A 115,343-nucleotide genomic window follows, 5' to 3' on the forward strand; every position below is an offset into this window, starting at 1 on the left:
TGCTCGGCGGCCGACAACCCGTCCAGCACCGGCATCTGCACGTCGAGGACGACGAGGTCGGGCCGCAGCTCGCGCGCCTGGTCGACCGCGGCCTGGCCGTCACCGACCTCGCCGACGACGACGTACCCCTCCTCCTCCAACATCTCCTTGAGGTCGAGGCGGATCAGTGCCTCGTCCTCGGCGATGAGGACCCGGGTCGGCTCGTTGCTCACCGGCTCACCCTAGCGAGGCCGCGAGCCCGGTGCGTCGTACGCTCCACCGAGGCCCCCGTACCCCAACTGGCAGAGGGAGCGGATTCAAAACCCGCACAGTGTCCGTTCGAATCGGACCGGGGGCACCGTCAGACGGTGGTCACCGCTTCTCACGGGGTCGCCAGCAGCCGTGCGTCCTTCGTGTGCCCGTCGAGGACCACCAGGCCGATCCCGCTGCTGAGGACCAGGGCACCGCCGTCACGCAGCCAGGTCGCATCGAACACGTCGCCCAGCGGGTGCTCGTCGAGCACCTCCCCGTCGTCGGACAGACGGACGTGCCGGTGGTCGACCTCGTCCTGCCGCTCGACCCGCGTGACCGCGCGCCAGGTCCCGGTCGCGCGGTCGTGCGCGACGCTGACGACGTGGCCACCGGGCACCGCGTAGGCAGCCCGCTCGGTGCCGTCGAGGTCGAGGATCCGCAGCGGGCCGCCGGCCTCGGCCACCGCGACGTGCTCGGCGCTGGCGGCAGCAGCGAGGACGGCGAAGGACCGGAGCTCGATGCGCCGGCCGAGCGGTTCGAGCTCGGTGTCGGCCAGGCGGTAGTGCGCGCTGCTCTCCAGGAGGCTCACGGTGGGGGTCAGGGCGTGCACCCCGGACACGCCCCTGAGCGACCTCACCTCGGCACCGGTCGATCCGTCCAGGACCCTCGCCGGCCCCCGCGCGTGGCCCACGGCGACGCGACCGTGTGCGAGTGCGGTCACGTCCTGGACGTGGGATTGCGTCCGGTCCTCCCAGAGCGGCTCACCGGTGAGCGAGTACCCGCAGACACCGTGTCGCGCCCAGGCACCTGCGACGACCACCGGCGTGTCACCGGTGACGAGGGCCAGGCGCCTGCCGCCGGGGTCGAAGACCGTGTCGACGACCGCCACCGGGGTCCTCCGGCCCAGCGACCACACGTGCGCCGTCCGCTCGAACTCGCCGGCGACGAACAGGTCACCCTCCCAGGGGGGCGCTGCGAGGTGCCAGATGTCGGGCATGTGCGCAGCCTCCCTCACCTCCGCCAACCGCAGGTCTTAGGTTCGTGGGGTGACCGGCCACATGACTCCTGAGCAGTTCCGCCAGCACGGGCACGAGGTCGTGGACTGGGTGGCCGACCACATGGCGCGGGTGGAGTCGCTGCCGGTGCGGTCCCGGGTGTCCCCCGGCGACGTGCGGGCGCAGCTCCCCGCGCACGCCCCGGAGCAGGGCGGGTCGATCGCCGACGTGCTCGCCGACCTCGAGCGGGTCGTCGTCCCCGGCCTCACGCACTGGCAGCACCCCGGCTTCTTCGGCTACTTCCCGGCCAACACCTCCGGGCCCTCCGTGCTCGGTGACCTGGTCAGCTCCGCCCTGGGCGTGCAGGGCATGTCCTGGGTGACCAGCCCGGCCTGCACCGAGCTCGAACAGCACGTCATGGACTGGTTCGTCGAGCTGCTCGGGCTGCCCGCGTCCTTCACCCACGCCGGCACCGGCGGCGGGGTCGTCCAGGACTCCAGCTCCGGGGCCAACCTGGTCGCCCTGCTCGCCGCGCTGCACAGGGCCACGGGCGGCGCCACCGTGCGCGGTGGCGTCCGGCCGGAGGACATGACCGTCTACGTCTCGGCCCAGACCCACTCCTCGATGGAGAAGGCGGCCCGGATCGCGGGCCTCGGCACCGACGCCGTGCGCATCGTCGAGGTCGACGGCGACCTGGCGATGCGCCCGCAGGCCCTGGCCGCCCGGATCGACCGTGACGTGGCCCGCGGCTTCACCCCCGTACTCGTCTGCGCCACGGTGGGGACGACGTCGACGGGTGCGTTCGACCCGCTGGAGGCCATCGGGCCGATCTGCCGGGACCGCGGCGTGTGGCTGCACGTCGACGCCGCCTGGGCCGGGGTCGCCGCCGTGGCGCCCGAGCTGCGGCACCTGCAGGCCGGCGTCGAGTGGGCCGACAGCTACACCACCGACGCGCACAAGTGGCTGCTCACCGGCTTCGACGCCACGTTGTTCTTCACCGCCGACCGGGCCGCGCTCACCGGCGCGCTGGCGATCCTCCCCGAGTACCTGCGCAACGCCGCGACCGACAGCGGCTCGGTGGTCGACTACCGGGACTGGCAGATCGAGCTGGGCCGCCGCTTCCGGGCGCTCAAGCTGTGGTTCGTCGTCCGCTGGTACGGCGCCGAGGGGCTGCGAGAGCACGTGCGCGGGCACGTGGCGCTGGCCCAGGAGCTCGCCGGCTGGGCGCGCGCCGACGACCGGTTCTCCGTCGTCGCCCCGCACCCGCTGTCGCTGGTGTGCCTCAAGCCGCGCTGGCCGCACGGGGTGGACGGCGACGTCGCCACCATGACCCTGCTCGAGCGCCTGGCCGACGGCGGCGAGGTGTTCCTGACCCACACCACGGTCTCCGGCGAGGTGGTGGTCCGGGTGTCCATCGGGTCACCGGCCACCGAGCGTCGGCACGTGGAGCGGCTGTGGGCGCTGCTGGGCGAGCACCACGACTGGCTGGCGGCCGACTTCGCCGAGCAGCAGCGCGAGCAGACCGAGCGGGAGCGCGCCGAGCGCGAGGCGGCCGAGCAGGCCGCGGCCGAGCCGCAGCCGGTGGAGCACCAGACCGTGGCCGAGGTGGAGCAGACCGAGGTGGAGCAGACCTCAGCCGAGTGAGCGGATGAGGCCCTCCTGGGCGACGGTCGCCACGTGCGTGCCGTCGGCCGCCCAGATCTGGCCCAGGTTCATCGCCCGTCCCGAGGCAGCGGCCGGGCTGTCGGTCTCGTAGAGGAACCAGTCGTCGGCCCGCACCGGCCGGTGGAACCACACGGCGTGGTCCAGCGAGGCGCCCACGTGCTCACCGCCCCAGCCGCCGCCGATGCGGGCCAGGCCCGCCGACAGCAGGGTCAGGTCGGACACGAAGGTCAGCGCCGCCGCGTGCACGCCGGGGTCGTCGGGCAGCCGGCCGGTGACCCGGAACCACGTGTGGTTCTGGGTGTGCGGCGGGGTCTTGGGGGCCGGGTCGAACGGGTCCTCGAGGAAGCGCTGCTCGACCACGCGGGCGAAGGCCCGGGCACCGGTGGAGCGGCCCGGGTGGGCAGCGCTGACCTCCTCGATGCCGGGCAGGGACTCCGCACCGGGCACGTCGGGCATCGGCAGGGAGTGCTCGACGACGGCGGCCTCGCCCTCGGTGAAGTCCGCGGTCAGCGCGAAGACCGCGACGTCCTCGCCCTTGCGGGTCTGCCGGCCGACGACGCGGCGGGTGGAGAAGGACCGGCCCTCGCGGATCCGGTCGACCTCGTAGCGCAGCTCCTCGTACGGGTCGCCCGGGCGGAGGAAGTACGCGTGCAGTGAGTGCACCCCCCGGCCGGCCGGGACCGTGTGGGTGGCCGCGGTGAGCGCCTGGGCGGCGACCTGACCGCCGAAGACCCGCTGCAGCGGGGTGGACGGGGTCTGGCCCACGTACAGGTCCGGTGACCGCTCCTCGAGGTCCAGGACCTCGAGGAGCGCTGCCGCCGGGAGCTTGTCCGTCATCCCGTGCTGCCTCGTGGCCCCGGTGCGGGGTCAGGCATGCTGGCCGATCTCGTGCACCCGGATGAGGTTCGTGGAGCCAGAGATGTTCGGCGGCGAGCCGGCGACGACGACCACCCGGTCACCCTCCTTGAGCCGGCCGATCGACAGCAGCGAGAAGTCGACCTGCCCGACCATGTCGTCGGTGTGCCCGACCTCGGGCACCAGGAAGGTCTCCACACCCCAGGACAGCGCCATCCGGCTGCGCACCCGCGGGTCGGTGGTGAAGGCCAGGATCGGCAGGGTGGTGTGCAGCGCGGCCAACCGGCGGACGGTGTCCCCGGTCATCGTGAACGCGGCCAGCGCGTCGACCTCGAGGGCCTCGCCCACCTCGCGGGCGGCCCGGACGATGGCGCCGGAACGCGAGCGGGACTGGCGCACCAGGGCCGGCACCCGCACCGCGTCGGACTCGACCGCGTCGATGATCCGCTCCATGGTGCGCACCGCGGCGATGGGGAACTTCCCGACCGAGGTCTCCCCCGACAGCATCACGGCGTCGGCACCGTCGAGCACGGCGTTGGCGACGTCGGAGGCCTCGGCCCGGGTGGGCCGGGAAGAGTTGATCATCGACTCAAGCATCTGGGTGGCCACGATGACCGGCTTGTTCCGCTCGCGGGCGGCCTGCACGGCGCGCTTCTGCACCAGCGGGACCTGCTCCAGCGGCAGCTCCACGCCCAGGTCGCCGCGGGCGACCATGATCCCGTCGAACGCCTCGACGATGGCCTCGAGGTTCTCCACCGCCTCGGGCTTCTCCAGCTTGGCGATGACCGGGAGGTCGACGTCCATCTGGCGCATGATCTCGCGCACCAGCTCGACGTCCTCGGCCTTGCGGACGAAGGACAGGGCGATGAAGTCGACCCCGAGGCCCAGGGCGAACCGGAGGTCCTCCTCGTCCTTCTCGCTCATCGCCGGGACGCTGACCGCGACCCCGGGCAGCGACAGGCCCTTGTTGTTGGAGACGACGCCGCCCTCGAGGACCAGGCACCACACGTCGGGCCCGTCGACCTCGACCACGGTGAGGGAGAGGTTGCCGTCGTCGACGAGCAGCCGGTCACCGACGCGCACGTCGTTGGCCAGGTTCTTGTAGGTGGTGCCGACCCGCTCGGCGGTGCCCTCGACGTCCTCGACGGTGATGCACACGCGGGAGCCGGTGGCCCAGAGGACCGGGCCGTCGACGAAGCGGCCGAGCCGGATCTTGGGGCCCTGGAGGTCGGCCAGCACGGCGACCGCGCGGCCGACGGAGTCCGACGCGGTGCGGACGAGGTGGTAGTTGCGCTCGTGGTCGGCGTGCTCGCCGTGGCTGAAGTTCAGCCGGGCGACGTCCATGCCGGACTCGACGAGGGCGGTGATCTGCTCGGCGGTGCCCACGGCGGGGCCCAGGGTGCAGACGATCTTGGCGCGACGGGACATGGTGCTCAACCTAGTGGGGCGGCCCGGGAGAACCCGGACCGCCCCACGGAAACGTCATGATGTCTGGCCCCGCTGCAGGGACCCGCGGCGCGCGAAGCGTGTCGTGGGGGGCAGCGGGGTCCTTATCGGAGCGCGACCGCCGTGGGGGTGATCGGCCGGGGCAGCATCGAGGCCCCGGTCAGCCAGGTGTCGACGGCACCGGCGGCGGCGCGGCCCTCGGCGATGGCCCACACGATGAGCGACTGGCCGCGGCCGATGTCCCCGGCCACGAAGACGCCGGGCACCGAGGACATGAAGTCGGCGTCCCGGACGACGTTGCCGCGCCCGTCGACCTCGACGCCGAGGCTCTCGACCAGGCCCTCCTTCTGCGCACCGGTGAAGCCCATGGCCAGGAAGACCAGGTCGGCGGGGAGCTCGCGCTCGGTGCCCTCGACCTTGGTGAACTTCCCGTCGACCATCTCCACGTCGTGCACGGCGATGGCGCGGACGTGACCGTCCTCGTCACCGACGAAGCGCTCGGTGTTGACCGAGTAGATCCGGTCGCCACCCTCCTCGTGCGCCGAGGACACCCGCAGCACCATCGGGTAGGTCGGCCAGGGGTTCTTCGCACCCCGGGACGACGGCGGCTCGGGCATGATCTCCAGCTGCGCGACCGAGGCCGCACCTTGCCGGTGCGAGGTGCCCAGGCAGTCGGCACCGGTGTCACCGCCGCCGATGATCACCACGTGCTTGCCGTGCGCGTCGATCGGGGCGCGCTCGACCTGGCCCAGGGCCTGCCGGTTGCCGCCGGGCAGGAACTCCATGGCCAGGTGGATGCCCTCGAGCTCCCGGCCCGGAGCGGGCAGGTCACGGCCGACGGTGGCCCCACCGGAGAGCACCACGGCGTCGAAGTCCGACCGCAGCTGCTCGACGGTGACGTCGGAGCCCGCGGCCCCGACCTCCACGCCGGTGACGAACCGGGTGCCCTCGGCGCGCATCTGGTCCAGCCGGCGGTCCAGGTGGCGCTTCTCCATCTTGAACTCGGGGATGCCGTAGCGCATGAGCCCGCCGATGGCGTCGGCCCGCTCGAAGACGGTCACCTCGTGCCCGGCCCGGGTCAGCTGCTGGGCGGTGGCCAGCCCGGCCGGCCCGGAGCCGACCACGGCGACCTTCTTGCCCGACAGCTCGGCCGGCGGCTGCGGCTCGACCCAGCCCTCGGCGAAGGCGCGGTCGATGATCTCGACCTCGACCTGCTTGATGGTCACCGGGGACTCGGTCAGGTTGAGCACGCAGGAGCCCTCGCAGGGCGCCGGGCACAGCCGCCCGGTGAACTCCGGGAAGTTGTTCGTGGCGTGCAGCCGCTCGGTGGCCTCGCGCCAGTCGTCCCGGCGGACGAGGTCGTTCCACTCCGGGATCAGGTTGCCCAGCGGACAGCCGTGGTGGCAGAACGGGATGCCGCAGTCCATGCAGCGCGCCGCCTGGGTGCGCAGCGCCGCGGTGCCGAAGGCCTCCTCGCCGCCCTTCTCGCGCTCGAGGTAGACCTCCTTCCAGTCCATGATCCGGACGTCGACCGGACGCCGCGGCGGGGTGGCCCGCTCGAACTTGAGGAAACCGGTGGAGTCAGGCACAGCGGGCCTCCAGGGCGACGAAGGGGAAGGAGAGGTCAGCCACGAGCGGCCTCCATGACGGCGCGGTCGACGTCGTAGCCGGCGGCCTCGGCGGCCCGCTTGGCCTCCATGGCGCGGCGGTAGTCCCGCGGCATGATCACGCTGAACCGCTCGGACCAGCGGCCCCAGTCGGCCAGCAGTGCGGTGGCGACCGTGGAGCCGGTCTCCTCGCGGTAGCGGGTCAGGGTCTCCCGCAGCCACATCGAGTCCTCGGTGGACAGCGACTCGACGTCGACCATCTCGCCGTTGACCCGGTGGACGGCCAGGTCGAGCACGTAGGCGATGCCGCCGCTCATGCCGGCGGCCACGTTGCGCCCGGTCTCGCCGAGGATGACCGCACGACCACCGGTCATGTACTCGCAGGCGTGGTCGCCGACGCCCTCGACGATCGCCAGCGCGCCGGAGTTGCGGACGCAGAAGCGCTCGCCGACCCGACCGCGCAGGAAGATCTCCCCGCCGGTGGCGCCGTAGCCGATCACGTTGCCGGCGATCACGGCGTCCTCGGCCGGGAAGGTGGCCTCCAGCGCCGGGCGGACGACGATCCGACCGCCGGACAGGCCCTTGCCGACGTAGTCGTTGGCGTCCCCGAGCAGCCGCATGGTGATGCCGGCGGGCACGAAGGCGCCGAAGGACTGGCCCGCGGACCCCTCGAAGGTGAGGTCGATGGTGCCCTCGGGCAGGCCCTCGCCGCCGTAGCGGCGGGTGACCATGGCGCCCAGCATCGTGCCGACGGTGCGGTTCACGTTGCGCACCGGCAGCTGCAGGCTCACCGGGCGGGCGTCGAGCAGCGCACCCTCGCAGAGCTGGATCAGCGTCTGGTCCAGGGCGACGTCCAGGCCGTGGTCCTGACCGCGCACCCGACGGCGGGGGGTGCCCTCGGGCAGTGCCGGCACGGCGAGCATCGGCGCGAGGTCGAGCCCGGCGGCCTTCCAGTGGTCGATGGCGCCCCGGGTCTCGAGCACCTCGACCTGGCCGACGGCCTCCTCGATGCTCCGGAAGCCCAGCTGCGCCAGCAGCGCGCGGACCTGCTCGGCGAGGAACTCGAAGAAGGTGACGACGAACTCGGGCTGGCCGGTGAACCGCTTGCGCAGTTCGGGGTTCTGGGTGGCGACCCCGACCGGGCAGGTGTCCAGGTGGCAGACGCGCATCATCACGCAGCCGCTGACCACCAGGGGTGCGGTGGCGAAGCCGAACTCCTCGGCGCCCAGCAGTGCGGCGACGACGACGTCCCGACCGGTCTTCATCTGGCCGTCGACCTGCACGGTGATCCGGTCGCGCAGGCCGTTGACCAGCAGCGTCTGCTGGGTCTCGGCCAGGCCGAGCTCCCAGGGGGAGCCGGCGTGCTTGAGCGAGGTCAGCGGCGCGGCACCGGTGCCACCGTCGTGGCCGGAGATCAGCACGACGTCGGCGTGGGCCTTGCTGACCCCGGCCGCGACGGTGCCGACCCCGACCTCGGAGACCAGCTTGACGTGCACCCGCGCCTCGTTGTTGGCGTTCTTGAGGTCGTGGATGAGCTGCTTGAGGTCCTCGATGGAGTAGATGTCGTGGTGCGGCGGCGGGGAGATCAGGCCGACCCCGGGGGTGGAGTGCCGGGTGCGGGCGATCCACGGGTAGACCTTCGACCCCGGGAGCTGACCGCCCTCGCCGGGCTTGGCGCCCTGGGCCATCTTGATCTGGATGTCGTCGGCGTTGACCAGGTACTCACTGGTCACGCCGAAGCGGCCGCTGGCCACCTGCTTGATCGCCGAGCGGCGCAGGTCGCCGTTCTCGTCGGGGGTGAAGCGGTCGGCGTCCTCACCGCCCTCGCCGGTGTTGGACTTGCCGCCGAGGCGGTTCATCGCGATGGCGAGGGTCTGGTGCGCCTCCTGGGAGACCGAGCCGTAGCTCATGGCACCGGTGGAGAACCGCTTCACGATCGCGCTGACCGGCTCGACCTCCTCGATCGGCACCGGCGGGCGCAGGCCCTCCTTGAACGCGAACAGGCCACGCAGCGTCGAGGCCTCGCGGGAGAGCTGGTCGACGGCGTCGGTGTACTTCTCGAACACGTCGAACTGCCGGGACCGGGTGGCGTGCTGGAGCAGGAACACCGTCTCGGGGTTGAACAGGTGCACCTCGCCCTCGCGGCGCCACTGGTACTCCCCGCCCACGGTGAGCTTGCGGTGCGCGACCTCGGTGGGGTTGGAGGGGTAGGCCCGGCGGTGGCGCATGGCCACCTCCTCGGCGAGCACGTCGAGCCCGACGCCACCGAGGGTGGACGACGTCCCGGTGAAGTACTTCTCGACCAGGTCCTGGGAGAGCCCGACGGCCTCGAAGATCTGCGCCATCGTGTACGAGCCGACGGTGCTGATGCCCATCTTGCTCATGACCTTCAGGACGCCCTTGCCCATGGCCTTGACCACGTTGCGCACGGCCTGGGCCGGCTGCACGCCGGTGAGCAGACCGTCGCGGATCAGGTCCTCGACGCTCTCGAAGGCCAGGTAGGGGTTGACCGCGGCCGCGCCGTAGCCCAGCAGCAGCGCGACGTGGTGGACCTCGCGGCAGTCGCCGGACTCGACGATCAGCCCGACCTCCATCCGGGTGCGCTCGCGCACCAGGTGGTGGTGGACCGCGGCGGTCATCAGCAGCGAGGGGATCGGGGCGCGCTGCTCGTCGCAGTCCCGGTCGGAGAGCACGATGACCCGCGCGCCGGCCGAGATGGCCTTGCTGACCTTGGTCTGCAGGGCGGCGATGGCCTGCTCGAGGGCGTCGCCGCCGCCGTTGACGTCGAAGTGGCCGGTGATCCGGACGGCGGCGAAGCCGGGCAGGTCGCCGTCGTCGTCGATGTGCAGGATCTTGGCGAGCTCGTCGTTGTCGATGACCGGGAACGGCAGGACGACCTGCCGGCAGGACGCCGGGGTGGCCGAGAGCAGGTTGCCCTCGGGGCCGAAGGTGCGGCCCAGGCTGGTCACCAGCTCCTCGCGGATGGCGTCCAGCGGCGGGTTGGTCACCTGGGCGAACAGCTGCCCGAAGTAGTCGTAGAGCAGCCGGGAGCGGTCGCTCAGCGCGGCGACCGGGGTGTCGGTGCCCATCGAGCCGATCGGCTCGGCCCCGCTGGCGGCCATCGGCTGCAGCAGGATGCGCAGCTGCTCCTCGGTGTAGCCGAACAGCAGCTGCCGGCGGACGACGGACTCGTGGCTGGGCCGCGAGCGGCGACGCTCGGGCAGCGAGGGCAGGTGGATCAGCCCGGCGTGCAGCCAGTCGTCGTAGGGGTGCTCGGCGGCCAGGGCGCCCTTGACCTCGTCGTCGGCGATGATCCGGCCCTGCGCGGTGTCCAGCAGGAACATCCGGCCCGGCTGCAGCCGGCCCTTGGCCACGACGTCCCCGGCGGGGATGTCGAGCACGCCGACCTCCGAGGCGAGGACGACGACGTCGTCCTTGGTGCGCCACCAGCGCCCGGGGCGCAGGCCGTTGCGGTCCAGCACGGCGCCGATCTGGGTGCCGTCGGTGAACGCGACGCAGGCCGGGCCGTCCCAGGGCTCCATGACCGCGGAGTGGAAGCGGTAGAACGCGCGGCGGGCGGCGTCCATCTCGGCGTGGTTCTCCCACGCCTCGGGGATCATCATCAGCACCGCGTGCGGCAGCGAGCGACCGGACAGGTGCAGCAGCTCGAGCACCTCGTCGAAGGTGGCCGAGTCGCTGAAGTCGGCGGCGGTGACCGGGAAGACGCGCTCCAGGCCGAGCTCGGAGGCGGGGCCGGCCGGGCCGTCGAACAGGTGGGTGTCGAGCTTGGCCTCACGGGCCCGCATGCGGTTGCGGTTGCCCTTGATGGTGTTGATCTCGCCGTTGTGCGCGATCACCCGGAACGGGTGCGCCAGCGGCCAGCTCGGGAAGGTGTTGGTGGAGAACCGGCTGTGCACCAGCGCGATCGCCGACTCGTACCGGTCGTCGGTGAGGTCGGGGAAGAACGCCGGGAGCTGGTCGGTGGTCAGCATCCCCTTGTAGGTGACCGTGCGGGAGCTCAGCGAGGCGAAGTACAGCGAGCTGCCGTCGGCCTCGGCGGCGCGCTCGGCCCGCTTGCGGAGCACGAACGCGCGGCGCTCGAGCCGGGTGACGCCGTGGTTGGTCGAGGTGCCCCCGAAGGCGGTGGCGTCGGCGCGGGCCGCGGTGCCCTCGGCGACGAACAGCTGGGCGAAGTGCGGCATGACGGCCAGCGCGGTGGGGCCGATGTCGGCGGCCTCGGGGGCGATGGGCAGCTCGCGCCAGCCCAGGACGACCAGGCCCTCCTCGGCGGCGAGCCGGGCGACGTCGGCGACCCGGGCGGCCCGCTCGGTCTCGTCACGGGGCAGGAAACCCACGCCGACGGCGTACTCGCCCACCGGGGGCAGGTCGAAGTCCACGACGGCACGCAGCAGCGCGTCGGGCACCTGGGTCAGGATGCCGGCGCCGTCCCCGGAGTTGGGCTCGGAGCCCGCGGCACCGCGGTGGTCCAGGTTGTGCAGGGCGGTGAGGCCCATCGCGACGATCTTCCGCGAGCGCCGGCCCTGCGCGTCGGCCACGAAGGCCACGCCGCAGGCGTCGTGCTCGTTGCGCGGGTCGTACAGCCCAGAGGCTGCCGGGACCGCGGAGAAGGGGACCCGCGAGGCAGGAGCCGGCGTGGTGGTCGGCGTGGTGGAGGAAGACATGTCACTCCCGTCGACGGCGAGACCCGCGTCGTCCGGGAGGAGCCGGATGCTCGCGGGGGGCCCGGTGGGGCCCGGCCGGGTGGTCAGGGGCGGGCGGGGGGAGGTGGATCAGGTGGTGCAGGGCCCGGCAGGGCTCTCGCGCACCCACGGGCGGGTCTCCGCGGGGTGTCGTGCGCGGGGCGTCGCTGGCCCGGTTCCGACGTGGTCGTCCACCCCAGGATCGCTGGGTGGCCTCATCGGGAGCGTACACAGAGTGGACACACTCGCGACACGCTCGCGCAGGGTGGCGAACGTCTCCGTCAGGTCGTCGTCCCCGCACGTGGTGCAGGTGGGTCGTCAGGGTCCTTGGCGCTGGTCAGCGGCGCGTCCGCCGACTCCGCGGCGGTCTCGTCCCCGTCGTCGTCCGCGCTCTTCTCGGCGGCCTCGCGGGCCCGGAACTCCTCGCCGCGGGTGATCACCTCGCGCGGGCGGCCGCGCTGCCAGACCAGGTACGCCACGGCGGCCAGCCCGACCACCACGGCGGTGAAGACGTTGAGCCGCACGCCGAAGAAGCGCTCGGCCTCGTCGATGCGCAGCGTCTCGATCCACCCGCGGCCCAGGCAGTAGCCGGCCACGTAGAGGGCGAAGGCGCGCCCGTGCGAGAGCTGGAAGCGCCGGTCGGCCCAGATGACGACGGCGGCGACGGCCAGGTTCCACAGCAGCTCGTAGAGGAAGGTCGGCTGGAAGGTGCCCAGCACGACCGGGTTGCCGGCGGCGTCGGTGACCGCCCGGCCGGCCGACTGGTCCCACTCGTGGATCGTCAGCCCCCACGGGAGGTCGGTGGCCCGCCCGTAGAGCTCGTTGTTGAACCAGTTGCCCAGCCGGCCGACCGCCTGGGCGACGAGCAGGCCCGGGGCCAGGGCGTCGGCGTAGGCCGGCAGGGGGATGCCGCGGCGCCGGCAGGCGATCCAGGCGCCGACGCCACCGAGGGCGATGGCGCCCCAGATGCCCAGGCCGCCCTCCCAGATGTAGAGCGCCCGCACCGGGTCGCCGTTCTCCCCCCAGTAGGGCTCGGGGGTGGTGATCACGTGGTAGACGCGGCCGCCGACGATGCCGAAGGGCACCGCCCAGACGGCGATGTCCAACGAGTCGCCGGGGGCTCCCCCGCGGGCGACCCAGCGCTTCTCGGTCATCCAGGCGGCGATCACGATGCCGGCGATGATGCACAGCGCGTAGGCCCGCAGCGGGAAGGGCCCGATGTCCCAGACGCCCTGCGTGGGGCTCGGGATCGCCGCCAGCAGCTCGGTGCTCACCGGCGGCGCACCCCGGCGGCCAGGTCGGCCGACAGCGCGCGGACGCCGTCGGCGCCGTGCCCGTCGATCAGCTGGCGGACGTAGGCCGACCCGACGATGACGCCGTCGGCGAAGGCCGCCACCTCCGCCGCCTGGTCCCCGTTGCTGACCCCGAGGCCCACGCAGACGGCGAGGTCGGCGGGCGCGGCCTCCCGGGTGCGGGTGACCAGCACCTCGGCGGTGTCGCCCACGGTGGCGCGGGTGCCGGTGACGCCCATGGTCGAGGCGGCGTAGACGAACCCCCGGCAGGCGGCGGTCGTGCTGGCCAGCCGGGCCGGCGTGGAGGACGGCGCGACCAGGAAGACCCGGTCCAGGCCGGCCTCGTCGCTGGCCGCGATCCAGGCCGCGGCCTCGTCGGGCACCAGGTCCGGGGTGATCGCCCCGGCTCCCCCGGCGGCGGCCAGGTCGGTGGCGAAGCGCTGCACGCCGTAGCGCTCGACGGGGTTCCAGTAGCTCATCACCACCGGTACGGCACCGGCCTCGGCCACCGCGGCCACCGCCTGCAGCACGTCCTTCATCCCGACGCCGGCGCGGACGGCCACCTCGACGGCCTCCTGGATGGTCGGGCCGTCCATGCCGGGGTCGGAGTAGGGCACCCCGATCTCCACGACGTCCGCGCCGCCCTCGACCGCGGCCACCATGGCCTCGATCGACCCGGGGACGTCGGGGTAGCCGACCGGCAGGTAGGCGATCAGCGCGGACCTGCCCTCGGCCCTGGCCGCGTCGATCCGGGTGCCCAGCGCGGAGCTCACAGCGCGTCCCCGTCCTGCACGGTGGTGTCCTCGGCGTCGCCGAGCGCGGGGCCGGGCTCGGCACCCCGGCCGTCCTCGACCGCGCGCTCGTCCTCGTCGGTCGGGGCGCTGGACCCGCCGCCCAGCCCGAACCACGCGCTGGCGGTCTCGACGTCCTTGTCCCCGCGGCCGGAGAGGTTCACCAGCAGCAGCGCGTCCGGACCCATCTCGCGGCCCAGCGTGATCGCCCCGGCCAGGGCGTGCGCGCTCTCGATCGCCGGGATGATGCCCTCGGTGCGGCACAGCAGCGCGAAGGCCTCCATGGCCTGGCTGTCGGTCACCGGGCGGTACTCCGCGCGGCCCATGTCGCTGAGGTAGCTGTGCTCGGGGCCGACACCGGGGTAGTCCAGGCCGGCCGAGATCGAGTGCGACTCGACGGTCTGGCCGTTCTCGTCCTGGAGCAGGTAGGAGCGGGCGCCGTGCAGCACGCCCGGCTGGCCCCCGGTGATGGAGGAGGCGTGCCGGCCGGTCTCCACGCCGTCACCCCCGGCCTCCAGACCCACCAGCCGGACGCCGGCGTCGGGCACGAAGGCGGTGAAGATGCCGATCGCATTCGAGCCGCCCCCCACGCAGGCCAGCACCGCGTCGGGCAGCCGGCACTCCCGGTCGAGCACCTGGGCGCGGGCCTCGTCGCCGATGACCCGCTGGAAGTCCCGGACCATGGCCGGGAACGGGTGCGGGCCGGCGACGGTGCCGAAGACGTAGTTCGTCGTCTCCACGTTGGTCACCCAGTCGCGGAACGCCTCGTTGATGGCGTCCTTGAGGGTCTTGGAGCCGGTGGTCACCGGGACCACCTCGGCGCCGAGCAGCCGCATCCGGGCCACGTTGAGCGCCTGGCGGCGGGTGTCCTCCTCGCCCATGTAGACCGTGCACTCCAGGCCCATCAGCGCGGCGGCGGTGGCCGTGGCGACCCCGTGCTGGCCGGCGCCGGTCTCGGCGATGACCCGCTTCTTGCCAATCCGCTTGGTGAGCAGCGCCTGGCCCAGCACGTTGTTGATCTTGTGCGAGCCGGTGTGGTTGAGGTCCTCCCGCTTGAGCAGCACCCGGGCGCCGCCGCAGTGCTCGGCGAAGCGGGGCACCTCGGTGATCGGGGAGGGCCGGCCGGTGTAGTCGCGGTGCAGCCGCTCGAACTCGGCGAGGAAGACCGGGTCGACCCGCATGGCCTCGTAGGCCTCGGACAGCTCGTCGAGAGCCGCGATCAGCGCCTCGGGGACGAACCGGCCGCCGTAGGGGCCGAAGTGACCGGTCGCGTCCGGCCACTCCGGTCGCGGCCGGGTGAGGCTCGCTTCGGGGGTGGGCGGGAGCGTCGTGGCAGTCACCCGCCCATTGTCGCCGTGGTGCCTAGCGGGTGGCGCGCGGGGTCGCGGGGTGCGAGCCGGCGGTCACCAGGTCGGCGACGGCCTGCCGCGGGTCGGCGGCGGTGACCAGGCCCTCCCCCACCAGGACGGCGTCCGCCCCGGCGCCGGCGTAGCTGATCAGGTCGTGCGGCCCGCGGACGCCGGAGGCGGCGACCTTGACGACCTCGGTGGGCAGCCCGGGGGCGATCCGCTCGAAGGTGCTGCGGTCGACGTCGAGGGTGGTGAGGTCGCGGGCGTTGACGCCGATCACCGAGGCACCGGCCTCCAGCGCCCGGTCGGCCTCGGCCTCGGTGTGCACCTCGACCAGGGCGGTCATGCCCAGGGACTCGATCCGCTCGAGCAGGCCGACCAGGGCGTTCTGCTCCAGGGCGCCGACGATGAGCAGGCAGACGTCCGCGCCGTGGGCCCGTGCCTCGTGCACCTGGTAGCTGGAGACGACGAAGTCCTTGCACAGCACCGGCACGTCGACGGCGGCGCGGACGGCGGCCAGGTCGGCCTGGGTGCCGTGGAAGCGACGGCGCTCGGTGAGCACGCTGATCACCCGGGCACCGCCGGCGGCGTACTGCACGGCGAGCGAGGCGGGGTCGTCGATGGTGGCCAGCGCGCCCTTGGAGGGGCTGTTGCGCTTGACCTCGGCGATGACGCCGACGCCGGGTGCACGCAGTGCGGCCAGGGCGTCCAGGGCGGGACGCGCGTCGCGGGCGGCGGCCTGGACCTCGGCGAGCGGGGTCGCCTGCTGTCGGGCTGCGACGTCCTCGCGCACGCCGGCCACGATGTCCATGAGCACGTTCATGCCCGTGCGCCCCCCGGCTCTCCTGTGCGCTGCTGCATCCTGCGTCCCCTCGCCTGTCGGTTCGGTGGCGTCACTCTAGAGATGCGGCACGGGGTCGCCCCGCACGGGGTCGTCGCTCAGCGACCGGGTGCGGGAGGCTCGTCGGTCGGGTCGTCGCCGCGGTCCAGGGCCTTCCAGGCGGCCTGGTGCCGGTCCTCCGGGGACTCCGGGCGGGAGGGGCGGCGCGGTGCCGCCGCCGGTGCGGGACCGGACCCGGCGGGCCGCTCGTACCGCTGACCCAGCCCGGGCCACCGCCGTCCGCGGAGCACGACGAGGCCCCCGGCCAGCAGCCCGAGCATCCCGGCGACGACGGCGAGCACCGGCCACCCGGCGGCGACCTGCGAGCTGATCGTGGCCTGCCCCAGCCCGATCTGGTCCCCCAGGTCGTCGGGGGTGACCTCGACCGAGCCGGTGAGGGCACCGGCGCCCGAGGCCACCAGCACTCCCCCCGCGACGGCCAGCACCAGGCCCAGCACCACCCGCCCCCACCCCCGGACGGCGAACAGCGCGACCGCGCCGGCGAGCAGCAGCAGACCGGTCGCCGGGACCAGCGGGGCCAGCTGGCTGCCGGTCAGCACCTGCTCGACGGGAGGCAGCGGGGGCTGGCGGGTCACGGTGACGTCGGCCCAGCCCTGACCGCCCGCCGACAGGGCCAGCCCACCGGCGGCGGCCGCGGCGAGCACGGCGACGGTGAGCTCGCGGCGGGCAGCCGGGCGCGGGCTGCTCACGACAGCTCCCGCAGCCCCTCGGCGGTGGCGATCGCCGACAGCACCGCCCGCGCCTTGTGCCGGGTCTCGGCCTCCTCCAGCGCGGCGTCGCTGTCGGCCACGACCCCCGCACCGGCCTGCACGTACGCGGTGCCCTCGTGCAGCACCGCCGTCCGGATGGCAATGGCCATGTCCATGTCGCCGCTGGTGTCCAGGTAGCCGACGGTGCCGGCGTAGAGCGCGCGGCGGGTGGGCTCGAGGGACTCGATGACCTCCATCGCGCGGGGCTTGGGCGCCCCGGACACCGTGCCGGCGGGGAAGGTCGCGTCGAACACGTCCAGGGCGTCCCGGCCCGGGGTGACCCGCCCGGCGACGGTGGACACCAGGTGCATGACGTGGCTGTACCGCTCGACCCGCATGAAGTCCGCGACCTCGACGGTGCCCGGCACGCATACCCGGCCCAGGTCGTTGCGGGCCAGGTCGACCAGCATCACGTGCTCGGCGCGTTCCTTGGGGTCGGCCAGCAGCTCCTCGGTGAGCCGGGCGTCCTCCTCCGGGGAGCCCCCGCGCGGGCGGGTGCCGGCCGGCGGGTGGACGACGGCGTGGTCGCCGGTGACGGTGACCAGCGCCTCCGGGGAGGACCCGACGACGTCGAAGGGCGACTCCCGACCGGCGAACCGCAGCAGGTACATGTACGGCGAGGGGTTGCTGGCGCGCAGCACCCGGTACAGGTCCAGCGCGTCGACGTCCGTGCGCCGGGAGAAGCGCTGGGACAGCACGGCCTGGAACACGTCCCCGGCCCGCACGTGCTCGCGGACGGCCTCGACGCCGGCCTGGAACTGCCCCGGGGCCATGTTCGAGGTGACCTCGGGCGACTCGGTGGTCTCCATCGTGGCCACCCCGGGCGGGGCGGCGCCCACCAGCGCGGCGGCCATCGCGTCCAGCCGGGCGACGGCGTCGGCGTGGTGCTCGGCCGTCGTGCCGAAGGCGTTGGCGATGAGCAGCACGGTGCCGTCGTGGTGGTCCAGCACCGCCAGGTCGGTCACCAGGGTCATCGCCAGCTCGGGCATGCCCAGGTCGTCGGTCGCGGTGTCGGGCAGCCTCTCCAGCCGCCGGACGACGTCGTAGCCCAGGTAGCCGACCAGCCCGCCGGTCAGCGGGGGCAGCCCGGGTGCCCGCGGGGTGCGCAGCCGCCGGGCCAGCGTGCGGACGGCGTCCAGGGGGTCGGTGGGCAGGTCGTCGGTCAGCCCCGGGAGGTCCTCCCCCAGCCACTGGGTGACCCCGTCGCGCTCGGTGAGCACCCCGGCGCTGCGGACGCCGACGAAGCTGTACCGGGACCACTGCTTGCCCTGCTCGGCGGACTCCAGCAGCACGGTGCCCGGCCGGTTGCCGGCCAGCTTGCGGTAGACGCCGACCGCCGTCTCGGAGTCGGCCAGCAGCCGGCGGGTCACCGGCACGACGGGGCCGGTGGAGGTGGCGAGGTCGGCCGCGGTCGGGAGGGTCTCACCGAGTCGCACGGGTGACCTCCAGGGGGCGGTGGAAGCAGGAGCGCTCGCCGGTGTGGCAGGCGGGACCGGTCTGGTCGACCAGCAGCAGCAGCGCGTCACCGTCGCAGTCGACCCGGACCTCGCGCACGGCCTGGTGGTGGCCGGAGGTGGCGCCCTTGACCCAGTACTCGTTGCGGCTGCGGGACCAGTAGGTGGCCTCGCCGGTGGCCAGAGTGCGGCGCAGTGCCTCGTCGTCCATCCAGGCCAGCATCAGCACCTCACCGGTGTCGTGCTGCTGGGCGACGGCGGCGACCAGGCCGTCGGGGGTGCGGCGCAGGAGGTCGGAGACGGCAGGGTCGAGATCGGGCACGCCCACCAGTCTCTCAGCCGTGGCGGGCACCCCGGGAGGCGACGCCGGGCGGTCGTGCTCATGATGTGCCGTGCCCGCTGCGCTGAACCCCTGGTCAGCCCGGCTGTCCGACCCCGCGCAGGAGGACCGTTTCCTGGCCACCCAGCTGCGCGGCCTGCGCCGGGACGTGGCGCTGGTGGCCGGCCTGGTCCTGGCCTACAACGTGGTCTTCTTCGTGGTCAACCTGCGCCGCGGGCCGGCCGGGGGCCCGATGGCCCTCAGCGACCACGTGCTGGTGGGGGCGGCCGCCGTCGTGCTGATCCTGCTGGTCCGGCGCACGACCACGTACCGCACGACCGCCCGGGTGCTGGTCGCGGGCTTCGGCGTCTACGCGGTGGTCGCGCTGGCCCTGGGCGGGGACCGCACGCCCACCGGCTGGCTGCTGCTGAGCCTGCACACCGCGGCGATCCTGTGCCTGCACGCCCGTCTGCCCTTCCCGGTGACCGCCACCCTCGTCCCGGTCTGGTCGGTGGTCAGCCTGCTGGCCGCCACCACCGCCGACGTCACCGGCCGGGACCTCGCCACCGCCACGGCCCTGGTCGGCACGGTCGTCCTCGTCGGCCTGGCCGCGGCCTACCGCGTGGCCGCCCAGGCCCGGTTGCTGTTCGCCCAGACCGAGGCCCTGGAGCGGCTGACCACGCTGGACCCGGTGACCGGGCTGCCGAACCGGCGCGGGTGGGAGGAGGCGCTGCAGCGGGAGTGGGAGCGCTGCGCGCGCGAGGGCACCCCGCTGGGCCTGGTGGTGGTGGACGTCGACCACTTCAAGCAGGTCAACGACACCTTCGGACACGCCGCCGGGGACCGTGCCCTGGTCGCGGTGGCCGGGCTGCTGAGCGCCGCCCTCCGTCGTCCCGGTGACCTCGCCGCGCGGCTGGGCGGGGACGAGTTCGGCCTGCTGCTCCCGGGGACCGACGCCGAGGGCGCGGCGTCCATCGCGACCCGGCTCCTCACCGACGCCCGCGCGGCCCGCGCCGAGGCACCCGCCGACACCGCGGAGGCCGGGCTCACCGTGAGCGTGGGCGTGCACGCAGCCCGCCCGACGAGCCCGGGCCCCGGGGAGAGCGCCGAGGCGTTCTCCGCCGCGGACGCCGCCCTCTACCGGGCTAAGGCCGGCGGCCGCGACCAGGTGGCCGTCGCGGGCTGAGCCGCGGTCAGAGGGCGGCGGCGACCGCTCGGCCGGCGACCCGGCCGGAGAAGAGGCAACCGCCGAGGAAGGTGCCCTCCAGCGAGCGGTACCCGTGCATCCCACCGCCACCGAACCCGGCGATCTCCCCGGCCGCGTACAGCCCCGGGAACACCGCGCCGCCGGGCTGCAGCACCCGCCCCGACAGGTCGGTCTCCAGCCCGCCGAGGGTCTTGCGGGTCAGCAGGTTGAGCCGGACGGCGATCAGCGGGCCGGCCGCCGGGTCGAGCAGCCGGTGCGGCGGCACCACCCGGATCAGCTTGTCGCCGAGGAACGCCCGCGCCGCACGGATGGCGTTGACCTGGCCGTCCTTGCTGAAGCCGTTCTCGGTCTCCCGGTCCCGCGCGACGATCTCGGCCTCGACCGCCGCGGCGTCCAGGTGCGGGGTGCCGCCGGTGACCCGGTTCATCCCGGCCACCAGCTCGGCGACGGTGGGGGCGGTGACGAAGTCCTCGCCGTGGTCCAGGAAGGCCTGCACCGGGGCCGCCGGGCCGCCGCGCACCCGGGTGAGCAGGAGCTTGAGGTCCTTGTTCGTCAGGTCGGGGTTCTGCTCGGACCCGGAGAGGGTGAACTCCTTCTCCACGATCTTCCGGTTGAGCACGAACCAGGTGTGCTCGTGGCCGGTGCCCCCGATGTGCGCGAGCGTGCCCAGGGTGTCGAACCCGGGGTACAGCGGCCCGGGCAGCCGCTTCCCGGTGGCGTCGAGCCACAGCGAGGAGGGCCCGGGCAGGATCCGGATGCCGTGCCGCGCCCAGACCGGGTCCCAGTTGGTGATGCCCTCGGTGTAGTGCCACATCCGGTCGGGGTTGACCACGCTGGCGCCGGCGGCCTCGGTGGCCTGCAGCATCGCGCCGTCCACGTGCGCCGGGACGCCGGACAGCAGCCGCCGCGGCGCCGGGCCCAGCCGGGCCGGCCAGTTCGCCCGCACCAGGTCGTGGTTGGCCCCGATGCCGCCGGCGGTGACCACCACGGCCTGCGCACCGATCTCGAAGTCGGCGACCGGCGTGCGCGAGGTGGCCTCGCCGCGGGCGGCGGCGCTGGGCTCGAGCACGTCCCCGCGCACGCCGGTCACCGCGCCGCCGTCCACCACGAGCCCGGTGACCCGGTGCCGGAACCGCAGCTCGACCAGCCCACGCTCGGCGGCCGCCCGCACGCGGCGGGCGAAGGGCTCGACGATGCCGGGACCGGTGCCCCAGACGACGTGGAACCGCGGCACCGAGTTGCCGTGCCCCGTCGCCCCGTAGCCGCCGCGCTCGGCCCAGCCGACGACCGGGAAGAACCGCACGCCCTGCTGGTGCAGCCAGGAGCGCTTCTCCCCCGCGGCGAACTGCAGGTAGGCCTCGGCCCACTGCCGGGGCCAGTGGTCCTCGGGCCGGTCGAAGGACGCGGTGCCGGCCCAGTCCTGCCGGGCCAGCTCCAGGGAGTCCTTCACCCGGAGGCGGCGCTGCTCGGGTGAGTCGACCAGGAAGAGGCCGCCGAAGCTCCAGAACGCCTGCCCACCGAGGTTCGCCTCGGGTTCGGAGTCCAGCAGCAGCACCCGCTTGCCGGCGTCGGCGAGCTCGGCGGTGGCCACCAGCCCGGCCAGGCCGGCCCCCACCACGACGACGTCGGCCTGACTCCCGGTGAGCTGCACCACGTCAACCTAGCGAGTGGTCCACTCCCGCACCGGACGCTGACAGGCCAGCACCAGCGACCCGATCGGGCCGACGGTCAGCAGGACCGCCCACCAGGTCGCGCTGCCCCCGCCCAGGGTGCCGAAGAGCACCGTCACCGCCAGCAGGCCCAGCAGCGGGAGCACGCTGCCGGCGGCGAGCACGAGCCAGCCCCGGCCGCGGCCCAGGAACACCAGCGCCGCTCCGACCAGCGCCCAGACCGCCAGCACGACCAGGGCGACCTCCGGCCAGCGCGGCACGTCGTCGGCCCCGGCGTCGGCGTCGAACAGGAGCCAGGCCAGGTACGTCATCTCAAGGGCGACCAGCACCCCGAACACCGCGGCGAAGGGCGCCTGGACCGGGCGGACGAGGGCCTCGGGGGCCGGGCGCGCCGGGGCCGGCCGGGCCGCCTTGGGCGAGCGGCGCACCGGGGCGGGCCGCCGGGGGGACTGCTGGGCCATGGCCGGGAGAGTAGGGCCCGCACCCCGCCGGGGTCTGGTCCCCGCCGGATCCGTGGACGGTCCGTGCGTGATCCACATCCGCGCGGGGCATGAGAGGCCCATGGCAGCCAAGGACATCGTGCACTTCGACATCGCGACCGTGGCCGAGAAGAGCGCGGACTTCCGACGCGTGCTCTGGACCGGCGAGCACTCCCAGCTGGTGATCATGACGATCCCGCCGGGTGGGGAGATCGGCGAGGAGACCCACGACGAGAACGACCAGATCCTGAGCTTCGTGAGCGGCGTCGGCAAGGCCGTCATCGAGGGCTTGAGCAAGAGCGTCAAGCCCGGTGACATCGTCGTCGTCCCGGCCGGCACGCTGCACAACTTCGTCAACGACGGCCCGAACCCGTGGGTCCTCTACACCGTGTACGGCCCGGCCGACCACGCCGACGGCGCGGTGCACCACACCAAGGAGGAGGCCGACGAGCTCGAGGAGTCGGGCAAGGACGAGCCGCCGACGAGCTGACCTCCCTCGCACGACCAGGGCCGTCGGGCCGGGCACTCAGCCCGGACCGGCGGCCCTCGTCTGTCCCACCCAGACCCGCACCTCGGGCGTCGCCCCCAGGGCGGCGGCGCCCAGCGGGCTGACGGCGAACAACGCCAGCAGCTCCCCGCCGTCACCCTCGGACAGGTTGTGGACGACCCACGCCGCGACCACGGCGACGAGCACCGTGCAGCCGGCGACCAGCGGCCACCAGGCCCGCGCACCGCGGAGCAGCCCGACCCCCACCAGGACCACCACGGCGGCCAGCGCCGCGAGGTACCCCCCGACGGCCCCGGCCGGCTGGTCGAAGCCCTGGGACGCGAAGCCCAGCAGCGCTCCCAGCGGCCCCAGGGACACCGCGCTCAGCACGCCCAGCACCATCGCGCCGGTGGCGGTCCCCGGCCGGCGGCGCCAGTCGGGCAGGGTCACCGGGCGGGCGGGGCGGTGAGCCCCCCGGACGACCGACGCCACGAGGCGTGCAGCGCCGCGTAGACCCCGGGTGCGTCGACCAGCGCCGCGTGCGTGCCGCGCTGGGCGACCCGGCCGGCGTCGACGACCAGGATCTCGTCGGCCCGCTCGGCGGTGGACAGCCGGTGGGCGATGGTGATCGTCGTCCGGCCGGTGGTGAGGGTGTCCAGGGCCCGGGTGAGCCGGGCCTCGGTGGCCGGGTCGACCGCGCTGGTGGCCTCGTCGAGCACCAGCAGGTCGGGGTCGGCGACGTAGGCGCGGGCGACGGCCACCAGCTGCCGCTCCCCCGCCGACAGCGACTCCCCCCGCTGGCCGACCGGCGTCCGCACGCCGTCGGACAGGCCCTCGACCCACCCGCCGAGGCCCAGCTCGTCGAAGGCCGCCGCGACGTGCGCGTCGGTCATCCCGGGCTTGCCGTAGCGCACGTTGTCCGCGACCGAGGCGTCGAAGAGGAACCCGTCCTGGGGCACCATCACGACCCGCTCGCGCAGCGAGCTGAACGCGATCCGGTCCAGCGGCACCCCGCCGACCAGCACCCGGCCCTCGGTGGGGTCCATCAGCCGGGTGAGCAGCTTGGCGAAGGTGGTCTTCCCCGACCCGGTCTCCCCGACGACCGCGACGCGGGTGCGGGCGGCGATCTCCAGGTCGACGTCGGCCAGGGCCGGGCGGGCATCTGGGGAGTACCGGAAGCCCACGTGGTCGAACCGCACGCCCAGCGGTCCTGCGGGCAGCACCTGGCCGTCGACGGGGTCCTGCACGTCGGGCTCGGTGTCCAGCACGTCGAGCACCCGGCGGAAGCCGGCGACGGCGTTCTGGGCCTCGTTGAGCACCTCGCTGGCGGTCTGCACCGGGGCGACGAACAGGGTGACCAGGAACAGGAACGCGACCAGCGTGCCGGCCGAGATCTGCCCGCCGACACCGAGCAGCACGCCCACCACGACGACCGCGGCGTTCGCGACCGCGGCGACGAACTCCCCGCTCACGTACACCCCGGCGGTGGTGCGCTGGGCCTGCACCGAGGCCCGGTAGTGCCGGTCGATGGCGGCGTCGATGCGGGCCGCGGTGCGCCCCCGGACGCCGTAGGCACGCACGGTGGGGGCGCCGACGACGGACTCCCCGACCGCGGCCAGCACGTCGCCGACCCGCTCGCGGACCACGCCGTAGACCTCGGCCAGCCGCTTCGCGAACCACTTCACCGCGTAGCCCAGCGGGATGAAGCAGACGAGGACCAGCAGGGTCAGCTGCCAGGAGTAGACGGCCATCACGACGGTGGCGACGACGAGCTGGCCCAGGCTGACCAGCCCGAGCACCCCGCCCCACTGCATGAACACCGACAGCTGGTCGACGTCGCTGGTGACCCGGGAGACCAGGTTGCCGCGGCGTTCGCCCTGCTGGTGCAGCACCGACAGGTCGTGCACGTGCCGGAAGGCGCGCACCCGCAGGTTCGCCAGCGCGGTCTCCGTCGTCCGGAAGAGCCGGACGTTCATCCGGTAGACCGCGACGGCGGTGACCAGCACGACCAGCGCGCAGATCGCGACGAGCTCGCGGACCAGCGGGATGTCGGGTCCACCGGCGGCGCCCAGGCCGCGGTCGAGGGTCTGCTGCACCGCGATCGGGACGACGACGCGCCCGGCGGTGGCGACCAGGGCGAGGGAGAAGGTCGCGGGCAGCCCGCGGCGGAACTCCGGCATCATCCGCAGCCCGCGCCGCAGCGTCGCGGTGGCGGACTCGGTGGGCCGGTCGTTCATCCCGGTCACCGGCTCGTCGGTCACGGCGGCGCTCACGCCTGCGCCCCGGCGGGCTCGGGCTCGGCGGCGGTGACGGCGTCGGGCGGTTGGTAGGCCTGGACCAGCCGGGCGTACCCGGGCACCTGCGCCAGCAGCTCGGCGTGGCTGCCCCGGGCCACGAGCCGGCCCCGGTCGATCCAGACGACCTCGTCGGCGAGGGAGATGGTGGCCTGCCGGTAGGCGACGACGACCACGGTGGCCGGGCGGTCGGTGCTGCGCAGCGCGTCCAGGATGCGGGCCTCGATGCTGGGGTCCACGGCGCTGGTGGCGTCGTCCATGACCAGCAGCCGGGGCCGGCGGACGACGGCCCGGGCCAGCGCCAGCCGCTGGCGCTGACCGCCGGACAGGCTGGCCCCGCGCTCGCCGACCTTGGTGTCCAGGCCCTCGGGCAGCTGGGCCACGAAGTCCTCGGCGGCGGCGGTGCGGAGGGCGGCGTGCACCTCGTCGTCGGTGAAGTCGGCGCCGAGGGTGACGTTGCCGCGGACGGTGTCGTCGAAGAGGAAGGTGCCCTGGGCGACGAACGCGGCCTGGGTGGCCACCTCGCCCTCGCGCAGGCTGCGCAGGTCGACGCCGTCGAGCAGCACGCTGCCGTCGTGCGGGTCGACCAGGCGCACCAGCAGCCCGGCCAGGGTGGACTTGCCCGACCCGGTGGGTCCGACGACGGCGATGGTCCTACCGGCCTGCACGTCGAAGGTGACCCCGTGCAGCACCTGGGTGGCGCGTCCCTCGGCGTCCACGTGCCCGAAGTCGACCGACCGGACGCCGACCCCGGCACCGGTGTCACCGCTGGCGGCGGCGTCCGGGCCGTGCGGGGTCTCGCCCCGGGCCGACAGCACCGGGGCGACCCGGTCGAAGCCGGCCATCGCCCGCGGCAGGTCGGCCAGCACCCAGCCGATCGCCCGGATGGGCAAGGCGAGCAGGGTGAACAGGTAGGCGATGGAGACCAGGGCGCCGGCATCGGTGGCCCCGGCGGCGACCTGCTGGGCACCGATGAGCAGCACCGCGAGGGTGCCCAGGTTGGGCAGCGCCTCCATCATCGGGTCGAAGAGGCCCCGGACCCGGCCGACGGCGATCAGCCCGTCCCGCAGCTCGTCGGCGCTGCCGGCGAAGCGGCGGGTCTCCTCGGTCTCCCGGCCCAGGGTCTTGACGACCAGGGCGGCGTCGAAGGACTCGTGGGCGATCTCGGAGACCTCGGCGCGCAGCTGCTGCGCGCGCGCCATCCGCGGGCTCATGACCTGGGAGTAGACGGCGTTGGCGATGAACACCAGGGGGAAGACGACGAGCCCGACCAGGGCGAGCAGCGGGTCGGTGAGGAAGAGGGCGACCACGGTGATGACGACCATGACGATCGCCCCGCAGGCGAAGGGCAGCGGGGCGACGAAGAACCAGGCGGCCTCGACGTCGGAGTTGGCGTTGGACAGCAGCTGGCCGGTGGGGTGGCGCTGGTGCCAGGACAGCGGCAGCCGCAGGTACTGGCTGGTCACCCGACGGCGGTAGTCGGCCTGCAGCCGGTAGGACATGATCCCGGCGAAGAGCCGCCGGCCGATGATGCCGACGATCTTGAGCACGGCGACCACGATGATCGCCAGCGCGGCCAGCCCCAGGGCGCCGGCGGTGACCGAGCCGCGCTCGAAGCTCGGGGTGATGAGCCGGTCGGTGATGCCGCCGATGACGAAGGCGCTGGCCACGGTCATCGCGCCGTAGAGGCTGCTGCCCAGGAAGGCGAGGGTGAAGATGCCGGGCTGCTCGCGGACGGCCAGGCCGACGTGGGCGAACCCGCGGCGCATGACCTTCTTCTGCTCGCGCTCGCTGCGCTGGGTGACGTTCTCGGGGTTCGTGTCGCGGGTGGAACGGGCGGAGCTGCTGCTGCGCGGGGGCACGCGTCTCCTCGGGTGGTGCTGCTGGGTGTCGGCTGAGCGTACCCGCGGTCGTTACCGGGGATAAGCGCTTTGCGGCCGCGGCGGACCTCTCGTTTCCGCAGCCGCGGGGGACGGTAGGACCAGCGGGTGACCGACTCGCCCAGCGCCTCCCTGTCCCAGACCGAGCGCACCGCGCTGGCCGACCTGCTGACCGAGCTGGGGCCCGACCGGCCGACCCGCTGCGAGGGCTGGCGGACCGGTGACCTGGCCGCGCACCTCGTCGTCCGCGACCGCCGCCCGGACACCGCCCCCGGGGCGGTCCTCGGCGGGCCGCTGGGGTGGTGGACCCGGCGGGTGCAGAGCCGGGTGCTGCTGGAGACCCCGTGGCCCGAGCTGGTGGAGAAGGTGCGCCAGGGCCCGCCCGCCTTCTTCCCCACCGCGCTGCCGGCGGTGGACGCCCTGGTCAACGGGGCGGAGATGGCCGTGCACCACGAGGACGTCCGCCGCGCCCAGCCCGGCTGGGAGCCGCGCGAGCTGCCCCGCGCCGCCCAGGACGCCCTGTGGAAGCAGGTGCCGCTGCTGGCCCGCGGCAAGGCGCGCGGCCTGGACGGGGGCCTGGAGCTGCGCCGTACCGACACCGGCGCCACCCGCACGCTGCGCTCGGGTCAGCCGCTGACCACGGTGGCCGGTGAGCCGTTGGAGCTGCTGCTGTGGGCCGGTGGCCGGGAGGACGTCGCCCGGGTGGAGACCACCCGCGGCTGACCCCGGGGTCTCAGCCGGGCAGCGGGTGGTCGGTCTCCCGCCGCACCGGCACGCCGGCCCCGCCGAGCGCGGCCTTGACGTCCCCGATCCGCATGTCGCCGAAGTGGAAGACGCTGGCGGCCAGCACCGCGTCGGCACCGGCGGCGACGGCGGGGGCGAAGTGCGCCACGGCACCCGCTCCCCCGCTGGCGATCACCGGCACGGTGACCTCGCGGCGGACGGCGCGGATCAGCTCGGTGTCGAAGCCCGCGCGGGTGCCGTCGGCGTCCATCGAGTTGAGCAGCACCTCGCCGACCCCGAGCCGGGCGGCCTCGACGACCCACTCCACGGCGTCCCGGCCGGTGCCCCGGCGGCCGCCGTGGGTGGTGATCTCGAAACCGGAGTCGGTGACCGCGCCGTCCTGGCACCGCCGGGCGTCCAGGGACAGCACCAGCACCTGGTTGCCGTAGCGATCGGCGATCTCGGCGATCAGCTCGGGGCGGGCGACGGCCGCGGTGTTCACCGCGACCTTGTCCGCGCCGGCCCGCAGCAGCTTGTCCACGTCCTCCACGGCCCGCACCCCGCCGCCGACGGTGAGCGGGATGAACACGCTCTCCGCGGTGCGCCGGACGACGTCGTAGGTGGTCTCCCGGTCCCCGGAGGAGGCGGTGATGTCCAGGAACGTCAGCTCGTCGGCGCCCTCGGCGTCGTAGACCCGGGCCATCTCCACCGGGTCGCCGGCGTCGCGCAGGTCGACGAAGTTCACGCCCTTGACCACCCGGCCACCGTCGACGTCCAGGCACGGGATGACCCGCACGGCCAGGCTCACGCGCCCACCACCGCGTCGGCCTCGACCTCGACCAGCATCGCCGGGTCGATCAGGCCGGAGACCTCGACCATCGCGCTGGCCGGGCGGGCGGCGCCGAAGAACTCCCCGTGCACTCGTCCGACGGCCTCCCACTGCGCGATGTCGGTGACGTACACCCGGGTGCGGACGACGTCGGCCGCGGTCGCGCCGACGGACTCCAATGCGGCCACGACGTTCTGCAGCGCTTGCCGGGTCTGCGCCGCCGCGCCGCCGTCGACGACGACCCCGTCGCGGGTGCCGGTGGTCCCGCTGACGAAGACCTGCTGCCCCGCCCGGACGACGCGGCAGTAGCCGACGACGTCCTCCCAGGGCGCGCCCGACCCCACCCGCTGCACCGTCACCCGGCGACCTCGACGGTCAGCGCCAGGGCCTCGGGGAGGGTGAACTGGCCGGCGTACAGCGCCTTGCCGACGATCGCGCCCTCGACGCCGATGTCGGCCAGCCCGGCCAGCGCGCGGATGTCGGCCAGCGAGGAGACCCCGCCGGAGGCGATCACCGGGCGGTCGGTGGCGGCGCAGACCTCGCGCAGCAGCTCCAGGTTCGGGCCCTTCAGGGTGCCGTCCTTGGTGATGTCGGTGACCACGTAGCGGGCACAGCCCTCGGCGTCCAGGCGGGCCAGGGTCTCGTAGAGCTCCCCGCCCTCGCGCGTCCAGCCGCGGGCGGCGAGCTTGGTGCCGCGCACGTCCAGGCCGACGGCGATCCGGTCGCCGTGCTCGGCGATCGCGGCGGCACACCACTCGGGGGACTCCAGCGCCGCGGTGCCCAGGTTGACCCGCCGGCAGCCGGTGGCCAACGCCGCCTGCAGCGAGGCGTCGTCCCGGATGCCGCCGGAGAGCTCCACGTCGACGTCGAGCTCGCCGACCACCCGGGCGAGCAGCTCCCGGTTGGAGCCGCGGCCGAAGGCGGCGTCGAGGTCGACCAGGTGCACCCACTCGGCGCCGTCCCGCTGCCAGGTGCGCGCGGCCTCGAGCGGGTCGCCGTAGGAGGTCTCGCTGCCGGCCTCCCCCTGGACCAGACGGACGGCGAGGCCGTCGGCGACGTCGACGGCGGGGAGCAGCTGCAGCTTCGGCACGGGCGACAGCCTAGGAGGGCCCGACTGGCAGGCTCGCGGGGTGGAGTTCAGCGAGGTGGTCCGGCGCCGGCGGATGGTCCGCGACTACGACCCGGACCGTCCGGTGCCGCCCGAGGTGCGCGACCGGCTGCTCGAGCACGCGATCCGGGCCCCCAGCGCCGGGTTCAGCCAGGGCTGGGCGTTCCTGGTGCTGGAGACGGCGGCCGAGCGCGCGGCCTTCTGGACGGCGACCACCGGCCCGGGCACCCCGGACGGCTGGTTGACCCGGATGCGCAGGGCGCCGCTGCTGGTCGTCCCGTTCAGCCACAAGGCCGCCTACCTGGACCGCTACGCCGAGCCCGACAAGGGCTGGACCGACCGCGACGAGAGCCGGTGGCCGGTCCCGTACTGGGACGTCGACACCGGGATGGCGTCGCTGATGATGCTGCTCACCGCCGTCGACGAGGGCCTGGGTGCCTGCTTCTTCGGCGTCCCCCCGGAGCGGGTCGACGCGCTGCGGGAGGCCTTCGGGGTGCCCGCCGACCACCGCCCGGTCGGGGTGCTGTCGATCGGGTACCCGGGCACCGAGGACCGCCGCTCGCCCTCGCTGCGCCGCGGACGACGAGGCACCGGGGAGGTCGTGCACCGCGGGCGGTGGTGAGACCTGGGCACACTCGGCGGGTGGCACTCGACGAGCAGGCCTCCCGCCTCCTCCCCCGGCGGGCCGGACGGCGGTCCAACCTGGCGCTGCTGGCCCTGCTCCTGATCGCCGGGGGCACCGGGGTGCTGGGCTTCGCGGTGGGCACACCGGTGGCCGGCCGGGTGATCGCGGTCGCGCACGGGGCCGCCGGGCTGGGCCTGCTGCTGCTGGTGCCGTGGAAGACCGTCGTCGTCCGCCGGGCCCGGCGCCGTCCCGCCGCCCGCCGGGCGCCCGGCGCCGCGTACTGGCTCACCGGGCTCACCGCCGTCGTCGTGCTCTCCGGCGTGCTGCACGCCGCCGGGGCTGCCGGCATCTGGGCCACCTCGGGCACCCCGATCGCGGCGCTGCAGGTGCACGTCGGCGCCACCATCGGCCTGGTCGTGGTGCTGGTGGCCCACGTGTGGGGCCGCCGGCAGCGCCCCCGGGCGGTGGACCTGGACCGGCGGACGGTGCTCGCCACCGGGGCCCTGGCCGGCGGCTCGCTGGCGCTGTGGGGGCTCACCGAGGGCCTCTGGAAGGCCACCGGCACCCCGGGCGCCGACCGCCGTGGCACCGGGTCGCTGGAGCGCGGCACCGACGACCCCACCGCCATGCCGGTCACCCAGTGGGCCAGCGACACCGTCCCGGAGACCACCGCCACCACCGTCGAGGTGGTCGCCGCGGCCGGTCGGGCCCGGGTCGCCGTCACCGACCTGGACCGCGGCGACGAGCTGCGCGCGCTGCTGGACTGCACCGGCGGCTGGTACGCCGAGCAGGACTGGCGCGGGGTGCGGCTGGACCGGCTGCTCACCGAGCAGTTCGGGCCCACCGCGCTCACCGACCGGGCCCAGAGCATCGAGCTGGTCTCGGTGACCGGCTACCGCCGCCGGCTGCCGATCGCCGATGCCTCCCGGGTGCTGCTGGCCACCCACGCCGGCGGCGAGCCGCTGTCGGCCGGGCACGGCGCCCCGGTCCGGCTGGTCGCCCCCGACCGGCGCGGGGTGTGGTGGGTCAAGTGGGTCGCCCGGGTCGAGGTGCTGGACTCCCCCGCGTGGCTGCAGCCGCCGTTCCCGCTGCAGTAGCCCTCAGTCGACCCGGACGGTGGCGCCGACCACCAGCAGGTCCGAGGTGTGCGTGCCGGCCACGCCGACGTCGTCCGGGCGGGGCACGAAGCCGGGGAGGTCGGCCAGGCCGTCGCTGCCGTCCACGACCCGGACGTCGACCGGACCGTCACCGGTCACGGTGAACGCCAGGTCCACCCCGTCGGCGGGCGGGGCGTGCACCGTGACGGTCAGCCGGCCCTCCCCCAGCACCTCCCCCGGCACCTCCCGGCCCTCCACCTCGGCGCCGGTCACGGTCACCCCGCGCACCTCGACCACGACCAGCCGGGCGTCGCGCCGGGGCTCCACCCGGACGGTCACGGTGTCGTCCTCCCGGGTCGCGGTGACCTCGGGTGCGGGCAGGTCGGCTGGCTCCGCGGGACCGGTGCGGGCGCCCTCGGGCAGCACCGGGAAGGCCCCGCTCAGCTCCACGGGGTCACCGCCCAGGTACTGCTGCGTCCAGTCGACCGGGGCGTCCTCGGTGGACACCCACCAGGCGTCGCCGGTGTCGGCGTCCAGGGCGTACATCAGCTGGGTGGGCACCGGGTGGTCGGCGTCGAACCGGTCGACCACCAGCCCGGTGCCGACCAGCGCCACGGCGAGCACCCCGGCGACGGCGGGCACCGGCCACGAGCCCCGCCCCTCGGCCGGGAACAGCAGCTCCAGCACCGGCAGCGCGGCCAGCCCGAGGAACACCGCGAACAGCGCCGGCGCCCCGCCGGTGGCCAGCCCCAGCGCGGGGAAGAAGAGCACCACGGTGGGCGCGAGCACCACCACGGCGACCGCCGCACCCACCAGGGCGGCCACCAGCCGGACGACCGGGGACCCGACCAGCACCGCCACCGTGCCGGTCACCGCGGCGACCAGGGCGGGCAGCGCGGCCAGGTAGGAGCCGCCCGGGGCGAACGCGGCCAGCACCAGCCCGAGGACGGCGAGCCAGGCGAGGCCACCCACCGCCAGCGCCACCGCCCCCACCCGAGGACGCAGCAGGGCGTACCAGCCCAGCAGCACGAGGAGGACCAGCGCGACGACCCCCGCCCGGTACCAGCCCGGCTGCCACGGGTCGGTCATCCCGGCGTAGTCCGGGCGCACCAGCACCAGCAGCGCCCACAGGCCCTGGGCGGCGAGCGGTGCCAGCACCAGGGGCAGCAGCCCGGCGCCCAGCCCGGCCAGCAGCCGGGGCACCGTCGTCGTCCTCCGGTGGCGGGCGGCGACCGCCAGCCCGAGCACGGTCAGCGCGGCGAGCCCGGCCAGCGGCCAGACCGTCCAGCCCGGGAGCGTGACCAGCGCGCCGAGCACCGGGAAGTAGGTGGCGTCCGAGGCCGACGGGGTGCTCAGCCCCGTCAGGTCCGCTGCCCCCAGCGATCGGGTCAGCGCCAGGGCGTTGTCGCCCATCGCCTGCAGGCTGCCGCGGTCCATCCGGGACGGGGTGTCCTCCGGGGTGTGGTACGCCGCGGACCCGTCGATGTAGGCGGTGTTGAGCCCGGTGAAGGTGCCGGCGTCCAGGAACGGGGAGAAGTCGGTGTCGTTGGGCAGCAGCCGGTAGACCTCCACGGCGAAGCTGGTGGCCACCGGGTGCACGGCCGCGGCGGCGTAGGCCGCCGCCACCCCGGCGTTGCCCAGCGACGTCTCGAAGGTGACCGGCGGCCCGGACGTGCCGCGGGCCTCCAGGTTCAGCACCACGCCACCGTCCGCGGCCAGCTCGTCCTGGTCGACGAAGGCCTCGGCGCCGCAGAGGCAGGCCTCCTCGGCGTCGGTGAACACCACGACGACGTCGTTGCGCAGCTGCGGCCCGGCGGTCAGGGCCCGCAGCGTCTCCAGCACCGAGGACACCCCCGCGGCGTCGTCGTTGCCGCCGGGCCCGGTCTCCACCGAGTCGTGGTGGGCGACCAGGAACAGCCGGCCGGTGGGATCGCTGCCCGGCAGCAGCCCGACGACGGTGCGCACCCGGGCGGCCTCGACCTCACCCGGCCCGCCCGGGTTCATCCCGATCGTGTCCTGCACCCGGGTCTCCAGACCCAGGTCGGTCAGGGTGTCCACCAGCCGCTCGCGCACCCGGTCGTTGGCCGCACTGCCGGTCACGTGCGTCTCGGCGGCGATCCACTGCACCTGCTCGTGGGCCCGCTCGGCGCTGAACACGTCGGCCGGGGCATCGGCAGCCACCGGCTCCGGGGGCTGGACGGCGAGCACCGCGAACCAGGTCAGGACGGCGACCAGCGCCAGGGCGAGCAGCCCGGTGGGACGGGATCCGAGCCGACCTGCAGGGCGCATGCGCGAGACCCTAGGAGAGCGTGGCCAGCCAGTTGGTCAGCAGCGCGGCCCCGGCGTCCCCGGACTTCTCGGGGTGGAACTGGGTGGCGCTGAGCGCGGCGTTCTCCACCCCGGCGACGAACCGGTCGCCGTGCTCGGCCCAGGTGACCGACGGCGGGGTGAGCGGCCCGGTGCCGGCGTGCTCGAGCGGGAACTCCCGCACGCCGTAGGAGTGCACGAAGTAGAAGCGCTGGTCCTCGATGCCGGCGAACAGCGTCGACCCGGCCGGGGCCTGCACGGTGTTCCAGCCCATGTGCGGCAGCACCGGGGCCTGCAGCGCCTCGACGGTGCCCGGCCACTCCCCGCAGCCCTCGGTGTCCTGGCCGTGCTCGACACCGCGCTCGAAGAGCACCTGCATGCCCACGCAGATGCCCAGCACCGGGCGACCCCCGGCCAACCGCTTGCCGATCACCCGCGGACCCCCGACCGCGCGCAGCCCGGCCATGCAGGCCGCGTAGGCGCCCACCCCGGGGACGACGAGACCGTCGGCGGCCAGCGCGGCGTGCGGGTCGGCGGTGACCTCGACGTCGGCGCCCACCCGGGTCAGCGCACGTTCGGCGGAGCGGAGGTTGCCCGATCCGTAGTCCAGGACGACGACCTTCTTCACCCCGACCACGCTACCCAGCGATCAGTACCGCAGGACGCCCGAGGTGATGGCCAGCGCCGCGGCGAGGAGCAGGACCCCGACGAAGAACCACTGCGCGGGGGTGCGGCCCTTCTCCGGGTCGTCGGCCCGGAAGATCGACCAGGCACCCCCGAGCAGGAAGCAGCCGATGACGATCAGCCCGGAGGCGAACCCCACCTAGAGGGCGCCCTTCGTGGAGGGGATGCCGGTGGTCCGCGGGTCCAGCGCCACGGCCGCACGCAACGCCCGGGCCAGGGCCTTGAACTGGCACTCCACGATGTGGTGGGCGTCCCGGCCGGCGTAGAGCACCCGCACGTGCAGCGCGATCCGGGCGTGGAAGGCGAAGCTCTCCAGCACGTGCCGGGTCAGCGACGTCGGGTAGTCCGGGCCGATCATCGGGGTCATGTCGGCGGGCTCGGCGTGCACGAAGTACGGCCGGCCCGACAGGTCGACCGCGGCCTGCACCAGCACCTCGTCCATCGGGATCGTGGCGTCGCCGTAGCGGGTGATCCCGCGCTTGTCGCCCAGGGCCTCGGCGAACGCCTGGCCCAGCGCGATCGCGACGTCCTCCACGGTGTGGTGGGCGTCGATGTGCAGGTCGCCATCGGCGCGCACGGTGAGGTCGATGCCGCTGTGCTTGGACAGCGAGGTCAGCATGTGGTCGTAGAAGCCGACACCGGTGGCGATGTCGGCCGCCCCCGTGCCGTCCAGGTCGACCTCGACCGTCAGGGTCGTCTCCGACGTCGTGCGCTCCACCCGAGCCGTGCGGTTCATGCCGGTGATCCTCCCCCAGGCGCCCGGGTGACCCCGACCACCTCACCCAGGACGGTGAGGAACGCGTCGGTCTCCTCGGCCGTGCCGGCGGTGACCCGCAGCCAGCCGGGCAGGCCGACGTCGCGCACCAGCACCCCGCGGTCGAGCATCGCCTGCCACACCGCCGGGGCGTCGTCGAAGCCGCCGAAGAGCACGAAGTTGGCGTCGCTGGGCACGCTGGTCAGCCCCAGGCCGGGCAGCGCGTCGACGATCCTGTCCCGCTCGTGCTTGACCGCGTCCACGGTGGCCAGCAGCTCGTCGGTGTGCGCCAGCGCCGCCCGCGCGGCGGCCTGGGTGAGGCTGGACAGGTGGTAGGGCAGCCGCACCAGCTGCAGCGCGTCGACCACGGCCGGGTCGGCGACCAGGTAGCCCAGGCGCAGCCCGGCCATCCCGAACGCCTTGCTCATCGTCCGGCTGACCACCAGCCGCGGCCGGCCGGCCAGCAGGCTCAGCGCCGACGGGGTGCCGGGGCGGGCGAACTCGGCGTAGGCCTCGTCGACGACCAGCACCCCGTCGGTCGCCTCGTACAGCGCGGTGATCGTCGCGAGGTCGACCGCCGTCCCGGTCGGGTTGTTCGGGCTGGTCACGAAGACGACGTCGGGGCGCACCTCGCGCACCTGCGCGACCGCCCGCTCGGGGTCGATGGTGAAGTCCGCCCGCCGGTGTCCGTCCACCCAGGCGCCGCCGGTGGAGGCGGTGATGATCGGGTGCATCGAGTAGGACGGCGTGAAGCCCAGCGCGGTGCGGCCGGCGCCGCCGAAGGTCTGCAGCACCTGCTGCAGCACCTCGTTGGACCCGTTGGCCGCCCACACCTGCGGCACCGCGACCTGCTCCCCGGAGACCCGGGTCAGGTAGCCGGCGAGGTCCGTGCGCAGCGCGACGGCGTCCCGGTCGGGGTACCGGTTGAGCTCCAGCGCCGCCGCGCCGAGGGCCGCGCCGAGGTCGGCGAGCAGCCCGTCGGGCAGCGGGTGCGGGTTCTCGTTGGTGTTGAGCCGGTGCTGCGCCGGCACCTGCGGGGCGCCGTAGGGGGACTTCCCCCGCAGCTCCGGACGCAGCGGCAGGTCGTCCAGGGACGTCACTTCTGCCGCACCGCCACCGCAGCCGCGTGGGCGGGCAGGTCCTCGGCGTGGGCGAGCACGTCGACGTGCCGGGCGACGTCGGCCAGCGCGGCCTCGTCGTAGTCGATGAGGTGGATGCCGCGCAGGAAGGTCTGCACGCTCAGCCCGCTGGAGTGCCGGGCGCACCCGCCGGTGGGCAGCACGTGGTTGGAGCCGGCCGCGTAGTCACCCAGCGACACCGGGGACCACGGACCGACGAAGACCGCGCCGGCGTTGCGCACCCGCATGGCCACCGCGCGGGCGTCCCGGGTCTGGATCTCCAGGTGCTCCGCGGCGTAGGCGTCGACCACGGCCAGACCGGCGTCGAGGTCGTCGACCAGCACGATGCCGGACTGGCTGCCGCCCAGGGCGGTGGTGATCCGGTCGGAGTGCTTGGTGGCCGCGACCTGCTCGGGCACCAGCGCCAGGACGGCGTCGGCGAGCTCCTCGCTGGTGGTGACCAGCACGGCACCGGCCAGCGGGTCGTGCTCGGCCTGGCTGATCAGGTCCGCCGCCACGTGCACCGGGTCGGCGGTGTCGTCGGCGAGCACGGCGACCTCGGTGGGGCCGGCCTCGCTGTCGATGCCGATCAGCCCGCGCAGCAGCCGCTTGGCCGCCGTCACGTAGACGTTGCCCGGACCGGTGACCAGGTCGACCGGCTCGCAGGACCCGGCGCCGTAGCCGAAGACGGCGATCGCCTGGGCCCCGCCCACGGCGTAGACCTCGGTGACGCCCAGCAGCGCGCACGCGGCGAGCACGCCCGGGTCGGGCAGCCCGCCGTTGTCCCGCTGGGGCGGGGTGGCCACGGCGATGGACTCGACCCCGGCGATCTGGGCGGGCACCACGTTCATGACCACGCTGGACAGCAGGGGCGCCAGACCGCCGGGCACGTACAGGCCGACCCTGCGGACCGGGACCCAGCGCTCGGTCACGGTGCCGCCGGGCACGACCTGGGTGGTGACGTCGGTGCGGCGCTGGTCGGCGTGCACCTTCCGGACGCGGGAGACCGCCTCCTCGAGTGCCTCGCGCAGGGCCGGATCGCAGCTGGCCAGTGCCTCGTCGAGGGCGGACTGCGGGACGGCGAAGTCCTCGGCGTCCACGCCGTCGAAGCGCAGGGTGATCTCGCGGACCGCCTGGGCGCCGCGGAGCCGGACGTCCTCGCAGACCGGGCGCACGGTGGCCAGCACGCTCTCGATGTCGGTGGCCGCCCGGGGCAGCAGCCCGGTCAGCTCGCGGACGCCGGGCAGGGGGGCGTCGCGCAGGTCGATGCGGGCGAGCACGGGGCACCTCCGGGAGGACGGTCGGGGAACGCCCCCAGGATAGGTGCGCGCGCCGAGCGCACCGCAGCCCCCGATGTGGCGCCCACCCGTAGGGTCACCGTCGTGGGCGAGCTGATCCCGTTGTTCCCGTTGGGGAGCCCGCTGTTCCCCGGCGTCGTGCTGCCCCTGCAGATCTTCGAGCCGCGCTACCGGCGGCTGGTCTCCGACCTGGTCGACCGGCCCGACGGTGCTGGTCCGCGCTCCTTCGGCGTGGTCGCCATCCGTCAGGGCTGGGAGGTCGAGCGGGTCTCCCCCGCCGAGGCGCTCTTCGACGTGGGCTGCACCGCGGTGGTCCGGGCCGTCACCCCGCAGGCCGACGGCGGCTACCGGATCGTCACCGTCGGTGCGGACCGGTTCCGGCTGCTCGACGTGGTCGTCGGTGACGACCCGCCCTACCTGCAGGCAGAGGTCGAGTGGCTGGGCGAGGAGGAGGCGGCCGAGGAGGCCGCCGGCAACGCCGACGGGCTCACCGAGGGCGCCGACGAGGTGCTGTCCTCGGTGGCCCGCGGGTCGCTGGGCCTGCTGGTGCGCAGCGTCTCGGACCTGTTCGCCCGCTACGTCACCGAGGTGGCGGCCCTGCGCGGCGGGTTGGACGCCGACGACGAGGAGGACGCCGAGCTGCTCGCCGACCTCGGTCTGGACGAGCCCGGTGACCCCGGTGGCGACGGCGAGGCCGCGGCCCTGCTGCGTCAGGTCGGGGACGACGCGCGCGGGTTGTCCTACCTGGTGGCCTCGGCGGCGCTGCTGACCACCGAGGACCGGCAGTCGCTGCTCGCGGAGTCCGCGACCCGGCGCCGGCTGGCCGCGGAGTCCCGGCTGCTCCGTCGGGAGCTCACCCTGCTGCGCGAGCTGGGCGCCGTGCCGGTGCCCCTGCAGCAGTTCGCGGGCCCGCTCACCCCCAATTGAAGGACCTCGTCCCTCCCCACGCTTCGCACGCTCAGCGCGGGCCCCTGGGACGAGGCCGGGGGCCGGGGTCAGGGGGCTGACAGCTCCTGGTGTGGGCCCACGGTGGTGCCGGCGCGGCCGAGGTCGTCGCGGCTGGTGAGCACGGTGGCGACCAGGTAGACGAAGACGGCGACGAACGGGCCGACGGCCAGCGCCGCCAGGGCCCCGAGGTCCAGGGCGGTGGTGACCTGCGTGCCCGGGGTGGACAGCTGCTCCTGGCTGGGGCCCCGGCCCAACAGCGCGCCGAGCTGCCAGGTGACCAGCGAGGCCAGCAGCATGCCGACCGCGGTGGCGGCCAGGGTGACGACGCCGCGGCGGGACCGCAGGGCCCAGGCGGCCAGCCCGGCGACGAGCCCGAGCCCGGCCAGCAGCAGGACGTAGACCCCGTCGTCGCTCATGAACAGCTCGGGGGAGACCAGTCCCCCGCCGACGACCTCGACCGAGCCCTGGGTGTCGGTGACCCGGAAGTCCGCCCGCGGCGCCAGCCACACCCACAGCCCGCCGGTGACCAGGCCGGCGAGCCCGAGGACCACGGCCAGCAGCACGCCGCTGCGCAGATCGGTCCGGCTGCCCTGCAGCCCGGGCACCCCGGCGGGCACCGCCGCGGGGCGCGGGTCCGGCGGGGAGCTCTCCGCGCCGGCCTCGAAGAGCGTCACAGCAGGGCCACGCTGGTCGGGCCGAGCAGCGCCTTGATGTCGCCCATCAGCGCGGTGCTGGGGCGCACCCGCAGGCCCTGGTCCAGCCGGAGCACCGTCTCCCGCTGGCCGTTGATCAGCTTGAGCTGCACCTCGGTGGTGCCCGGGTGGCTGCCGAGCACCTCGCGGAGGCGTTCGACCACCGGCGGGGTGCACCGGGTGGCCGGCATCGAGACCAGCACCGGGCCGCGCGGGCCCTCGGTGAGCTCGGGCACGGTCACCTCGGAGCCGAACAGCGACGGGGTGTCGTCCCGCCGGGAGATCCGGCCCTTGACCGCGACGATCTGGTCGCGGGCGACCTTGTCCTGCACCTCGGCCCACGTCTTGGGGAAGAACAGCACCTCGATGCCGGCCTCGAGGTCCTCGATGGTGGCGATCGCCCAGGGCGCGCCCTGCTTGTTGGTGCGCGGGGAGACCGAGGTGAGGATGCCGGCGACGGTCACGTTGGCGCCGTCCTCCACCCCGCCGGAGAGGATCTCGGCCAGCGAGGTGTCGGCGTGGCTGGTGAGCACGTGCTCCACCCCGTGCAGCGGGTGGTCGGAGACGTAGAGGCCGAGCATGTCGCGCTCGAAGACCAGCCGCTCGGACTTCGACCAGTCCACGGTGGGGATGGCGATGTCCATGGCGGCGGCCAGCGGGTCGTCGGCGCCGAGGTCCTCCCCGCCACCGAACAGGTCGAACTGGCCCTCGGCCTCGCGGCGCTTGAGACCCATCGCCGAGTCCACCGCCTGGACGTGGATGGCGGCGATCCCCTGCCGGGAGTGGCCCATGGAGTCGAAGGCGCCGGCCTTGGCCAGGGACTCGATGACCTTCTTGTTGCAGGCCACGGTGTCGATCTTGCGCATGAAGTCGGCGAAGTCCCGGAAGGCGCCCTTCTCCTCCCGGGCCCGGCGGATCGAGTCCACGACGTTGTGCCCGACGTTGCGCACCGAGGCCAGCCCGAACCGCACGTCGTTGCCGACGGCGGTGAAGTCCCAGGAGGACTCGTTGACGTCGGGCGGGAGCACCTTGATGCCCATCCGGCGGCACTCGGCCAGGTAGACCGGTCGACGGTCCTTGTCGTCGCCGACGCTGGTGAGCAGGCCGGCCATGTACTCGGCCGGGTAGTTGGCCTTGAGGTAGGCCGTCCAGTAGGAGACCAGCCCGTAGGCCGCCGAGTGGGCCTTGTTGAACGCGTAGTCGGCGAAGGGCACCAGGATGTCCCACAGCGTCTTCACCGCGGCCGCGGAGTAGCCGTTGGCCTTCATCCCGGCCTCGAAGCCGACGTACTCGGCGTCCAGCACGGACTTCTTCTTCTTGCCCATCGCCCGGCGCAGCAGGTCCGCGGTGCCCAGGGAGTACCCGGCGACCTTCTGCGCGATGGCCATGACCTGCTCCTGGTAGACGATCAGGCCGTAGGTCTGGCCGAGGATCTCCTCCAGGGACTCCGCGAGCTCCGGGTGGATCGGGACGATCTCCTGCTGGCCGTTCTTGCGCAGCGCGTAGTTGGTGTGCGAGTTGGCACCCATCGGGCCCGGTCGGTAGAGCGCACCGACGGCGGAGATGTCCTCGAAGTTGTCCGGGCGCATGAGGCGCAGCAGCGCCCGCATCGGACCACCGTCGAACTGGAAGACCCCCAGGGTGTCGCCCCGGGCCAGCAGCGCGTAGGTCTCGGGGTCGGTGAGGTCCTTGCTGATCTCGTCGAGGTCGACCGGGGCCTTGCCGTTGGTGACGATGTTGCGCAGCGCGTCGTCGATGACGGTGAGGTTGCGCAGACCCAGGAAGTCCATCTTGAGCAGCCCGAGCGTCTCGCAGGTCGGGTAGTCGAACTGGGTGATGACCGCGCCGTCGGACTCCCGGCGCATGATCGGCACGCTGTCGATCAGCGGGAAGCGGCCGATGATGACCCCGGCGGCGTGCACGCCCCACTGGCGCTTGAGCCCCTCGAGCTTGCGGGCCTGGTCGACCACCTCGGCGGCACCGGGGTCGGACTCGTAGCGGGCCCGGAACTCCGAGGCCTCCTTGTAGCGGGGGTGGGCCGGGTCGAAGATCCCCGACAGCGGGATGTCCTTGCCCATGACGCCCGGGGGCATCAGCTTGGTGAGCTCGTCACCGACGGAGTAGGGCCGGTCGAGCACCCGGGCGGCGTCCTTGATCGCGGCCTTGGCCTTGATCGTGCCGTAGGTGACGATCTGGCTGACCCGCTCCTCGCCGTACTTGTCCGAGACGTAGCGGATCACCTCACCGCGCCGGCGCTCGTCGAAGTCGATGTCGACGTCGGGCATGGAGACGCGCTCGGGGTTGAGGAAGCGCTCGAAGATCAGCCCGTGCGCCAGCGGGTCGAGGTCGGTGATGCCCATCGCGTAGGCGGCCAGCGACCCGGCGGCCGAGCCACGGCCCGGGCCGACCCGGATGCCCTGGTCCTTGGCCCAGTTGATGAAGTCGGCGACCACGAGGAAGTACCCCGGGAAGCCCATCTGGACGATGATCCCGACCTCGTAGTCGGCCTGCTTGCGCACGTGGTCGGGGATGGTGCCGCCGGGCCAGCGCTTGTGCAGGCCGCGCTCGACCTCCTTGACGAACCAGGAGGTCTCGTCCTCCCCGTCGGGCAGCGGGAAGCGCGGCATGAGGTCGGCGCCCTCGGTGAAGGTGACCTCGCACTGCTCGGCCACCAGCAGCGTGTTGTCGCAGGCCTCGGGGTGCTCGGAGAACAGCGCCCGCATCTCCGCGGCGGTCTTGAGGTAGTAGCCGTCGCCGTTGAACTTGAAGCGGTTGGGCTCGTTGAGCCGCGACCCGGTCTGGATGCACAGCAGGGCGTCGTGGGCCTCGCTGTCCTCCTGGTGGGTGTAGTGCAGGTCGTTGGTGCCCAGCAGCGGGATGCCGAGGTCCTTGGCGATCTCCAGCAGCGCGGGCTTGGTGCGCTTCTCGATGGACAGCCCGTGGTCCATGACCTCGGCGTAGAAGTTGTCCTTCCCGAAGATGTCCTGGAAGTCCGCCGCGGCCTGCCGGGCCCGGTCGACCTTGCCCGCGCGCAGCCACATGTTGACCTCGCCCGACGGGCAGCCGGTGGTGGCGATGAGGCCCTTCCCGAACCGCTCCAGCAGGTCGCGGTCGAAGCGCGGCTTGCGGTACTGGCCCTCCAGGCTGGCCAGCGAGGACAGCCGGAACAGGTTGTGCATGCCCTCGGTGGTGCGGGCCAGCAGGGTCATGTGGGTGTAGGCGGCCTTGCCCTTGGACGAGGCCCCCTCGCCGTCCTCGTCGGTGACCACGCCGAACTCGAACGGGGCGCGGTCGAACCGGGACCCGGGCGTGTAGTAGCCCTCCATGCCGATGATCGGCTTGACCCCGGCGGCGGTGGACTGCTTGTAGAAGTCGTAGGCGCCGAACACGTTGCCGTGGTCGGTCATCGCCAGCGCCGGCATCCCCTGCGCGGCCGCCGCCTTGGTCAGCTCCGGCAGCTTCGCCGCCCCGTCGAGCATCGAGTACTCGGTGTGCACGTGCAGGTGCACGAAGTTCTCGGACTGGGCGGTGCTGCTGCTCACGGTGCGGTGTGCTCCTCACGGGTCGCGCCGGCCCTGCCGCCGGCACGCGGGGGGCGTGCGGGCAGGGTCGACGGGTGGTTCTCATGACCGGCGGGGAAGGCCGTCCAACGGGTTCGCTCGCGCGGTGACCGGTCCCCCGATCCTCGCACCCCCGGAGGTCTACGCCGAGGGTCTGACAGAACGTGTCGAGGTGGCTGTGACCACTCCGTCACACCAGTCGCCGGCGCATCGTGACGTGCTCGATGCCGGCCTCGGTGTAGACCCCGCCGACCGGCTCGTAGCCGGCCCGCTCGTAGAACCGGCGGGCCGTCAGCTGGGCGTGCAGCTCGACCTCGGCGAACCCCCGGCCGGCCGCCTCGGCGTGCAGCACCTCGAGCACGGTGGCACCGTGGCCCCGGCCCCGGACCGAGCGGTCGGCGGCCATCCGCCCGATCACCGCCCGCCCGTCGCGCTCGATCAGCCGACCCACTGCGACCACCGTCCCGGCGTCGTCCCGGGCGAGGGCGTGCACGGCGGAGGCGTCGGCGGCGTCGGACTCCAGCTCGGCCGGCACGCCCTGCTCGAGGACGAAGACCCGGTGCCGCAGCGCCGCGACCTCGGGCCAGTCGTCGCGACCGGCGACCCGGGCGCTCATCGCGCCGTCCGGACGGCGGGCAGGGCGGTGGCCGGGACCAGCAGGAACCGCAGGTCGATCACCGCGTGCAGCAGCACCGGGAGGAGCAACGAGCCGGTCTGCAGGTAGAGCGCGGCGAGCACGCCGCCGAGCACGCCGGTGGTCAGCACCCCCGAGACGCCCTGGTAGGCGTGCGCCAGGCCGAACGCCACCGCCGCGACGACGACCAGCACCCCGGTGGGCAACCCGGGGGCCAGTGCGGCGACGACGGCCAGGAAGAAGCCGCGGTACAGCCACTCCTCGCACACCCCGGCGGTGACCCCGACGAGGGCGAACAGCCGGCGTTCCGGGCCGGTGCGGGGCAGCAGGGCGACGGTGGACTGCACCGGGGGCTCGCTGTGCCGGCCCTCCCCCGCTCGGGGGCCGCTGGGCCCGGTCTGCGCCAGCACACCGGCCCGCAGCGCCCGGGTGGACACCACCACGAAGGCCACCAGGAGCAGGCACGCCGCGGCGGTCAGCAGCCCGGGCCAGGCCTGGGGCCAGCGCAGCCCCAGCTGGCCGGCGTCGACGTCCGGGCTGGCCAGGAAGACCACGAACACCAGCGCCGCCAGCCCCCACTCCAGGACGAGCAGGCGGCGGTAGAACGAGCGGCGGGCGCCGCCGTCGGCGCGCATCCGGTGCTCGAAGCGGCGGTGCAGCACGTGCCCGACGAAGGGCTCCCCGACGACGAGGTACCCGGCGATGACGACCGCGGCCAGCTGGGCCGGGCCGAAGTCGGCGAGGGTGTCGGGCAGACCGGTCACGGGCGGGACAGTGCGCTCAGGCCTCGTCGCGGAGGCGGCCCAGCGCGCCGGCGAGGTCGTCGGGGTAGGTGCTGGTGAACTCGACCCACCGGCCGTCGGCGGGGTGGGCGAAGCCCAGCCGCATCGCGTGCAGCCACTGCCGGGAGACCCCGAGCCGGGCGGCCAGCGTGGGGTCGGCGCCGTAGGCCATGTCGCCGACCAGCGGGTGGCGCATGGCGGAGAAGTGGACCCGGATCTGGTGGGTGCGACCGGTCTCGAGCTTGACCGAGACCAGCGAGGCGGCCGCGAAGGCCTCCTGGGTGTCGTAGTGGGTGACCGAGGGCCGCCCGGTGCTGACCACGGCGAAGCGCCAGTCGTGCTTGGGGTGCCGGTCGATGGGGGCGTCGATGGTGCCGCGGCTGGGGTCGGGGTGGCCCTGCACCAGGGCGTGGTAGCCCTTGTCCACGGTGCGCTCCTTGAACGCGGCCTTGAGCAGGGTGTAGGCCCGTTCGCTCTTGGCGACCACCATCAGCCCGGTCGTGGCGGCGTCCAGGCGGTGCACGATCCCGCGCCGCTCCTCGGCCCCGCTGGTGGAGATCCGGTAGCCGGCGGCGGCGAGGCCGCCGACGACGGTGGGGCCCTCCCACCCGGGGCTGCCGTGCGCGGCGACCCCGACGGGCTTGTCGACGACCACGATGTCGTCGTCGTCGTGCACGACGGTCATGCCCACGACGGGCTGCGGCGCGGCGGCCTCCCCCGGCGGCGGGGGCAGCTCGACCTCGAGCCAGCTGCCGGCGACGAGCCGGTCGCCCTTGCCCTTCACCCGGCCGTCGACCAGCACGGAACCGGCGTCGGCGAGGTCGGCGGCGGCGGTGCGGGTGAGCCCGAACAACCGGGTCAGCGCCTGGTCGACCCGGGAGCCCTCCAGGCCGTCGGGCACCGGGAGCTCACGGTGCAGGCTGGCGGTCACCGGCCCATTGTGACCGACGATCAGGCGGGCTCGGGACCGTCGTCGTCCGTGCGGGGGTCCTTGCCGCGGCTGCCGTCGAACTCGATGCCGCGGATCGCCAGCACCGCGCCCAGGATGCCGCCGCAGACGATGGAGGAGTCCGCGACGTTGAAGATCGGCCAGACCTGCCCGTTCGGGCCGAAGACCGACAGGAAGTCCACCACCCCGCCGCGCAGGAAGCCGGGGTCGCGGAAGACCCGGTCGACCAGGTTGCCCAGCGCGCCGCCGAGCACCAGGCCCAGCGCGACCGCCCAGCCCGGGGAGAACAGCCGGCGGGCGACCCGGACGATGACCACCGCGATCACCACCGCGATCAGGCTGAACACCACGGTGGCGCCCTCGGCGAAGGAGAAGGCCGCGCCGGTGTTGCGGTAGTTGGTCAGGTAGAGCAGCCCGCCGAGGGTGCGGATGTTCTCCGCCGGCTCGATGGTGGCCACCACGACGAGCTTGGTGACCAGGTCCAGGGCGAACACCGTGACGGCGATCAGGGCCAGCAGCCGGGTGCGGGAGCGGCGGCCGGCGGCCGGCACCACGGAGGCTGCGCTGTCGCTGGGTTCGTCGGCCACGCCAGGACGGTACCGACCACCTGCCGCGGGCCCGGTGTTCGCGCAGGCGCGCTCGCGGGCATGGCGAGGGTCACACCGGCTGGGGACGAGATCGACGCGAGGACCGACGACCATGGCGGGCAGGCGGACGATCCCGCCCCCTGCACCGCACCGACGCTGCACCGACGCAGCAGCGAGCTCCCAGGAAGGCCCCGTGACGAACCCCGTGACGACCCCCTCGACCGAACCCCAGGAGACCAGCCCGGTCATCCCCGACGCGCGGCGTCCCGACGTCGTCCTGGTGGGCGGTGGGGTGATGAGCGCGACCCTGGCTGCGCTGCTGGGCATCGTCGCCCCGCACTGGTCGGTGACCCTCTTCGAGGCCGGGGACCACGTCGCCGGGGAGAGCTCGGACGGCTGGAACAACGCCGGCACCGGGCACTCCGCGCTCTGCGAGCTGAACTACACCCCCGCCGGCAAGGACGGCGTGGTCGACCCCAGCAAGGCGATCACGATCAACGAGCAGTTCCAGGTCTCGCGCCAGTTCTGGTCGCACCTGGTCCGCTCCGGGCTGACCCCCTCGCCCAAGTCCTTCATCACCCCGGTGCCGCACATCAGCTTCGTGCACGGCACCGAGGGCCAGGAGTACATGCGGGCCCGGCACCAGGCGCTGGTCGCCTCGCCGCTGTTCGAGGAGCTCGAGCTCACCACCGACGGCGCCGAGCTGGCCGACTGGGTGCCGCTGATGATGGAGGGCCGCGACCCGGCCCAGCCCGTCGCCGCGACCCGCTCCACCGCCGGCACCGACGTCGACTTCGGCTCCCTCACCCGGCTGCTGCTGCGCCAGGGCAGCGACCGCGGCCTGGCCGTGCACACCGGCACCAGCGTGCAGGACCTCAAGCGCACCTCCGACGGGCGCTGGGACGTCACCGCCCGGCACCACGCCAGCGGGCAGGAGTTCACCGTCAGCGCGGGCTTCGTCTTCGTCGGCGCCGGCGGTGGCGCCCTGCCGCTGCTGCAGCGTGCCGACATCCCCGAGATCAAGGGCTTCGGCGGGTTCCCGGTCTCCGGGCTCTTCCTGCGCACCCGCAACCCCGAGCTGGTCTCCCGGCACCAGGCCAAGGTCTACGGCCAGGCCGCCGTCGGCGCCCCGCCCATGTCGGTGCCGCACCTGGACCTGCGAGCCATCGACGGCGACCAGTCGCTGCTGTTCGGCCCCTACGCCGGCTTCTCCCCGAAGTTCCTCAAGGCCGGGTCCTGGCTGGACCTGCCGCGCTCGGTACGGCTGGGCAACATCGGCTCCATGCTCGGTGTCGCCCGCACCCAGACCGCGCTCACCCGCTACCTCATCGGCCAGGTGCTCCAGCGCCCCTCGGACCGCATCGAGGCCCTCGAGGAGTTCGTGCCCACCGCCGACGGCGACGACTGGGAGATGATCACCGCCGGCCAGCGGGTGCAGGTCATCAAGCAGGACGCCAAGGGCCACGGCGTGCTCCAGTTCGGCACCGAGCTGATCGTCGGTGCGGAGGGGTCCATCGCGGGCCTGCTCGGCGCCTCGCCGGGCGCCTCCACCGCCGTGGCCGCGATGCTGGACCTGCTGCGCCGGGCCTTCCCCGGCCAGGCCGCCGCGTGGGCGCCCAAGCTCACCGAGGCGATCCCGTCCTACGGTCACCAGCTGGCCGACGAGCCCGACCTGCTCCGCGAGGTCCGGGCCGAGACGACGAAGACCCTGGAGCTGACCGGCCCGGTGGAGCTCGCCGCCGCGCGGTAGCCCCTGGGCACGACGGAGCCCCCGACCACCTCGTGGTCGGGGGCTCCGTCGCGTTCAGGAGGCGGCGTTCAGGTGGTGGTGTTCAGGAGACGATCGGGTTCATCGGGGTGTCGATGACCTCGCCGGGCTGGGCGCCGGGCAGGAACTGCTGCCACTCCCCCGACACCAGCGTCGGGCTGGGCACCACCTTCGCCCCGTCGGCGAAGTAGGTGGTGGCCAGCACCATGCGCGGGGCCGTCGTCCGGTTGGGGCCGGCGGTGTGGAAGCACAGGCTGGAGTGCACCGAGATCTCGCCCAGCTCGAACGGCCCGTCCTCCACCGACACCTGGGCGTCGGCGAAGGCGCCGGAGACCGCCCGGTCGTAGCTGGCGTCCTTCGTGGAGAACGGCACGTCGTCCACCAGCTGGTGCAGGTCGACCCCCCGGGCGAAGGACAGTGGCCCCATCTGGCGCGGCGTCTGCTGCAGGGGCATCCACACGGTGGCGACCTGCTGGCTGTCGATCGGGAAGTGGTGGTCGTCGAAGTGCCAGGGCGTGCGCCCGCACGCGGGCTCCTTGGCCAGCACGTTGTCGTGGTAGACCCGCACGTCGGCCGCACCCAGCAGGTCGGCGACGATGCGGCCCAGCCGCCGGCTGAGCACGAACGCGGCGATGTCGGCCGACTGCGTCCACATCAGCTCGTCGCTGGTGAACCGGCCCGCGGGCCGGTCACGGCCACCGGCGGCCAGGTGCTCGGTGAGCAGTCGGCGCAGCCGGGAGACCGCGGCCGGGGGCAGGACGCCCTGCAGCTTGACGAAGCCGTCGCGGGCGAAGGCCGCCACCTGCTCGGGGGTGACCGGGTAGGCCTCGGCGAGCAGCGCCTCCAGCTCGTCGGCCGTGGGCTCGGGCAGCGCCGGGGGCTCGTCGAGCTCCAGCAGGGGGCTGTCGTCGCCGCCGTTGTCGGCCAGCGTCAGGTACCAGTCCCACCACTCGTTGTTGTCCCCGGTCCACGCGGTGTCCAGCCCGTCCCGGGCGGCGTGGGTCTGGCTGACGTTGCCGCTCACGTGCGGTCTCCTCCGGGGGTGACGGTGATCAGGGCGACCTGGTGGTCGAAGACCCAGCGGCCCTCGGACTCGCAGGAGGACAGGTAGGCACCCAGGACCGGGTCGGCGGTCATCTGGTCCAGGGAGACCGAGTCGTCGAAGACGCAGCGCTGCAGGAAGCCCTCGGCGGTCTCCCGGTCGTCCTGGGCGACCGAGGTGCGGTAGGTGAGCAGCTGCTGGTCCACCGTCACCGGCAGGTCGGCCAGGGCGGCGACGACCTGCTCGGCCGAGGTGTACGGCGTGCGCAGGCCCTGCGGGTCGAAGGAGCGGCGGAAGGCCTCGTCGACGACGAGGTAGTGCGAGGCGCTGGTGGCCTGGGCGACGACGCCGAGACCGCCGGGGGCGATGGCCTCGACGAACCGGGTCATCCCGGCCGCGACGTCCTCGGGGGCCAGCGCGTACAGCCCGTGGGTGGACCAGACCAGGTCCCAGCCACCGGGCCGGACGACGAGGTCCTGCAGCGTGCACTCGTGGTCGGCGGCGCCGACGAACGGGGGCGCGAGCTTCCCGCGGGCCTCGGTGAGGCTGAACGGGGACGGGTCGAGCAGGTCGGTCTCGACGGTCAGCCGGCCGGCCAGCTCGGCGACCTCGGGGGTGGCGAGCAGGGCGGCGGGGAACTTGCCGCTGCCGCAGGCCACGTCGAGCACCGAGACGGTGTCGCCGCCGGCGGCGAGCCCGGTCAGCGTGCCGGCCCAGTCGCGGGCGCCGGCGAGCTGGCGGTAGTCCTCGGTGGCCAGGGCGTAGAAGGCCTCCATGCCGCGGCGGCCGGCCTCCGACCAGTGCGCGAGGCTCGCCTGGGAGGTGGGGTTCAGGGTGGTGTCAGGAGCGGGAGGGGGCACCACCGAAGCGTGCGCCCCGGCCCGACGACCTGTCCACCCCGGGTGTCAGTGCCGCTTACGCTGGCCGCGTGACCACCGTCGTCGGCTCCCTGGACCTCCTGCGCAGCGCCCTGGCCGAGCACGGTGGTCCACGCCCGCTGGACATGGCCGGGTACGCCCGCGCGCACGCCACCTACGAGGCGCACAGCGACCAGCGGGCCCTGCTCACCGGGAGCCTCGCCGCGACCCTCGACGCCCTGCTGCCCGGCCCGGCGCCCCGCACGGTGCTCAGCATCGGCCCCGGCGACGGCAGCGTGGACGCGCCCCTGGCGACCGGCCTCGCCCCCGGCAGGGGCCCGGTGCGCTGGATCGCCGCCGAACCGGCCGCGGTGGGCACCCGCGCCCAGGAGCGGGTGGGGGCGGCGCTGGCCGGCAGTGGCGGGTCCGCCGTGCTGCACCCGGGCACCTTCCAGACCCTCGGGGAGACCGTGGGCGACGAGGTCGCCGACGTGGTGCTGGCGGTGCACTCCCTCTACTACGTGCCCGACCTCGGCGAGGCGCTCACCGCGGCCCGCCGCCGCCTGGCGCCCGGCGGGGCGCTGGTCGTGGCCCTGGCCCCACTCGAGGACCTGTGCCTGCTGACCACCACCGTCGACGCGGCGAGCCACCGGTGGTGGAGCGCGGACCTGCTGGCCGCGCTGCCCGAGGCCGGTCTGACCGCGCAGGTGACCCGGGTCGCCGGTCGCCTCGACGTGACCGACTGCTCGGACCCCACCTCGGCCGACGGCGCGGACGTGCTGGACTTCCTGGTCGGGGCCGACTGCTCGGACCTCGCCGTGCCCGCGCGGGCCGCGCTGCTGGACGCCCTCGACGCGATCACCACCACCGAGGGCGACCGCCGGTACGCCCCGCACCCGGTCGACGTCGTCGTGGCGGTCGCTCAGTCCTCCTGAGTGGGCGCGCCGGCCTCGCCGCGCCAGCTGGCCAACCGGCCGGCCCGGCTCACCGCCCGCAGCCGACGCTCGGCCTCGGCGCGCGAGCCCCGGGCCGACACCAGCAGCGCCTGGTCCCCGCGCATCAGCCGGGTCTGGGCCGAGGGCACGAACGGCTTGCCGTCGCGGACGACGAGCACCACCGCGGCGTCCTCGGGCAGTCGCAGCTCGGGCAGGTAGACACCGTGCAGCCGGGAGCCCTCGGGCACGCGCAGCTGCATCAGCTCGGCGCCCAGCTCGTCCAGCGGGGCGGACTCCACGTCGATGTCGCGCGGGGTGATCGGGGTGGCGATGCGCAGCCAGCGGGCGACGGCCGGCAGCGACCCGCCCTGCACGACGGTGAAGACGACGACGAGCACGAACACGATGTCGAAGACCCGGGTCGCCCCGGGCACCTGCGCCGCGATCGGGAACGTCGCCAGCACGATCGGCACCGCCCCGCGCAGCCCGGCCCAGGAGATGAACGCCTGCTGGGCCCACGGCACCTTGAACCAGGCCAGGCTGGCCACCACCGACAGCGGCCGGGCGACCAGCAGCAGCGCGCCGCCGATCAGCAGCGCGGGCAGCACCGCCTCGGGCAGCCGGGCCGGGCTCACCAGCAGGCCCAGCAGCACGAAGAGCCCGATCTGGGCGAGGCTGGCCATGCCCTCGGCGAACCCGATGGTGCCGGCCCGGTGCGGCAGCGAGGAGTTGCCCAGCACCAGACCGCACAGGTAGACCGCGACGAAGCCCGAGGTGTGCACCAGGTCGGCCGAGGCGAAGGCCAGCACGCACAGCGCCAGGGTGGCCAGCGGGTAGAAGCCGACCAGGGGCAACGCCGCCCGGCGCAGCAGCCACGCCCCGCCGAAGCCGATCGCGACGCCGAGCACCGAGCCGCCGGCCAGCTCACCGACCACCTCGACCGCGGTGATCCACCAGCTGGTGGTCTCCCCGCCGACGAGCCGCTCGGACAGGACGAGGACGAGGAGGATGACCGGGGCGTCGTTGAGGCCGGACTCCATCTCCAGGGAGGCGGCCATCCGGCGGGGCAGCGGCAGCCGGCGCAGCGTGGCGAACACCGCGGCGGCGTCCGTGGAGCTGACCACGGCGCCCAGCAGCAGCGCGAACTCCCACGAGAAGTCCAGCAGCCAGACGGCGATCGCGGCGGTCACCACGATCGACACCAGCACCCCGACGGTCGCCAGGGTCAGCCCGGGGCCCACGGCGCGCCGGACGTCGGACCACCGGGTGGTCAGCCCGCCCTCGGCGAGGATCACCACGAGCGCCGCCACACCGAGGGTCTGGGTGAGTCCGACGTCCTCGAACTGGACGCCGAACCCGGCCTCCCCCAGCGCCACCCCGAGCAGCAGGTAGATCAGCAGCGAGGGCAGCCCGAGGCGGTCGGACAGCCGCAGCGCCACGGCCGCGACGAGCACGACGAGGGCACCGACGGCGAGCGCGATGGTCACCGTCGTGTCCATCGGCTCACCCCCACGGTGCGCAGTGTCCCGTACCGGTGTGACGATCCCGCGCAGGCGGCTTGGCGGGGGCTGGGAGGATGGGACGTGTGAGCCCGTCCTCCCCGTTCCGCGCCCTCCCCCCGCAGGTCGACCTGCCCGCCCTCGAGCACGAGGTCCTCGACCAGTGGGCCGGGGACGACGTCTTCGCCCGCTCGCTGGCCCAGTCCGCGGGCCGCCCGCAGTGGAACTTCTACGAGGGCCCGCCGACGGCGAACGGCCGGCCGGGCACCCACCACATCGAGGCCCGGGCGTTCAAGGACGTCTTCCCCCGGTTCAAGACGATGCAGGGCTTCCACGTGCCCCGCCGGGCCGGCTGGGACTGCCACGGCCTGCCGGTGGAGATCGCCGTGGAGCAGGAGCTCGGCTTCGCCGGCAAGCCCGACATCGAGCGGTACGGGATCGCCGAGTTCAACGCCCGTTGCCGGGCCTCGGTGGAGCGGCACGTGGACGCCTTCAGCGAGCTGACGGACCGGATGGGCTACTGGGTGGACATGTCCACCGCCTACTGGACGATGGACCCGGCCTACATCGAGAGCGTCTGGTGGTCGCTCAAGACCGTCTTCGACAAGGGCCTGCTCACCGAGGACCACCGGGTCGCCCCCTACTGCCCGCGCTGCGGCACCGGGTTGAGCGACCACGAGGTGGCCCAGGGCTACGAGACGGTCACCGACCCCTCGGTCTACGTCTCGCTGCCGGTCACCAGCGGCGAGTGGGCCGGCAAGGCCGACCTGCTGGTCTGGACGACGACGCCCTGGACGCTGCCGAGCAACACCGCGGTCGCGGTCAACCCCGACGTCACCTACCTGGTGGTGCGCGCCGAGCACGAGGGCCGCGAGCGCACCGTCGTCATCGCCGAGCCGCTGGTCGCCGCCGTCCTCGGCGCCGACGTGCCCTACGAGGTGCTGGCCACGACCGTCGGCCGGGACTGGGAGCGGGTGCACTACCAGCGCCCGTTCGACCTCGTGGAGTTCCCCGAGGGCGACGCGCACTACGTGCTGCTGGCCGACTACGTGACCTTCGACGACGGCACCGGCCTGGTGCACCAGTCCCCCGCCTTCGGCGCCGAGGACCTCGCCACCTGCCGGTCCTACGGCCTGCCGGTGGTCAACCCGATCGACTCCACCGGGCACTTCCACGCCGACGTGCCGCTGGTCGGCGGGCACTTCTTCAAGGCCGCGGATCCCACGCTGGTGCAGGCGCTGGCCGACCGGGGCGTGCTGTGGCGGGAGCACCGCTACGAGCACACCTACCCGCACTGCTGGCGCTGCCACACGCCGCTGATCAACTACGCCCAGCCCTCCTGGTACATCCGCACCAGCGAGATCAAGGACCAGCTGCTGGCCGAGAACGCCGGCACCACCTGGCACCCGGAGAACGTGCAGTGGGGCCGCTACGGCGACTGGCTGCGCAACAACGTCGACTGGGCGCTGTCCCGCGACCGGTACTGGGGCACCCCCCTGCCGATCTGGCGCAACGAGCTGGACCCCTCGCGGATGGTGGCGATCGGGTCGCTGGCCGAGCTGTCCGAGCTCACCGGCCGCGACCTCGCCGACCTCGACCCGCACCGGCCCTTCATCGACGACGTCACCTTCACCCTGCCCGGGGAGGAGGGCACCTTCCGCCGGGTCCGCCAGGTCATCGACGCCTGGTACGACTCCGGGTCGATGCCCTTCGCGCAGTGGGGTGCCCCGCACCGCAACCAGGAGCAGTTCGAGGCCGCCTACCCGGCACAGTTCATCGCCGAGGCCATCGACCAGACCCGCGGCTGGTTCTACACGCTCATGGCCGTGGGCACCCTGGTGTTCGGGAAGAGCTCCTACGAGGACGTGCTCTGCCTGGGCCACATCCTGGCCGAGGACGGCCGGAAGATGAGCAAGCACCTGGGCAACACCATCGAGCCCATCCCGCTGATGGACCAGCACGGGGCCGACGCCGTCCGCTGGTTCATGCTGGCCGGCGGCTCGCCGTGGCAGGCCCGCCGGGTCGGGCACACCACGCTGTCCGAGGTCGTCCGCAAGGTGCTGCTGACCTACTGGAACACCGCCAGCTTCTTCAGCCTCTACGCCAGCACCAACGGCTGGGACCCGGCCGCCTCCCCCGCCCCCGCGGCCGCCGAGCGGCCGCTGCTGGACCGCTGGGCACTGGCCGAGCTGGCCCAGGTCACCGCCGGCGTCACCGACGCCCTGGAGGCCTTCGACACCCAGACCGCGGGTCGGCTGATCGCCGGCTTCGTCGACGACCTCTCCAACTGGTACGTCCGACGCTCCCGCCGGCGCTTCTGGGAGGGGGACCCGGCCGCGCTGGGCACCCTGCACGAGGTGCTCGACGGGCTGACCCGGCTGATGGCCCCGTTCACCCCGTTCGTCACCGAGCGGGTGTGGCACGAGGTCGTCGCCCCCGGTCTCCCCGGGCCGGTCGACTCGGTGCACCTGAGCACCTGGCCGTCCGTGGACGAGGCGGCCCGGGACGACACCCTGGTCGACCAGGTGGCGCTGGTCCGCCGGCTCGTCGAGCTCGGCCGCTCGGCCCGCACCGCCTCCAAGGTGCGCACCCGGCAGCCGCTGGCCCGCGCGCTGGTCGCGGCCTCGGGCTGGTCCGCGCTGCCGCGGGACCTGGTCGCCGAGGTGGCCGACGAGCTGAACGTCGCCGAGCTGACCGAGCTCTCCGCCGTGGAGGGCGACCTCGTCGACGTCAGCCTCAAGGTCGACTTCCGCGCCGTCGGACGACGGATGGGCAAGCAGGTGCAGGCGGTGGCGAAGGCGGTCGCAGCGCAGGACGCCGCGACCCTCGTCGCGGCCTACCGGGCCGGCACGGCGACCGTGCCGGTGGACGGCGTCGACGTCCCGCTGGAGGACGGCGACCTCGTGGTCACCGAGACCCCGCGCGAGGGCTGGACGGTGGCCTCGGCCGGTGGCCTGACCGTGGCCCTGGACCTCACGCTGACCCCCGAGCTGGAGCGGGCCGGGCTGGTCCGCGAGGCCGTGCGGCTGGTCCAGGACCTGCGGAAGTCCTCCGGCCTGGAGGTCAGCGACCGGATCGAGCTGTGGTGGACCGCCGACGGCCAGCTGGCGCAGGCGCTCACCGAGGCCGCCCCCGCGCTGTCCGGCGAGGTCCTGGCCACGACCGTGCACGCCGGCACCGCAGGCGCCGGCGAGGGCACCGAGGGCCCGGACGGCTCCCGTTTCTGGGTGGCCCGGGCCGCCGGCTAGGCGGTCTGGCTCTTCGCGGCGGCCCGGCGGGAACGCTCGGCCGCCGCGAGGTGCTGGTCGGGGCAGCACACGCCGCACGCGGTGAAGCCGTCCTGGCGGGCCTCCACCAGCGGGAGCGGGATCTCCTCCGCACCGGCGGTCTGCGAGCAGCCGGCCAGGTGGTAGCGCGGGTGCTCGTCGACGACGACGACCTCGTCGGTCAGGTCGATGACCAGCAGCAGGTCGGTCACCTCGACCTCCTCCTCCGCCGGCTCCCCGTCCGAGGAGGTCGCACGGGTGGCGGCGGGCCGCGTGGCGCGCTTCCCGACGACCGGCTCCACCGCCCCCGGGGTCTCGGCGGCGACCACCGGCTCCTCGACGACCGCCGGTTCCTCGGCGACGACCACCGGCTTGCCGGCGACCACGGGCTCAGGGGCCGCCGCGGCCTTCGCTGCCGCGGCCTTCGCTGCGGTGGCCCGGTTGCGGCGGACCGTCTGCACGGTCAGCACGACCGCCGCCAGCCCGCTGACCCCCACCGAGGACCACAGCAGGACGGTGTCGCCGCCGGACAGGCCGCCCACCAGCAGGGCGACGGCGACGAGGACGAGCAGCCCAGCCAGCGCGATCACCCGGGGAGCGTAACCGGGCCCACACGCGCGAGAGCCCCCACCGACAGCTGTCGGTGGGGGCTCTCGTACGGCCCCGGTGCAGGGACCCGCCGCGAGCGTCAGCTCGGGGTGGGGGGCACCGGGGTCCTTCTCTCAGGCGCCGGCGTGCTGGTTCTGCCGGGCGTTGGACGCCGGCTCCGCGGAACCGCGGCTGTCCAGGTCACGCAGGTGCGACTCGAGGTAGGAGCGCAGCCGGGTGCGGTACTCGCGCTCGAAGGTGCGCAGCTCCTCGATCTTGCGCTCCAGGCTGCTGCGCTTCTCCTCCAGTGAACCCATGACCTCGACGTGCTTGCGCTCGGCCTCCTGGTCCAGGGCCGTGGCCTTGGCGCGCGCCTCGCGCTCCATCGTGTCGGCGCGGGTGCGGGCGTCGCCCACCATCGAGTCGGCACGCTGCTTGGCCTCGGCCAGCTGCGCCTCGCTCTTGGTGCGGGCGTCGGTGAGCATCCGGTCGCTGTTGGTCTTGGCGGTGCCGACCAGCTGGTCGGCCTGCTGCTTGGCCTCGTTGACGTACCGGTCGGCCGTCTCGGTGGCCAGGGTCAGCATCCGGGAGGCGCGCACACCGTCGTCCTCGCGGGAGGGCGAGGCAGCGGGCGGGGGCGGCGGCGGGGCGGCAGCGGCCTGGACGGGCTCGGGCCGCTCGGCCGGACGCTCGTCCTTCGCGGAGGAACCACCGCTGCTGGTGCGCAGCTCGTTGTTCTCCTCGATCAGCCGGGCGAGCTCGGCCTCGACGACGTCGAGGAAGGCATCGACCTCGTCCTCGTCGTAGCCACGCTTGCCGATCGGCGGCTTCTTGAAGACGACGTTGTGCACGTCGGCGGGCGTGAGTGGCATCGGGTCACCTCGGGTCGGACGGGAGGAACAGGGACTGTGTCAGACGGGCGGCGTCCATCGGCCACCCAGGTCTGGCGAGCCCGTTCCGCGGAACGGGGATCACGCGAACTGGAAGGCCAAGGAGTCCACGATGCCGCGCAGGATGAACACGGCGATCAGGAGCACCATAAACCCGAGGTCCAACCTGATGGTGCCCAGGTTCAACGGCGGGATGACCTTGCGGATCGCCTTGAGCGGCGGGTCGGTCACTGCGTACACGACCTCGAGGCCCGCGGCGACGACGCCGGCGGGGCGCCAACTGCGGGCCAGGACCATCACCCAGTCCACCACGAAGCGGGCGAACAGCAGGATCAGGAACACGAGCAGCACCGATGACACGATCTGCAGGAGAAGGGACACGGTCCTCGCTCGCTCAGGGTGGGGCCGTGACCGGTGGTCACCAGCCCCACGGGGGGTCAGGACTGGTTGAAGAAGCCGCCCTCACGGATGCGGGCCTTGTCCTCAGCCGTCACGTCGGTGCCCTGCGGACTGATCAGGAACACCTTGGCCGTGACTCGCTCGATACTACCGTGCAGCCCGAACGACAGACCCGCGGCGAAGTCGACCAGGCGCTTGGCGTCCGCGTCGTCCATGTCGCTGAGGTTCATGATGACCGGCTGGCCGTCGCGGAAGCGCTCACCGATGGTGCGGGCCTCGTTGTACGTGCGGGGGTGCAGGGTGGTGATCTTGTAGGCCTTCACCGGCGGGGCGGTGACGACCGGGGGCAGCGGCGCGGCCACCGGCTCGCGCACGGCGAGCCCGGCGGCCAGCGGGCCGGAGGCGGCCGTGGCGGCCGTGGCACCCGCGGGGCGGCCCAGGCCGACCGACGGGGACGGCGCGGGGGCCAGGTCCAGCCGGCGGGGTGACCCGCTGCGGCGGGGCAGCACCGGCTCGGGGGCCAGCTCCTGGACCGGGACCTCCTCGGAGACGAACTCCTGCGAGGGGTAGTCGGTGTCGGCGTAGCCGTCCACCGGCTCGTCCCGGTAGCCGTACCGGTCGCGGCGGTCGGCGCGACCACCGGCGTGGCGGTCGTCCCGGTCGTCGTACTCGGACTGTCGCGCGTCGTACCGCCCGTAGGCGGCGCGGGCGTCGTCGTCCTCGACGAGCCCGAGGTAGATCCCCATCTTGCGCATGGCTCCGGCCATCGGAGGGCCCCCTCTCGTGTGTGTCGTGTGCGGTGTGTCGTGGCAGTGCGTCGTGTGCGGTGCGCAGTGCGTCTCGCGAGTCCCACGGGACCCACGTGTCACGCTGGTCCTGCTCCGGAGGCTAGGGGCCGCCGTCCGAACAGCGCGGTACCGACACGCACCAGCGTGGCGCCCACGGCGACCGCCTCCTCGAGGTCCGCGCTCATCCCGGCGGACAGCTCGGCGGCCTCCGGGTGGTCCCCGCGGACCCGCTCCCACAGGACGCCGAGCTGGGCGAACGCCGGTCCGGGCGGTGCCTCGCGGGGGGCGACGGCCATCAGGCCGCGCAGCCGCAACGACGCCGATCCCGCGACCAGGTCGGCCAGCCCGGGGACGTCGCCGGGGTCGGCTCCCCCGCGGGCCGCCGTCCGGCCCTCGGGCCCGCCGAGGTCGACCTGGACGAAGACGTCGGTGACCACCTCGGCCCGCTCGGAGACCCCGGCCAGCCGCTCGACGAGCGAGGCCCGGTCCACCGACTGCACGACGGCACCCAGGCCGACCACCGCGGTGGCCTTGTTGCGCTGCAGCTGGCCGACCAGGTGCCAGCGGAGGTCGAGGTCGGCGAGCTCGGCGGCCTTGCCGGTCAGCTCCTGCACCTTGTTCTCCGCGAAGTCCCGCTGCCCCAGCGCTGCCAGCGCCGCGACGTCGGCGGCCGGCCAGGTCTTGCTGACCGCCAGCAGCGCGACGTCGGCGGGGTCCCGACCGGCGGCCCGGGCGGCGTCGTCGACCCGGGTGCGCACGGCGGTCAGCGCCTCGGTCATCCGGTCGGGGCTCAGCGGGGCTCCAGCCAGACGACGCCGGCCTGGCGCCCGGTGACGCCGTCCCGGCGGTGGCTGAACAGCACCCGGTCCTCCACCGTGCAGCGGGGGTCCTGCACCACCTGGCCGACCCCCGCGCGGTGCAGCGTCTGGGTCAGTCCGGCCCGCAGGTCCAGGGCGGGGGTGCCCCGGCGGGAGCGGACGGCGGCGTCGGGGGCCACCCGCGCCACCTCGTCGGCCATCGCCCGTGGCACCTCGTAGTCCAGTCCGCAGACGGCGGGACCCAGCAGGGCCTGCACGTCCCCGGGCCGGGAGCCCAGGTCGGCCATCGCGCGCAGTGCGGCGGGGACGACGCCCTGGCGGACGCCCTCCCGGCCGGCGTGCACCGCGGCGACCACCCCGGCGACCGGGTCGGCCAGCAGCACGGGCACGCAGTCGGCGACCAGCACGCAGAGCACCAGGCCGGGGGTGGCCGTGACCAGGGCGTCGGCCTCGGGCGGCGGCCCGGTCTGTCGGCCGGTGACCACCTCGACGGCCGTGCCGTGCACCTGGGACATCCAGACCAGGTCGGCGGTCTCGACCCCCAGCTCGCGGGCCAGCCGCTCCCGGTTGGCCGTGACGGCGGCCGGGTCGTCGCCGACGTGCCCGCCCAGGTTGAAGTGGTGGTACGGGGACGACGAACGGCCGCCCCGCCGGTCGGTCACCACCCGTCGGGGACGGAGGGACCGGGTCGGCGGGGCGGCCGGATCGGTCGTGCTCATGCGCTCGTCGCTCAGGTCGAGCGGAGGAACTCGGGGATGTCGAGCTCCTCCTCGAAGTCCTCCGACGCCAGCGGGCGACGCTGACCGGAGACCGGGCCCGGGATGGGCGGCAGCGGCGGGACCGTGATGCCACCGCCCTGGGCCGGCTGACCGTGCCGGGGGGTGGAGGTCTGCCCGCCGGAGGTGTGGGAGGCCTGCTGGCGGGGCTGGGCGACCAGCCGCTCGCCGGTCTGCGTGGGTGCGGGGGTCTGCGGGCGCTGCGGGGTGACCGGCAGGGACTGGGTGGCCGGCGCCTGGGCGGCGGGCTGGGCGTCCTTGCGGTTGGTCCCGCTGGGCTTGCCGCCGTCGAACCCGGCGGCGATGACGGTCACCCGCACCTCGTCACCCAGGGCGTCGTCGATGACGGCACCGAAGATGATGTTGGCGTCGGCGTGCGCGGCGTCGGAGACCAGCGAGGCGGCCTCGTTGATCTCGAACAGGCCCAGGTCCGAGCCACCGGAGATCGACAGCAGCACGCCGTGGGCGCCCTCCATCGAGGCCTCCAGCAGCGGCGAGGCGATGGCCTGCTCGGCGGCCAGCAGCGCGCGGTTGTCCCCGCGGGCGCTGCCGATGCCCATGAGGGCCGAGCCCGCACCGGACATGACCGACTTGACGTCGGCGAAGTCCAGGTTGATCAGGCCGGGGGTGGTGATCAGGTCGGTGATGCCCTGGACACCGGACAGCAGCACCTGGTCCGCGGTGCGGAAGGCGTCCATCACGGACACGTTCCGGTCGCCCAGCTGCAGCAGCCGGTCGTTGGGGATGACGATCAGCGTGTCGCACTCGTTGCGCAGCTCGTCGATGCCGGACTCGGCCTGCACGGCCCGCCGCTTGCCCTCGAAGGAGAACGGGCGGGTGACCACGCCGATGGTGAGCGCGCCGAGCTTGCGGGCGATGGACGCCACGACGGGCGCGCCACCGGTGCCGGTGCCACCACCCTCGCCGGCGGTCACGAAGACCATGTCGGCGCCCTTGAGCACCTCTTCGATCTCCTCGCGGTGGTCCTCGGCGGCCTGGCGGCCGACGTCGGGCTGCGCACCGGCGCCCAGGCCGCGGGTGAGCTCACGGCCGACGTCGAGCTTGACGTCGGCGTCGCTCATCAGCAGCGCCTGGGCATCGGTGTTGATCGCGATGAACTCGACGCCCTTGAGGCCGACCTCGATCATGCGGTTGACCGCGTTCACCCCGCCGCCGCCGATGCCGACGACCTTGATGACCGCGAGGTAGTTGTGCGGAGGTGTCATGGTGCTGGACCCTCATCCTCAGATTGAGCATTATGGTTATGTCAACTCGTCGTTGGTGACGAAGCTAGGTGCGCCGGGTGCCGCACGCCAGCACGCTCCGGTGGCCCGGCGTGTCGGCGACGAGGTGCCTCAGCGGGCGCCCTCGACCCGTCCGTCACTCGCGCCTCACGGCTGGTGACGACCCGCCCCGTGAGCGTCTCATCCCCGGGTCGAGCCCGGACGGGCGGCTCGGCCCCGTCTCGTTCGAGACCCGGCCCGGCCCGGGCGTGTCGCGGACCCCGGCACGAGGCTCAGCGCGGGAGCCGGCCCATCAGGTAGAACTCCTCGTTCGGCGGGATCGCGGCGACGTGCGCCAGCCGGTTGGACAGGGCGAAGAAGCCCACGATCATGCCCAGGTCCCACACGTCGTCCTGGGTCAGGCCGTGGCCCCGCAGGGAGGCCAGGTCCGCCGCGGTGACCTCCGCGGGGCGCAGGGCCAGGGTGACGGCGACCTCGAGCACCGCCTTCATCCGGGCGTCCACCGGGGCCTTGCGCCAGTCGACCGCGACCTGGTCGGCCAGGTGCGGGTCGCGGGAGCGCACCCGGGCGATCGCGCCGTGCGCGACCACGCAGTAGAGGCAGTCGTTGGCCGCGCTGGTGGCCACCACGACGACCTCCCGGTCGGCCTTGGACAGCCCGGGGGTCTCCTTGTCCATCAGCGCGTCGTGCATGGCGAAGAACGCCCGCGCCTCGTCGGGGCGCCAGGCCAGCGCGGCGAACACGTTGGGGAGGAACCCGGACTTCTCCTCGACCGTGTCGAACCTCTCCCGCAGGTCCTCGGGCAGGTCGGCGCGCTCGGGCACCGGGAAGCGGCTGATCGGCTGGGGACCCGTCGGTGAGCTCATGGGGACACCCTGCCGTGCCTCACCGGCGGAGGGTCACCTCAGGACCACGGCCTCCGGGGAGCTGACGTCGATCTGGGCGGCCGGGTCGACGGTGCCGGCGGCCAGCTGGTCGAGCACCGCGGCGAGCACCTCGGCCTTGCGGTCGGCCTGCTCGGCGCTCCCCCACAGCACGGTGGTGCCGTCGACCAGGGTGAGGGTGACGTCGTCCCCGCCGGTGGCCGTCACCGACGTGACCTGGCTGCGGACGGCGTCGGGCAGGGACACCACCGCGGCCAGCGCCGCGCGGGTGGCGGCGTCGTCCGGGCCGGGGTCGGTGACCTGCAGCGGGACGACGCCGGCCGGCGCATCACCGGTGATCGTGTCGAACACGGTGCCGGTGGCGTCGACCAGCGAGCGCGTGCCCGCGGACTCCACGACCGCGACCGGCGTGCGCTCCACGAGGGTGACGACCACCCGGTCGGGCCAGCCCCGGGTGACCTCGGCGGAGGCGACCTGCGGCAGCGCGGACACCCGCGCGGCGGCGGCGGCGGTGTCGACCCGCACCAGCGGGGTGCCCTCGGCCACCCCGGCCACCTGGCGCACCTCCTCGACGCTGAGGGTCCGGGTGCCGTCGACCTGGACGGCACGCACGGCCAGCAGGGGGCTGGCCAGCACCACCCAGGCCGCCACGGCGACCAGCAGGACCACCGACCCGAGCACGACCAGCCGCTTGCGCCGCCGGTCCAGCTTGGGCCGGATGCGGGTGACGGTCGAGCCGCCCGCGGGGGTCGCACCGCGCCGGGCGCCGCGGGTGCGGTCCCGGGTGGTGCTCCCCTGGCGGCTCACCGCTGGTCGTCCCCGGGCCGGTCGGTCAGGGCGGTGAGGATCTCCGGGCCGACCATGACGACGTCCCCGGCGCCCATCGTGAGCACCAGGTCACCGGGCCGCGCCCGGCCGGCGACCGCGGCGGCGGCCGCGGACCACGACGGCTCGAAGTGCACCCGGTCGGCCGGGAGAGGCACCCGCTCGGCGACCAGCGCGCCGGTCACCCCGGGCACCGGGTCCTCGCGGGCGCCGTAGACCTCCATCACCACGACCTCGTCGGCCAGCCCGAGGGCGGTGCCGAAGCCGTCGGCGAACTCGGCGGTGCGGCTGTAGAGGTGCGGCTGGAAGAGCACCACCAGGCGACCGTCGCCGACCACGGCGCGCGCGGCCCTCAGCTGGGCGGTGACCTCGGTGGGGTGGTGGGCGTAGTCGTCGTAGACCCGCACGCCGGCGGCGGTCCCCTTGAGCTCGAACCGGCGGTGCACGCCGCCGAAGCGGGCCAGGCCGGCCATCAGGTCGGCCGCCGGGAAGCCCAGCTCCAGGCCGGTCAGCAGCGCCGCGGCGCTGTTGAGGGCCATGTGCTCCCCGGGCAGCCGGATGGAGACCCGGCCGATCTCGGTGCCGTCGAGCACCGCGGTCCAGCTGGTGCCCTCGGGGCCGACGACGAGGTCGCGGACCTGCAGGTCGGCGTCCGCGCCCCGCCCGTAGGTGCGCACCCGGGCCGCGGTGGTCGGTACGTCGGCCAGCCGCGCGGCGCCCGGGTCGTCCCGGCAGAGCACCAGGAGCCCGGCGGGGTGGATCGTGCCCAGGAAGGTGTCGAACGCGGCCTCGACGGCGGCCAGGTCGCCGTAGTTGTCGAGGTGGTCGGCCTCGACGTTGGTGACGATGCCGGCGAAGGGGGCCAGCAGCAGGAACGAGCGGTCGCTCTCGTCGGCCTCGGCGACGAACACGTCGCCGCTGCCGGCGTGGGCGTTGGAGCCGGACTCGTTGAGGTCGCCGCCGATGGCGAAGGAGGGGTCGGCACCGCAGGCCTGGACCGCGACGGTGAGCATCGAGGTGGTCGAGGTCTTGCCGTGCGTGCCGGCGACGGCGACGCTGCGCCGCCCGGCCATCACCGCGGCCAGCGCGACCGCGCGCGGCAGCACCCGCAGGCCCCGCTCGCGGGCGGCGACCAGCTCCGGGTTGTCCGGGCGGATGGCGGTGGAGACGACGACGGTGCCGGCGTCGCCGAGGTGGGCCGCGTCGTGCCCGACCTCGATCCGGGCACCGAGGGCACCCAGCGCCAGCAGGGTGGGGGTGTCGCGCCGGTCGCTGCCGGAGACGGCGACCCCGCGGGCCAGCAGGATGCGGGCGATGCCGCTCATCCCGGCCCCGCCGATGCCGATGAAGTGCACCGCGCCCAGGGACTCCAGGGTCGGGATCGGGTCGCGCCAGGCGGCGACGTCCGCAGCACTCACCGGGCCACCTCCAGGGTCAGGTCGGCGAGCTTCTCGTCGGCGTCGGGCACCCCGGCCGCGGCGGCGTGCCGGGACAGCTCGGCCAGCCGGGCGGGGTCGGTGAGCAGCGGCAGCAAGGTGCCGGTGATCCAGGCCGGGGAGAGGTCGGCGTCGTCGACCAGCAGCCCTCCCCCGGCCTCGACGACGGGCAGGGCGTTGCGGCGCTGCTCGCCGTTGCCGATCGGCAGCGGCACGAACGCCCCGGGCAGCCCGACGGCGGACAGCTCGGCCACGCTCACCGCGCCCGAGCGGCACAGGGCGAGGTCGGCCGCGGCGTAGGCCAGGTCCATCCGCTCCAGGTAGTCCACGACCACGTAGGGCGCCGAACCGGCCGGGCGGGCGGGCACGGACACCTCGGTGTTCTTCGGGCCCCGGGCGTGCAGCACCTGGACCCCGGCGGCGGTGAGCGCGTCGGCCGCGCCGGTGGCCGCGGTGTTCAGCGAGCGGGCGCCCTGGGAGCCGCCGAAGACCAGCAGGGTGGGCCCGCCGGCGTCCAGCCCGAAGTGCGCGCGGGCCTCGGCGCGCAGCGCCGCCCGGTCCAGGCCGGTGATGGCCGGGCGCAGCGGCATGCCCACGTGCACGGCGCCGCGCAGCGGGGTGCCGGGGGTGGTGACGGCGACCCGGGCGGCGATCCGGGCACCGACCCGGTTGGCCAGGCCGGGCAGCGGGTTCTGCTCGTGCACCACGACGGGCACCTTCTCCAGCCGGGCCGCCAGGTAGGCCGGCAGCGCGACGTAGCCGCCGAACCCGACGACGACGTCGGCGTCCAGCTCGCGCAGCAGCGCCCGGGTGTCGGCGACCGACCGGCGGACCCGGCCCGGCACGCGCAGCAGGTCCAGGGTGGGCTTGCGGGGCAGCGGGACCGGCGGGATGAGCCGCAGCTCGTGCCCGCGGGCCGGGACCAGTCGGGTCTCCATGCCGCGTGCGGTGCCCAGGCAGGTCACCCGGGGGGCGCCGCCGGGGGTGCCGGTGCGCCGGACGAGGGCGTCGGCCAGGGCGAGCATCGGCTCGATGTGGCCGCCGGTGCCGCCGCCGGCGAGGACGACGCTGACGGGGCGGGAGCGGGTGGGGGGTGGCGCAGTCACGGGTGCAGTCTCACAGGGGTCGAGGGGCTCACCGGGGACGTGCGGGCCGGTCCGTCCGGGGACGGGGGGCACCCTGGTCTCGGGACGGGGTGTGGGACGGGGTGCGGGCCGGCGCGCTGCGCCCGGTCGGGCGGTCCCGGCCAGTCTGCCGGGCGGGGGGTGCGACCGGTGCCGCGGGCGCCGGTGCCCGCCCGTCGCGGACCCGGGCCACGGTGCGCCCGGCCGGCCGACGCTGCGCGTCGGCGGTGGGACGACGGCGTCCCACGGTGGGCAGCGGGTCGACGGCGTTCGGGGGCACCGGCAGCAGCCAGCGACCCAGCCGGCCGAGCCGCCCGACGGGCACGGCCTGGCGGTGGGCCCGCAGGTGCGCGATGGCCTCGGGCTCGGAGCGGGCGAACCGGGCCAGCAGACCCACGATGAACAGCGTGATGACCATCGACGTGCCACCGGCGGAGACCAGCGGCAGCTGCACGCCGGTGACCGGGAGCAGCCCGACGACGTAGCCCATGTTCATCGTGGCCTGGCCGATCAGCCAGACGGTGATAGCGATGCTGGCCAGCTGGATGAACCGGTCGGCCGAGCGGCGGGCGATGCGGAAGCCGGCGTAGGCCAGCACGCCGTAGAGGGTGATCACGACCAGGCAGCCGAGGAAGCCGAGCTCCTCGCCGATGATCGCGAAGATGTAGTCGCTCTCGGCGTGCGGCAGCAGGTTCCACTTCATCCGGCTGTTGCCCAGCCCCACGCCCCAGAAGCCGCCGGTGGCCAGCGCGTAGAGGCCGCGGACGGCCTGGAACCCGTCGCCGAGCGGGTCGGCGAAGGGGTCCAGGAACGACGTGACCCGGGCCAGCCGGTAGGGCGCCAGGGCGACCATCAGCGCCACGATGCCGGCGGCGATGCCCACCCCGCAGGCGATCAGCCGCCCGGAGATGCCACCGGCCCAGAGCAGGCCGGCGAGCACCAGGCCCAGGCTGACCACCGCGCCCATGTCGGGCTCGAGGATGAGCAGCCCGCTGAGCATCGCGAACACCGGCAGCACCGGGACCAGCAGGGACGACGTGGTCAGCCAACGCTCGCGGACGGCGATGACGTGGGCGCCCCACAGCGCGAAGACCAGCTTGGTGAACTCCGAGGGCTGGAAGTCCGTCACGCCCAGGTTGATCCACTGCCGGGCGCCGTTGAGCTCCTTGCCGATGCCGGGCACCAGCACGGCCATCAGCAGCACGAAGGACAGCAGCAGCGCGATGCCCGACCAGCGGCGCAGGTGCCCGACCGGCAGCCGCAGCGCCACGAACATGCCGATCAGCCCGGCTAAGGCGACCGCGACCTGCTTGAGACCCGGCGCCCAGGGCGACCCGTCGTTGAGCGCAGACTCCATGCTGGAGGCCGAGAAGACCATCACCAGGCCGATGGACAGCAGCAGCCCGGCCGAGCCGAGCACCAGCTGGGAGCTGGTCATCGGCCCCTCGAGCCAGGCCGGCGCCCGGAACAGCGGTCCGCGGACCGCCGCCTCACCCCGCTTGCGTGCGGCGGCGGACCCCGTGGCGGAGCGGGTGGTCGGGCGGGTGGTGGTCGTGCTGGCCATGCGGGCCCCCGTCAGCGCAGGGCGCGGACCGCGTCGGCGAAGGCGCGGCCCCGGTGCCCGTAGTCGGTGAACACGTCCATCGACGCGGCGGCGGGGGCGAGCAGAACGGTGTCGCCGGGACGGGCGAGCTGCACGGCTGCCCGCACCACCCGCTCCATCACGACCTCAGCCGTCTCTCCAGTCACACTCGTCACGGCTGCATCATCACCGCTGGGGACGACGATCCGTGGGACCGCGGGGGCGTGTCGGGCCAACGACCGGGCCAGCAGCTCCCGGTCGCGGCCCAGGAGCACCACCCCGGCCAGCCGGGCGGCCACCGCGGCCACCAGCGGGTCGACGTCGGCGCCCTTGAGCAGCCCGCCGGCGATCCAGACCACCCGGGGGTAGGCGGCCAGCGAGGCACCGGCGGCGTGCGGGTTGGTGGCCTTGCTGTCGTCGACGAAGTCCACCCCGTCCACCGTGCCGACCAGCACGTTGCGGTGCGCACCGCCGCGGAAGCCGGCCAGCCCCCGGCCGATGTCGGCCGCGGACACCCCGGCCACCCGGGCCAGCGCCGCGGCGACGAGGGCGTTGACCGCGTTGTGCGGTCCGCTCACCTGCAGCGCGGACTGCTCGACCAGCACCTCCCCGGCCGGGGAGGCCGCGAAGGCACGGTCGACCAGCGCACCGGAGCGGACGCCGAGCTGACCGGGCTGGGGTTCCTCGAGGGTGACGGTCACCGGGTGCCGGTGCTCGCGGACCAGGGAGGCGGCGACCGGGTCGCCGGCGTCGGCGACGGCCACCGGGGTGAGCGCCAGGACGCGTGCCTTGGCGTCCCGGTAGGCCTCCGGGCTGCCGTGCCAGTCGACGTGGTCGTCAGCCACGTTCAGCACGGCCGCGGCGGCCGGGGCCAGCGACGACGACCAGTGCAGCTGGAAGCTCGACAGCTCGACCGCGACCGCGTCGAAGGTCGGCGTGCCGTCGGGCTCGACCGCGGTGACCACCTCGACCAGCGGGCGGCCCACGTTGCCGGCGGCGACCGCGCGGAGCCCGCCGGCCAGCAGCACCGACTCCAGCATGGTCACCGTCGTCGTCTTGCCGTTGGTGCCGGTGACGGCGTACCAGGGTGCCGGCTCCCCCGAGGGCAGCGGGAGCCGCAGCCGCCAGGCCAGCTCGGGCTCGCCGACCACCTCGATCCCGGACCGGGCCGCGGACAGCAGCAGCGGGGAGTCCGGGCGCCAGCCCGGGGAGGTGACCACGAGGTCGACGTCGTCGGGCACCTCGGTGACCGCGCCGAGCCAGACCGCACCCGCGGCCTCCAGCTCGGCCCGGGCGGCGGGTGCGCCGCCGTCGGCGAGCAGCACGGTGTCGCCGCGGGCCAGCAGCACCCGGGCGGCCGCGGCCCCGGACACCCCCAGGCCGCAGACGAGGACCCGACCGAGGGGGGCGTCCACCTACAGCCCCGTGAGGTCGAGCCAGTCGGCGTAGAACAGCCCGATGCCCAGGGCCACCGACATGGCGGTGACCAGCCAGAACCGGACGATCACGGTGTTCTCGGCCCACCCGGCCAGTTCGAAGTGGTGGTGCAGGGGCGCCATCCGGAAGACCCGGCGCCGGGTGGCCTTGAAGAACGCGACCTGGATGACCACCGAGAGCGTGATGGCCACGAAGAGCCCGCCGATGACGACCAGCAGCAGCTCGGTGCGGGTGACGATCGCGATGCCGGCCATCAGCCCACCGAGGGCCAGCGAGCCGGTGTCGCCCATGAAGATCCGGGCCGGGGAGGTGTTCCACCACAGGAAGCCCAGGCAGGCGCCCATCGCGGCCGCGGCCACCAGGGTCACGTCCAGCGGGTCGCGCACGGTGTAGCAGCCGGCGACCACCCCGGCGGAGCAGTCGTGCCCGAACTGCCAGAACGACATGACCACGTAGGCGCCGAACACCATCGCCGAGCAGCCCGCGGCCAGCCCGTCCAGGCCGTCGGTGAGGTTCACCGCGTTGGAGAAGCCGGCGATGAAGAGGTAGGCCAGCACCATGAACAGCACCGCGGGCATGGCCAGCGGGGCGATCTCCCGGACGAAGGAGACCGTGGTGGAGGCGACCGCCTGACCCCCGGGCCCGTCGCCCTCGATCAGCGCCAGGCCGGCGAAGACCAGGCCGACGACGAGCTGGCCGACCAGCTTGGCGGTCTTGTTCAGCCCCAGGCTGCGCCGGTGCGCGATCTTCAGGTAGTCGTCGAGGAAGCCGACCGTGCCCAGCCCGACCAGCAGGAAGAGCAGCAGCAGGCCGGTGGTGGTGACCCCGCGACCCTCCTGGCCGAGCAGGAACAGGTGGGAGATGAAGTAGCCGGCGACCGTGGCGAACACGATCACCGTCCCGCCCATGGTGGGCGTGCCCTTCTTGGACAGGTGGCTCTCCGGGCCGTCGTCCCGGATCTCCTGGCCGAAGCCCCGGCTGCGGAAGGCCTTGATGGCCACCGGGGTCAGCAGGATGGAGATGACCAGGCCGAAGCCGGCCGCGACGAGGACGGACTTCACGAGGGGGCTCCGTCGGTGAGGAGATCGGCGGCCAGCTGCTCGAGGCCGTAGGAGCGGGAGGCCTTCACCAGGACGACGTCGCCCGGGCGGAGCACCCCCGCGAGCAGCTGGCGGGCGGCGGCCCGGTCCGGCACGTGCACCGACTCCTCTCGCAGGGCGCGTGCCCCGGCAGTGATCCCCGCGGCGTCTGGGCCGACCGCGACGAGCAGGTCGACCACGGCGGCGGCGTCCGCGCCGAGCCGGGCGTGGGCGGCGTCGGCACCCGGGCCGAGTTCGCCCATGGCACCCAGCACGGCGACCCGGCGGGTGCCGGTCATCCCGGTCAGGGCGGCCAGGGCGGCCCGCATCGACTCGGGGTTGGCGTTGTAGGCGTCGTTGACCACCGTCACGCCGTCGGGGCGCTCGGTGACCTCCATCCGCCAGCGGCTCTGCGCGGTGGCCCCGGACAGCCCGGTCGCGACCTGGGCGGGGGTGAGCCCGGCGGCGAGCGCGGCGCCGGCGGCCGACAGCGCGTTGGCGACCTGGTGGGCGCCGACGACCTGGAGCCGGACCGGGTGGGTCTCCCCCGCGGCGTGCAGGGTGAACGAGGCGCGCGCGGCGCCGTCGAGCTCGACGTCGGTGGCCCGGACGTCGGCGTCGTCCGCGGTGCCGGTGAGCAGCACCCGGGCGGTGGCCCGGTCGGCCATGGCGCGCACCCGCGGGTCGTCGGCGTTGAGCACCGCGACCGACGCGGCGGCCTCGGCCAGCTCGCCCTTGGCGGTGGCGATCACGTCGGCGCTGCCGAACTCGCCCAGGTGCGCCGAGCCCACGTTGAGCACCACGCCGACGTCCGGGCGGGCGACGGCGCAGAGCCGGGCGACGTGCCCGACGCCGCGGGCGCCCATCTCCAGGACGAGGAAACGGGTGTCGGCGTCGGCGGCCAGCACGGTCAGCGGCAGGCCGATGTCGTTGTTGAACGAGCCGGGTGGGCTGACCGTGGCGCCGACGGTGCCCAGCACCTGGCCGAGGAGGTCCTTGGTGGAGGTCTTGCCCGACGAGCCGGTGATGCCGACCGTGGTCAGGCCGGTGAGCCGCTCGTGCACCGCGTGGGCGAGCCGCCCCAGGGCGACCACCGGGTCGGCGACCACGACCACCGGGGTGCCGGCGTCGTCGGGCCGGGTGGACAGCGCACCGACCGCGCCGGCGGATGCGGCGGCGGCGAGGAAGTCGTGGCCGTCGACCCGCTCGCCGGGCAAGGCGACGTACAGGTCGCCGGGGCCGGCGGTGCGGGAGTCCACGGTCACCGACCCGGTGACGGTCGCGTCGGTGCCGGTGAGCTCGCCGCCCACGGCGGTGGCCACCTCGGTGAGGCTGAACGGGATCACGCTCGCGCCTCCAGTGCTCGTCGCAGTTCGACCCGGTCGTCGAAGGGGCTGATCACACCGGCGACGTCCTGGCCGGTCTCGTGGCCCTTGCCGGCGACCAGCAGGGTGTCACCCGGACCTGCGGCCGCGACCGCCGCCTCGATCGCGGCACGCCGGTCGCCGACCTCCAGCACCTCGGCGCCGGCGTCAGCGGGGACGCCGGCCAGCATCTCGGCGCGGATCGCGGCCGGGTCCTCCGAGCGCGGGTTGTCGTCGGTCACCACCAGGAGGTCGCTGCCCGCGGCGGCCGCCGCGCCCATCCCGGCCCGCTTGCCGGGGTCGCGGTCCCCGCCGCAGCCGAGCACGGTGAGCACCCGGCCGGTCGTGGTGGCCCGCAGCGCCGTGAGCGCGGTGGCGACCGCGTCGGGGGTGTGCGCGTAGTCCACGACGGCGACGAAGGGCTGCCCGGCGTCCACCGGCTCCATCCGGCCCGGAACGACGGTCGCGGCGATGCCGGTCAGCGCGTCGTCCACCGCGACCCCGACGGCGTCCAGCAGGGCGACGGCGAGCACCGCGTTGGCCACGTTGAACGCCCCGGGCAGCCGCAGCCGGGCCGGCCAGGAGCGCTCGCCGGGGCCGTGCAGGGTGAAGGCCGAGCCGCCGTCGGGCGTCGTCGTCACCTCGGTGGCGCGCCAGTCGGCGGCCGCACCCCGGCCGGAGACCGTGGTGGTGCGCTCCCCCACCAGCCGGCGGCCGTGCTCGTCGTCGACGTCGACCACCTCGCGGGCGGCGCGGCCGTCGAAGAGCCGGGCCTTGGCCTGGAAGTAGCTCTCCACGTCGCCGTGGAAGTCCAGGTGGTCGCGGGAGAGGTTGGTGAACCCGGCCGCGGCGAACGCGACGCCGCCGACCCGGCCCAGCACCAGGGCGTGGCTGGAGACCTCCATGACCACCGCGCGCACCCCGTCGCGGCGCATGCCGGCGAGCAGGGCGTGCAGGTCGGGGGCCTCGGGGGTGGTGCGCACGCTGGGCAGTTCGGTGACCACGGGGGCGCCGTCCGGGCCGGTGCCGCGGGTGCGGGTCTGCACGGTGCCGATCAGGCCGCTGCTCCAGCCGGCCGCGGCCAGCCCGGCCTCGACCAGGTAGGCCGTCGTCGTCTTGCCGTTGGTGCCGGTGATGCCCAGCACCGTCAGCGCCTCGCTCGGCCGCCCGTGCACCCGGGAGGCGACGTCACCGAGCACCGCCCGCGGGTCGGGGACGACGCAGACCGGGACGCCGGTCGCCGTGCAGGCCTGCTCGCCGGCGGGGTCGGTCAGCAGCGCGACGGCTCCGCGCTCCACGGCCTCGGCGGCGAAGGAGGCACCGTGCACCCGGGCCCCGGGCAGGGCGGCGTACAGGTCACCGGGACCGACCCGGCCCGAGGCCAGGGTCACCCCGGTCAGCGTGGTGCCGGGATCGCCCTGGACGGGCCGGCCGAGGAGGTCGGCCAGCTGCGACAGGGGGGTGCCCACAGCAGTGCTCACGGGACTCCAATCTACCGGCGTGCCGACCTCCACCCGACCAGCGACCCGGGGTGGCCGGGTCGCCGGTGCCTCACTCGGTGGGGGCCGTGCCGGTCAGCTGGAAGTCCGGGCGGGTGGTGCCCGAGGGCGTCACGCCGGCCGCGGTGAGGGCGTACTGCATGACGTCGGCGAACACCGGGGCGGCGACCTGGCCGCCCTCGGCGGAGCTGGTCGGGCGCTCGAGGTCGACGGCCACCACGTAGCGGGGGGCGTCGGCCGGGGCGAAGCCGATGAAGGTGGTGAAGTAGCCGCCGCCCTCGTAGCAGGAGCAGTCGGGGTTGGCCCGCTGCGCCGTCCCGGTCTTGCCGGCGACCCGGAACCCGTCGACCTCGCCCAGGGGCGCGGTGCCGCCGGGGCCGACGACGGCCTCGAGCATGTAGGCCAGCTGGTCGGCGGTGGACTCGCTGACCACCCGGGTGCCCGCGGGCTGCTGGGTCGGGGTGACGGTGCCGTCGGCGGCGGTGACCGAGGAGACCAGCCGGGGCTCGATCCGGACGCCGCCGTTGGCGATGGTCTGGTAGACCGACGCCATCTGCAGCGCGGTCACCGAGACGCCCTGCCCGATCGGGATGTTGGCCGCCCGGCTGGCGGTCCAGTCCGCGGAGTCCTGCAGGATGCCGGCGCTCTCCCCGGGCAGCTCGACGCCGGTGGTGGAGCCCAGGCCGAACGCCCGCATGTACTCCTCGAGGCGCTCGTCGCCGACCTCGCGGGCCAGCATGATCGTCCCGACGTTGCTGGACTTGGCCAGGATGCCGGTGACGGTCCAGTCGATCGGGGCGTGGTCGTGGGCGTCGGTGACCACCCGGTCGCCGGCCTGGATGTGGCCGGGCACCGACAGCACGGTGTCCGGGGTGGCGACGCCCTCCTCGACGGCGGCGGCCAGGGTCACCGCCTTCATCACCGAGCCGGGCTCGAAGACGTCGGAGACCGCGGCGTTGCCCAGCAGCGAGGGGTCGGTGGAGCGCGCCTGCGCCGGGTCGTAACCCGGGCAGGTGGCCATGGCCACGATCTCCCCGGTCTGCACGTCCTGGACGACCCCGGAGCCGCGGGTGGTGAGCCCGTTGGCGCACTCGGTGTCCAGCCGCTGCTGCAGCATGAACTGGAGGTCCTCGTCGATGGTCAGCGTGACGGTGCCGCCGTCCACCGCGGGGGTGGAGTCGTCGATCCCCGCCGGGATGGGCACGCCACCGGCGCCGGTCTCGACGCGGCGCTCGCCGTCGCTGCCGGCCAGCACGTCCTGGTAGGTCTGCTCGATGCCGGCCAGCCCGTCGCCGTCCCGGCCGACGAAGCCGACGATCTGCCCGCCGACGGTGCCCGCGGGGTAGAGCCGCACCGGGTCGTCCTCGAAGAAGATCCCGGCGAGCCCGAGCTCGGTGATCGCGTCGGTGGTGGCGGTGTCGACCTGCCCGGCGAGCACCTCGTACCGACCGTCGGCCGACAGCTGCTCGGTCAGCGTGGAGACCGGGACGTCGAGCAGGGTGGTCAGCGCCAGCGCGGTGCGCGAGGGGTCGGTGACGATCGAGGGGTCGGCGACCACCCGGCTGGCCTGCACGGAGTAGGCGAGCCGGTTGCCGTCCCGGTCCACGATCTCGCCGCGGATGGCGGCGATGTCGAAGGTCTGCATGCGGTCGTTCTCCGCGGCCTGCGCGTAGGCGCCGCCGTCGATGCCCTGCAGCACGACGAGCTTGCCCACGACGGCGACCAGCAGCACGACCATGAAGCCCAGCCCGAGCCGGTTGCGGCGGGTGCGCATCTGCGGCGACATGCCGCGGGCGCGGCGGGTGCCCGGCTCGCGGCGCGGCCGCAGGGCGTCGCGGCTGCCCGCGGGGCGGGTGCCGGACCCGGCGGGGCGGGGGGCGCGGCGGGACGGGTCGGAGGGTCGGGTCGCCACGGGTGTCAGCCTCCGGCCGGGTCTGCGCCGGGCACGGTGGCCGGTGCGGGGGTGCCCCGGACGACGGAGGTGCCGTCGGGGGCGATGACGAGGTGGCCGGCCGCCCCGGCGGGGACCAGCCCGGCGGCAGCGGCCGCGGCGGCGAGCTCGGCCGGGGTGCGGGCGGTGGTGACCTGCTGCTCCAGCCGCTCGACCTGCTGGGCGAGCTCGGCGTTGGCGGCCCGCTGCTGGGTGGCGTCCAGGGAGTTCACCGCGATGGCGGTGTTGAGCAGCAGCAGGGCCAGCGCGGTGCCGGCCAGCAGCGACACCACGAGGACGACGAAGGGCGCCCGACGGCGCTTGGGGGCGGCCACCCGGCGCGGACGGGCCGGCGTGCCGACCGGGGCCGAGACCAGCCGCAGCGCCGGCCGGACGTGCACCGGGCCGGTCCGCCGGGTCGGCCGCGGGTTCGCGCGGGGGCTCGTGCGGGGGCCGGCGGGTGCGGTCGCCCGGGCGCGGAGCGACCCGGTGTGGACCCGTGCGGTGGCGCTCATCGGGCTGCCCTCCGGAGGCGAACGGCTGCGCGGACCCGGGCCGAGGCGGCCCGGGGGTTGTCGGTGGTCTCGGCGTCGCTCGGGGCCTCGCCGCCCCGGGTGAGCAGGCGCAGCGTGGGCGCGAGCTCGGGCATCGGGAACGGCATCTCCGGCGGCGTGCCGTCGGTCGCGCCGACGGCGAGGGCCTGCTTCACGATCCGGTCCTCCAGGGAGTGGAAGGTGATGACGACGAGCCGGCCGCCGACGGCGAGGGCCTCGACGGCGTCGGGCAGCACCCGGGTGAGCACGCCGAGCTCGTCGTTGACCTCGATCCGCAGGGCCTGGAAGGTCCGCTTGGCCGGGTGCCCGCCGGTGCGCCGGGTGGCGGCGGGGATCGAGTCGCGGACCAGCTCGGCGAGGCGGGCGGTGCCGGTGAAGGGCTCCTTCTCCCGTTCCCGCAGCACCGCGGAGGCGATCCGGCCGGCGAAGCGCTCCTCACCGAAGGTGGAGAGCACCCGGGCGAGCTGCCCGTGGGAGTACGTGTTCACCACCTCGGCGGCGGTGAGCGGGGTGCTGGGGTCCATCCGCATGTCCAGCGGGGCGTCGGTGGAGTAGCTGAAGCCCCGGCTGGGCCGGTCCAGCTGCAGCGAGGAGACGCCGAGGTCGAAGAGCACGCCCTGCACCTCGTCGACGCCGAGCTCGGCGAGCACGTCGGCCAGCTCGTCGAAGACCGCGGGGACCAGGGTGACCCGGTCGGTGTGGCCGGCGGCGGCGATCCGGCGGGCGGCCTCGGCCCGGGCGTCGGGGTCGCGGTCCAGGCCGATCAGCCGCAGACCGGGGTGCGCGTCCAGCAGGGCGAGGGAGTGCCCGGCCAGGCCCAGGGTGCAGTCGACGAGGACGGCGCCCTCGGTGGCGAGGGCGGGACCGAGGAGCTCGACGACCCGGTCGAGCAGCACGGGGACGTGCAGCGCGGGCTCGCGCGGCTCGTCGGCGCTCATGGCGGGTCCTCTCGGTGCGTCCTGCGGTGAGGTCGTCGGCCCAGCCGTGGGCCGACGGGGTGTGGCTATGTCCGTGGTGTGACTGTTGGTGTCTCGTGGTGCTGGTGGGGTTCGCGAGGTCCGGGTGGTCCCCGGGCCGGTGGAGCGGGGTGGGTGTCCGGGATCGCCCCGGGGGTCCTGCGAGGTGGTGCGGGGTGGCACGGCCTCCCCGGCGGGGCCCGCCTGGCACCGGGGAAGTGCGCCAGGAGGGGCCCCGCAACGGGGTGTGGCTGCTGCTCGGGGTCAGGGAGCAGGTGCTGCGGTTCGTGCTGGGTGGTGCTCTCGTGTCCGCACCCGGTGGTCCAGCCGCGGGGAAGTCGGCTGGTCCGTGGTCCCGAGCCGCGGGGAAGTCGGCTCGGTGGTGGGGCGGAGTGGGGTGGGTGGGGCGCGGTGGGGACCTGCGGCGGTCGCCGTCAGGACAGCGTCGGCACCCCCTCGCTCTCGCTGGACGCGTAGGCGGCCTCCTGCTCGGCGACGTAGTCGTCCCAGCGGGTGGCGTCCCAGATCTCGAAGCGGGTGTCGACACCGACCACGACGACGTCGCGGTCCAGGCCGGCGTACTCGCGGAGTCCGGCGGGGAGGGTGATCCGTCCGGTCTTGTCCGGCTCGAGCTCGACCATCGAGCCGAAGCCCAGTCGGGCCATCGCGCGGCGCCCGGCGTCGTCGCGGGCCATGGTGGCCGCGCGGGCCGCCTGGATCTCGGCGACGCGGGCGTGGGTCAGGGCGTAGACGCAGTTCTCCTGGCCCTTGGTCAGCACGACGCCGTCCGAGACCAGGTCGCGGAAGCGGACCGGGAGGGCCAGTCGGCCCTTCTCGTCCAGGCGGAGGGCGTGGCTGCCGAGGAACACCGGTCCACCACCCCCACCTGCTCTTCCCGGGGGCCCGCCAGGTCCCCCTGCGGGCCCTGCCTCCCCATCGGGCGCCACAGTAACCCACCCAGCCCCACCAGGCACCACAACTCGCCCCGTGTCCCCCCGCGCCCCACCCCGCTCCCCCGGCCGGTCCCGCGGTCGGTCCCGCGAGGCCCCGATCCGGCCCTGCCCCGCAGGTCAGGCCCGAGGACGGCGGGACGAGACCCGCCGGGTCCGGTTCACCGGCACGTACGGTGGGCGGCGTGACGGAGGCGACAGCGACCCCCTCGACCGGTCAGCACCACCGGGGGGCCGGCGACCACGACGACCCGGTCGACGTCGCCGCCGAGGGCGCGCGCATCGCCGCGGCCATGAGCACCGTCGTGGCCGGCAAGCCCGACGTCGTCCGGCTGGTACTGGTCGTGCTGCTGGCCGAGGGTCACCTGCTCATCGAGGACGTGCCCGGCGTCGGCAAGACCACGCTGGCCAAGTCGCTGGCCCGCTCCATCGACTCCACCGTCCGGCGGATCCAGTTCACCCCGGACCTGCTGCCCAGCGACGTCACCGGGGTGGCGGTCTTCGACCAGGAGACCCGCAGCTTCGAGTTCCGTCCGGGTGCGGTGTTCGCCAACCTGGTCGTGGCCGACGAGATCAACCGGGCCTCCCCCAAGACCCAGTCGGCGCTGCTGGAGTGCATGGAGGAACGGCAGGTCACCGTGGACGGCACCACCTACGAGCTGGCCCGGCCGTTCATGGTGCTGGCCACCCAGAACCCGCTGGAGATGGAGGGCACCTACCCCCTCCCCGAGGCCCAGCGCGACCGCTTCACCGCCCGGGTGTCGATGGGTTACCCCGACCGCGAGGCCGAGCTGGCCATGCTCGACGAGCGGGAGACCCGCGACCCGCTGGCCGCGCTCACCCCGGTCGCCGACGCCGCCCTGGTCCGCCGGCTGGTCGACGGGGTGGCCCTGCTGCACGTCTCGGACGCACTGCGCCGCTACGTGGTCTCCCTCGTCGAGGCCACCCGGCGCAGCCCGGACCTCCGGCTGGGCGCCTCCCCCCGGGCCGGCCTGCAGCTCCTGCGCGCCGCCCGCGCCGCCGCGGCACTCGCCGGCCGGGACCACGTGCTCCCCGACGACGTGCAGGCGATGGCCGGCCCGGTGCTGGCCCACCGGCTGCTGCTCACCCCCGACGCCGCGCTGGCCCGCCGCGGCACCGACCGGGTGGTGGCCGACCTGCTGACCGCCGTCCCGGTCCCCCGCGAGCGCTGACTCCCCCGTCGTGTCCCGTCGTGGCCGGCTGGCCGAGCTCACCTCCTCGCTGACGCTGCGCGGGGGCTGCCTGGTCGCGGCCGGGGCCACCCTGGTCGCCCTGGGCGCCCTGCTCGGTGAGCGCTCCCTGGTGCAGCTGGCGGTGTTCGTGCTGGCGCTGCCGGTGCTCTCGGCGGTCGGCGTCGTCCGGGCCCGGTTCCGGCTGGCCACCCGGCGCACGGTGACCCCCGCCCGGGTGCCGCGCGGCCAGGACGCCGAGGTGCGCCTGGAGGTCACCAACACCGACCGCCGTCCCGGGGGCATGTGGATGCTGTCCGAGCAGCTGTCGCCCGACCTCGGCGGCCGACCCCGGTTCCTGGTCGAGCGGCTGCCCAGCGGGGCCACCGCGGCACTGCGCTACGGGGTGCACGGCGCCCGGCGCGGCCGCCACGTGCTGGGCCCGCTGCGGCTGCGGCTGGTCGACCCCTTCGGCCTGGTGCTGCGCACGACCGCCGGGGTGGACACCGCGACCCTGCTCGTCGTCCCCCGGGTGCGCCCGCTGGGCCCGCTGTCGCTGTCCGGGGGCAGCGGCGGGGGCGCCGAGGGTGCCCGCCGGTCCTTCGCCGTGCACGGTGAGGACGACGTCAGCACCCGGGAGTACCGCCGCGGCGACGACCTGCGCAAGGTGCACTGGCGGGCCACCGCGCGCACCGGTGAGCTGATGGTGCGCCTGGAGGAGAAGCCGTGGCGCTCCTCGGCGTCCCTGCTCGTGGACACCCGGCAGCGCGCCCACCTGCTCGGCGGCGCGCCCGCCCAGGGCCCGGCCGGGGACGACGCTCCCCCGCCGGACACCCTGGAGTGGGTGGTCGAGGCCGCGGCGAGCATCGGGGACCACCTGCTCGCCCGCGGCGCCGACCTGTCGGTGGTGACCGACGTGGGCGCGCTGACCCCGGCCGCCGGGCGGGGCGGGTTGAGCCGGGTGGAGCTCTCCGAGCGGCTGGCCGGGCTGACCCCCTCCCGGCTGACCGACCTGGACACCGGCCTGCAGGCGCTGCGCCGGGCCGCCGTCGAGGGACCGGTGGTCTGCCTGCTGGGCGCCGTCGGACCCGACGAGGTGGCCGAGCTGGTGCGGGCCCGCTCCGGGCCGGGCACCGACGTCGCCGTGCTGGTCGACGTGGTCGCCTGGCACGACGCCGGCGCGACCCGCTCGCGGCGCGGCGGGCTCACCGGCTCGGCGCGGGCCGAGCTCGCCCGGCAGCGCGAGGACGCCGCCTCGCTGCTGCGCGCCGCCGGCTGGCGGGTGGTCACCGCAGGGCCCCAGGACACCGTCGAGGCCGTGTGGGCCCGGCTCGCCGGCGCGGACACCACGGCGGTGCCGGCGTGAGCCGGACCGGCTGGGTGGGCAGCTCGGTGGCCGCCGCCGTCGCGGTGCTGCTGGGCTCCCTCGCCCTGGGCCCGGTGTTCGCCGCCGGGTCGTGGTTCCCGCCGGGGGCCTTCCTCGTCGTCGTCGTGGCCGCGACCGGGCTCGCCGTCCGCCTACTGCTGGCCCGCACCGACCGGGCCGACGGCGTGCTGGCCGGCCTGCTGCCCCCGCTGGTCCAGGTGCTCGCCGCGGCCACCGCGCTCACCGTCGTCTTCACCCCCGGGCGGGCGTGGGGCGGCGTGCTGCCCACCCCCGGGAGCCTGGCCGAGCTGGGCGCGCTGTTCGCCGAGGGTGCGTCGGAGATCCAGGAGCAGGCCACCCCGGCCCTGCCGCTGACCGGGCTGGTCGCGCTCACCACGCTGTTCCTCACCACGCTGGCGCTGGCCGTCGACCTGGTGGCGGTGGCCGGCCGGCAGCCCACCCTGGGGGGCCTGGCGCTGCTGGTGCTGGCCTGCATCCCGGTGGCCACCGTGACCGGCGACGTGTCGCTGGTGGCGTTCCTGGGCCCGGCCGTGGGGTTCGGCGTCCTCCTGTGGGCCGACCAGCGCAGCAGGCTGGCCGACCGGGCGCGCTCGGGGCCGGGCGCCGCCCTGGGCACCGGCACCCTGCCCGCCCTGCGCACCGGGGTGCTGGCGCTGGTCGCCGGGATCCTGCTGCCGGCCTTCGTGCCGATGCTGGCCGAGGGCTCCTTCGCCACCGGCCTGGGCACCGGGGACGGCCCCGGTGGCGGGTCGAGCACCGGCACCGCGCTGGACCCCCAGGCCGCTCTGCAGGGCCAGCTCACCCAGCCCACCCCGATCGACCTGCTGACCCTGGACACCACGGTCGTGGACCCCGAGTACCTGCGTGCCGTCGCACTGGACGAGTACACCGACGAGGGCTGGGGCATCGGGAACCTCGACGGCACCACCTCGGTCGCCGACTCCGACGAGCTGGCCCCGCTGCCCGGCGGCGTCGACAGCCGCCGGGTCACCGCCCGGATCACCGCCGTCGAGCACGCCGACCGCTTCCTGCCGGTGTTCGCCTCTCCGCTGTCGGTCGAGGTCACCGAGGACGACGGGGAGGGCAGCGACGACGGCCCCTGGCGGCTGGACGCCGACAGCAGCACCGTCTTCGGCCGGGACGGCGCCCGCACCTCGGGGCGCTCCTGGGAGGTCGTCGCCCAGGAGGCCCGGCCCACCGCCGGGCAGCTGGCCCAGAGCCGGCCGCTGCCCGCCGACGACCCGCTGCAGGCCGCCTACACCGCGCTGCCCGAGCTCGACCCCCGGGTCACGGCCCTCGTCGACCAGCTGACCGACGACGGCCAGCCCCCCGCTGAACGGGTGCAGGCGGTCTACGGCTTCCTCACCGACCGGGCCAACGGCTTCGTCTACAGCCTGACCACCGAACCCGGCACCACCGGCGACGACCTGGCCGACTTCCTCGAGCTGCGCCGCGGCTACTGCGAGCAGTACGCCGGGGCCATGGCCGTGCTGACCCGCGCCGCCGGCGTGCCGTCCCGGGTGGTGCTGGGCTACACCCCCGGTGACCGGCAGCCCGACGGCACCCGGTTGATCACCACCGCCGACGCGCACGCCTGGGTCGAGGTCTGGTTCGACGGGCTCGGCTGGGTGCCCTACGACCCGACCCCGATCGACGTGGCCCGCCGGGTCGACCTGCCCTGGGCACCGCGGGCCGACGGCGAGAGCGGGCCCACCGACCAGGCACCGGAGGCGGTGCCCACCGCCGCCGGTGGGCTGCCCACCGCCGAGCTCGACCGCGACGACCAGTTCACCCCCCTCGACCTGCCCTCGACCCAGCAGGCCGGCACGCCGTGGGGCGTCGTGGCGGCCGGCACCGGCGGGACGCTGCTGCTGGCCGCGCTGCTGGCCACCCCGGGGCTCCTCCGGCGGGCCCGCCGCCGGCGACGGCTGTCCTCGGGCTCGGCCGGTGACGCCTGGGACGAGCTGCTGGCGACCACCACCGACCTCGGGGTGCCGGTGGCCGCGAGCGGGACCCCCCGCCAGGTGGCCCGCGGGCTCGCGGAGGTGGTGGCCCCCGTCGACCGGCCCGCCGTCACCGCCGTGCGGGACCTCGCCCTGGCACTGGAGGCCTCGGTGTACGGCCGGCCCGCGGCCGCCGGCACGGGGGCCGACCTGGCGGTGTCCTCGGCCGTGGTGGACCGCGCGCTGCGGGCCACCGTGCGTCGCCGGGACCGGTGGCGCTCGCGGGTGTGGCCGGCCTCCACGGTGGAGGACGCCGTCCGCTGGGTCGCCGGGCACACCCCGCGCCGGCGCAGCACTCGCCCCGCCTGAGCCTCGCCCCCCGGGACGACAGCAGCCGCCGCCCCCGTGGGGGGCGACGGCTGCTGGGCGGCTGGTGCGGCTACTGGTCGTAGCGGCGGCGGAAGCGCTCCTCGAGACGGTCCTTGAGGGGCTGGCGGCGGGCCTTGGCGGCCTTGCCGCGGCCGGTGGCCGCGCTGGAGCCGCCGGTGGCGGGGGCGGGCCCGCTCTCGACGGCGCCGGTGGCCGCGGCGTAGTTGAGGACACCGAGGGTGGCCCCGCCGAGCATCACCAGGAAGCCGACGACCCCCAGCGGCACGGACGGGACGACGGCGCCGCCGACGAGGACGGCGAGGCCGGCCACGACGAGCAGGGCGCCGAGCTGGAGCTTGCGGCGCGCCTTCTGTCGGCGGTCACCGGTGCGCACCTGCGAGGCGAACTTCGGGTCGTCGTCGACGAGCGCACGCTCGATCTGCTCCAGCAGTTTCTGCTCGTGCTCGGAGAGCGGCACGACGACCTCCTGAGGTCCAAGCCCGGGGCCGCCGGTGGCGGTCCGCCGGCGGTGAGTCCGAGGATACGAGCCTTGCGCAGGCAGCGAAAGGCGAGTGGTCCCCGACACGGGTCCGGTGTGCCCCGATCACCCGCCCGGGGTGGTCGAGGGACGTCGGACGACGTCTGCGGAGAGGACGAACCGGGCCACCGGGACGTTCCCGGGGGCCCTGTCTGCCCGGTCACCCGCCGATCCGGCGGACGTCGGGACGGTCGGGTCGCGGCACCGCCTGGGAGCGGCCGACGACCCCGTCGCGGCGCAGCAGGGTGGCCGGGCGCACCGCGCCGGCCCCGAACCGGCGGGCGGCCCGGTCGGCAGCCAGCTCGGCGTCGCGCCGGCCGTGCTCCCGGGCGCCGAGGACCAGCTGGGTGGGGGTGGTGTCGACGTCGGCCAGGCCCTCGGCGCGCACCCCGACCAGCCGGATCCGTGCCCGGTCGAGCCCGAGGCCGTCGAACAGGTCGCGGGCGGTGTCGTAGAGGTCCTGGGCGACGTCGGTGGGGGTCTTCAGCGTGCGGGACCGGGTGATGGTGTGGAAGTCGGAGAACCGGACCTTGAGGGTGATCGTGCGGGCGACGTACCCGGTGGAGCGCAGCCGGCCCGCGGTGCGCTCGGACAGGTGCAGCAGCTCGCGGTGGATCACCACCGGGTCGTCGACGTCGGTGCCGAAGGTCTCCTCCGCCCCGGTCGACTTCTCCGGCTCGTCGGGCACCACCCGGCGGGGGTCGCGGCCCCAGGCCAGCTCGTGCAGGTGGCTGCCCGCGGCGTGGCCCAGCGCGCGCTGCAGGGTGCGGGCTGGCACGTGCGCCAGGTCGCCCACGGTGCGCAGCCCGAGCCGGACCAGCAGCTCCTCGGTCTTGGCGCCCACGCCCCACAGCGCACCGACCGGCAGCGGGTGCAGGAAGTCCATGACCTCGGGCGGGCGGACCACCATCAGCCCGTCGGGCTTGCTGCGGGTGGAGGCCAGCTTGGCCACGAACTTGCTGCCGGCCACCCCCACCGAGCAGGTGATGCCCTGCTCGTCGAACACCCGGGCGCGCACCAGCTCGGCGACGTCCACCGCGTCGCCCAGCCGCCGGCCGGCCCCGGACACGTCCAGGAACGCCTCGTCCAGGCTCAGCGGCTCGACCAGGGGGGTGATCGTGCGGAAGACCGCCATCACCCCGCGGGACACCTCGGCGTAGAGCGCCATGTCGCCCGGGACGACGACGGCGGTGGGGCACAGCCGCAGCGCCCGGGGGGTGGGCATCGCGCTGTGCACCCCGTAGGCGCGGGCCTCGTAGGTGGCCGAGGTGACCACCCCGCGGTTGCCCGCCCCGCCGACGATCACCGGCCGCCCGGCCAGCGAGGGGTCGCGGCGGACCTCGACGCTGGCGAAGAAGGCGTCCATGTCGACGTGCAGCACCGTGCACCCCGCTGCCCGCTCCACGACCACCCCGCTCCGTTCGAACACCTGTTCGACCAGCCTACCGGGGCGGGTCCTCCCCCGGGTCGGCGGCCAGCCGGTCGAGGTCGTGGCCGAAGCCCAGGTCGGCCCGTGGGGTGCGCCGGGCCGAGGTGAGCACCGGGGACGCCGGGGTGCGCAGCACGGTCCGCCCGGCCATCAGCAGGGCCCCGACCAGGGCGGCGTCCTCGGACACCACCAGCGGACCGAACCCGCCGACCGCGGTGTAGGCGTCCCCACGCACGCCCAGGTTCGCCCCGTGCACGTGCGGGTGCACCGCGCCGGCGCCGCCCTCCCGCCAGGCGTCGTAGTCCCGGGCGAAGGCCGCGGCGACGTGCGGCGGGTGCCCGGCCCAGTCGGTGACCTCGACCAGGCCCAGCACGGCGTCCACCCCGGACTCGGCCGCGGCCCGCTGCAGGGCCAGCCAGTCGGCGGGCACCCGGCTGTCGGCGTCGGTGTTGGCCACCCAGACGCGGCGGGGGGGCACCCCGGTGCGGGCGGCCTCGGCCAGCACCGCCAGCACCCCGGCGTGCCGGACGTCGCCCAGCGTGGACCCGTCGGGGACCAGCACGGTCGCCCCGGCGGCCGTGGCCAGCGCGGCGGTGTCGTCGGTGCAGCGGTCGGCGACCACGACGACCAGCACCCGGGTGCCGGCCAGCTCCGGGTGCGCCGCGGCCGTCGCCAGCGCGGCCAGGCAGGCCGGCAGCAGCTGGGCCTCGTCCCGGGCCGGGACGACGACGCCGAGCAGGTCCACCCCGCTCACCAGAGGTCCTCCGCGGCCGCGACCGAGGCGGCCCGCTCGTCGCCGGCCGGCGCCCGCACCCAGCAGTCCAGCAGCAGGTCGGTCTCGTCGTGGGTGGCCACCCGCGGCCAGTCCAGCGCCGTCCGCAGCGCGCGGTGCACGGCGTCCCCGGTCTGCGGGTACTCGGGCACCACGTGCCGCCAGTGCACGGCCAGCAGCGTCCCGCCGGGGCGGACCGCCGTCCGGACCTGGTCGCAGAACACCGCCAGGTCGGCCGGGGACAGGTAGTAGAGGACCTCGGACAGCACCAGCAGGTCGACCGCCGGCAGCGGGGTGGCCGGGACGGCGTGCTGCTCGACGGTCACCCCGGGCAGGTCGGCGGTGCGGGCCCGGGCCCGCTCCACGGCCGCGGCGCTGGCGTCCCAGCCGACGAGCCGGTCGCAGCGCGGGGCCAGCGCCGCGGTCAGCTCGCCCACCGAGCAGCCGACCTCGAGCCCGTCGCCGTACCGCTCGCGGGGCAGCACCGCCGTGGTCAGGGCGTACTTGCGCCGCTCGTACCAGCGGCTGCGCATCGACCACGGGTCCTCGGCCGCGGCGTACATCTCGTCGAAGAACGACGGGGGCAGGGTCACTGCCACACCACCTCCTGGTCACGGCCGAAGTGCGCGAGGAACTCCGGCGGGAGCACCACGGCGTCGGCCGGGTCGGGTCCCAGCGGCCGGACCTGGGTGGTGAAGCAGCCGATCGCGGCCTGCTTGGCCGCCTGCACCGATGCCGGCAGCGGCACCCGGTGCGCCCGGTCCCAGGGCACCCGGGGGTCGGCCGGGGCCGCCCAGTGCCAGGTCCAGACCGGGTACTGCCACACGGGGACGCCCAGCCGGGCCCCGGCGGAGACCGCGGCCCGCCCGACCGCCTCGTGGTCGGGGTGCCCGTCCCCGGTCCAGGTGGTGAGCACGGCGTCGGCCCCGGCAACCGCGGCGGCCAGCGCGACGGCGAGCTCGTCCTCGTGGGCGGCGACGGCGGAGTCGGGCAGCCCCAACCGGGTGCTCGTGGTCTGCGGGGCGCCGAGGGCGGTCAGCGCGCGGCCGGACTCGGCGACCCGGGCCGGGGCGAGCTGCGCGGGGGTGAGCACGGTGCTGCCGGGGTGGCTGGCCTCCCCGTCGGTGACCGCCACCAGGTGCACCTCGACCCCGGCGCCGGCGAGCAGCGCGATCGTGCCGCCGACGCCCAGCACCTCGTCGTCCGGGTGCGCGGCACAGACCACCACCCGTCGCCAGGTCGGGTCGGGCACCCAGGTGGGCCAGTCCTGCTGCGGCAGCCAGCCCGCCCAGGCGTCCTCGGCGGTGGCGTCCGGCGTGTGGCCGGCGGCGGGGGCGCTCACCGGGTGCCGCGCAGGGCGTCGGCGAGACCGGCGAGGTCGCGCTCGCCGTGGTGCTGGCGGAGGTAGACGGTCAGGTCGGCGCTGCGGGCGGCGTACCCGGCGTCGTGCCCGGTGGGCCCGGCACCCAGCGCGCGGCCCACGGCGTCCAGCACCTCGGTGCCGGTGCGGGCGGCCAGTCCCCGCACCCGACCGGCCCGCCGCGCGGCGGTGCCGGCACGGTCGTCGGGGTCGGCGTCCACCTCGGCGGCGGCGACCGCGAGCGCGCCGTCCACCCCGGTCAGCGCGACGTCCACCGCGCCCCAGGTCGCGTCCCGGTGCGGGTCGGGGGCGGCGGTGCGGACGACGTCGGCCAGCGCGTCGGCCACGCCGGTCGCCCCGCCGGCCCACACCGCCGCCACCCCGATGCCGCCGTGCCAGAAGCCCGGGCGGTCCAGGTAGGCCCGCGGGCCGCCGACCGCGAGGGCGGGCACGTCGTCCAGCTCGACGTCGGCGGTGTCGCTGCCGGCCATCCCGGCCGACACCCACCGACCCGGCCGGGGCGTGACCCCGGCGGCGGACAGGTCGACCAGGAAGAGCCGGCGGCCGTCCTCGGCGTGTGCGGTGACCAGGGCCGCGGTGCACGCCCGGGCGCCCGAGCACCACTGCTTGGTGCCGGCCAGCCGCCAGCCGCCGGCCGTCCGCCGCGCGCTCACCCGACCGCTGGGGGGCTCGGCGGCCCAGACCCCGAGGCGCTCACCGCGCTCCACCGTGGGCCCGTCGAGCTCGGCGAGGACGGCGACCGCGTCGGCGTGGCCCTCGGCGAGGCGGGCCAGCGGGAGGTCCGTGCGCCCCAGCGCGTGCAGCGCGGCCCAGCGGTCGGCGGTCGCCCCGGCGCCGGGCAGCGGTGGCCCCCAGCCGGCGGCGAGGAGGTCGGTGAACGCGGTCGCGGCACGGTGGACCTCGTCGGCCCACCGGTCCCGGACGTCGAGGGGGGTGGCCACGGTCCGACCGTGCCCCGGGGCCCGGGGGTCCCAACCAACGGACCCGCATGTGTACGGAGTCGATCACTGCGGTAGACCTCCCCCGAGGCCGTCGTCCGACGGCCGCAGCACGACTGTGATGGAGGAACCGTGGCGTTCGACGACGACGACATGACCAGCGTGGAGGGCCCCGCGGACAGCGGTGCCGGCGAGGGCACCCCGGGCCAGCACGACGGTGGCGCGGACGGCTCCGCCGAGGGCCCCGCGGACAGCGGTGCCGGCGAGGGCACCCCGGGCCAGCAGGACGGCGGCGCCGACGGCGGTGCCGACGGTGGGGCTGACGGCGGCGCCGAGGGCCCCGCGGACAGCGGCGCCGGCGGCGGGACCCCGGGCCAGCAGGACGGCGGCGCGGACGGTTCGGCCTGAGCCTGACCACGACCTCGCAGGGCCGGGCGGAGGAGTCTCTCCGCCCGGCCCTGCGGCGCTGCGTGCGCGTGGACCCGCAGGTCTTCGCCGAGCAGCACTGGTCGCGCCGGCCCCTGCTGTCCAGCGCTGCGGAGCTGGGCGCTGACTTCTCCGACCTGCTGACCCTGGCCGACGTCGACGAGCTGCTCTCCACCCGCGGCCTGCGCACCCCGTTCCTGCGGATCGCCAAGGACGGCGCCGTCGTGGACACCAAGCGCTTCACCACCTCCGGCGGCGCCGGGGCCGAGGTCGCCGACCAGGTCTCCTCGGACTCCGTCCTGCGGCTGTTCAGCGAGGGCAGCACCGTCGTGCTGCAGGGCCTGCACCGGCTGTGGCCCCCGCTGGTCGAGTTCGCCGACCAGCTCGCTGCCGACCTCGGGCACCCCACCCAGGTCAACGCCTACGTCACCCCGCCGTCCTCGCGCGGGTTCTCCCCGCACTACGACGTGCACGACGTCTTCGTGCTGCAGGTCGCCGGGGAGAAGCACTGGACGATCCACGAGCCGGTGCTCACCGACCCGCTGCGCAGCCAGCCCTGGGGCGAGCGCGCCGAGGAGGTCGCCGCCGCGGCCGAGCGCGAGCCGGTCATCGACACCGTGCTGCGCCCCGGTGACGCGCTCTACCTGCCGCGCGGCTACCTGCACTCGGCCACCGCGCTGGGTGAGATCAGCGCGCACCTGACCATCGGGGTGCACCCGGTGACCCGCTGGGGTGCCGTGGAGTCCGCGCTGGACCTCGTGCGCACCCTGGCCGTGGACGACCCGACGCTGCGTCGGTCGCTCCCCCTCGGGGTCGACCTCACCGGCCCGGACACCACCGCCGACGACGTCGCCGCGGTGCTCGCCGGGCTGCACGCCGCCCTGGACCGGGTCGACCCGGCCGAGGTCGCCGACCGGCTGCGCTCGCGCACCTGGGCCCAGGTGCGTCCGGAGCCCGTCTCGCCGCTGGCCCAGTCGACCGCAGCCGCGGCCCTGACCGCCGACACCGTGCTCCGGCTGCGTCCCCGGCTGCGGGTGCAGCTGCGCGACGTGGTGGGAGACCGGGTGACGTTGGTCGCCGGACGCCGGCACCACGACCTGCCGGCGGAGACCCGCCCGGCCCTGGCCGAACTGCTCGCGGCCGGGGAGCTCAAGGTCGGCGACCTGCCCGGGTTGGCGGCCGACGAGCAGCTGGTCCTGGCCCGCCGCCTCGTGGTGGAGTCCGTGGCCGTCGTGCCCGACGCATCGGCCGGAGGACCTGTGCACCATGGAGGAGATGAGCACGCAGCAGGTGTCTGAGCAGTCCCCCTCGGGTCCGGTGGACGACTTCTGCCAGACCCCGGAGGAGGACCTCCCCCTCGTCGAGCCGTCCGCCCGGTCCACCCCGGTCGGCCGGCTCGACGCCTCCCGGTGCTCGGTCCAGGCACTGCTCGCCGCGGACTCCCCCGTCGCCACCGCTCCCCCGGCCCGCCGCTGGCTGCTCCTCGAGCAGCCCGGCCCGTGGGGCCGGGATGCCCTGCTGCAGTCCCGGTTCGACCCCGCGGTCGCCCCGCTGCTGGCCGCCCGGGCCCGCGAGCTGGGCCTGCGGATCCAGATGGTGCGCCGTCCCGGCGACCGGCTGGCGGACTCCGGGCGCCGCTGGGCCGTCGCCGACGTCGCCGCCTCCTGGCTGCGCTGGTCCTCCCGGGAGACCGACGCCGAGCTGCTCGACGCGCCCCTCGACGGGTCCGTGGGCGCGGACCACGACGACCCGACCTACCTGGTCTGCACGCACGGTGGGCACGACGCCTGCTGCGCGGTGCGGGGCCGTCCGCTGGCCCGGGCCCTGCCCGCCGCGGGCCCGGCCGACGTGTGGGAGACCAGCCACCTGGGCGGGGACCGGTTCGCCGCCAACGTGCTGGTGCTGCCCACCGGGCACGTCTACGGGCAGGTGCCCGGCGACGGCGCCGCGCTGGTGCAGGCGCACGGCCGCGGCGAGGTCGTGCTGGACCACCTGCGCGGTCGCGCCGGTCTGACCCCCGCCGCGCAGGCCGCCCAGCAGCACGCCCGGGCCGAGCTGGGCCTGCTCGGCGTGCACGACCTGCCGGTGCGCGGGGTCCGCTCGCTGCAGGTCGACGAGGCCGGGGTGGAGCGCTGGGCGGTCACCCTGGGCGGGCCGGACGGCGACGTGCTGGTCACGATCGACAGCCGGCTGTCCGCGGACTCCCGGCTGCTGACCTGCGCCGCGGTGCGGCCGGGCCGGTGGCGGACCTGGCACCCGCTCTCGGTCGCTGCGGCCCCCCGCTAGAGCTCGGCCTCGGCGCGGGTGCGCCGCGACGGGCTGAAGACCTGCAGGTCGAGGAACCCGGGCGGATCGGCGACGCCCGGACCCCCGGCGCGCACCCACTCGGCGACCTCGGTGGTGGTCTCGACGTCGAGCACGCCGCCCAGCCAGACCGGGCGGGCACCGGCGTCGCGACCGGCCGGGGACGGGCTGACCACCACGACGTTGGACCGTTCGCAGGCGTCCAGGCAGTCGACGACCCGCACCCGGACGCCGGTGGCCTGCAGCGCGGACAGCTGGGCCCGGTGGTCGACCTCGGGGTGCTTCTCGGTGCGTCCGCAGCAGCAGCCGCGGCAGACGGTGAGGGTGGGCTCCTCGGGGCCCGTGCCGCGCCGGCTCACGCGTCCAGCGCCCGTCCGCGGGCCAGCAGCAGCGGGATCGCGAGCTCGGTCGCGGTCAACGAGCCGTGGTAGGCGGCCAGCATCGAGGGCACCTTCTCCCGTCGGGTGGCGGTGAACGCCCAGCTGCCCCGGGCCAGGGCGACCACGTCGCCGATCCGGGCGGCCAGCGCGGCGTCGACCGGGCCGAACACCCCGCTGTCGACGGCCTCCTCCCGGCTCACCACCCACGCGCGGTGGGCCAGCACGCCCTGCCAGGTGGCCAGCACGTCGGCGGCCGAGCCCTCCCGTGCGTGCACGTACCGGGCCCGGGGCTCCCCGGCGAGCAGCCGGACGTCCTCCTGGAGCTCGACCTCCTCGTCGATGTCCAGCCGGGTGTCGTGCGGGACGTCGAGCATCCCGTGGTCGGCGGTGACCAGCAGGGCCGCGTCGGCGGGCAGCCCGTCGACGACCTGGCCGACCATCGCGTCGACGACGGCGAGCTGGTTGCGCCAGCTGTCGGAGTCCACCCCGCGGACGTGACCGGTCAGGTCGAGCTCGGCGTGGTAGCCGTAGACCAGCGTCCGGTCGGCGGCGGCCAGGGCGTGCCCGGTCATGGCGGCGAGGTCGCCGGGACTGACCGCCGAGGTGTAGCGGGCCCCCCGGTAGGCGGCCTTCGTCAGCCCGGAGCCGGCGAAGGCGTAGGGGCCGACCACGGTGCTGTCCACCCCGGCGGCGGCGAGCTGCTGGAAGGCGGTGGGCCGGGCCTGCCAGGTGTCCGGGTCGGGGTCGTCGGTCCAGTGCGTGTGGGTGAGCGCGCGGTCCTCGCCGGGGACGTCGGTGACGAACCCGAGGACGCCGTGGCTGCCCGGCGGCAGCCCGGTGCCCAGCGTGGTGAGGCTGACCGGGGTGGTGCTCGGGCACGGTGCCTGCAGGTCACCGACCGGGCTCAGCAGCGCGTTCAGCACCGGCGCCTGGTCGGGGTGCGCGCGGACCAGGTCGGCACCCAGCCCGTCGACCAGCAGCACCGCGACCCGCCGGGCGCCACGCAGGGCGGTCTGCAGGTCGAGCGGGTCGGCGGGCAGGTCGGCCGCACCGGGCTGGGGGCGGGCGGGCGGCACGCCCAGTGCGGTGAGCACCCCGGGCAGGACGTCGGCCAGCGTGGCGGTGCCGTACGCGGGGACGTGCAGGTCGGGCGGGAGGGTCATGCCGGCCGGGGTTCGGCGGAGCGGTGCCGGCCGTGGGGGCTGTCGTCGACGGGGGGCTGCCCACCGGCCTCGCGGGTGGCCAGGACGTGCAGACCGGTGGCGACGTCCCGGTAGGGCGAGGTGCCGGCCAGGGCGAGCTCCAGGGTGCGCAGCGCGGCCGGGTCGGCGCCGGAGGTGGACTCGAGGAGGTCGGCGACCACCGAGACCCCCCGCCAGTCACCGGGGCGCAGTCCGGCCTGCCCGACCAGGTCGACGAGCTCCTGGGGGCTGAAGCGGCGACGGGCCTGCCGGCTGCGCGAGCGTGCCGGGGCGGGGTCGCGGTCACCGAGCAGGGCGCGGGCCTCGACCGGGTGGCCGCCCAGGGCACGGGCGAGGACGGCTCCGGCCCGGTTGGCGGCGGTGACGCTCAGCGTGCCCCCGGGGCGCAGGACCGCGGCGATGCCGGTGAGGGTGGCCGCGGGGTCGTCGACGACCTCGAGGACCGAGTGCACCAGCACCAGCTCGTAGCCACCGTCGGGGGCCTGGTCGAGGACGGCGTCGAGCTGGTCGGCGTCGCCCTGCAGCCCACGGACCCGGTCGCCGACGCCGGCCAGGTCGGCCCGCCGGCGGAGGGTGGCGAGTGCGTCGGCGGAGGTGTCGACCACGGTGACGTGGTGCCCCAGCTGGGCCAGCGGGACCGCGAACACCCCGGCCCCGCCGCCCACGTCGAGCACCTGCAACGACCCGGCCCGGACCACCGGGTCCAGCGCCGCCCAGACGGCCGCGGTGCGGACCGGCGGCTCGGCGACCCCGGTCGGGGTGGTGGCGGGCGGGGACTCAGACGGCGGCACCCGACGCAGCCTAGCCGCGGGCGGGCAGGGTGACCGGGTCCGTGCCGTCAGTGCCCGGAACTGCCCGAGCTGGAGTGCCAGAGCTTGCGTGGGGCCACCTTCGAGTCCTCCCCGGCGGGCTTGATGTCGGCGTAGGGCGACATGCGGAACCCGGTGGGGTGCACCAGGACCGGCCGGACCACCACGGGGCGGGGACTGCGCGAGGCCGCCGCCCCGGCGATGCCCTGCTCGGTGAACCCGGCGGGGGTGGCCATCAGCTCGGCGACCGCGTCCAGCCCGCCGGCCTCCCACGCCTCGTACAACGCCGGCAGCTCCCACGCCCCGGTGGCCCGCATGGAGATGCCCCGCGGACCGGTCCGGCGCAGCACCCCACGCACCACCAGCAGCCAGGAGTGGAACACCGTCGCGGCGTAGGGCCCCTGCACGTCCTCGAAGAAGGTGGAGTCGGTGCAGCCGGTGCCGTCGTCCAGGGTCACGAAGACCACCCGCCGACCGGACCGGATCGGTGGCGTCTGGGTGGCCACCTTGACCCCGCCGACCAGCACCTCCGACCCCGACCGGCAGCCCAGCAGCTCCCCCGCCGGCACCGCGCCGAGCGCGGCCAGGAACGGCCGGTAGTCCTCCACCACGTGCCGGCTGGCGTCCAGCCCGAGGACCTCGAGCTCGGCGCGCACCCGCTCGGCGTCGGTGAACTCCGGCAGTCCGCTGGCCGGCCCGGTCGACCGCACGACCGTCGCCACCCCGGGGGCGTCCTGGTCGTCCTCCGCCAGGTCGAACAACCCCGCCGGCTCCTCCTCGGCGGGGTCTCCCCCGCCCATCAGGTCCAGGCTGAGCTGCCCGCCGGAGCTCGCCCGGGCACCGCTGCGGCTCCACCGGTCCAGCTCACCGATCTGCAGCAGCAGGTCGCGCCGGGTGACCTCGTCACGGCGACGGGTGGGCCGGGCGCCCTCGCTGTCCCGGGACCCGAACCCGTAGAGGGAGTCGAACCCCCCGGCCACCACCAGCCGCTCGACCACCGGGCGGGACACCGACGCACGGTTCCAGAAGTCGGCCAGCGAGCGGTAGGGCTGTCCGGCGACCACCCGGGCGAGCTCGTCGTCGGAGATGCCCTTCACGTCGGCCAGGGACAACCGGATCCCGTACCGGGCCGGGTCGGGCATCGCCGCCGGCATCCACTCCGGACGCGTCCGGGCGGGAGCCTCGGGCGTCCCGTCCCCGAAGGCGTCGTCGAGCACCCGCCCGACGTCGGCCCCGTCGGCCCCGTCGACCCGTTCGACCCGGTAGCTGTCGGTGGAGGCGTTGACGTCCAGGCCGAGCACCGAGATCCCGAAGTTGCGGGCGTCGTCGAGGATCAGCCGCTTGGGGTACATGCCCGGGTCGTGGGTGAGCACCCCGGACAGGAAGGCCGCCGTGTGGTGGGTCTTCAGCCACGCCGACTGGTAGGTGGGCAGCGCGAAGGCCGCGGCGTGGGCCTTGCAGAAGCCGAAGGACCCGAAGGCCACCAGCACCTGCCAGACCTGCTCGGCCACGTCCTCGTCGAAGCCCTCCTCCAGCGCCCGCGGCATGAACCAGGCCCGGACCTCGGGATGGGCGTCCTTCTCCCCCAGGGCGCGCCGGACCTCGTCGGCGCTGGCCAGGTCGCAGTCGGTCATCTCCGCGACGATCCGCAGCACCTGCTCGTGGAAGACCACCACGCCGGCGGTCTCCTCCAGGGCCGGCTGCAGCCGGGGGTGCGGGTACACCGGGTCGCGCCAGCCGTTCCGGGCCATCAGGAACGGGGTGATCATGTCGCTCTTCACCGGCCCGGGCCGGAACAGCGAGATGTCGATGATGACGTCCTCGAACGTCCGTGGCCCGAACTTGCCGACCAGCTCGCGCTGACCGGGCGACTCGATCTGGAACATGCCCAGCGTGCGGGTGCTGCGGATCAGCTCGAAGGTCGTGGGGTCGTCGCGGGGCACCTCGTCGATGGCGACCTCCACACCGTCGACCCGGGCCACCTCGTCCATGGCGTGCGCGATCGCCGACTGCATCCGGATGCCCAGCAGGTCCAGCTTGAGCAGCCCGAGGTCCTCGACGTCGTCCTTGTCGAACTGGCTCATCGGGTAGCCCAGGTAGCTCTGCTCCACCGGGGTGCGGTCGAGCAGGGTCGCGTCGGACAGCAGCACCCCGCACGGGTGCAGGGCGATGTGCCGGGGCAGCCCGTCGAGCCGGGAGACCAGGTCGAACACCAGGTCCAGGTCGCCGCTGCCGCCGGAGCGCTTCGAGCCCAACCGGGCCGCGCGCAGCTCGGGCAGGTCGCGCAGCGCGGCGTGCACCTGGTTGGCCCGCACGTGCGGGAAGGCCTTGGCCACCGCGTCGATCTCCCCCGGCGGCAGCCCGAGGGCCGCGCCGACGTCGCGGATGGCGTGCCGCACCCGGTAGGTGTCCATCATCGAGATGCAGCTGACCCGCTGGGCCCCGAAGCGGTCGATCACCGCGTCGTAGACCTCCATCCGGCGGGCGGACTCCACGTCGATGTCGATGTCGGGCAGCTGGTGGCGCAGCGGGGAGAGGAACCGCTCCATGAGCAGCCCGTACCTGATCGGGTCGACGTCGGAGATGCCCAGCAGGTAGGTGACCAGGCTGCCGGCACCGGACCCGCGGGCGGCCGCGCGCACCCGCAGGCTCTTGATCAGGTCGACGACGTCGGCGACGGTGAGGAAGTAGGACGGGTAGCCCAGGTGGTCGATGACCTCGAGCTCCTCGTCCAGCCGCTGCTGGACCTCGAGACCGTCGACCATCCCGCGGCGCCCGATGCCGGCCTGGCACCGCGCCCGCAGGACCTGGGAGGGGCCCATCCCCCGTTCGGCCGGGCTGGTGACCACGTCGAGCTCGGGGTAGCGGACGGTGCCGATGCCGAGGTCGTCGCGGACGTCGACCACGCACTGCTCGGCGACCCGGGCGGTGGTGTCCAGCAGCAGCCGGCCGGCGTCCCGGTCGGACCCGACGAGGTCCAGGGCGACCTCGGCCATCTCCTTGCCCGACTTCAGGTGGCCCTCGGCGGTGCGCCGGTCGACGTGCCGCTCCCCCAGCGGCACCAGCCGGCGGGCGGCGTCGAGCACGTCGGCGGTGGGTGCGTCGAAGGCGTCGACGTAGCGGACCGCGTTGGTGAGCACCGCCGGCACGCGGGCCTCGGTGGCGAACCGGAGCATCGCCTGGGCCCGGCCGCGGTCACCGCGGCCGCGGTGGTGCACGACCTCCATGACCAGCTGCCCGGGCCCGAACACCTCGCGCCAGGCGTCGAGGCGGGCCCGTGCCAGGTCGGCCCGGCCCTCCAGCAGCGCGCGGCCCACCGAGGAGCCGGGCCCCAGGACCGCCAGCAACCCGGTCGAGTGCTCGGCGGCGAGGGCCAGCGAGCTGACCGGCTCGCCGCGGGTGCCGGCCAGGTGGGTGGCGCTGGTCAGCCGGCACAACGACCGCCAGCCGGCGCCGTCGCGGGCCAGGAACACCACCCGGGGGTGCCGAGGGTCGACGCTGGCCCCACCGCGGGCCGGGGACCGGCGCCCGGTGCGCGCCGACGCCGAGGGGGTCGCCCGACCGTGCCCCGGGGCGGGGCGGGCCGCGGCCGGGGGCAGCCGCCCCCCGGGCAGGAGCGGGCCGGACGGTGCCCGCAGGTCGGCGGGCTCACCCCCGGCCAGCGGGTCGACGGCGAGGTCCACCCCGAACAGCGGCCGGATCCCGGCCGACCGGCAGGCCAGCCCGAACTTGACCGCCCCGTAGAGACCGTCCCGGTCGGTGAGGGCCAGGGCGCCCATGCCGTGGTCGACCGCCCGGGCGACCAGGTCGGCCGGGTGGTTGGCGCCGTGCTGCATCGAGTAGCCCGAGGCGACGTGCAGGTGGACGAAGGGGTCGCTCACGGGGCGGTCGGGTCGGGGTACAGCCGGGTGACCACGGCACCGGCACCCGCGGGCGGCGCGGGACGGGCGGCATCGGCGGAGACCGGGCGGCCGAGGGTGGTCTCCACGACCGCCAGGAACGCACCGGCGTCCCGGACCAGGTCGTCGGCCTCCCGCTCGGTGACCGCGTGGGAGAGCCCGGCCTCGGCGGCGGCGCGCTTGGCCGCACCGGCGGCGAAGAACGCGGCCCACTCACCGAGCTCGGGGGCGACCTGGCCGATGAGCACCCAGGCGCTGCGGGGGCGGCGCCGGCCGGACTCGGGACGGGTGCGGGCGGCCAGCACCGCGGCGGCCCCGCGCAGTGCGGCCAGGTGCGCGGTGGCGTAGCGCCACCCCGCGTCCGGGCAGACCGCGGCCTCGGCCAGCCCCCGGTGGGCCTGCCCCAGCAGCTGGGAGGCAGCCGGCGGCAACGGCGGGGTGAGCTCGAGCTGGGCGGGTGAGAGCACCCGGACCGCGCCCATCAGTCGTGCGCCCGGACGAGCAGCCAGCAGTTCTCGGCCGGCTCCCACGACAGGTCGAACACCCCGGCGAAGCTGGTCTGCGACCGGCCGGCACGGACCGCCTCCAGCCGCCACACCTGCCGGGTGGCCACCAGGTCGGCCGAGGCGCCTCCGCCGCCACCGGTGGCCGCCCCGCGCTGCCACCAGGGGGACGTCTCGACCCAGTGGTCGAGCAGCTCGCCGACCTCGTGCCGGCTGCCCGCCCGCCAGAACTGCACGGGCCCCAGCGGACCCTGCTCGACCTGCACCTCTTCACCGACGCGGCCTCCCGCGCCGAGCAGCACACGGCTCATGACAGACTCCGCCCTCCTGCACCCCAGCCGACTTCCCCACCGGCTGTTCGAACACCTGTTCGAACACGACGAGCAGACCACGGCGCCCCGGCGGGCGTCAAGCCGGCGCGCGTGCCCTGTGGACACCCGGCGCGACTGTCGGACCCCTCCTCCACAGTGGGCTCGTGGACGACCCGACAGCACGCGTGCGCCGCGCCTACGACACCGTCGCCGAGCCCTACGCCCGGCTGGTGGGCCGCGACCTGACCGGCCAGCCGTGGGAGCGCCGGGTGCTCGACGCGCTGGTCGCCGTGGTCGACGGTCCGGTGCTCGACGCCGGCTGCGGCACCGGTCGCACCACCGGTCACCTGCACGCCCTCGGGGTCGACGTGCGCGGGGTCGACCTCTCCCCCCGGATGGTCGCCGTCGCGCGCCGCGACCACCCCGGGATCGCGTTCGCCGCGGGGGACCTGGCCGCCCTGGACGAACCCGACGGGCAGCTCTCCGCCGTCCTGGCCTGGTACTGCCTGATCCACGTCGCCCCGGCCGACCGGCCCGTCGTGACCGCCGAGCTGGCCCGGGTGCTCCGGCCCGGCGGGCACCTGCTGGTGGCCTTCCAGGTCGGCACCGCCCACCTGCGCCGCACGTCGGCCTACGGCCGCGCGGTGGACCTCGACGTCTGGCGACTGCACCCCGAGGAGCTGCTCGCCGTGCTGGACGGGGCCGGCTTCGAGCCGGTGACCCGCTGGGACCGTCCCGCCGGCCCCCGGGAGACCACGCCCCAGGCGGCCCTGCTGCTGCGCCGGCGGTCTCCCCACGGGCACGGTGCGACCGGCGGCACCGGGGACACCGGTGGGAGACTCGGGTCATGACCGTTGCTGACCACCCCCGGGTGGCCGAGGTCCTCGCGCAGCTGCGGGCCGCCGGCGCCGACGGTGCCGCCGACGCGGTCCGCGAGCTGCCCGACAGCGCACCCACCGCCGCCGCGGCCGCGGCACAGCTCGGCGTCGGGGTCGGGGCGATCGCCAACAGCCTGGTCTTCGACGTCGACGGCAACCCGGTGATGGTGATGACCAGCGGCGCCCACCGGGTGGACACCGGGATGGTGGCCGGCCTGCTCGGGGTCCGCGAGGTGCGCCGGGCGAGCCCGGAGTTCGTCCGGCGGCACACCGGCCAGGCGATCGGCGGGGTCGCCCCCGTCGGGCACCCGCACCCGATCGGCACGCTGGTCGACGTCGAGCTCGCCCGCCACCCCGTCGTCTGGGCCGCCGCCGGCCACCCGCACACCGTCTTCCCGACCAGCTACGACGAGCTGCTGGCGATCACCGCCGGCACCCCGGCCGAGGTCGCCGCACCGTTCGACCCACCCGCCCCCGCACCCGATGAGGCCCGCACCCCGTGACCGACACCGTCCCCGCCACCCGGGTGGTCGAGCTGCCCACCCGCTGGATGCGCGACCACCTGCACGAGGCACTGGCCATCTACGGCGCCGCGATGGGCTACGGGGACTCCGTCGTCGCCGGCCGGTACGGCTACGCCGTGCAGCACACCGAGCGCTCGGGCTTCCGTGCGGTCGGCGCGTTCACCCAGACCCCGCAGGGCGAGCAGCTGGTCGGCTTCGGCTACGGCTACCTCGTCGCGCCCGGCCAGTGGTGGCACGACCAGGTGCGGCACGCCCTCGACCGGCGCACCGCCAAGCGCTGGCTGCCCGGCGCCTTCGAGGTCTGCGAGCTGCACGTGCACCCCGAGCACCAGAGCAAGGGCCTGGGTCGCCAGCTGCTGCACGCCCTGGTCGCCGACCTGCCGCACCCCGCCGCGCTGCTGAGCACCCCGGACTCCCCGACCAAGGCCTTCGGGCTCTACCAGGCCGACGGCTTCGTCGACCTGGCCCGCGGCTACCACTTCCCCGGCGACGCCCGGCCCTTCGCGATCCTCGGTGCCCGCCTGCCGCTGGGCACCCCCGCCGATGTCTGACACCGCCGACGCGATCGTCATCGGGTCCGGGCACAACGGCATGGTCGCCGCCTGCCACCTGGCCGAGGCCGGCCTGCACGTCGAGGTGGTCGAGAGCGACACCGTGCTCGGTGGGGCGGTCTCCACCGTGGAACGCTGGCCCGGCGTGCACGTCGACCGGGGCTCCAGTGCGCACGTGATCATCCGGCACTCCGGGATCGTCGAGGAGCTCGACCTCGCCGCCCACGGCCTCCGCTACGTCGACTGCGACCCGTGGGGCTTCGCCCCGGCCACCGCGCCGGGCAGCGAGGGGCCCGACGGCCGCCCGATCGTGTTCTCCGTCGACCTCGACGCCACCTGCGCCTCCATCGAGGCCGCCTGCGGGCCCGAGGACGCCGCCGCCTACCGCCGCTTCGTCGGCGTCTGGGGCCCCCGCAGCGCCCAGGTCGTCCAGGCCTTCGGTGACCGGCCCAGCCCGGCCCGGCTGGTGCGCCACCTGTGGCCGCTCGGGGCGCCGGCGAAGGGTCGACCGCGCACGGCGGGCGGTGAGCTGGCGACGGACTTCCTCGGCTCCGGCGACGCCCTGCTGGACCGGTGGTTCTCCTCCGAGCGCCTCAAGGCGGCGCTGGCCTGGTTCGGCGCCCAGTCCGGACCCCCGATGTCCGAGCCCGGCACCGCGGCCATGGTCGGCTGGGCGGCCCTGCTGCACACCACCCCGCCCGGGCACCCGGTCGGTGGTTCCGGTGGCCTGACCCGCGCGCTGCGCGCCAAGCTCGAGTCGCACGGCGGCCGGGTCACCCTCGGCGACGGTGCCGCGTCGCTGATCACCGAGGACGGCCGGGTCGCCGGTGTCGTCACCGAGTCCGGACGACGGATCCAGTCCCCCGTCGTCGTCGCCGCCTGCCACGTGAGCGCCACCGCGGCCATCGCCGGGGACGACGCACCGCCCGCCCTGGCCGACGCCGCGCCCCCGTTGGGCAACGGCTTCGGCCTGGTCGTCCGCTGCCAGACCGACGCCCTGCCCAGCTACCCCGGGGTGTCGGCAGCGGACTCGTTACAGGGACTGCAACTGCTGTGCACCGACCGCGCCCAGCTGGCCCGGGCGCACGGCGACTGGCTGGCCGGGGAGGTGCCGCGCGAGCCGGTGCCGCTGGCCATGAGCTTCTCCGCCAGCGACGACACCCTGGCGCCCGAGGGCCAGCACGTGGTGACGATCTGGGGCCAGTGGTACCCGTACGCGATGGCCGACGGCGCCGACTGGGACGCCATCGCCGACACCGAGGCCCGCCGGCTGATCGAGGCTGTCGACCGGTACGCCCCCGGGTTCGCCGACTCGGTACAGCGGATGTACGTGCAGACCCCGCTGCGGCTGGAGCAGGAGCTCGGCCTGGTGCGGGGCAACGTCATGCACGTGGAGATGTCCCTGGCCTCGATGTTCGCCTTCCGGCCCACCCCGGAGCTCTCCGGGCACCGGGTGCCGGGGCTGCCCGGGCTGTACCTGTCCGGGGCCTCCACGCACCCCGGTGGCGGGGTCTCGGGCAACTCCGGGCGGACGGCGGCCCGGGTGGTGCTGGGCGACCGGTCCCGGCTGGGCCGCCTGACGAAGCGGCTCACCCGCCGGTGACGACGCTGGACCAGCGCACCGCCCACCCGACGGCGGCCCGGGTGCCGTGGGTGCTCGCCGGAGCGCTGGTGCTGGCCGCGATCGCCTACCCGCTCGCCGGGGGCGGCGGCCGGGACGTCGTGAGCTGGACGATCGTCCTGCTCGGGTCGGCCCTGTCGGTGGCACACGCCTGGGTCTCGCGGGGCGCACGCACCGGGCTCGGCGTGCTCGGGGTGGTGGTGGCTGCCTCGGTGCTGTTCGAGGCGGTCGGGCTGGCGACCGGGTTCCCGTACGGCAGCTACACGTACTCCGACGCGCTGGGCCCGACGCTGCTCGGCGTGCCGTTCCTGGTGCCGCTGGCGTGGCTGATGATGGCCTGGCCGAGCTGGCTGCTGGCCCGCCGGCTGGTGCCTGCCCACCGGCTGGGCCGGATCGCCACCGCTGCTGCCGTCTTCGCCGCCTGGGACGTCGTGCTGGACCCCCAGCTCGTCCAGGCCGGCTACTGGACCTGGGCGCACCCCTCCCCGGGGCTGCCCGGGATCGACACCGTGCCGCTGACGAACCTGGCCGGCTGGCTGCTGGCCGGGCTGGTGACGATGGCCGCCCTGGACGCGCTGGCCGCCCGGACCGCGCCCCGGCTCGGGGACGGCGCCCCGATGCTGGTGCTGGGCTGGATGACCCTGGGCGGGGCCCTGGCCCACGCGGCGTTCCTCGACCTGCCCGGCTCGGCCGCCTGGGGCGTCGTGCTGGCGGTACCGGTGCTCGTCGCACTCGCCCGGCAGCGCACCCGCCGGTGAGGCCGGTCGCGCTGCTCGCCGGGATCAGCGTGGCCACGGCGGTGCACGCCGTGGTCAACACCGCACTGCTCCGGCGGCCGGCGGCCGGCGGACCGCCGGTGCGCCACCGGGTGCGGGTCGTCGTCCCGGCCCGGGACGAGGAGGCCACCCTGACGGGCTGCCTGGAGTCGGTGGCCGCCCAGACCGGGGTGCCCCACCTGCACACGGTGGTGGTCGACGACGGGTCCACCGACGGCACGGCCGCGATCGCCCGGGCGCACGGCGTCGAGGTGCGGACGGCCACCCCGCCCGCGGCCGGGTGGCTGGGCAAGCCGGCCGCCTGCGCCCAGGGCGCGGCCGGGGCCGGCGACGTCGACGTGCTGGTGTTCCTCGACGCCGACGTCCGGCTCGCCCCGCACGCCGTTGCCGCCGCGGTGGCGCTGCTCGACGCGCACGACCTGGACCTGGTCTCGCCCTGGCCCCGGCAGCTTGCGGTCACCCCGGCCGAGCGGCTGGTGCAGCCGCTGCAGCAGTGGCTGTGGGCGACCACGCTGCCGCTGCGGCTCGCCGAGCGCTCGCCCCGGCCCTCGCTGGCTGCGGCCAACGGGCAGTTCCTGGTGGTCCGCCGGGACGCCTACGAGCGGGCCGGCGGGCACGGTGCGGTGCGCGGGGAGGTGCTCGAGGACATCGCACTGCTGCGGGCGCTGAAGCGCTCGGGCGGGCGGGGCGTGGTGGTCGAGGGCTCGACGCTGGCCGCGACCCGGATGTACGAGGGCTGGGCGCCGCTGCGGGCCGGCTACGAGAAGTCGCTGTGGTCGGCGCTGGGCGGGTCACCGGTGGGCAGCCTGCTGGCGGGGGCGGCGCTGACGGCGGTGTACGTCGTCCCCCCGCTGAGCGGGACCCGGGCCGGGCTGGTCGGCTACGCCGCCGGCGTGCTGGGCCGGGCGGTGACCGCCGCCCGCACCGGCGGCCGGGTGTGGCCCGACAGCCTGACCCACCCGCTGGGGGTCGCACTGCTCGACGTGCTGCTGGTCGGCTCGGTGCTGGGCCGCCGGCGCGGCACCCTGGAGTGGCGGGGCCGCACGCTGCGGTGAGACTGGACGGCGTGACCTCTCCCGACCACGCCCGCACGCACTTCGACCCGGCCGAGATGGGCACCGGGGCCTTCTACCGGGTGCTGAACTCCGTCGTCGTCCCCCGCCCGATCGCCTGGGTCTGCAGCCGCGACGCCGAGGGGGGCCACAACCTGGCCCCGCACAGCTTCTACACGGTGGCCTGCGTGGACCCGCCGATCGTGCAGTTCACGTCCGTGGGCCGCAAGGACTCCCTGAACAACGTCGAGGCGACCGGTGACTTCACCGTCAACCTGACGCCGGAGGCGCTGTTCGAGCAGGTCAACGCCACCGGGACCGACTTCCCGCCCGACCACGACGAGGCCGAGCAGACCGGTGTCACGCTGGAGGACAGCTCGGTGGTGGCCGCCAAGCGGGTCGCGGAGTCCCCGGTGAGCCTGGAGTGCGTGCTGCACTCGACGATCCGGCTGGGCGACAGCACCGTCGTCTTCGGTCGGGTCGTGCACGCCACGGCGTGGGAGACCGTCGTCCGCGACGGCCGCCCGCGGATCGAGGAGCTGAACCCGCTGGCCCGCCTGGGCGGCAACGAGTGGGCGACGATCGGGGAGCTGAAGGAGATCAAGCGGATCCCCTTCAGCCAGTGGTCCGAGGACCCCTCGATCGGTCAGGCGTTGCGCGGGGAGTGAGGCAGGTGCGGGGCCACCTCGGCGGCGGCCTCCGCACCGAAGGCGGCCTCGAAGCGCTGCAGGAACGACTCCCGGGGCAGCGAGTACTCCTGGGTGCCCACGACCTCGACGGCGGCGGTGGCCACGGCCGAGCCGACCTGGGTGGCCCGCTCCAGCGACAGGCCCCACTGGCGGGCGGCGACGAAGCCGGCGCGCAGCGCGTCGCCGCCGCCGGTGGGCTCCACGGGGCGGGTCTCGGGGACGGCGATGACCTCGATCGTCTCCTCCCCCACCCGCTCGACCCGCACGCCGTTGGCGGCCCGGGTGGTCACCCAGGTGCCGACCCGGTCGAGCACCTCGGCGTGGCTCCAGCCGGTCTTCTGCTTGAGCAGCGCGGCCTCGTACTCGTTGGTGAACAGCAGCTCGGCGCCGTCGACCAGGGTGCGGATCATCTCGCCGTCGGCCCAGGCCAGCTGCTGGGAGGGGTCGGCCATGAACGCGTAGCCGCGGTCCCGGCACTCCTGGGTGTGCTGCACCATCGCGGTGGGGTCGTTCGGGCCGACGATGACCAGGTCCAGGGTGCCGACCCGCTTCTCCACCGGGGCCAGCTCGATCATCGAGGCCTCGGCCATGGCGCCGGAGTAGAACGACGCGATCTGGTTGTTCGCCGAGTCGGTCGTGCAGGTGAACCGGGCGGTGTGCTTGAGCTCGGACCAGTGCACCGAGGCGGTGTCCACCCCGTGCCGGTTCAGCCAGGCCTCGTAGTCGTCGAAGTCGTTGCCGACCGCGCCGACGAGCACCGGGGTCAGGCCGAGCAGGCCCATGCCGTAGGCCATGTTGGCCCCGGCGCCGCCGCGGTGCTGCACCAGGTCGTCGACCAGGAACGACAGCGAGACGTTCTCCATCTGGCCCTCGACGAACTGCTCGGTGAAGGTGCCCGGGAAGGTCATCAGGTGGTCGGTGGCGATCGAACCGGTCACGGCGACGGACACGGTGGGGCTCCAGAGGGGGGTGCGGGCTCACACGGACCCGGTGGCCGGCTGCTCGGCAGCCCCCCGGGGTTCACCCGAGCGTAACGGGACCGGGGCCGTCCAGCGCCCTGCGCAGCTGCAGGCCCAGCTGCGTGGTGCCGACGACGCCGAGCAGCACACCCACCGCGGCGCCGGCCACCACGACCGGCTCGGCCAGTCCGACCAGCGAGGAGACCCCGGCCCCGCCGAGCGTCATCCCGGCCATCGCGACCCGGGTCGGCCGTTCCCACACCGACACCGCGCCGGTCTCGTCGACCCCGGCCTGCCCGGCCCGGGCGCGCAGGTAGTCCGGCAGCCAGCAGAGCGCGCCGAAGGCGACCACGAGCCAGCCGGGAGCCCCGGCGACCCAGAAGGCGAGGGCGTAGGCGACCTCGGTCAGCCGGTCGACGACGGAGTCCAGCACGAACCCCCGCCGGCTGGCCCGCCCGCCCGCGATGGCCAGCGCGCCGTCCAGGGAGTCCAGCAGCCCGGACAGCCCGATCAGCAGCCCGGCGGGGACCAGCCACAGCCCGCCGGCCGCGGCGGGGCCGATCGAGGCCAGCGCCACGACCAGGCCCAGCGCGGTGACCAGCAGCGGGGAGAGCCCGGACAGCGGCCGCGCCAGGGTGTACGCGATGGTCAGCCAGCCGCGGACGATCCCGCTGTCGCGCGGGTCGGTGCCGCCGTGCCAGGTGGACCACGCGTCGAAGTACTCGTCGCGGCTGAGGAAGGACGGCACGGGCACAGTCCACCAGGCCCGGGGAAACCGGGGACAGTGGTGGGGTGTTCGCCAGCCTCTCCCCCGCCCGTCGCCGGCTCGTGCTCGGGTTGCTGGCCGCCGTCGTGGTCGCCGCCCTGGCGCTGACCGCGGCGCTGCTGGTCCCCCGGCTCACCGCCGACGACGCGACCGAGGTGTCCCAGTCCGAGCTGGGCCCGGTGCTGCTCGTGCCCGGGTACGGCGGGTCGACGGGCTCCCTGCAGACGCTGGCCGACCGGCTGGACGCCGTCGGCCGGGATGCCACCGTCGTCGACGTGCCCGACGAGGGCACCGGGGACATGAACGCCTCGGCCGCCGTGCTCGGCACCGCGGTGGACGACGCGCTGGCGCGGACCGGGGCCAGCAGCGTGGACGTGGTCGGCTACTCCGCGGGGGGCGTCATCGCCCGGCTGTGGGCCGCCGACGGCGGGGCCGAGCAGGCCCGCCGCATCCTCACCCTGGGCTCCCCGCACCACGGCACCACGTTGGCCGACCTCGGGTCCGAGCTCGCCCCCGACCAGTGCCCCGAGGGGTGCCGGCAGCTGACCACCGACAGCGACCTGCTGCGGGAGCTGAACGCCGACGACGAGACGCCGGCCGGGCCGACCTGGGTGTCGATCTGGACGACGGTGGACCAGACCGTCACCCCGCCGGACTCCGCCGAGCTCGACGGCGCACTCAACCTGACCGTGCAGTCGGTCTGCGCGGACTCGACCGTCGAGCACGGCCAGCTGCCCCGCGACCCCTTGGTGCAGTCGATCGTGCTCGCCGAGCTGGCCGGCGGGCAGCCGGTCGCGCTGGGCCCGGCCGACTGCGGGCGGCTCTCCGGCTGAGGCCCGGGGGTCAGCCGCCGAAGGCGTCGGCCTGCAGGGCGTACAGCTCGGCGTACCGGCCGCCGGCGGCGACCAGCTCCTCGTGGCTGCCGTGTTCGACCACCCGGCCCTCGTGCAGCACGTGGATCACGTCGGCGAGCCGCACGCTGGACCAGCGGTGCGAGACGAGCACGGCGGCCCGGCCGTCCAGCACGGCCCGGACGTCGCGGAACAGCTCGTGCTCGGCCCGGGGGTCCAGGGCGGCGCTGGGCTCGTCGAGCACCACCAGGTCGCTGTCCCGGTAGAGCGCCCGGGCCAGGGCGACCCGCTGCCACTGGCCCCCGGACAGGTCGCCGCCCTCACCGAGCTCCACGCCCAGCACGGTGTCCTGCCCGTGCGGCAGCCGGCGCACCGCGTCGCCGACACCGACCCGGTCCAGCACCGCGGCGACCCGGTCGGGGTCGGTCGTCCGCCCGGGCCCGCCCGAGACGGCGACGTTGTCGGTGACCGACATCTGGTAGCGCAGGAAGTCCTGGAACAGCACGCTGGTGCTGGCCCGGAGGTCGTCGCGACCCAGCGCCCGCCCGTCCCAGCAGACCGCCCCGGAGGCCGGGGCGTAGAGCCCGGCCAGCACCTTGGCCAGGGTCGTCTTGCCCGACCCGTTCTCCCCCACGAGGGCCACCACCCGGCCCGGCAGCACGTCGAGACTGACGTCGTCCAGGGCCGGCCGGGTCTGCCCGGGGTAGGTGAAGGAGACCGACCGGACGGCCAGCCCGGTGTGCAGGGTCTGCCGCGCCCCGGTGGTGTCCCGGGCCGGGAAGTCGGCGAGGAAGGCGTCCAGGTCGGCCAGGAACGGGCCGGCCTCGACCAGCGAGCCCAGCGAGCGGAAGACCCGGGCCAGCTGCCCGCCCAGCAGCCGGGCGGCGACCGCGGCGGCCCCGGCGTCCGGCAGCCCGATCCGCCCGCTGGTGGCCAGCCAGACCACCACGACCATCGCCGCGCCGAGGGCCGCCGCCGCGGTGACCAGACCGGCCAGCGCGGTGCGTCGCCGGCTGCCCACGTGGGCCTGCAGCCGGCCCAGGTGTGCGGCGTCCTCCGCGTCGTGCCGGGCCAGCAGCCCGGGGGCGGCGTCGAAGGCGCGCAGCTCGGCGGCGGTCACCCGGTGGCTGAGCAGCGACTTGAGGTAGCCGCGGCGCTGCATCGACGCGGTGGAGCGCCGGGCCAGGGCGAACTCCGCGCGGCTGGCCCGGCGGGACAGCAGCACCGCGGGGACGGCACCGACGGCGAGCACCGGGACCAGCACCGGCGCCACGGTGAGCAGCGCACCGCCCAGCACCAGGACGCCGAGCAGTCCGCCGGCCAGCCCGAACACAGCGGTCACCACGCCGGCGGGCCGGCTCACCGCGTTGCCGCGCACCCGTTCCAGCCGGTCCAGGAAGCCGGTGGACTCGTAGGTGACCAGGTCGACCGACGCGCACGAGGCCAGCAGCGACCGCCAGACCGCCTGGGCCACCCGCTCGCCCAGCACCCGCTGGTGCAGCCCGGTGAGCACCCCGATGGAGCCGGACGCGGCGGTGAGGACGGCGATGAGCAGCAGCGGGAGGACGAGACCGGACCCGTCACCGGTGTCCAGCACCGTCCGGAGCGCGAGGTGGCTCGCTGCGACCAGCCCGAGACCGCACAGCGCGCCGCCCAGGGCGAGCGCTCCGGCGACGAGGGTGCCCCGGCGGTCGGCCTGCCAGACCGTGGCGACGGCGGTGGCCACCGGCAGGCTCCGTCGGCGTCTGATCACTCTCTGCACTCGATCAGCTGCACTGAGTGGTCTCATCGGACTAGCCTCGCCCGCATGTCCGGCTCGTCGGGTCCGCCCGGTCCTGCAGCGGTGGGCGTCGTCGACCCGCGCCCGCTGGTCCGCGCCGCCCTCACCGCAGCGCTGGGGCGGGTGCCGGAGCTGCGCCTGGTGGGCTCGTACGCCGGCTGGCCGGAGGTCGCACCGGCCGACCTCGACAGGACGGTCTGGCTGAGCCCGTCGGGGCACCCCGGGACCCGCAGCGTGGCCGTCGAGGACCTCGACGTGGCCGACCTGACCGGGCTGGCCGCGCGGGTGCGCGAGGCCGCCTGCGGCCCCCCGGCGCCGGCCGGGGTCGGCCGTCCGTCGCTGTCCCCCCGCGAGGACGCCGTGCTGAGCGCCGTCGCGGCGGGCGTACCGGCCGCGCGGACCGCCACCGACCTGGGCATCAGCCCCCGCGCGGTGCAGGCGGCGAGGCAGCGGGCGATGGCCAAGCTCGGGGTGTCCACGCAGGTCGAGGCGGTGCGGCTGGCCCACGAGCTCCGCTCGGCCGGGGTGCCGCTCACCCGCGTCCCGGTGCCCCGGACCGCCCCGGACGACGACCGGTGAGGGGCGCGGTGGCGGCGGTGGTCGCCGGGGCCTCGCCCCTGGTGCGGTCCGTGCTGCGCGACGTGCTGACCCACGCCGGGGTGGGCCCGGTGCGCACCCCCACGACCGCCGAGGACGTCGTCCGGGCGTGCGGGGAGGGGGCCGGGCTGCTGGTCAGCGACGTGGTGGTGGACGACGTCCCGCTGGCCGGGCTGCTGCCCGCGGTGCTGGGGGCGGCCACCCGGGTGCTGGTGGTGTGCCCGCGGGCGAGCGCCGGCGCCGTCCCGGAGCTGCTGCTGGCCGGGGCGTCGGGCGTGCTGCTGCTGGAGGAGTGCACCGCCGAGGACGTGGCGACCGCCGTCCGGGAGACGGTGTCCGGGCGCGCGACCCTGCACCCCACCGTCGCCGCGCTGGTGCTGCAGCAGTGGCGGGAGGCCCGCGCCCCCCGCCCGCCGGCGCTGACGCCCAAGGAGCAGGAGGTGCTGGTGGCGATGCTGGCCGGTGACCCGGTGAAGTCCATCGCCCGGGCGCTGGGGCTCTCGGCCCGCACCGTGGACAGCCACCGGTCGCGGATCTTCGTCAAGCTCGGGGTGCGCAGCCACGCCCAGGCCGTGCAGCGCGCCCTGGACCTGGGCCTGGTGCCGCGGTGAGCGCGTCAGCTGAGGACGTTGCCGAACTCGTCGGAGTCCCCGCCGGGGCCGTTGGGGGTGCCGGGGATGACCAGGATGACGCCGTCGGCGGCGCCGAACGTCTTGTACTGGAGGGTCATGTCGTGCAGCGACCCGATGGTCGTGACGGTCGGTGACTCGTACTCGAACACGGTTGCTCCCTGGAGTCGGTGGAGCACTCAACGTAGGTGGGCGGCCCCGGGCCGGTCACCGGGCGGCTTCACCTAGGTGACGCCGCCCCTCGGGTGCTACGGGCTCGCCCTGCCCGACCTGACCGGTGCCCGGCACCTGCTGCGCCCCGTGCCGGCCGGTGCCCCGGTGCTGCGGGTCGGCCAGGCCCGGGGGCCCTCGACCCTGACCGCGGACCTGCTGGACGGGGACCGGGCCGCGTTCGCGATGGTCCACGGTGCGGGTGACCTGCACCTGGACCGGGCCACCCGGACGGCGCACTTCACCACCGTCGAGCCCCTGCCGCACGACCACCTGGTGCACCCGCACCTCTCCCTGGTGTCCGCGATCGCCGCGCACTGGCTGGGCCACGACGTCTTCCACGCCGGCGCGGTGTCCGTCGCCGGCCGGGCGTGGGGCGTGCTGGGGGCCCGGGACGCCGGGAAGAGCTCGCTGGTCGCCCAGGCGCACGTGCTGGGCCACCCCGTGGTCACCGACGACGTCGCGGTGGTCGTCGACCGCCAGGTGCTGCCCGGTCCGGGCCTGGTCGACCTGCGCCGCGGCGCCGCCGAGCACCTCGGGCTGGGCACCCCGATGGGCGTGGTCGGTCGCCGTGAGCGGTGGCGGGTGCCGGTGCCCCCGGCCGGGCCGACCCCGCTGGCCGGGTGGCTGGTGCCGGCCTGGGGTCCGCCCGAGCTGCGCCCGGTGCCGCCGGCGGCGCGGGTGCCGTTGCTGGTGCAGGCGGCGGCGCTGCGCCGTCCCCCGCCGGACCCGGCGCAGTTCTTCGACCTGGCCGGCGTCCCGGTGCTGCAGTGGACCCGGCCCCGGGACTGGTCGCTGATGGCGGCGGCCACCGAGCAGCTGCTCCTCGAGCTCGCCCGGCGCTAGACCCGGGCAGCCCAGGCGGCCTGCAGCAGCGGGTGGGTGCGGGCGTCCGGGTCGGCCACGGCCCACTCCCGGCGCAGCGCGGCCACGTCGACCAGCGCGGGGTCGACCCCCGACCCGTCCCAGTCGGCGACGAACGCCCGGGTGTGCGGGCCCCAGAACGCGCCGTTGAACGTCGCCTTGCCCACCCGGGACACCGTGGCCTGCGGCAGCACGTCGGCGAACAGCCGGACCATCTCCCGGGTCCGGTGCCGTGGGCCGGAGTGCCCCCGTTCCCGGGCCAGCGCGGCCAGGAAGGCCGGCTCGGTGAACGGGTGGGCCACGGCGGCGCCGTGCCCGGCGGCCAGCAGCCGCAGGCTCTGCCGGGTGACCTGCAGGTAGCGCGAGGTCCACCAGTGCCCGAGCAGGGCCCGGTCGTGCCGCACCGGCTCCGCCGCCCGCAGGGCCCGCCAGCGGTCCCGCACCTCGGCGTCCACGCCCGGGTGCAGCCAGGGGCTGGGCGCGCTGGGCTCGGGACGGCGGTCCAGCACCCACCGGCGCACCGGTCCACGTGCCACCGCCCCGGCCAGCTCTACGAGGTCGGCCGGCACCGGCCGGCTCGTGCGGTCGCGCAGCCGGCCGACCCGGTCCCACGCCCACCCGGGGCTCATCACCTCGTCCCCGCCGAACCCGGTGACCAGCGTGCCGCCGGCCGCCCGCTCCGCCACGGGGGCGTGGAAGAGCGTGTTCGCCGGCCACAGGACCCCGTGCCGGCCGGTCTCGCGGGCGGCCACGGGACCGACCAGGTCCAGCTGGCCGGTGACCTCGACGACCTCCCAGTCGGCCACCCCGACGTGGGCGACCACCTGCTCCTGCCACGCCGACTCCTCCGCGGCGGGCACCCCGGCGAAGCGCAGGGTGACCGCGACCGGGGGCGGCAGCCCCTCCCGGCGCGCGACGAGGGCGGCCACCGCGAGCACGGCGGAGGAGTCCCGGCCGCCGGAGAAGCTGACCACGCACGGCGGACGGCGCAGCGCCTGGCGCAGCACGGCCTCGAAGGCGCCGCGCGCGGTCGGGGTGCCCGGCAGCGCACGGGCCAGCGCGGGTCCGGGACCCAGGCCCAGGGGGAACCCCGCGGCGAGCTCGAGCGGGTCGAGCTGCCAGGCGGTCGACGGCGTCACCGCGGCGGCAGCCGGTGGATCTCCCGGTAGCCGCGGGCCACCGGGTCGTGCGCCTCGACGTCGAGCCAGGCGTGCGCCCGCACCCCGCCGTCCCCGCCGGTCGAGCCCGCGACGCCGACGACCACCTCGCAGGGCACCCCGTGGGCGGCCAGCCAGGCCTGGAGCACCAGGCTGCGTTCCAGGCAGGTCGGCGCGGTGCGGCGCAGCACGGCCTCGACCCCGCGGCGGGCGCCCGCCGGCAGCGCCGGCGGTGGGGCCACCACAGCGTCCACACCGTCGGCGGCCAGCGCCCGGCGGGCCCGGCGCACCGCCGTCCGGGCCCACCAGGCCGCGCGCAGGGTGGCCGGCGCGAGCCGCCCGGTCAGCGGCTCCCGCCGGTAGGCCCCCCACCGGGCCGGGTCGTGCAACCGGGACGGCGCAGGACGGGGGATCACGTCTCGAGCAGTCCCCGGGTGCGGAGGTCCCCGACGAAGGCGGCCACGTCGGCGGCGGCCCGGTCGGCCGACACGTCGAACTGCGCCTGCAGCACGCCCACGAGCTCGGCCTCGGTGCTGCCCTCGGCGATCCGGGTCCACAGCGCCGCACCGGTGGCGTTGACCCCCAGGTAGTCCGAGGTGCCCAGGTCCAGGGCGATCACCTCGCCTTCGGCCTCGCGCCAGGACACCGCCCCCGGCCGCAGCCTGATCGTCGGTTCCTCGCTCATGGTGGTCCCTCCCCTGTCTCCTGGGTGCGGGCCGGTGCCCGCACGACGGCCCAGCCGTACTCCCCGTCGCCCCGCTCGGCCACGACCAGCCCGGCCGCGGCGGCCTCCTCGGCGATCTGCGCGCCGGTGAAGTGGTGCACCGCGTTGGGGGCCAGTGCGTCCCCGAGCAACGGTGGCTCGGCCCCGCGCCAGCGCCGCAGCGGGCGGGCGACCCGCAGCGCGGTGCGGAACTGGCGTCGGTCGGCCGGCAGCCGGAAGTAGGACAGCAGCACCGGACCGCCGCCGGCCGCCGCCGCCGCGGCGCGCAGCAGGGCGACCCGGGCCGAGCGGGTGGGCACGAGCATGTAGGAGCCCCAGCCCAGGACGACGGCGTCGGTGCTGCCCGGACCCACCGGGAACCCGTCCCGGGCACTGACCGCCACCCGGGCACCGTGCCCGTCGGCCGCGGTCAGCGTGGCGCCCAGGGCCGCCAGCGTGGGGTTGGGCTCGAAGCCGGCGACGTCGTGCCCGCGGGCCAGCAGCGCCAGCACCTCGCGGCCCCCGCCGGCCCCGGTGACGACGACCCGGCAGCCGGCCCACAGGTGGGTGTCCACCACGTGGGTCTCCCAGTCGAAGAGGCCCTGCCGGTTGTGCGCCTCGGAGCGGTAGACCGGCTCGCCGTCGTAGAAGTGCCGGTCCAGCAGGGCGAGCTGGTCGGGGGTCAGCAGGCCCAGCCACAGGCCGTCCCAGGCGCCTCGGGCCCGGTGCACCGCGCCCTCCAGCAGGCGCTCGCCGGCCAGGTGCAGGCGCAGCCAGCGGGGGGTCACGCCGCCTCCTGCGCGACGGTCTGCAGGAAGGCGGTGAGGTCGGCGTGGTCCCCGGCCGGGTGCAGGGCCGATCCCGGGGCCGACGCCCCCTGCACGAACGCCGCCGGGCGGCCGGCGACGAGCCGGGCGGCCCGGGCGGTGAGCAGTCCCGGGACGGTCGCGTGCTCGGCCGAGCCGACGGCCAGCCGGGCCGGCCAGCTGCCCAGGTCGGCGGTGCTGTGCAGGACGCGCGGCCCGGCCCACCGCTCCGCCAACCGCCAGTCCGGGGCCGCGAGCCGGCGCAGCACCGACCGCGGCACCGGGGCCGCCAGCAGGGTCGCGGCGCGGGCGAGCACCAGGCCGACCGGGGCGGGCACCCCCCAGGCCCGGGCGGTGCCGACCACCCGGGACCAGTCGACCGGGCGGTCCTGCACCGACAGCGTCACGTCCAGCAGCCAGGACACCCGGGTCGCCCCGGCCAGCGCGGCGTGGAGGCAGACGTGCACGAGGGCGTCGTCGGGCTGCAGCGCGGGCACCGGACGCCCGGCGAGCTGCACCGGCGAAGCCCGGTCGAGCAGGTCCGCGGTGGACACGGTGGTGCGGCGTCGTCGGCCGGCCCGGTTGACCAGCGTCCAGTGCAGGTCCAGCACGGTGCCGAACCGGCCGCGGACGGCGACCTCGCCGGGCAGCTCGCGGCGCAGCAGAGCGAAGTTGCGGGTCAGCAGTGCACCGCCGGCGCCCTCGAGGGCGTCGAGCGCGGCGGCGAGCCGGTCGGGGGCGACGAGCAGGTCCAGGTCCAGGGCGGCCCGGTCGGCGCCGGCCCGGGCGTGCACCGCGGTCAGCACCGGGCCCTTCAGGCAGGCCCACCGGACGCCGGCCGCGTCAAGGGCGGCGCCGGCGACGGTGAGGTCGGCGTCGGTCTGCAGCTGCGCCCGGCGCGCCCGGTCCCGGCGCGCCCGGGCCTCGGCGAGCAGCGCCCCCGGCACACCGGGCACGTCGGGGCCGTGCGCGGCGAGCAGCAGCCAGGCCCGGTGGTGGGCGACCGCGGCGCGCAGCGCCCCGTCGTCCCCCCGCCAGGCCGGTGGCGGCGCGTCGTGCCCGGCCGCCCGCCGGGCGGCCCAGAGCACCACGGCGCCCGGGCTGCTCGGCCGCGGTCCGGGCACGGCGGCGGTCAGCCGGCCCGGCGGCCGAGGGCGCGGTAGGCCCAGCCCGCGGCCTCCCAGGCGTCGCGGTCCAGGGCCTGCCGGCCGTCCAGCACCCGCTTCTTCGCCACCACCGTGCCGAACGCGACCGGGTCGAGCTCGCGGAACTGCTTCCACTCGGTCAGCAGCAGCACCGCGTCGGCGCGCTCGGCGGCCTCCTCGGCGGTGTCCACCACGTCCAGCTGCGGCCACGACCGGCGGATGTTGTCCCCCGCGGCCGGGTCGGTCACCCGCACCGAGGCCCCCTGCAGCTGCAGCTGGGCGGCCACGTTGAGCGCGGGTGAGTCCCGGATGTCGTCGGAGTCGGGCTTGAACGCGGCCCCGAGGACGGCGATGCGCTTGCCGACCAGCGACCCGTCGCACACCTCCCGCGCCAGGTCCACCATCCGGATCCGGCGGCGCATGTTGATGTTGTCCACCTCGCGCAGGAACGTCAGCGCCTGGTCAGCACCCAGCTCCCCGGCCCGGGCCATGAACGCCCGGATGTCCTTGGGCAGACACCCGCCGCCGAAGCCCAGCCCGGCGTTGAGGAACTTGCGGCCGATCCGGTCGTCGTAGCCGATCGCGTCGGCCAGCTGCTTCACGTCCGCGCCGGTCGCCTCGCACAGCTCGGCCATCGCGTTGATGAAGGAGATCTTCGTGGCCAGGAACGAGTTCGCCGCGGTCTTCACCATCTCCGCGGTGGCGTAGTCGGTGACCACCTGCGGTGTCCCGGCGGCCACGATCGTGGCGTACACCTCGTCGAGCACCGCCCGGGCCCGCTCGCCGTCGGCACCGGCCGGCACGCCGTAGACCAGCCGGTCCGGGTGCAGGGTGTCCTGCACGGCGAACCCCTCGCGCAGGAACTCCGGGTTCCACACCAGCGTCGCCCCGGGCACCTTGCCCTCGACCAGCTCGGCCAGCCGCGCCGCCGTCCCCACCGGGACGGTGGACTTGCCCACCACCAGGTCCCCGGGCTCCAGCACCGCCAGCAACGCCTCGGTCGCGGCCTCCACGTAGCGCAGGTCCGCGGCGTACTCCCCGCGCTTCTGCGGGGTCCCCACGCACACGAAGTGCACGGCCGACCCCGCCGCGTCGGCCATGTCGGAGGAGAACCGGAGCCGGCCCGAGGCCAACGACCGGCCCAGCAGCTCCTCGAACCCGGGCTCGTGGAACGGGGCCTTCCCGGCGGCCAACAGCTGCGCCTTGGGCACGTCGACCTCGATGCCGACCACGTCGTGGCCCAACTCGGCCATGGACGCCGCGTGCACCGCGCCCAGGTAACCGCAACCGATCACGGAGAGCTTCATGTGTCCTCGTCCTCGCAGGGGGTGGTGTGGTGAGTCTGTCGTGCGGCGGTTCAGTAGGCCCCGGAGCCGCGGACGACGGCGCCCACGGTCTTCCACAGGATCATCAGGTCGAACATCAGCGACCAGTTCTCCACGTACCGGACGTCGATGCGCACCGAGTCGTCCCACGACAGGTCCGATCGTCCACTGATCTGCCAGAGCCCGGTGATGCCGGGCTTGACCAGGAACCGTCGGTGCATGTCGAAGCCGTACTTCTCGACCTCGGAGGGCAGCGGCGGGCGCGGGCCGACCAGCGACATCTGGCCCCCGAGCACGTTGAGCAGCTGGGGCAGCTCGTCCAGCGAGTAGCGCCGCAGCACCCGGCCCACCCGGGTGACGCGCGGGTCCCCGCGCATCTTGAACAGCACGCCGTTGCCCTCGCTGGCGGCCTGCAGCACGTCCAGCCGCGCCTCGGCGTCCACGACCATGCTGCGGAACTTGAGCATCGAGAAGGTGCGGCCGTCCTGACCGACCCGCTGCTGCCGGTAGAACACCGGGCCGGGGCTGGTGAGCGCGACCGCCGCGGCGACGGCGAGCAGGGCCGGGGAGCCCAGCAGCAGCACCACCAGCGCCACGGTGCGGTCGACGGCCACCTTGGTCAGCCGCCGGACACCCCGCAGCTCGGGGCGCTCGACGTGCATGAGCGGCAGCCCGCAGACCGGCCGGATGTTCACCCGGGGGCCGACGATCTCGGTGACCGCGGGGGCCAGCAGCAGCTCGGCGCGGGTCTTCTCCAGGTCCCAGCCCAGCCGGCGCAGCGCGCCGCCGTCGAGCTCGGGGCTGGGCAGCACCGCGACGGTGTCCACCTCGTAGCGCTCGACCACGGCGACCACCTCGTCGAGCCCGCCGAGCACCGGCAGCCCGTCGAAGGCGCTGACCGGTCCGGACCCGGGCAGGCAGCAGCCGACCACGTCGTAGCCCTGGTAGCGCTCCCGGTCGATCTGCTCGTGCAGTGCGGCCACCCCGGCCCGGTGCCCGACCAGCAGGGTGGTCTGCAGGTAGCGGCCGCGGTCGCGCTGGCCGTGCAGCCAGCTGCGCACCGAGTACCGGACGACGAGGGTCAGCACGGTGGCCAGCGGGATGGCGACGACGACGAAGCCGCGGGCGACCTCCAGCCGGAACGCCCAGGACACGGTGGCCACCCCGGCCAGCAGCACCAGCGCGGCCACGAAGACCCGCCGGAACTCCTCCGCGCCGGCCCAGAGGAAGCGCTCCTCGTAGCTGCGGGACAGCAGCATGGCGACCATCCAGGCGAACGGGAGCACCAGCACCGACCAGGTCGGGGCCGCGGTGACCAGTCCGGCGACCGTGGGGTCGAAGCGCACCGCGTGCCCGACGACCGCGCCGACGGCGGCGCAGAGCAGGTCGGCGGCGACCAGGCTGCGCACGTAGCGGGCCCGCCAGGCGCGGCGCGCCTCGGTGCCCGACCCCCGGGTGCGACCCACCCGCCAGCGGCGGGCGGCAGCGGCGAACGCCGGGTCCGGGGTGGCCGTACGGCCTGGGGTGGTGCTGCGGGTCGTCGTCACAGAGTCCTCCGTCGGTGGGTCGTCCCCCGTTGCCGATCCCCCGTGACGGTGCCGACGACGCTGTGCGGCTCCCCCACCCTGGACCACCGGGGACGGGAAGAGAACAGGTGCATGGTGAACGCTGTGTCACAGTTCGAACACTGTCCGGAGTCGAGGATCACGACGTCCGCCGTCCGCGGAGCACGCCGACCAGCTCGCGCAGGGTGCCGCGGAAGAGCACCGCACCCGCGGCGAGGTACAGCCCGACGGCCAGCACGCCACCGCCCAGCACGACGCCGACCCGCGGCCAGGTGCCCTCCCACGTCGGCAGCACCGCCAGCAGCCCGGTGAGCACCCCGAACACGAGCAGCCCCGCGGCGGCCGGGGCGAGCCACTGCCGCAGGTAGGCCCACACCGGCAGGCCCAGGGCGCGGTGCAGGGCGCGCAGGCGCAGCGGCCAGACCAGGTACTGGCGCACGGTCACCGCGACCGCCACGGCGAGGATGCCGAACGGCACGGCCACCACGACGGCGACCACGCCCACCACGCACTGCACCGCGGTGACCAGCAGCGCCAGCTTGGAGCGGCCGACCGCGA

At 75.2% G+C, this 115,343-nt stretch carries 107 protein-coding genes and 1 tRNA gene (2 of these 108 only partly in view); 28 read left to right on the forward strand and 80 right to left on the reverse strand.

Annotation, left to right across the window (positions count from 1 at the left end):
• Positions 1-212 carry the start of an ANTAR domain-containing response regulator gene (locus ASG36_RS00855; protein WP_055758191.1) on the reverse strand. 391 nt of this gene lie to the left of the window's left edge, so only the first 212 of its 603 coding nucleotides appear in the window; it begins with the start codon at positions 210-212; the stop codon falls past the left edge of the window.
• Between the two features lie 51 nt (positions 213-263).
• Between ASG36_RS00855 and ASG36_RS00860 the strand changes: the two genes are divergently transcribed.
• Positions 264-337, forward strand: a tRNA-Leu gene (locus ASG36_RS00860).
• Between the two features lie 24 nt (positions 338-361).
• Here the strand turns inward: ASG36_RS00860 and ASG36_RS00865 are convergent.
• Positions 362-1,228 carry a hypothetical protein gene (locus ASG36_RS00865; protein WP_055758194.1) on the reverse strand — a complete coding sequence of 289 codons (867 nt, stop codon included), beginning with the start codon at positions 1,226-1,228 and terminating at the stop codon, positions 362-364.
• Positions 1,229-1,289: 61 nt separating this feature from the next.
• Here ASG36_RS00865 and ASG36_RS00870 point away from each other — a divergent pair, with 61 nt between their 5' ends.
• Complete coding sequence (locus ASG36_RS00870; protein ID WP_082522886.1) at positions 1,290-2,870, forward strand: aminotransferase class V-fold PLP-dependent enzyme; 1,581 nt, start codon at positions 1,290-1,292, stop codon at positions 2,868-2,870.
• On the opposite strand, the gene ASG36_RS00875 is transcribed toward ASG36_RS00870, so the two are convergent.
• From ASG36_RS00875 to hisI, 11 genes are all read right to left on the reverse strand, one after another.
• Entirely contained in the window at positions 2,859-3,728 is an 870-nt protein-coding gene (locus ASG36_RS00875) for an acyl-CoA thioesterase II (RefSeq protein ID WP_055758197.1), read from the reverse strand. The two genes, ASG36_RS00870 and ASG36_RS00875, sit on opposite strands and share 12 nt — an antisense overlap.
• A gap of 30 nt (positions 3,729-3,758) precedes the next feature.
• Positions 3,759-5,174, reverse strand: a complete 1,416-nt coding sequence (gene pyk / locus ASG36_RS00880) for a pyruvate kinase (protein WP_055758200.1) — start codon at positions 5,172-5,174, stop codon at positions 3,759-3,761.
• Positions 5,175-5,296: 122 nt separating this feature from the next.
• Entirely contained in the window at positions 5,297-6,781 is a 1,485-nt protein-coding gene (locus tag ASG36_RS00885; RefSeq protein WP_055758203.1) for a glutamate synthase subunit beta, read from the reverse strand.
• Between the two features lie 35 nt (positions 6,782-6,816).
• Positions 6,817-11,481, reverse strand: a complete 4,665-nt coding sequence (gltB, locus tag ASG36_RS00890; protein ID WP_055758204.1) for a glutamate synthase large subunit — start codon at positions 11,479-11,481, stop codon at positions 6,817-6,819.
• 299 nt (positions 11,482-11,780) lie between these two features.
• The gene (gene lgt, locus ASG36_RS00895; protein ID WP_082522695.1) at positions 11,781-12,773 is read right to left on the reverse strand and encodes a prolipoprotein diacylglyceryl transferase; all 993 of its coding nucleotides are present in this window, start codon (positions 12,771-12,773) and stop codon (positions 11,781-11,783) included.
• Entirely contained in the window at positions 12,770-13,564 is a 795-nt protein-coding gene (trpA, locus tag ASG36_RS00900; RefSeq protein WP_055758207.1) for a tryptophan synthase subunit alpha, read from the reverse strand. Before trpA ends, lgt begins: the two co-directional genes overlap by 4 nt.
• Positions 13,561-14,922 (reverse strand): tryptophan synthase subunit beta, encoded by a 1,362-nt coding sequence (trpB, locus tag ASG36_RS00905; protein ID WP_055758209.1) that lies wholly within the window; start codon positions 14,920-14,922, stop codon positions 13,561-13,563. The genes trpA and trpB overlap by 4 nt, the downstream gene beginning before the upstream one ends.
• Positions 14,923-14,944: 22 nt before the next feature.
• Positions 14,945-15,754, reverse strand: coding sequence for an indole-3-glycerol phosphate synthase TrpC (gene trpC, locus ASG36_RS00910; protein ID WP_055758212.1), 810 nt, complete (start codon positions 15,752-15,754; stop codon positions 14,945-14,947).
• Between the two features lie 116 nt (positions 15,755-15,870).
• Complete coding sequence (locus ASG36_RS00915) at positions 15,871-16,521, reverse strand: TIGR02234 family membrane protein (protein ID WP_055758215.1); 651 nt, start codon at positions 16,519-16,521, stop codon at positions 15,871-15,873.
• Positions 16,518-18,017, reverse strand: a complete 1,500-nt coding sequence (locus tag ASG36_RS00920) for an anthranilate synthase component I (RefSeq protein WP_055758219.1) — start codon at positions 18,015-18,017, stop codon at positions 16,518-16,520. Before ASG36_RS00920 ends, ASG36_RS00915 begins: the two co-directional genes overlap by 4 nt.
• Entirely contained in the window at positions 18,004-18,357 is a 354-nt protein-coding gene (gene hisI / locus ASG36_RS00925; RefSeq protein ID WP_235494463.1) for a phosphoribosyl-AMP cyclohydrolase, read from the reverse strand. The genes ASG36_RS00920 and hisI overlap by 14 nt, the downstream gene beginning before the upstream one ends.
• Positions 18,358-18,427: 70 nt before the next feature.
• On the opposite strand from hisI, the gene ASG36_RS00930 reads away from it, so the two are divergent.
• Entirely contained in the window at positions 18,428-19,540 is a 1,113-nt protein-coding gene (locus tag ASG36_RS00930) for a GGDEF domain-containing protein (RefSeq protein WP_055758225.1), read from the forward strand.
• A gap of 7 nt (positions 19,541-19,547) precedes the next feature.
• Here the strand turns inward: ASG36_RS00930 and ASG36_RS00935 are convergent, their stop codons facing one another.
• Positions 19,548-21,212: an FAD-binding dehydrogenase gene (locus tag ASG36_RS00935; RefSeq protein WP_200944298.1), complete on the reverse strand. Its 1,665-nt coding sequence runs from the start codon at positions 21,210-21,212 to the stop codon at positions 19,548-19,550.
• Positions 21,213-21,221: 9 nt separating this feature from the next.
• Positions 21,222-21,692: a hypothetical protein gene (locus ASG36_RS00940; RefSeq protein WP_055758232.1), complete on the reverse strand. Its 471-nt coding sequence runs from the start codon at positions 21,690-21,692 to the stop codon at positions 21,222-21,224.
• A gap of 100 nt (positions 21,693-21,792) precedes the next feature.
• Here ASG36_RS00940 and ASG36_RS00945 point away from each other — a divergent pair, with 100 nt between their 5' ends.
• The gene (locus ASG36_RS00945; RefSeq protein WP_200944299.1) at positions 21,793-22,200 is read left to right on the forward strand and encodes a cupin domain-containing protein; all 408 of its coding nucleotides are present in this window, start codon (positions 21,793-21,795) and stop codon (positions 22,198-22,200) included.
• Positions 22,201-22,236: 36 nt separating this feature from the next.
• Here ASG36_RS00945 and ASG36_RS00950 read toward each other — a convergent pair whose 3' ends face one another.
• From ASG36_RS00950 to ASG36_RS00960, 3 genes are read right to left on the reverse strand one after another with little or no spacing between them, the layout of a single operon-like run.
• A complete protein-coding gene (locus ASG36_RS00950; RefSeq protein WP_157498478.1) occupies positions 22,237-22,647 on the reverse strand; it encodes a hypothetical protein in 411 nt (136 codons plus the stop codon).
• Positions 22,644-24,470: an ABC transporter ATP-binding protein gene (locus ASG36_RS00955; protein WP_235494464.1), complete on the reverse strand. Its 1,827-nt coding sequence runs from the start codon at positions 24,468-24,470 to the stop codon at positions 22,644-22,646. Before ASG36_RS00955 ends, ASG36_RS00950 begins: the two co-directional genes overlap by 4 nt.
• Positions 24,467-26,353, reverse strand: coding sequence for an ABC transporter ATP-binding protein (locus ASG36_RS00960; protein WP_235494465.1), 1,887 nt, complete (start codon positions 26,351-26,353; stop codon positions 24,467-24,469). Before ASG36_RS00960 ends, ASG36_RS00955 begins: the two co-directional genes overlap by 4 nt.
• 126 nt (positions 26,354-26,479) lie before the next feature.
• Between ASG36_RS00960 and ASG36_RS00965 the strand changes: the two genes are divergently transcribed.
• Positions 26,480-27,094, forward strand: coding sequence for a TIGR03085 family metal-binding protein (locus ASG36_RS00965; protein ID WP_055758238.1), 615 nt, complete (start codon positions 26,480-26,482; stop codon positions 27,092-27,094).
• Positions 27,095-27,104: 10 nt separating this feature from the next.
• Here the strand turns inward: ASG36_RS00965 and hisF are convergent, their stop codons facing one another.
• The 3 genes from hisF to priA are packed head-to-tail and all read right to left on the reverse strand — an operon-like array spanning position 27,105 to position 29,013.
• A complete protein-coding gene (gene hisF / locus ASG36_RS00970; RefSeq protein ID WP_055758242.1) occupies positions 27,105-27,902 on the reverse strand; it encodes an imidazole glycerol phosphate synthase subunit HisF in 798 nt (265 codons plus the stop codon).
• Positions 27,899-28,282 carry a RidA family protein gene (locus ASG36_RS00975; protein ID WP_055758244.1) on the reverse strand — a complete coding sequence of 128 codons (384 nt, stop codon included), beginning with the start codon at positions 28,280-28,282 and terminating at the stop codon, positions 27,899-27,901. The genes hisF and ASG36_RS00975 overlap by 4 nt, the downstream gene beginning before the upstream one ends.
• Complete coding sequence (gene priA / locus ASG36_RS00980; RefSeq protein WP_055758247.1) at positions 28,279-29,013, reverse strand: bifunctional 1-(5-phosphoribosyl)-5-((5-phosphoribosylamino)methylideneamino)imidazole-4-carboxamide isomerase/phosphoribosylanthranilate isomerase PriA; 735 nt, start codon at positions 29,011-29,013, stop codon at positions 28,279-28,281. The genes ASG36_RS00975 and priA overlap by 4 nt, the downstream gene beginning before the upstream one ends.
• A 40-nt stretch (positions 29,014-29,053) precedes the next feature.
• Here priA and ASG36_RS00985 point away from each other — a divergent pair, with 40 nt between their 5' ends.
• Together ASG36_RS00985 and ASG36_RS00990 are read left to right on the forward strand one after the other, a co-directional pair.
• Entirely contained in the window at positions 29,054-29,653 is a 600-nt protein-coding gene (locus tag ASG36_RS00985; RefSeq protein WP_055758251.1) for a nitroreductase family protein, read from the forward strand.
• A 20-nt stretch (positions 29,654-29,673) separates the two neighbouring features.
• Positions 29,674-30,753, forward strand: coding sequence for a molybdopterin-dependent oxidoreductase (locus tag ASG36_RS00990; RefSeq protein ID WP_055758254.1), 1,080 nt, complete (start codon positions 29,674-29,676; stop codon positions 30,751-30,753).
• A 3-nt stretch (positions 30,754-30,756) separates the two neighbouring features.
• Here the strand turns inward: ASG36_RS00990 and ASG36_RS00995 are convergent, their stop codons facing one another.
• The 6 genes from ASG36_RS00995 to hisD are packed head-to-tail and all read right to left on the reverse strand — an operon-like array spanning position 30,757 to position 36,896.
• Positions 30,757-33,042 (reverse strand): M28 family peptidase, encoded by a 2,286-nt coding sequence (locus tag ASG36_RS00995; protein ID WP_055758257.1) that lies wholly within the window; start codon positions 33,040-33,042, stop codon positions 30,757-30,759.
• A gap of 10 nt (positions 33,043-33,052) precedes the next feature.
• Complete coding sequence (hisH, locus tag ASG36_RS01000; RefSeq protein WP_055758262.1) at positions 33,053-33,688, reverse strand: imidazole glycerol phosphate synthase subunit HisH; 636 nt, start codon at positions 33,686-33,688, stop codon at positions 33,053-33,055.
• A 21-nt stretch (positions 33,689-33,709) separates the two neighbouring features.
• Positions 33,710-33,883, reverse strand: coding sequence for a hypothetical protein (locus ASG36_RS22220; RefSeq protein WP_200944300.1), 174 nt, complete (start codon positions 33,881-33,883; stop codon positions 33,710-33,712).
• Positions 33,884-34,480, reverse strand: coding sequence for an imidazoleglycerol-phosphate dehydratase HisB (gene hisB / locus ASG36_RS01005; protein ID WP_055758265.1), 597 nt, complete (start codon positions 34,478-34,480; stop codon positions 33,884-33,886).
• Positions 34,477-35,598 carry a histidinol-phosphate transaminase gene (locus ASG36_RS01010; protein WP_055758269.1) on the reverse strand — a complete coding sequence of 374 codons (1,122 nt, stop codon included), beginning with the start codon at positions 35,596-35,598 and terminating at the stop codon, positions 34,477-34,479. Before ASG36_RS01010 ends, hisB begins: the two co-directional genes overlap by 4 nt.
• Positions 35,595-36,896 carry a histidinol dehydrogenase gene (hisD, locus tag ASG36_RS01015; RefSeq protein ID WP_055758271.1) on the reverse strand — a complete coding sequence of 434 codons (1,302 nt, stop codon included), beginning with the start codon at positions 36,894-36,896 and terminating at the stop codon, positions 35,595-35,597. Before hisD ends, ASG36_RS01010 begins: the two co-directional genes overlap by 4 nt.
• Positions 36,897-36,998: 102 nt before the next feature.
• On the opposite strand from hisD, the gene ASG36_RS01020 reads away from it, so the two are divergent.
• A complete protein-coding gene (locus ASG36_RS01020) occupies positions 36,999-37,841 on the forward strand; it encodes an LON peptidase substrate-binding domain-containing protein (protein WP_055758274.1) in 843 nt (280 codons plus the stop codon).
• A gap of 68 nt (positions 37,842-37,909) precedes the next feature.
• On the opposite strand, the gene ASG36_RS01025 is transcribed toward ASG36_RS01020, so the two are convergent.
• The 6 genes from ASG36_RS01025 to lspA form a co-directional block, all read right to left on the reverse strand.
• The gene (locus ASG36_RS01025) at positions 37,910-38,536 is read right to left on the reverse strand and encodes a DUF2567 domain-containing protein (protein WP_055758277.1); all 627 of its coding nucleotides are present in this window, start codon (positions 38,534-38,536) and stop codon (positions 37,910-37,912) included.
• Entirely contained in the window at positions 38,533-42,096 is a 3,564-nt protein-coding gene (gene dnaE / locus ASG36_RS01030; RefSeq protein ID WP_235494466.1) for a DNA polymerase III subunit alpha, read from the reverse strand. Before dnaE ends, ASG36_RS01025 begins: the two co-directional genes overlap by 4 nt.
• A 208-nt stretch (positions 42,097-42,304) precedes the next feature.
• Complete coding sequence (locus ASG36_RS01035) at positions 42,305-42,730, reverse strand: GNAT family N-acetyltransferase (RefSeq protein ID WP_055758280.1); 426 nt, start codon at positions 42,728-42,730, stop codon at positions 42,305-42,307.
• Positions 42,727-43,512, reverse strand: a complete 786-nt coding sequence (locus ASG36_RS01040; protein ID WP_055758283.1) for a CPBP family intramembrane glutamic endopeptidase — start codon at positions 43,510-43,512, stop codon at positions 42,727-42,729. Before ASG36_RS01040 ends, ASG36_RS01035 begins: the two co-directional genes overlap by 4 nt.
• Positions 43,513-43,528: 16 nt before the next feature.
• Entirely contained in the window at positions 43,529-44,461 is a 933-nt protein-coding gene (locus tag ASG36_RS01045; RefSeq protein WP_200944301.1) for an RluA family pseudouridine synthase, read from the reverse strand.
• Positions 44,462-44,481: 20 nt separating this feature from the next.
• Positions 44,482-45,066 (reverse strand): signal peptidase II, encoded by a 585-nt coding sequence (lspA, locus tag ASG36_RS01050; protein WP_055758285.1) that lies wholly within the window; start codon positions 45,064-45,066, stop codon positions 44,482-44,484.
• 193 nt (positions 45,067-45,259) lie between these two features.
• Between lspA and ASG36_RS01055 the strand changes: the two genes are divergently transcribed.
• Positions 45,260-46,816 carry a malate:quinone oxidoreductase gene (locus tag ASG36_RS01055; RefSeq protein WP_235494467.1) on the forward strand — a complete coding sequence of 519 codons (1,557 nt, stop codon included), beginning with the start codon at positions 45,260-45,262 and terminating at the stop codon, positions 46,814-46,816.
• An 82-nt stretch (positions 46,817-46,898) separates the two neighbouring features.
• On the opposite strand, the gene ASG36_RS01060 is transcribed toward ASG36_RS01055, so the two are convergent.
• Positions 46,899-47,858, reverse strand: coding sequence for a phytanoyl-CoA dioxygenase family protein (locus tag ASG36_RS01060; protein ID WP_055758288.1), 960 nt, complete (start codon positions 47,856-47,858; stop codon positions 46,899-46,901).
• Complete coding sequence (locus ASG36_RS01065; RefSeq protein ID WP_157498480.1) at positions 47,855-48,736, reverse strand: class I SAM-dependent methyltransferase; 882 nt, start codon at positions 48,734-48,736, stop codon at positions 47,855-47,857. Before ASG36_RS01065 ends, ASG36_RS01060 begins: the two co-directional genes overlap by 4 nt.
• A gap of 68 nt (positions 48,737-48,804) precedes the next feature.
• Here ASG36_RS01065 and ASG36_RS01070 point away from each other — a divergent pair, with 68 nt between their 5' ends.
• Positions 48,805-49,668: a bifunctional 2-polyprenyl-6-hydroxyphenol methylase/3-demethylubiquinol 3-O-methyltransferase UbiG gene (locus tag ASG36_RS01070; protein WP_055758292.1), complete on the forward strand. Its 864-nt coding sequence runs from the start codon at positions 48,805-48,807 to the stop codon at positions 49,666-49,668.
• On the opposite strand, the gene ASG36_RS01075 is transcribed toward ASG36_RS01070, so the two are convergent.
• Positions 49,656-51,167: a potassium/proton antiporter gene (locus ASG36_RS01075; protein ID WP_055758297.1), complete on the reverse strand. Its 1,512-nt coding sequence runs from the start codon at positions 51,165-51,167 to the stop codon at positions 49,656-49,658. The genes ASG36_RS01070 and ASG36_RS01075 overlap by 13 nt on opposite strands.
• Positions 51,168-51,253: 86 nt before the next feature.
• On the opposite strand from ASG36_RS01075, the gene ileS reads away from it, so the two are divergent.
• Positions 51,254-54,415 (forward strand): isoleucine--tRNA ligase, encoded by a 3,162-nt coding sequence (ileS, locus tag ASG36_RS01080; protein WP_235494468.1) that lies wholly within the window; start codon positions 51,254-51,256, stop codon positions 54,413-54,415.
• Here the strand turns inward: ileS and ASG36_RS01085 are convergent.
• The 20 genes from ASG36_RS01085 to mraZ form a co-directional block, all read right to left on the reverse strand.
• Positions 54,412-55,023, reverse strand: a complete 612-nt coding sequence (locus tag ASG36_RS01085; RefSeq protein WP_055758302.1) for a hypothetical protein — start codon at positions 55,021-55,023, stop codon at positions 54,412-54,414. The two genes, ileS and ASG36_RS01085, sit on opposite strands and share 4 nt — an antisense overlap.
• A 132-nt stretch (positions 55,024-55,155) precedes the next feature.
• Complete coding sequence (locus ASG36_RS01090; protein WP_055758305.1) at positions 55,156-55,893, reverse strand: DivIVA domain-containing protein; 738 nt, start codon at positions 55,891-55,893, stop codon at positions 55,156-55,158.
• A 99-nt stretch (positions 55,894-55,992) separates the two neighbouring features.
• The gene (locus ASG36_RS01095) at positions 55,993-56,262 is read right to left on the reverse strand and encodes a YggT family protein (RefSeq protein WP_235494469.1); all 270 of its coding nucleotides are present in this window, start codon (positions 56,260-56,262) and stop codon (positions 55,993-55,995) included.
• A gap of 86 nt (positions 56,263-56,348) precedes the next feature.
• Positions 56,349-57,077: a cell division protein SepF gene (locus tag ASG36_RS22950; RefSeq protein ID WP_055758312.1), complete on the reverse strand. Its 729-nt coding sequence runs from the start codon at positions 57,075-57,077 to the stop codon at positions 56,349-56,351.
• A 98-nt stretch (positions 57,078-57,175) separates the two neighbouring features.
• Positions 57,176-57,877, reverse strand: coding sequence for a YggS family pyridoxal phosphate-dependent enzyme (locus ASG36_RS01105; RefSeq protein WP_055758315.1), 702 nt, complete (start codon positions 57,875-57,877; stop codon positions 57,176-57,178).
• Positions 57,878-57,888: 11 nt separating this feature from the next.
• Positions 57,889-58,635 carry a peptidoglycan editing factor PgeF gene (gene pgeF, locus ASG36_RS01110; protein WP_055758318.1) on the reverse strand — a complete coding sequence of 249 codons (747 nt, stop codon included), beginning with the start codon at positions 58,633-58,635 and terminating at the stop codon, positions 57,889-57,891.
• Between the two features lie 11 nt (positions 58,636-58,646).
• The gene (gene ftsZ / locus ASG36_RS01115; RefSeq protein ID WP_055758321.1) at positions 58,647-59,918 is read right to left on the reverse strand and encodes a cell division protein FtsZ; all 1,272 of its coding nucleotides are present in this window, start codon (positions 59,916-59,918) and stop codon (positions 58,647-58,649) included.
• 290 nt (positions 59,919-60,208) lie between these two features.
• Positions 60,209-60,802: a peroxidase-related enzyme gene (locus tag ASG36_RS01120; RefSeq protein ID WP_055758323.1), complete on the reverse strand. Its 594-nt coding sequence runs from the start codon at positions 60,800-60,802 to the stop codon at positions 60,209-60,211.
• A 33-nt stretch (positions 60,803-60,835) separates the two neighbouring features.
• Positions 60,836-61,627, reverse strand: a complete 792-nt coding sequence (locus ASG36_RS01125; protein WP_055758326.1) for a cell division protein FtsQ/DivIB — start codon at positions 61,625-61,627, stop codon at positions 60,836-60,838.
• A complete protein-coding gene (gene murC / locus ASG36_RS01130) occupies positions 61,624-63,063 on the reverse strand; it encodes a UDP-N-acetylmuramate--L-alanine ligase (protein WP_055758329.1) in 1,440 nt (479 codons plus the stop codon). The genes ASG36_RS01125 and murC overlap by 4 nt, the downstream gene beginning before the upstream one ends.
• Positions 63,060-64,106, reverse strand: coding sequence for a glycosyltransferase (locus ASG36_RS01135; RefSeq protein WP_369794073.1), 1,047 nt, complete (start codon positions 64,104-64,106; stop codon positions 63,060-63,062). The genes murC and ASG36_RS01135 overlap by 4 nt, the downstream gene beginning before the upstream one ends.
• A 109-nt stretch (positions 64,107-64,215) precedes the next feature.
• Positions 64,216-65,769, reverse strand: coding sequence for a putative lipid II flippase FtsW (gene ftsW, locus ASG36_RS01140; protein WP_082522698.1), 1,554 nt, complete (start codon positions 65,767-65,769; stop codon positions 64,216-64,218).
• Between the two features lie 11 nt (positions 65,770-65,780).
• Positions 65,781-67,202: a UDP-N-acetylmuramoyl-L-alanine--D-glutamate ligase gene (gene murD, locus ASG36_RS01145; protein ID WP_055758332.1), complete on the reverse strand. Its 1,422-nt coding sequence runs from the start codon at positions 67,200-67,202 to the stop codon at positions 65,781-65,783.
• Positions 67,203-68,285, reverse strand: a complete 1,083-nt coding sequence (mraY, locus tag ASG36_RS01150; RefSeq protein ID WP_055758335.1) for a phospho-N-acetylmuramoyl-pentapeptide-transferase — start codon at positions 68,283-68,285, stop codon at positions 67,203-67,205. It abuts the gene before it with no gap.
• Positions 68,282-69,649, reverse strand: coding sequence for a UDP-N-acetylmuramoyl-tripeptide--D-alanyl-D-alanine ligase (gene murF, locus ASG36_RS01155; RefSeq protein ID WP_055758338.1), 1,368 nt, complete (start codon positions 69,647-69,649; stop codon positions 68,282-68,284). The genes mraY and murF overlap by 4 nt, the downstream gene beginning before the upstream one ends.
• Positions 69,646-71,148 (reverse strand): UDP-N-acetylmuramoyl-L-alanyl-D-glutamate--2,6-diaminopimelate ligase, encoded by a 1,503-nt coding sequence (locus tag ASG36_RS01160; RefSeq protein ID WP_082522699.1) that lies wholly within the window; start codon positions 71,146-71,148, stop codon positions 69,646-69,648. Before ASG36_RS01160 ends, murF begins: the two co-directional genes overlap by 4 nt.
• A 70-nt stretch (positions 71,149-71,218) precedes the next feature.
• Positions 71,219-73,078, reverse strand: a complete 1,860-nt coding sequence (locus ASG36_RS01165; RefSeq protein WP_055758344.1) for a penicillin-binding protein 2 — start codon at positions 73,076-73,078, stop codon at positions 71,219-71,221.
• A gap of 5 nt (positions 73,079-73,083) precedes the next feature.
• Positions 73,084-73,611, reverse strand: coding sequence for a hypothetical protein (locus ASG36_RS01170; RefSeq protein ID WP_055758346.1), 528 nt, complete (start codon positions 73,609-73,611; stop codon positions 73,084-73,086).
• Positions 73,608-74,588, reverse strand: coding sequence for a 16S rRNA (cytosine(1402)-N(4))-methyltransferase RsmH (gene rsmH, locus ASG36_RS01175; RefSeq protein ID WP_055758349.1), 981 nt, complete (start codon positions 74,586-74,588; stop codon positions 73,608-73,610). Before rsmH ends, ASG36_RS01170 begins: the two co-directional genes overlap by 4 nt.
• A 452-nt stretch (positions 74,589-75,040) precedes the next feature.
• On the reverse strand, positions 75,041-75,475 hold the full coding sequence (gene mraZ / locus ASG36_RS01180) for a division/cell wall cluster transcriptional repressor MraZ (protein WP_055758352.1): 435 nt from the start codon (positions 75,473-75,475) through the stop codon (positions 75,041-75,043).
• A gap of 266 nt (positions 75,476-75,741) precedes the next feature.
• On the opposite strand from mraZ, the gene ASG36_RS01185 reads away from it, so the two are divergent.
• From ASG36_RS01185 to ASG36_RS01195, 3 genes are read left to right on the forward strand one after another with little or no spacing between them, the layout of a single operon-like run.
• Positions 75,742-76,749, forward strand: a complete 1,008-nt coding sequence (locus ASG36_RS01185; RefSeq protein WP_055762138.1) for a MoxR family ATPase — start codon at positions 75,742-75,744, stop codon at positions 76,747-76,749.
• Positions 76,750-76,759: 10 nt separating this feature from the next.
• The gene (locus ASG36_RS01190) at positions 76,760-78,112 is read left to right on the forward strand and encodes a DUF58 domain-containing protein (RefSeq protein ID WP_055758355.1); all 1,353 of its coding nucleotides are present in this window, start codon (positions 76,760-76,762) and stop codon (positions 78,110-78,112) included.
• A complete protein-coding gene (locus ASG36_RS01195; protein ID WP_055762141.1) occupies positions 78,109-80,445 on the forward strand; it encodes a DUF3488 and transglutaminase-like domain-containing protein in 2,337 nt (778 codons plus the stop codon). Before ASG36_RS01190 ends, ASG36_RS01195 begins: the two co-directional genes overlap by 4 nt.
• Before the next feature lie 70 nt (positions 80,446-80,515).
• On the opposite strand, the gene ASG36_RS01200 is transcribed toward ASG36_RS01195, so the two are convergent.
• From ASG36_RS01200 to ASG36_RS01225, 6 genes are all read right to left on the reverse strand, one after another.
• The gene (locus ASG36_RS01200; RefSeq protein WP_055758357.1) at positions 80,516-80,923 is read right to left on the reverse strand and encodes a DUF3040 domain-containing protein; all 408 of its coding nucleotides are present in this window, start codon (positions 80,921-80,923) and stop codon (positions 80,516-80,518) included.
• A gap of 220 nt (positions 80,924-81,143) precedes the next feature.
• Positions 81,144-82,412, reverse strand: a complete 1,269-nt coding sequence (locus tag ASG36_RS01205; RefSeq protein ID WP_055758360.1) for a DNA polymerase IV — start codon at positions 82,410-82,412, stop codon at positions 81,144-81,146.
• Between the two features lie 13 nt (positions 82,413-82,425).
• The gene (locus ASG36_RS01210) at positions 82,426-83,166 is read right to left on the reverse strand and encodes a glycosyltransferase (RefSeq protein WP_055758363.1); all 741 of its coding nucleotides are present in this window, start codon (positions 83,164-83,166) and stop codon (positions 82,426-82,428) included.
• On the reverse strand, positions 83,163-83,777 hold the full coding sequence (locus ASG36_RS01215; RefSeq protein ID WP_055758366.1) for an SAM-dependent methyltransferase: 615 nt from the start codon (positions 83,775-83,777) through the stop codon (positions 83,163-83,165). The genes ASG36_RS01210 and ASG36_RS01215 overlap by 4 nt, the downstream gene beginning before the upstream one ends.
• Positions 83,774-84,526, reverse strand: a complete 753-nt coding sequence (locus ASG36_RS01220) for a PIG-L deacetylase family protein (protein ID WP_055758369.1) — start codon at positions 84,524-84,526, stop codon at positions 83,774-83,776. Before ASG36_RS01220 ends, ASG36_RS01215 begins: the two co-directional genes overlap by 4 nt.
• Positions 84,523-85,506 carry an acyl-CoA dehydrogenase family protein gene (locus ASG36_RS01225; protein ID WP_055758373.1) on the reverse strand — a complete coding sequence of 328 codons (984 nt, stop codon included), beginning with the start codon at positions 85,504-85,506 and terminating at the stop codon, positions 84,523-84,525. The genes ASG36_RS01220 and ASG36_RS01225 overlap by 4 nt, the downstream gene beginning before the upstream one ends.
• Before the next feature lie 129 nt (positions 85,507-85,635).
• On the opposite strand from ASG36_RS01225, the gene ASG36_RS01230 reads away from it, so the two are divergent.
• The 3 genes from ASG36_RS01230 to ASG36_RS01240 all read left to right on the forward strand — a co-directional run bounded on the left by ASG36_RS01230 (position 85,636) and on the right by ASG36_RS01240 (position 88,215).
• Positions 85,636-85,911 carry a hypothetical protein gene (locus ASG36_RS01230; RefSeq protein ID WP_055758375.1) on the forward strand — a complete coding sequence of 92 codons (276 nt, stop codon included), beginning with the start codon at positions 85,636-85,638 and terminating at the stop codon, positions 85,909-85,911.
• Positions 85,912-85,979: 68 nt separating this feature from the next.
• The gene (locus tag ASG36_RS01235) at positions 85,980-87,227 is read left to right on the forward strand and encodes a cupin domain-containing protein (protein WP_235494470.1); all 1,248 of its coding nucleotides are present in this window, start codon (positions 85,980-85,982) and stop codon (positions 87,225-87,227) included.
• The gene (locus ASG36_RS01240) at positions 87,205-88,215 is read left to right on the forward strand and encodes a sucrase ferredoxin (RefSeq protein WP_157498482.1); all 1,011 of its coding nucleotides are present in this window, start codon (positions 87,205-87,207) and stop codon (positions 88,213-88,215) included. Before ASG36_RS01235 ends, ASG36_RS01240 begins: the two co-directional genes overlap by 23 nt.
• Here ASG36_RS01240 and ASG36_RS01245 read toward each other — a convergent pair.
• Genes ASG36_RS01245 through ASG36_RS21690 form a run of 6 tightly spaced genes read right to left on the reverse strand, consistent with a single transcriptional unit; the run spans position 88,212 to position 95,337 of the window.
• Positions 88,212-88,592 (reverse strand): hypothetical protein, encoded by a 381-nt coding sequence (locus ASG36_RS01245; protein WP_055758383.1) that lies wholly within the window; start codon positions 88,590-88,592, stop codon positions 88,212-88,214. The genes ASG36_RS01240 and ASG36_RS01245 overlap by 4 nt on opposite strands.
• Positions 88,589-89,776 carry an alkaline phosphatase family protein gene (locus ASG36_RS01250; RefSeq protein ID WP_055758386.1) on the reverse strand — a complete coding sequence of 396 codons (1,188 nt, stop codon included), beginning with the start codon at positions 89,774-89,776 and terminating at the stop codon, positions 88,589-88,591. Before ASG36_RS01250 ends, ASG36_RS01245 begins: the two co-directional genes overlap by 4 nt.
• Positions 89,773-90,606: a bifunctional 2-polyprenyl-6-hydroxyphenol methylase/3-demethylubiquinol 3-O-methyltransferase UbiG gene (locus ASG36_RS01255; RefSeq protein WP_082522700.1), complete on the reverse strand. Its 834-nt coding sequence runs from the start codon at positions 90,604-90,606 to the stop codon at positions 89,773-89,775. Before ASG36_RS01255 ends, ASG36_RS01250 begins: the two co-directional genes overlap by 4 nt.
• 47 nt (positions 90,607-90,653) lie before the next feature.
• Positions 90,654-94,505 (reverse strand): DNA polymerase III subunit alpha, encoded by a 3,852-nt coding sequence (locus ASG36_RS01260; protein ID WP_055758389.1) that lies wholly within the window; start codon positions 94,503-94,505, stop codon positions 90,654-90,656.
• Positions 94,502-95,005 (reverse strand): SAV_6107 family HEPN domain-containing protein, encoded by a 504-nt coding sequence (locus ASG36_RS01265; RefSeq protein WP_162245163.1) that lies wholly within the window; start codon positions 95,003-95,005, stop codon positions 94,502-94,504. The genes ASG36_RS01260 and ASG36_RS01265 overlap by 4 nt, the downstream gene beginning before the upstream one ends.
• Entirely contained in the window at positions 95,005-95,337 is a 333-nt protein-coding gene (locus ASG36_RS21690; protein ID WP_055758391.1) for a DUF6504 family protein, read from the reverse strand. Before ASG36_RS21690 ends, ASG36_RS01265 begins: the two co-directional genes overlap by 1 nt.
• A 164-nt stretch (positions 95,338-95,501) precedes the next feature.
• On the opposite strand from ASG36_RS21690, the gene ASG36_RS01275 reads away from it, so the two are divergent.
• Genes ASG36_RS01275 through ASG36_RS01305 form a run of 7 tightly spaced genes read left to right on the forward strand, consistent with a single transcriptional unit; the run spans position 95,502 to position 101,407 of the window.
• Entirely contained in the window at positions 95,502-96,188 is a 687-nt protein-coding gene (locus ASG36_RS01275; RefSeq protein WP_055758394.1) for a class I SAM-dependent methyltransferase, read from the forward strand.
• Positions 96,185-96,718, forward strand: a complete 534-nt coding sequence (locus tag ASG36_RS01280; protein ID WP_055758397.1) for a YbaK/EbsC family protein — start codon at positions 96,185-96,187, stop codon at positions 96,716-96,718. Before ASG36_RS01275 ends, ASG36_RS01280 begins: the two co-directional genes overlap by 4 nt.
• Positions 96,715-97,290, forward strand: coding sequence for a GNAT family N-acetyltransferase (locus tag ASG36_RS01285; RefSeq protein ID WP_055758400.1), 576 nt, complete (start codon positions 96,715-96,717; stop codon positions 97,288-97,290). The genes ASG36_RS01280 and ASG36_RS01285 overlap by 4 nt, the downstream gene beginning before the upstream one ends.
• The gene (locus tag ASG36_RS01290; RefSeq protein WP_055762147.1) at positions 97,283-98,893 is read left to right on the forward strand and encodes an NAD(P)/FAD-dependent oxidoreductase; all 1,611 of its coding nucleotides are present in this window, start codon (positions 97,283-97,285) and stop codon (positions 98,891-98,893) included. Before ASG36_RS01285 ends, ASG36_RS01290 begins: the two co-directional genes overlap by 8 nt.
• The gene (locus ASG36_RS01295) at positions 98,890-99,669 is read left to right on the forward strand and encodes a carotenoid biosynthesis protein (protein ID WP_200944302.1); all 780 of its coding nucleotides are present in this window, start codon (positions 98,890-98,892) and stop codon (positions 99,667-99,669) included. The genes ASG36_RS01290 and ASG36_RS01295 overlap by 4 nt, the downstream gene beginning before the upstream one ends.
• Positions 99,666-100,742: a glycosyltransferase family 2 protein gene (locus tag ASG36_RS01300; RefSeq protein ID WP_055758403.1), complete on the forward strand. Its 1,077-nt coding sequence runs from the start codon at positions 99,666-99,668 to the stop codon at positions 100,740-100,742. The genes ASG36_RS01295 and ASG36_RS01300 overlap by 4 nt, the downstream gene beginning before the upstream one ends.
• A gap of 11 nt (positions 100,743-100,753) precedes the next feature.
• Positions 100,754-101,407: a flavin reductase family protein gene (locus ASG36_RS01305; RefSeq protein WP_200944303.1), complete on the forward strand. Its 654-nt coding sequence runs from the start codon at positions 100,754-100,756 to the stop codon at positions 101,405-101,407.
• On the opposite strand, the gene ASG36_RS01310 is transcribed toward ASG36_RS01305, so the two are convergent.
• Both ASG36_RS01310 and ASG36_RS01315 read right to left on the reverse strand, forming a co-directional pair.
• The gene (locus ASG36_RS01310; protein WP_235494471.1) at positions 101,386-102,366 is read right to left on the reverse strand and encodes a carbohydrate kinase family protein; all 981 of its coding nucleotides are present in this window, start codon (positions 102,364-102,366) and stop codon (positions 101,386-101,388) included. The two genes, ASG36_RS01305 and ASG36_RS01310, sit on opposite strands and share 22 nt — an antisense overlap.
• A gap of 82 nt (positions 102,367-102,448) precedes the next feature.
• Positions 102,449-103,135 carry a CDP-alcohol phosphatidyltransferase family protein gene (locus ASG36_RS01315; RefSeq protein WP_055758410.1) on the reverse strand — a complete coding sequence of 229 codons (687 nt, stop codon included), beginning with the start codon at positions 103,133-103,135 and terminating at the stop codon, positions 102,449-102,451.
• A gap of 44 nt (positions 103,136-103,179) precedes the next feature.
• On the opposite strand from ASG36_RS01315, the gene ASG36_RS01320 reads away from it, so the two are divergent.
• Positions 103,180-103,986 carry an alpha/beta fold hydrolase gene (locus ASG36_RS01320; protein WP_157498484.1) on the forward strand — a complete coding sequence of 269 codons (807 nt, stop codon included), beginning with the start codon at positions 103,180-103,182 and terminating at the stop codon, positions 103,984-103,986.
• A gap of 10 nt (positions 103,987-103,996) precedes the next feature.
• Here the strand turns inward: ASG36_RS01320 and ASG36_RS01325 are convergent, their stop codons facing one another.
• Complete coding sequence (locus tag ASG36_RS01325) at positions 103,997-105,730, reverse strand: ABC transporter ATP-binding protein (protein ID WP_235494472.1); 1,734 nt, start codon at positions 105,728-105,730, stop codon at positions 103,997-103,999.
• A gap of 81 nt (positions 105,731-105,811) precedes the next feature.
• On the opposite strand from ASG36_RS01325, the gene ASG36_RS01330 reads away from it, so the two are divergent.
• Together ASG36_RS01330 and ASG36_RS01335 are read left to right on the forward strand one after the other, a co-directional pair.
• Complete coding sequence (locus tag ASG36_RS01330; RefSeq protein ID WP_157498486.1) at positions 105,812-106,363, forward strand: response regulator transcription factor; 552 nt, start codon at positions 105,812-105,814, stop codon at positions 106,361-106,363.
• The gene (locus ASG36_RS01335; protein ID WP_157498488.1) at positions 106,360-106,992 is read left to right on the forward strand and encodes a response regulator transcription factor; all 633 of its coding nucleotides are present in this window, start codon (positions 106,360-106,362) and stop codon (positions 106,990-106,992) included. Before ASG36_RS01330 ends, ASG36_RS01335 begins: the two co-directional genes overlap by 4 nt.
• Before the next feature lie 5 nt (positions 106,993-106,997).
• Here the strand turns inward: ASG36_RS01335 and ASG36_RS21695 are convergent, their stop codons facing one another.
• Positions 106,998-107,162, reverse strand: coding sequence for a hypothetical protein (locus ASG36_RS21695; protein ID WP_157498490.1), 165 nt, complete (start codon positions 107,160-107,162; stop codon positions 106,998-107,000).
• A 76-nt stretch (positions 107,163-107,238) separates the two neighbouring features.
• Here ASG36_RS21695 and ASG36_RS01340 point away from each other — a divergent pair, with 76 nt between their 5' ends.
• Positions 107,239-108,066 (forward strand): hypothetical protein, encoded by an 828-nt coding sequence (locus tag ASG36_RS01340; protein WP_055758422.1) that lies wholly within the window; start codon positions 107,239-107,241, stop codon positions 108,064-108,066.
• On the opposite strand, the gene ASG36_RS01345 is transcribed toward ASG36_RS01340, so the two are convergent.
• From ASG36_RS01345 to ASG36_RS01380, 8 genes are all read right to left on the reverse strand, one after another.
• The gene (locus tag ASG36_RS01345; protein ID WP_055758425.1) at positions 108,063-109,223 is read right to left on the reverse strand and encodes an asparagine synthase-related protein; all 1,161 of its coding nucleotides are present in this window, start codon (positions 109,221-109,223) and stop codon (positions 108,063-108,065) included. The two genes, ASG36_RS01340 and ASG36_RS01345, sit on opposite strands and share 4 nt — an antisense overlap.
• Complete coding sequence (locus tag ASG36_RS01350) at positions 109,220-109,657, reverse strand: lasso peptide biosynthesis B2 protein (RefSeq protein WP_082522703.1); 438 nt, start codon at positions 109,655-109,657, stop codon at positions 109,220-109,222. Before ASG36_RS01350 ends, ASG36_RS01345 begins: the two co-directional genes overlap by 4 nt.
• The gene (locus ASG36_RS01355; protein ID WP_055758430.1) at positions 109,654-109,926 is read right to left on the reverse strand and encodes a PqqD family protein; all 273 of its coding nucleotides are present in this window, start codon (positions 109,924-109,926) and stop codon (positions 109,654-109,656) included. The genes ASG36_RS01350 and ASG36_RS01355 overlap by 4 nt, the downstream gene beginning before the upstream one ends.
• Positions 109,923-110,732, reverse strand: a complete 810-nt coding sequence (locus ASG36_RS01360) for a hypothetical protein (protein WP_055758433.1) — start codon at positions 110,730-110,732, stop codon at positions 109,923-109,925. Before ASG36_RS01360 ends, ASG36_RS01355 begins: the two co-directional genes overlap by 4 nt.
• Positions 110,729-111,874 (reverse strand): nucleotidyltransferase family protein, encoded by a 1,146-nt coding sequence (locus tag ASG36_RS01365; protein ID WP_162245164.1) that lies wholly within the window; start codon positions 111,872-111,874, stop codon positions 110,729-110,731. The genes ASG36_RS01360 and ASG36_RS01365 overlap by 4 nt, the downstream gene beginning before the upstream one ends.
• Positions 111,875-111,882: 8 nt before the next feature.
• Positions 111,883-113,202, reverse strand: a complete 1,320-nt coding sequence (locus ASG36_RS01370) for a UDP-glucose/GDP-mannose dehydrogenase family protein (RefSeq protein ID WP_055758439.1) — start codon at positions 113,200-113,202, stop codon at positions 111,883-111,885.
• A gap of 50 nt (positions 113,203-113,252) precedes the next feature.
• Complete coding sequence (locus ASG36_RS01375) at positions 113,253-114,767, reverse strand: sugar transferase (RefSeq protein ID WP_055758442.1); 1,515 nt, start codon at positions 114,765-114,767, stop codon at positions 113,253-113,255.
• Positions 114,768-114,924: 157 nt separating this feature from the next.
• Positions 114,925-115,343, reverse strand: the 3' portion of a protein-coding gene (locus tag ASG36_RS01380; protein WP_055758445.1) for a lipopolysaccharide biosynthesis protein. It continues 1,069 nt past the right edge of the window; the window shows 419 of its 1,488 coding nt (coding positions 1,070-1,488); the start codon falls outside the window, past its right edge — the gene reads right to left on this strand; it ends in the stop codon at positions 114,925-114,927.

This window comes from Geodermatophilus sp. Leaf369, from assembly GCF_001424455.1.
Taxonomy (GTDB): Bacteria; Actinomycetota; Actinomycetes; order Mycobacteriales; family Geodermatophilaceae; genus Klenkia.

What these genes read in the sequence shown, in the direction of transcription:
- ASG36_RS00865 (WP_055758194.1), bottom strand. Translation starts at nt 1,228, where the DNA reads ATGCCCGACATCTGGCACCTCGCAGCGCCCCCCTGGGAGGGTGACCTG.
- ASG36_RS00870 (WP_082522886.1), top strand. Translation starts at nt 1,290, where the DNA reads ATGACTCCTGAGCAGTTCCGCCAGCACGGGCACGAGGTCGTGGACTGG.
- ASG36_RS00875 (WP_055758197.1), bottom strand. Translation starts at nt 3,728, where the DNA reads ATGACGGACAAGCTCCCGGCGGCAGCGCTCCTCGAGGTCCTGGACCTC.
- pyk (WP_055758200.1), bottom strand. Translation starts at nt 5,174, where the DNA reads ATGTCCCGTCGCGCCAAGATCGTCTGCACCCTGGGCCCCGCCGTGGGC.
- gltB (WP_055758204.1), bottom strand. Translation starts at nt 11,481, where the DNA reads ATGTCTTCCTCCACCACGCCGACCACCACGCCGGCTCCTGCCTCGCGG.
- trpC (WP_055758212.1), bottom strand. Translation starts at nt 15,754, where the DNA reads ATGAACGTGCTCATGGACATCGTGGCCGGCGTGCGCGAGGACGTCGCA.
- ASG36_RS00940 (WP_055758232.1), bottom strand. Translation starts at nt 21,692, where the DNA reads ATGGCCCAGCAGTCCCCCCGGCGGCCCGCCCCGGTGCGCCGCTCGCCC.
- ASG36_RS00945 (WP_200944299.1), top strand. Translation starts at nt 21,793, where the DNA reads ATGGCAGCCAAGGACATCGTGCACTTCGACATCGCGACCGTGGCCGAG.
- ASG36_RS00995 (WP_055758257.1), bottom strand. Translation starts at nt 33,042, where the DNA reads ATGCGCCCTGCAGGTCGGCTCGGATCCCGTCCCACCGGGCTGCTCGCC.
- hisB (WP_055758265.1), bottom strand. Translation starts at nt 34,480, where the DNA reads ATGAACCGCACGGCTCGGGTGGAGCGCACGACGTCGGAGACGACCCTG.
- ASG36_RS01035 (WP_055758280.1), bottom strand. Translation starts at nt 42,730, where the DNA reads ATGAGCGCCCGGGTCGCCGGTCGCGACGACTGGCCCGAGGTCGCGGCG.
- ASG36_RS01075 (WP_055758297.1), bottom strand. Translation starts at nt 51,167, where the DNA reads ATGGACACGACGGTGACCATCGCGCTCGCCGTCGGTGCCCTCGTCGTG.
- ASG36_RS01090 (WP_055758305.1), bottom strand. Translation starts at nt 55,893, where the DNA reads ATGCCACTCACGCCCGCCGACGTGCACAACGTCGTCTTCAAGAAGCCG.
- ASG36_RS22950 (WP_055758312.1), bottom strand. Translation starts at nt 57,077, where the DNA reads ATGGCCGGAGCCATGCGCAAGATGGGGATCTACCTCGGGCTCGTCGAG.
- ASG36_RS01105 (WP_055758315.1), bottom strand. Translation starts at nt 57,877, where the DNA reads ATGACCGAGGCGCTGACCGCCGTGCGCACCCGGGTCGACGACGCCGCC.
- pgeF (WP_055758318.1), bottom strand. Translation starts at nt 58,635, where the DNA reads ATGAGCACGACCGATCCGGCCGCCCCGCCGACCCGGTCCCTCCGTCCC.
- ftsZ (WP_055758321.1), bottom strand. Translation starts at nt 59,918, where the DNA reads ATGACACCTCCGCACAACTACCTCGCGGTCATCAAGGTCGTCGGCATC.
- ASG36_RS01120 (WP_055758323.1), bottom strand. Translation starts at nt 60,802, where the DNA reads ATGAGCTCACCGACGGGTCCCCAGCCGATCAGCCGCTTCCCGGTGCCC.
- ASG36_RS01135 (WP_369794073.1), bottom strand. Translation starts at nt 64,106, where the DNA reads ATGCTCGCCCTGGCCGACGCCCTCGTCCGGCGCACCGGCACCCCCGGC.
- ftsW (WP_082522698.1), bottom strand. Translation starts at nt 65,769, where the DNA reads ATGGCCAGCACGACCACCACCCGCCCGACCACCCGCTCCGCCACGGGG.
- ASG36_RS01170 (WP_055758346.1), bottom strand. Translation starts at nt 73,611, where the DNA reads ATGAGCGCCACCGCACGGGTCCACACCGGGTCGCTCCGCGCCCGGGCG.
- rsmH (WP_055758349.1), bottom strand. Translation starts at nt 74,588, where the DNA reads ATGAGCGCCGACGAGCCGCGCGAGCCCGCGCTGCACGTCCCCGTGCTG.
- ASG36_RS01240 (WP_157498482.1), top strand. Translation starts at nt 87,205, where the DNA reads ATGAGCACGCAGCAGGTGTCTGAGCAGTCCCCCTCGGGTCCGGTGGAC.
- ASG36_RS01250 (WP_055758386.1), bottom strand. Translation starts at nt 89,776, where the DNA reads ATGACCCTCCCGCCCGACCTGCACGTCCCCGCGTACGGCACCGCCACG.
- ASG36_RS01265 (WP_162245163.1), bottom strand. Translation starts at nt 95,005, where the DNA reads ATGGGCGCGGTCCGGGTGCTCTCACCCGCCCAGCTCGAGCTCACCCCG.
- ASG36_RS21690 (WP_055758391.1), bottom strand. Translation starts at nt 95,337, where the DNA reads ATGAGCCGTGTGCTGCTCGGCGCGGGAGGCCGCGTCGGTGAAGAGGTG.
- ASG36_RS01280 (WP_055758397.1), top strand. Translation starts at nt 96,185, where the DNA reads ATGACCGTTGCTGACCACCCCCGGGTGGCCGAGGTCCTCGCGCAGCTG.
- ASG36_RS01290 (WP_055762147.1), top strand. Translation starts at nt 97,283, where the DNA reads ATGTCTGACACCGCCGACGCGATCGTCATCGGGTCCGGGCACAACGGC.
- ASG36_RS01330 (WP_157498486.1), top strand. Translation starts at nt 105,812, where the DNA reads ATGTCCGGCTCGTCGGGTCCGCCCGGTCCTGCAGCGGTGGGCGTCGTC.
- ASG36_RS01355 (WP_055758430.1), bottom strand. Translation starts at nt 109,926, where the DNA reads ATGAGCGAGGAACCGACGATCAGGCTGCGGCCGGGGGCGGTGTCCTGG.
- ASG36_RS01370 (WP_055758439.1), bottom strand. Translation starts at nt 113,202, where the DNA reads ATGAAGCTCTCCGTGATCGGTTGCGGTTACCTGGGCGCGGTGCACGCG.